The sequence below is a fragment of the Streptomyces tailanensis genome (assembly GCF_008386495.1).
GTDB lineage: Bacteria > Actinomycetota > Actinomycetes > Streptomycetales > Streptomycetaceae > Streptomyces > Streptomyces tailanensis.
This window is the reverse complement of the sequence record NZ_VTHJ01000010.1, coordinates 42,663-153,715: the sequence shown is the minus strand read 5'-3', so window position 1 is coordinate 153,715 and position 111,053 is coordinate 42,663. Positions and strand designations below refer to the sequence as shown.

Annotated in this window: 104 protein-coding genes, 1 tRNA gene, 12 pseudogenes and 1 riboswitch (1 of these 118 only partly in view); of the genes and pseudogenes, 67 read left to right on the top strand and 50 right to left on the bottom strand. The window is 69.9% G+C overall.

The features are described 5' to 3' along the window. Together phoP and F3T56_RS11145 are read left to right on the top strand one after the other, a co-directional pair. Positions 1-386: the 3' portion of a two-component system response regulator PhoP gene (gene phoP, locus F3T56_RS11150; protein WP_010985401.1), read on the top strand. It extends 286 nt beyond the left edge of the window; 386 of the gene's 672 nt are visible here — the last part of the coding sequence; its start codon lies beyond the left edge, outside the window; it ends in the stop codon at positions 384-386. An 86-nt stretch (positions 387-472) separates the two neighbouring features. Then, positions 473-580 (top strand): annotated as a pseudogene (locus F3T56_RS11145) (winged helix-turn-helix domain-containing protein); the annotation flags it as partial. Between the two features lie 147 nt (positions 581-727). On the opposite strand, the gene F3T56_RS11140 reads toward F3T56_RS11145, so the two are convergent. Further along, entirely contained in the window at positions 728-1,432 is a 705-nt protein-coding gene (locus F3T56_RS11140; RefSeq protein ID WP_149824685.1) for a copper chaperone PCu(A)C domain-containing protein, read from the bottom strand. Between the two features lie 643 nt (positions 1,433-2,075). On the opposite strand from F3T56_RS11140, the gene F3T56_RS11130 reads away from it, so the two are divergent. The 6 genes from F3T56_RS11130 to F3T56_RS11105 all read left to right on the top strand — a co-directional run bounded on the left by F3T56_RS11130 (position 2,076) and on the right by F3T56_RS11105 (position 8,676). After that, positions 2,076-2,558 (top strand): CarD family transcriptional regulator, encoded by a 483-nt coding sequence (locus F3T56_RS11130; RefSeq protein WP_003953493.1) that lies wholly within the window; start codon positions 2,076-2,078, stop codon positions 2,556-2,558. Between the two features lie 335 nt (positions 2,559-2,893). Further along, positions 2,894-3,658 (top strand): 2-C-methyl-D-erythritol 4-phosphate cytidylyltransferase, encoded by a 765-nt coding sequence (gene ispD / locus F3T56_RS11125; protein WP_149824684.1) that lies wholly within the window; start codon positions 2,894-2,896, stop codon positions 3,656-3,658. Next, positions 3,648-4,196 carry a 2-C-methyl-D-erythritol 2,4-cyclodiphosphate synthase gene (ispF, locus tag F3T56_RS11120; RefSeq protein ID WP_149824683.1) on the top strand — a complete coding sequence of 183 codons (549 nt, stop codon included), beginning with the start codon at positions 3,648-3,650 and terminating at the stop codon, positions 4,194-4,196. The genes ispD and ispF overlap by 11 nt, the downstream gene beginning before the upstream one ends. A 221-nt stretch (positions 4,197-4,417) precedes the next feature. Beyond that, a complete protein-coding gene (gene cysS / locus F3T56_RS11115; RefSeq protein WP_149824682.1) occupies positions 4,418-5,821 on the top strand; it encodes a cysteine--tRNA ligase in 1,404 nt (467 codons plus the stop codon). Between the two features lie 99 nt (positions 5,822-5,920). Continuing rightward, positions 5,921-6,862 carry a 23S rRNA (guanosine(2251)-2'-O)-methyltransferase RlmB gene (gene rlmB / locus F3T56_RS11110; protein ID WP_149824681.1) on the top strand — a complete coding sequence of 314 codons (942 nt, stop codon included), beginning with the start codon at positions 5,921-5,923 and terminating at the stop codon, positions 6,860-6,862. Positions 6,863-6,969: 107 nt separating this feature from the next. Then, positions 6,970-8,676, top strand: coding sequence for a DoxX family protein (locus F3T56_RS11105; RefSeq protein ID WP_246203559.1), 1,707 nt, complete (start codon positions 6,970-6,972; stop codon positions 8,674-8,676). 113 nt (positions 8,677-8,789) lie between these two features. On the opposite strand, the gene F3T56_RS11100 is transcribed toward F3T56_RS11105, so the two are convergent. From F3T56_RS11100 to F3T56_RS11085, 4 genes are all read right to left on the bottom strand, one after another. Then, complete coding sequence (locus tag F3T56_RS11100; RefSeq protein ID WP_149824680.1) at positions 8,790-9,521, bottom strand: nucleotidyltransferase family protein; 732 nt, start codon at positions 9,519-9,521, stop codon at positions 8,790-8,792. A 96-nt stretch (positions 9,522-9,617) separates the two neighbouring features. After that, positions 9,618-10,103 (bottom strand): hypothetical protein, encoded by a 486-nt coding sequence (locus F3T56_RS11095; RefSeq protein WP_149824679.1) that lies wholly within the window; start codon positions 10,101-10,103, stop codon positions 9,618-9,620. 251 nt (positions 10,104-10,354) lie between these two features. Beyond that, the gene (locus tag F3T56_RS11090; RefSeq protein ID WP_149824678.1) at positions 10,355-11,491 is read right to left on the bottom strand and encodes an ABC transporter ATP-binding protein; all 1,137 of its coding nucleotides are present in this window, start codon (positions 11,489-11,491) and stop codon (positions 10,355-10,357) included. A 356-nt stretch (positions 11,492-11,847) separates the two neighbouring features. After that, the gene (locus tag F3T56_RS11085) at positions 11,848-13,254 is read right to left on the bottom strand and encodes an RNA-guided endonuclease InsQ/TnpB family protein (RefSeq protein ID WP_149824677.1); all 1,407 of its coding nucleotides are present in this window, start codon (positions 13,252-13,254) and stop codon (positions 11,848-11,850) included. 174 nt (positions 13,255-13,428) lie between these two features. Between F3T56_RS11085 and F3T56_RS11080 the strand changes: the two genes are divergently transcribed. After that, positions 13,429-13,502: transfer RNA gene (locus tag F3T56_RS11080), tRNA-Thr, on the top strand. Positions 13,503-13,906: 404 nt separating this feature from the next. Here F3T56_RS11080 and F3T56_RS11075 read toward each other — a convergent pair. Beyond that, on the bottom strand, positions 13,907-14,785 hold the full coding sequence (locus tag F3T56_RS11075) for an aminoglycoside phosphotransferase family protein (protein ID WP_149824676.1): 879 nt from the start codon (positions 14,783-14,785) through the stop codon (positions 13,907-13,909). Between the two features lie 61 nt (positions 14,786-14,846). Here F3T56_RS11075 and F3T56_RS11070 point away from each other — a divergent pair. Then, positions 14,847-15,321, top strand: a pseudogene (locus F3T56_RS11070) (NAD(P)/FAD-dependent oxidoreductase); the annotation flags it as partial. Here F3T56_RS11070 and F3T56_RS47680 read toward each other — a convergent pair. The 3 genes and pseudogenes from F3T56_RS47680 to F3T56_RS11055 all read right to left on the bottom strand — a co-directional run. Continuing rightward, a pseudogene (locus tag F3T56_RS47680) lies at positions 15,297-15,576 on the bottom strand (hypothetical protein); the annotation flags it as partial. The pseudogenes F3T56_RS11070 and F3T56_RS47680 overlap by 25 nt on opposite strands. 46 nt (positions 15,577-15,622) lie before the next feature. Continuing rightward, positions 15,623-16,594, bottom strand: coding sequence for a zinc-binding dehydrogenase (locus F3T56_RS11060; protein ID WP_149824675.1), 972 nt, complete (start codon positions 16,592-16,594; stop codon positions 15,623-15,625). 46 nt (positions 16,595-16,640) lie between these two features. Further along, a complete protein-coding gene (locus tag F3T56_RS11055) occupies positions 16,641-17,939 on the bottom strand; it encodes an FAD-dependent oxidoreductase (protein WP_149824674.1) in 1,299 nt (432 codons plus the stop codon). 147 nt (positions 17,940-18,086) lie between these two features. On the opposite strand from F3T56_RS11055, the gene F3T56_RS11050 reads away from it, so the two are divergent. Continuing rightward, the gene (locus F3T56_RS11050; RefSeq protein WP_149824673.1) at positions 18,087-18,755 is read left to right on the top strand and encodes a pentapeptide repeat-containing protein; all 669 of its coding nucleotides are present in this window, start codon (positions 18,087-18,089) and stop codon (positions 18,753-18,755) included. 21 nt (positions 18,756-18,776) lie between these two features. Here the strand turns inward: F3T56_RS11050 and F3T56_RS11045 are convergent, their stop codons facing one another. Further along, positions 18,777-19,277 carry a hypothetical protein gene (locus tag F3T56_RS11045; protein ID WP_149824672.1) on the bottom strand — a complete coding sequence of 167 codons (501 nt, stop codon included), beginning with the start codon at positions 19,275-19,277 and terminating at the stop codon, positions 18,777-18,779. Between the two features lie 7 nt (positions 19,278-19,284). Here F3T56_RS11045 and F3T56_RS11040 point away from each other — a divergent pair, with 7 nt between their 5' ends. Then, the gene (locus F3T56_RS11040; RefSeq protein WP_149824730.1) at positions 19,285-20,772 is read left to right on the top strand and encodes a M1 family metallopeptidase; all 1,488 of its coding nucleotides are present in this window, start codon (positions 19,285-19,287) and stop codon (positions 20,770-20,772) included. A 12-nt stretch (positions 20,773-20,784) separates the two neighbouring features. Here the strand turns inward: F3T56_RS11040 and F3T56_RS11035 are convergent, their stop codons facing one another. Next, entirely contained in the window at positions 20,785-21,333 is a 549-nt protein-coding gene (locus tag F3T56_RS11035) for a GNAT family N-acetyltransferase (protein WP_149824671.1), read from the bottom strand. Positions 21,334-21,486: 153 nt separating this feature from the next. On the opposite strand from F3T56_RS11035, the gene F3T56_RS11030 reads away from it, so the two are divergent. Further along, positions 21,487-22,743, top strand: coding sequence for a TolB family protein (locus tag F3T56_RS11030; protein WP_149824670.1), 1,257 nt, complete (start codon positions 21,487-21,489; stop codon positions 22,741-22,743). A 109-nt stretch (positions 22,744-22,852) separates the two neighbouring features. Here the strand turns inward: F3T56_RS11030 and F3T56_RS11025 are convergent, their stop codons facing one another. Further along, positions 22,853-23,428, bottom strand: coding sequence for a TerD family protein (locus tag F3T56_RS11025; protein WP_149824669.1), 576 nt, complete (start codon positions 23,426-23,428; stop codon positions 22,853-22,855). A gap of 198 nt (positions 23,429-23,626) precedes the next feature. Between F3T56_RS11025 and arfB the strand changes: the two genes are divergently transcribed. After that, the gene (gene arfB / locus F3T56_RS11020; RefSeq protein ID WP_149824728.1) at positions 23,627-24,064 is read left to right on the top strand and encodes an alternative ribosome rescue aminoacyl-tRNA hydrolase ArfB; all 438 of its coding nucleotides are present in this window, start codon (positions 23,627-23,629) and stop codon (positions 24,062-24,064) included. 166 nt (positions 24,065-24,230) lie between these two features. Beyond that, positions 24,231-25,127 carry a sigma-70 family RNA polymerase sigma factor gene (locus F3T56_RS11015; RefSeq protein ID WP_149824727.1) on the top strand — a complete coding sequence of 299 codons (897 nt, stop codon included), beginning with the start codon at positions 24,231-24,233 and terminating at the stop codon, positions 25,125-25,127. Positions 25,128-25,266: 139 nt separating this feature from the next. Here the strand turns inward: F3T56_RS11015 and F3T56_RS11010 are convergent, their stop codons facing one another. After that, positions 25,267-25,749, bottom strand: coding sequence for a flavin reductase family protein (locus F3T56_RS11010; protein ID WP_149824725.1), 483 nt, complete (start codon positions 25,747-25,749; stop codon positions 25,267-25,269). 566 nt (positions 25,750-26,315) lie between these two features. On the opposite strand from F3T56_RS11010, the gene cdgB reads away from it, so the two are divergent. Next, positions 26,316-28,094 (top strand): diguanylate cyclase CdgB, encoded by a 1,779-nt coding sequence (gene cdgB, locus F3T56_RS11005; RefSeq protein WP_149824668.1) that lies wholly within the window; start codon positions 26,316-26,318, stop codon positions 28,092-28,094. Between the two features lie 171 nt (positions 28,095-28,265). Beyond that, complete coding sequence (locus F3T56_RS11000) at positions 28,266-29,225, top strand: carbohydrate-binding protein (protein ID WP_149824667.1); 960 nt, start codon at positions 28,266-28,268, stop codon at positions 29,223-29,225. A gap of 138 nt (positions 29,226-29,363) precedes the next feature. Here F3T56_RS11000 and F3T56_RS10995 read toward each other — a convergent pair whose 3' ends face one another. The 4 genes from F3T56_RS10995 to F3T56_RS10980 form a co-directional block, all read right to left on the bottom strand. Beyond that, positions 29,364-29,693, bottom strand: coding sequence for a peptidase inhibitor family I36 protein (locus F3T56_RS10995; RefSeq protein WP_149824666.1), 330 nt, complete (start codon positions 29,691-29,693; stop codon positions 29,364-29,366). Positions 29,694-29,814: 121 nt separating this feature from the next. Next, a complete protein-coding gene (locus F3T56_RS10990) occupies positions 29,815-30,741 on the bottom strand; it encodes a 1-phosphofructokinase (protein WP_149824665.1) in 927 nt (308 codons plus the stop codon). Positions 30,742-30,899: 158 nt separating this feature from the next. Then, positions 30,900-32,144, bottom strand: a complete 1,245-nt coding sequence (gene nagA, locus F3T56_RS10985) for an N-acetylglucosamine-6-phosphate deacetylase (protein WP_246203558.1) — start codon at positions 32,142-32,144, stop codon at positions 30,900-30,902. Next, positions 32,144-33,094, bottom strand: a complete 951-nt coding sequence (locus F3T56_RS10980) for an ROK family protein (protein WP_149824664.1) — start codon at positions 33,092-33,094, stop codon at positions 32,144-32,146. Before F3T56_RS10980 ends, nagA begins: the two co-directional genes overlap by 1 nt. A 252-nt stretch (positions 33,095-33,346) precedes the next feature. Between F3T56_RS10980 and F3T56_RS10975 the strand changes: the two genes are divergently transcribed. Genes F3T56_RS10975 through otsB form a run of 4 tightly spaced genes read left to right on the top strand, consistent with a single transcriptional unit; the run spans position 33,347 to position 36,410 of the window. Then, complete coding sequence (locus F3T56_RS10975) at positions 33,347-34,597, top strand: extracellular solute-binding protein (RefSeq protein ID WP_149824663.1); 1,251 nt, start codon at positions 33,347-33,349, stop codon at positions 34,595-34,597. 41 nt (positions 34,598-34,638) lie between these two features. Next, complete coding sequence (locus tag F3T56_RS10970; RefSeq protein ID WP_149824662.1) at positions 34,639-35,247, top strand: 5' nucleotidase, NT5C type; 609 nt, start codon at positions 34,639-34,641, stop codon at positions 35,245-35,247. A gap of 43 nt (positions 35,248-35,290) precedes the next feature. Continuing rightward, the gene (locus F3T56_RS10965) at positions 35,291-35,518 is read left to right on the top strand and encodes a DUF3263 domain-containing protein (RefSeq protein ID WP_149824661.1); all 228 of its coding nucleotides are present in this window, start codon (positions 35,291-35,293) and stop codon (positions 35,516-35,518) included. A gap of 43 nt (positions 35,519-35,561) precedes the next feature. After that, positions 35,562-36,410, top strand: a complete 849-nt coding sequence (gene otsB, locus F3T56_RS10960; protein ID WP_149824660.1) for a trehalose-phosphatase — start codon at positions 35,562-35,564, stop codon at positions 36,408-36,410. A 133-nt stretch (positions 36,411-36,543) separates the two neighbouring features. On the opposite strand, the gene F3T56_RS10955 is transcribed toward otsB, so the two are convergent. Next, positions 36,544-37,956 carry an alpha,alpha-trehalose-phosphate synthase (UDP-forming) gene (locus F3T56_RS10955; protein ID WP_149824659.1) on the bottom strand — a complete coding sequence of 471 codons (1,413 nt, stop codon included), beginning with the start codon at positions 37,954-37,956 and terminating at the stop codon, positions 36,544-36,546. Positions 37,957-38,241: 285 nt separating this feature from the next. Further along, complete coding sequence (locus F3T56_RS10950) at positions 38,242-39,186, bottom strand: glucosyl-3-phosphoglycerate synthase (protein ID WP_149824658.1); 945 nt, start codon at positions 39,184-39,186, stop codon at positions 38,242-38,244. Between the two features lie 146 nt (positions 39,187-39,332). Continuing rightward, positions 39,333-39,510: riboswitch (SAM riboswitch) on the top strand. Between the two features lie 18 nt (positions 39,511-39,528). Here F3T56_RS10950 and thrC point away from each other — a divergent pair. The 7 genes from thrC (at position 39,529) to F3T56_RS10915 (ending at position 48,540) form a co-directional block, all read left to right on the top strand. Next, a complete protein-coding gene (gene thrC / locus F3T56_RS10945; protein WP_149824657.1) occupies positions 39,529-40,815 on the top strand; it encodes a threonine synthase in 1,287 nt (428 codons plus the stop codon). A gap of 123 nt (positions 40,816-40,938) precedes the next feature. After that, the gene (locus F3T56_RS10940; RefSeq protein WP_128381122.1) at positions 40,939-41,214 is read left to right on the top strand and encodes a MoaD/ThiS family protein; all 276 of its coding nucleotides are present in this window, start codon (positions 40,939-40,941) and stop codon (positions 41,212-41,214) included. 462 nt (positions 41,215-41,676) lie between these two features. Continuing rightward, positions 41,677-41,883 (top strand): cold-shock protein, encoded by a 207-nt coding sequence (locus F3T56_RS10935; RefSeq protein ID WP_005486335.1) that lies wholly within the window; start codon positions 41,677-41,679, stop codon positions 41,881-41,883. Positions 41,884-42,289: 406 nt separating this feature from the next. Beyond that, a complete protein-coding gene (gene groL / locus F3T56_RS10930) occupies positions 42,290-43,912 on the top strand; it encodes a chaperonin GroEL (RefSeq protein WP_149824656.1) in 1,623 nt (540 codons plus the stop codon). Positions 43,913-44,065: 153 nt separating this feature from the next. Next, positions 44,066-45,241 (top strand): NADH:flavin oxidoreductase, encoded by a 1,176-nt coding sequence (locus F3T56_RS10925; protein WP_149824655.1) that lies wholly within the window; start codon positions 44,066-44,068, stop codon positions 45,239-45,241. A 128-nt stretch (positions 45,242-45,369) separates the two neighbouring features. Continuing rightward, positions 45,370-46,905, top strand: coding sequence for a carboxylesterase/lipase family protein (locus F3T56_RS10920; RefSeq protein WP_149824654.1), 1,536 nt, complete (start codon positions 45,370-45,372; stop codon positions 46,903-46,905). 138 nt (positions 46,906-47,043) lie between these two features. Beyond that, positions 47,044-48,540, top strand: coding sequence for a subtype B tannase (locus tag F3T56_RS10915; RefSeq protein ID WP_149824653.1), 1,497 nt, complete (start codon positions 47,044-47,046; stop codon positions 48,538-48,540). A gap of 45 nt (positions 48,541-48,585) precedes the next feature. Here the strand turns inward: F3T56_RS10915 and F3T56_RS10910 are convergent, their stop codons facing one another. The 3 genes from F3T56_RS10910 to F3T56_RS10900 all read right to left on the bottom strand — a co-directional run bounded on the left by F3T56_RS10910 (position 48,586) and on the right by F3T56_RS10900 (position 50,287). Continuing rightward, positions 48,586-49,110 (bottom strand): DinB family protein, encoded by a 525-nt coding sequence (locus F3T56_RS10910; RefSeq protein ID WP_149824652.1) that lies wholly within the window; start codon positions 49,108-49,110, stop codon positions 48,586-48,588. Positions 49,111-49,182: 72 nt separating this feature from the next. Further along, on the bottom strand, positions 49,183-49,464 hold the full coding sequence (locus tag F3T56_RS10905; RefSeq protein ID WP_149824651.1) for a DUF397 domain-containing protein: 282 nt from the start codon (positions 49,462-49,464) through the stop codon (positions 49,183-49,185). Next, entirely contained in the window at positions 49,448-50,287 is an 840-nt protein-coding gene (locus tag F3T56_RS10900) for a helix-turn-helix domain-containing protein (protein WP_149824650.1), read from the bottom strand. The genes F3T56_RS10905 and F3T56_RS10900 overlap by 17 nt, the downstream gene beginning before the upstream one ends. Before the next feature lie 113 nt (positions 50,288-50,400). Between F3T56_RS10900 and F3T56_RS10895 the strand changes: the two genes are divergently transcribed. The 4 genes from F3T56_RS10895 (at position 50,401) to F3T56_RS10880 (ending at position 51,550) form a co-directional block, all read left to right on the top strand. Then, positions 50,401-50,643: a hypothetical protein gene (locus F3T56_RS10895; RefSeq protein ID WP_149824649.1), complete on the top strand. Its 243-nt coding sequence runs from the start codon at positions 50,401-50,403 to the stop codon at positions 50,641-50,643. Continuing rightward, the gene (locus F3T56_RS10890) at positions 50,640-50,852 is read left to right on the top strand and encodes a hypothetical protein (RefSeq protein WP_149824648.1); all 213 of its coding nucleotides are present in this window, start codon (positions 50,640-50,642) and stop codon (positions 50,850-50,852) included. The genes F3T56_RS10895 and F3T56_RS10890 overlap by 4 nt, the downstream gene beginning before the upstream one ends. Positions 50,853-50,933: 81 nt before the next feature. Continuing rightward, positions 50,934-51,140, top strand: coding sequence for a type II toxin-antitoxin system VapB family antitoxin (locus F3T56_RS10885; RefSeq protein WP_149824647.1), 207 nt, complete (start codon positions 50,934-50,936; stop codon positions 51,138-51,140). Next, the gene (locus F3T56_RS10880) at positions 51,131-51,550 is read left to right on the top strand and encodes a PIN domain nuclease (protein WP_149824646.1); all 420 of its coding nucleotides are present in this window, start codon (positions 51,131-51,133) and stop codon (positions 51,548-51,550) included. Before F3T56_RS10885 ends, F3T56_RS10880 begins: the two co-directional genes overlap by 10 nt. Positions 51,551-51,562: 12 nt before the next feature. Here the strand turns inward: F3T56_RS10880 and F3T56_RS10875 are convergent, their stop codons facing one another. The 4 genes from F3T56_RS10875 to F3T56_RS10860 form a co-directional block, all read right to left on the bottom strand. After that, the gene (locus F3T56_RS10875) at positions 51,563-52,177 is read right to left on the bottom strand and encodes a hypothetical protein (RefSeq protein WP_149824645.1); all 615 of its coding nucleotides are present in this window, start codon (positions 52,175-52,177) and stop codon (positions 51,563-51,565) included. 83 nt (positions 52,178-52,260) lie between these two features. Continuing rightward, entirely contained in the window at positions 52,261-52,554 is a 294-nt protein-coding gene (locus F3T56_RS10870) for a hypothetical protein (RefSeq protein WP_216372955.1), read from the bottom strand. A gap of 37 nt (positions 52,555-52,591) precedes the next feature. Then, positions 52,592-53,542, bottom strand: a complete 951-nt coding sequence (murQ, locus tag F3T56_RS10865; RefSeq protein WP_149824644.1) for an N-acetylmuramic acid 6-phosphate etherase — start codon at positions 53,540-53,542, stop codon at positions 52,592-52,594. A gap of 116 nt (positions 53,543-53,658) precedes the next feature. Beyond that, positions 53,659-54,609: a MurR/RpiR family transcriptional regulator gene (locus tag F3T56_RS10860; protein WP_425473557.1), complete on the bottom strand. Its 951-nt coding sequence runs from the start codon at positions 54,607-54,609 to the stop codon at positions 53,659-53,661. Between the two features lie 56 nt (positions 54,610-54,665). Here F3T56_RS10860 and F3T56_RS10855 point away from each other — a divergent pair, with 56 nt between their 5' ends. The 3 genes from F3T56_RS10855 (at position 54,666) to F3T56_RS10845 (ending at position 55,994) form a co-directional block, all read left to right on the top strand. Then, entirely contained in the window at positions 54,666-55,028 is a 363-nt protein-coding gene (locus F3T56_RS10855) for a hypothetical protein (RefSeq protein ID WP_149824643.1), read from the top strand. Next, the gene (locus tag F3T56_RS10850; RefSeq protein WP_149824642.1) at positions 55,025-55,291 is read left to right on the top strand and encodes a DUF4031 domain-containing protein; all 267 of its coding nucleotides are present in this window, start codon (positions 55,025-55,027) and stop codon (positions 55,289-55,291) included. Before F3T56_RS10855 ends, F3T56_RS10850 begins: the two co-directional genes overlap by 4 nt. Before the next feature lie 130 nt (positions 55,292-55,421). Next, positions 55,422-55,994 (top strand): peptide deformylase, encoded by a 573-nt coding sequence (locus F3T56_RS10845; RefSeq protein ID WP_246203557.1) that lies wholly within the window; start codon positions 55,422-55,424, stop codon positions 55,992-55,994. A 75-nt stretch (positions 55,995-56,069) separates the two neighbouring features. Here the strand turns inward: F3T56_RS10845 and F3T56_RS10840 are convergent. From F3T56_RS10840 to F3T56_RS10805, 5 genes and pseudogenes are all read right to left on the bottom strand, one after another. Next, a pseudogene (locus tag F3T56_RS10840) lies at positions 56,070-56,306 on the bottom strand (PIN domain-containing protein); the annotation flags it as partial. Beyond that, the gene (locus tag F3T56_RS10835) at positions 56,303-56,518 is read right to left on the bottom strand and encodes a type II toxin-antitoxin system VapB family antitoxin (protein WP_246203556.1); all 216 of its coding nucleotides are present in this window, start codon (positions 56,516-56,518) and stop codon (positions 56,303-56,305) included. The pseudogene F3T56_RS10840 and the gene F3T56_RS10835, both read right to left, overlap by 4 nt. Before the next feature lie 688 nt (positions 56,519-57,206). Then, on the bottom strand, positions 57,207-58,214 hold the full coding sequence (locus F3T56_RS10825) for an amidohydrolase family protein (RefSeq protein ID WP_246203555.1): 1,008 nt from the start codon (positions 58,212-58,214) through the stop codon (positions 57,207-57,209). A gap of 1,212 nt (positions 58,215-59,426) precedes the next feature. After that, entirely contained in the window at positions 59,427-60,044 is a 618-nt protein-coding gene (locus F3T56_RS10810; protein ID WP_149824640.1) for a flavodoxin family protein, read from the bottom strand. A gap of 245 nt (positions 60,045-60,289) precedes the next feature. After that, positions 60,290-61,114: an SDR family oxidoreductase gene (locus F3T56_RS10805; protein ID WP_149824639.1), complete on the bottom strand. Its 825-nt coding sequence runs from the start codon at positions 61,112-61,114 to the stop codon at positions 60,290-60,292. 91 nt (positions 61,115-61,205) lie between these two features. On the opposite strand from F3T56_RS10805, the gene F3T56_RS10800 reads away from it, so the two are divergent. Beyond that, positions 61,206-61,826 (top strand): TetR family transcriptional regulator, encoded by a 621-nt coding sequence (locus F3T56_RS10800; protein ID WP_246203554.1) that lies wholly within the window; start codon positions 61,206-61,208, stop codon positions 61,824-61,826. A 75-nt stretch (positions 61,827-61,901) separates the two neighbouring features. On the opposite strand, the pseudogene F3T56_RS10795 reads toward F3T56_RS10800, so the two are convergent. Continuing rightward, positions 61,902-62,292, bottom strand: a pseudogene (locus tag F3T56_RS10795) (4-hydroxy-2-oxovalerate aldolase); the annotation flags it as partial. 762 nt (positions 62,293-63,054) lie between these two features. Here F3T56_RS10795 and F3T56_RS10785 point away from each other — a divergent pair. Further along, entirely contained in the window at positions 63,055-63,846 is a 792-nt protein-coding gene (locus F3T56_RS10785) for an IclR family transcriptional regulator (RefSeq protein WP_216372954.1), read from the top strand. 53 nt (positions 63,847-63,899) lie between these two features. Further along, positions 63,900-64,514, top strand: a complete 615-nt coding sequence (locus tag F3T56_RS10780; protein ID WP_149824638.1) for a TetR/AcrR family transcriptional regulator — start codon at positions 63,900-63,902, stop codon at positions 64,512-64,514. Here the strand turns inward: F3T56_RS10780 and F3T56_RS10775 are convergent. Further along, entirely contained in the window at positions 64,498-65,952 is a 1,455-nt protein-coding gene (locus F3T56_RS10775; RefSeq protein ID WP_172638889.1) for an MFS transporter, read from the bottom strand. The genes F3T56_RS10780 and F3T56_RS10775 overlap by 17 nt on opposite strands. A 154-nt stretch (positions 65,953-66,106) precedes the next feature. Here F3T56_RS10775 and F3T56_RS10770 point away from each other — a divergent pair, with 154 nt between their 5' ends. The 11 genes from F3T56_RS10770 to F3T56_RS10720 all read left to right on the top strand — a co-directional run bounded on the left by F3T56_RS10770 (position 66,107) and on the right by F3T56_RS10720 (position 76,047). Further along, positions 66,107-67,390, top strand: coding sequence for an NAD(P)/FAD-dependent oxidoreductase (locus F3T56_RS10770; RefSeq protein WP_172638888.1), 1,284 nt, complete (start codon positions 66,107-66,109; stop codon positions 67,388-67,390). A gap of 37 nt (positions 67,391-67,427) precedes the next feature. After that, positions 67,428-67,760 (top strand): bifunctional 3-phenylpropionate/cinnamic acid dioxygenase ferredoxin subunit, encoded by a 333-nt coding sequence (locus tag F3T56_RS10765; RefSeq protein WP_149824635.1) that lies wholly within the window; start codon positions 67,428-67,430, stop codon positions 67,758-67,760. Further along, entirely contained in the window at positions 67,757-68,668 is a 912-nt protein-coding gene (locus tag F3T56_RS10760) for a VOC family protein (RefSeq protein ID WP_149824634.1), read from the top strand. Before F3T56_RS10765 ends, F3T56_RS10760 begins: the two co-directional genes overlap by 4 nt. Positions 68,669-68,696: 28 nt before the next feature. Continuing rightward, a complete protein-coding gene (locus F3T56_RS10755) occupies positions 68,697-69,629 on the top strand; it encodes an alpha/beta fold hydrolase (protein ID WP_149824633.1) in 933 nt (310 codons plus the stop codon). A 49-nt stretch (positions 69,630-69,678) separates the two neighbouring features. Then, positions 69,679-71,052, top strand: a complete 1,374-nt coding sequence (locus F3T56_RS10750; RefSeq protein ID WP_149824632.1) for an aromatic ring-hydroxylating oxygenase subunit alpha — start codon at positions 69,679-69,681, stop codon at positions 71,050-71,052. After that, on the top strand, positions 71,049-71,597 hold the full coding sequence (locus F3T56_RS10745; protein WP_149824631.1) for an aromatic-ring-hydroxylating dioxygenase subunit beta: 549 nt from the start codon (positions 71,049-71,051) through the stop codon (positions 71,595-71,597). The genes F3T56_RS10750 and F3T56_RS10745 overlap by 4 nt, the downstream gene beginning before the upstream one ends. Next, the gene (gene hcaB / locus F3T56_RS10740) at positions 71,597-72,409 is read left to right on the top strand and encodes a 3-(cis-5,6-dihydroxycyclohexa-1,3-dien-1-yl)propanoate dehydrogenase (RefSeq protein ID WP_149824630.1); all 813 of its coding nucleotides are present in this window, start codon (positions 71,597-71,599) and stop codon (positions 72,407-72,409) included. The genes F3T56_RS10745 and hcaB overlap by 1 nt, the downstream gene beginning before the upstream one ends. Positions 72,410-72,524: 115 nt before the next feature. After that, positions 72,525-73,364, top strand: a complete 840-nt coding sequence (locus F3T56_RS10735) for a 2-keto-4-pentenoate hydratase (protein WP_149824629.1) — start codon at positions 72,525-72,527, stop codon at positions 73,362-73,364. After that, on the top strand, positions 73,361-74,326 hold the full coding sequence (locus tag F3T56_RS10730) for an acetaldehyde dehydrogenase (acetylating) (protein WP_149824628.1): 966 nt from the start codon (positions 73,361-73,363) through the stop codon (positions 74,324-74,326). The genes F3T56_RS10735 and F3T56_RS10730 overlap by 4 nt, the downstream gene beginning before the upstream one ends. Then, on the top strand, positions 74,323-75,339 hold the full coding sequence (gene dmpG, locus F3T56_RS10725; RefSeq protein ID WP_149824627.1) for a 4-hydroxy-2-oxovalerate aldolase: 1,017 nt from the start codon (positions 74,323-74,325) through the stop codon (positions 75,337-75,339). The genes F3T56_RS10730 and dmpG overlap by 4 nt, the downstream gene beginning before the upstream one ends. Positions 75,340-75,507: 168 nt before the next feature. Next, on the top strand, positions 75,508-76,047 hold the full coding sequence (locus tag F3T56_RS10720; RefSeq protein ID WP_149824626.1) for an NAD(P)H-dependent oxidoreductase: 540 nt from the start codon (positions 75,508-75,510) through the stop codon (positions 76,045-76,047). Positions 76,048-76,132: 85 nt separating this feature from the next. On the opposite strand, the pseudogene F3T56_RS10715 reads toward F3T56_RS10720, so the two are convergent. Next, a pseudogene (locus F3T56_RS10715) lies at positions 76,133-77,296 on the bottom strand (IS701 family transposase); the annotation flags it as partial. A gap of 129 nt (positions 77,297-77,425) precedes the next feature. Between F3T56_RS10715 and F3T56_RS10710 the strand changes: the two are divergent. Beyond that, positions 77,426-78,430 (top strand): annotated as a pseudogene (locus tag F3T56_RS10710) (IS5 family transposase). A 95-nt stretch (positions 78,431-78,525) separates the two neighbouring features. Here F3T56_RS10710 and F3T56_RS10705 read toward each other — a convergent pair. Then, positions 78,526-79,494 carry a helix-turn-helix transcriptional regulator gene (locus F3T56_RS10705; RefSeq protein ID WP_149824625.1) on the bottom strand — a complete coding sequence of 323 codons (969 nt, stop codon included), beginning with the start codon at positions 79,492-79,494 and terminating at the stop codon, positions 78,526-78,528. A 36-nt stretch (positions 79,495-79,530) separates the two neighbouring features. Between F3T56_RS10705 and F3T56_RS10700 the strand changes: the two genes are divergently transcribed. From F3T56_RS10700 to F3T56_RS10690, 3 genes and pseudogenes are all read left to right on the top strand, one after another. Beyond that, a complete protein-coding gene (locus F3T56_RS10700) occupies positions 79,531-79,791 on the top strand; it encodes a hypothetical protein (RefSeq protein ID WP_149824624.1) in 261 nt (86 codons plus the stop codon). 138 nt (positions 79,792-79,929) lie between these two features. Next, on the top strand, positions 79,930-80,898 hold the full coding sequence (locus F3T56_RS10695; RefSeq protein ID WP_149824623.1) for an alpha/beta hydrolase: 969 nt from the start codon (positions 79,930-79,932) through the stop codon (positions 80,896-80,898). Positions 80,899-81,070: 172 nt separating this feature from the next. Then, positions 81,071-81,445 (top strand): annotated as a pseudogene (locus F3T56_RS10690) (transposase); the annotation flags it as partial. Here the strand turns inward: F3T56_RS10690 and F3T56_RS10685 are convergent. Next, a pseudogene (locus F3T56_RS10685) lies at positions 81,328-83,126 on the bottom strand (ISAzo13 family transposase). The pseudogenes F3T56_RS10690 and F3T56_RS10685 sit on opposite strands and share 118 nt — an antisense overlap. On the opposite strand from F3T56_RS10685, the pseudogene F3T56_RS50040 reads away from it, so the two are divergent. Then, positions 83,108-83,404: pseudogene (locus F3T56_RS50040) on the top strand (transposase); the annotation flags it as partial. The pseudogenes F3T56_RS10685 and F3T56_RS50040 sit on opposite strands and share 19 nt — an antisense overlap. A gap of 4 nt (positions 83,405-83,408) precedes the next feature. Beyond that, entirely contained in the window at positions 83,409-83,993 is a 585-nt protein-coding gene (locus F3T56_RS10680; protein ID WP_425473559.1) for an IS701 family transposase, read from the top strand. Positions 83,994-84,284: 291 nt separating this feature from the next. On the opposite strand, the gene F3T56_RS10675 is transcribed toward F3T56_RS10680, so the two are convergent. The 6 genes from F3T56_RS10675 to F3T56_RS10650 all read right to left on the bottom strand — a co-directional run bounded on the left by F3T56_RS10675 (position 84,285) and on the right by F3T56_RS10650 (position 91,796). Then, positions 84,285-84,860, bottom strand: coding sequence for a DUF6262 family protein (locus tag F3T56_RS10675; protein ID WP_149824621.1), 576 nt, complete (start codon positions 84,858-84,860; stop codon positions 84,285-84,287). After that, a complete protein-coding gene (locus F3T56_RS10670; protein WP_149824620.1) occupies positions 84,857-87,367 on the bottom strand; it encodes a tyrosine-type recombinase/integrase in 2,511 nt (836 codons plus the stop codon). Before F3T56_RS10670 ends, F3T56_RS10675 begins: the two co-directional genes overlap by 4 nt. After that, a complete protein-coding gene (locus F3T56_RS49680; RefSeq protein ID WP_342786914.1) occupies positions 87,364-87,918 on the bottom strand; it encodes a tyrosine-type recombinase/integrase in 555 nt (184 codons plus the stop codon). Before F3T56_RS49680 ends, F3T56_RS10670 begins: the two co-directional genes overlap by 4 nt. Before the next feature lie 742 nt (positions 87,919-88,660). Beyond that, positions 88,661-89,758: a GNAT family N-acetyltransferase gene (locus F3T56_RS10660; protein WP_149824718.1), complete on the bottom strand. Its 1,098-nt coding sequence runs from the start codon at positions 89,756-89,758 to the stop codon at positions 88,661-88,663. 39 nt (positions 89,759-89,797) lie between these two features. Beyond that, on the bottom strand, positions 89,798-91,084 hold the full coding sequence (locus F3T56_RS10655) for a Cmx/CmrA family chloramphenicol efflux MFS transporter (RefSeq protein ID WP_149824716.1): 1,287 nt from the start codon (positions 91,082-91,084) through the stop codon (positions 89,798-89,800). Between the two features lie 55 nt (positions 91,085-91,139). Beyond that, positions 91,140-91,796 carry an HD domain-containing protein gene (locus tag F3T56_RS10650; protein WP_149824619.1) on the bottom strand — a complete coding sequence of 219 codons (657 nt, stop codon included), beginning with the start codon at positions 91,794-91,796 and terminating at the stop codon, positions 91,140-91,142. Positions 91,797-91,834: 38 nt separating this feature from the next. Here F3T56_RS10650 and F3T56_RS10645 point away from each other — a divergent pair, with 38 nt between their 5' ends. Continuing rightward, the gene (locus F3T56_RS10645; RefSeq protein WP_172638887.1) at positions 91,835-92,509 is read left to right on the top strand and encodes a maleylpyruvate isomerase family mycothiol-dependent enzyme; all 675 of its coding nucleotides are present in this window, start codon (positions 91,835-91,837) and stop codon (positions 92,507-92,509) included. Positions 92,510-92,523: 14 nt separating this feature from the next. Here F3T56_RS10645 and F3T56_RS10640 read toward each other — a convergent pair whose 3' ends face one another. Then, positions 92,524-92,673, bottom strand: a complete 150-nt coding sequence (locus F3T56_RS10640) for a hypothetical protein (protein ID WP_216372953.1) — start codon at positions 92,671-92,673, stop codon at positions 92,524-92,526. 56 nt (positions 92,674-92,729) lie between these two features. Here F3T56_RS10640 and F3T56_RS10635 point away from each other — a divergent pair. From F3T56_RS10635 to F3T56_RS10610, 6 genes and pseudogenes are all read left to right on the top strand, one after another. Further along, positions 92,730-93,299, top strand: a pseudogene (locus F3T56_RS10635) (endo-polygalacturonase); the annotation flags it as partial. A 75-nt stretch (positions 93,300-93,374) separates the two neighbouring features. After that, on the top strand, positions 93,375-93,674 hold the full coding sequence (locus F3T56_RS10630) for an AQJ64_40280 family protein (protein ID WP_342786913.1): 300 nt from the start codon (positions 93,375-93,377) through the stop codon (positions 93,672-93,674). Between the two features lie 109 nt (positions 93,675-93,783). After that, complete coding sequence (locus F3T56_RS10625; protein WP_149824617.1) at positions 93,784-94,503, top strand: copper homeostasis protein CutC; 720 nt, start codon at positions 93,784-93,786, stop codon at positions 94,501-94,503. Further along, on the top strand, positions 94,500-94,997 hold the full coding sequence (locus tag F3T56_RS10620; RefSeq protein WP_149824616.1) for a DUF1273 domain-containing protein: 498 nt from the start codon (positions 94,500-94,502) through the stop codon (positions 94,995-94,997). The genes F3T56_RS10625 and F3T56_RS10620 overlap by 4 nt, the downstream gene beginning before the upstream one ends. A 113-nt stretch (positions 94,998-95,110) precedes the next feature. Next, positions 95,111-95,707 (top strand): RNA polymerase sigma factor, encoded by a 597-nt coding sequence (locus tag F3T56_RS10615; RefSeq protein ID WP_149824615.1) that lies wholly within the window; start codon positions 95,111-95,113, stop codon positions 95,705-95,707. Next, on the top strand, positions 95,704-96,243 hold the full coding sequence (locus F3T56_RS10610) for a hypothetical protein (protein WP_149824614.1): 540 nt from the start codon (positions 95,704-95,706) through the stop codon (positions 96,241-96,243). The genes F3T56_RS10615 and F3T56_RS10610 overlap by 4 nt, the downstream gene beginning before the upstream one ends. A gap of 70 nt (positions 96,244-96,313) precedes the next feature. Here the strand turns inward: F3T56_RS10610 and F3T56_RS10605 are convergent, their stop codons facing one another. After that, on the bottom strand, positions 96,314-97,090 hold the full coding sequence (locus F3T56_RS10605) for an NPP1 family protein (RefSeq protein WP_149824613.1): 777 nt from the start codon (positions 97,088-97,090) through the stop codon (positions 96,314-96,316). A 355-nt stretch (positions 97,091-97,445) separates the two neighbouring features. Between F3T56_RS10605 and F3T56_RS10600 the strand changes: the two genes are divergently transcribed. Further along, positions 97,446-98,735, top strand: coding sequence for a trypsin-like serine peptidase (locus F3T56_RS10600; RefSeq protein WP_149824612.1), 1,290 nt, complete (start codon positions 97,446-97,448; stop codon positions 98,733-98,735). A gap of 144 nt (positions 98,736-98,879) precedes the next feature. On the opposite strand, the gene F3T56_RS10595 is transcribed toward F3T56_RS10600, so the two are convergent. Continuing rightward, complete coding sequence (locus F3T56_RS10595) at positions 98,880-100,940, bottom strand: HelD family protein (protein WP_149824611.1); 2,061 nt, start codon at positions 100,938-100,940, stop codon at positions 98,880-98,882. Positions 100,941-101,255: 315 nt separating this feature from the next. On the opposite strand from F3T56_RS10595, the gene F3T56_RS10590 reads away from it, so the two are divergent. Next, positions 101,256-101,453, top strand: a complete 198-nt coding sequence (locus F3T56_RS10590; protein ID WP_149824610.1) for a hypothetical protein — start codon at positions 101,256-101,258, stop codon at positions 101,451-101,453. A 66-nt stretch (positions 101,454-101,519) separates the two neighbouring features. Further along, entirely contained in the window at positions 101,520-102,653 is a 1,134-nt protein-coding gene (locus F3T56_RS10585) for a glycosyltransferase 87 family protein (RefSeq protein WP_425473558.1), read from the top strand. Here the strand turns inward: F3T56_RS10585 and F3T56_RS10580 are convergent. From F3T56_RS10580 to F3T56_RS10570, 3 genes are all read right to left on the bottom strand, one after another. Beyond that, positions 102,604-103,056: a PPOX class F420-dependent oxidoreductase gene (locus tag F3T56_RS10580; RefSeq protein ID WP_149824609.1), complete on the bottom strand. Its 453-nt coding sequence runs from the start codon at positions 103,054-103,056 to the stop codon at positions 102,604-102,606. The genes F3T56_RS10585 and F3T56_RS10580 overlap by 50 nt on opposite strands. A gap of 76 nt (positions 103,057-103,132) precedes the next feature. Then, positions 103,133-103,417, bottom strand: coding sequence for a type II toxin-antitoxin system RelE family toxin (locus tag F3T56_RS10575; RefSeq protein ID WP_149824608.1), 285 nt, complete (start codon positions 103,415-103,417; stop codon positions 103,133-103,135). A gap of 72 nt (positions 103,418-103,489) precedes the next feature. After that, positions 103,490-105,133, bottom strand: a complete 1,644-nt coding sequence (locus F3T56_RS10570) for a DNA repair helicase XPB (RefSeq protein WP_149824607.1) — start codon at positions 105,131-105,133, stop codon at positions 103,490-103,492. Between the two features lie 226 nt (positions 105,134-105,359). Between F3T56_RS10570 and istB the strand changes: the two genes are divergently transcribed. Continuing rightward, entirely contained in the window at positions 105,360-106,748 is a 1,389-nt protein-coding gene (istB, locus tag F3T56_RS10565; protein WP_149824713.1) for an IS21-like element helper ATPase IstB, read from the top strand. On the opposite strand, the gene F3T56_RS46100 is transcribed toward istB, so the two are convergent. Both F3T56_RS46100 and F3T56_RS10560 read right to left on the bottom strand, forming a co-directional pair. After that, complete coding sequence (locus F3T56_RS46100; protein ID WP_172638886.1) at positions 106,702-106,872, bottom strand: hypothetical protein; 171 nt, start codon at positions 106,870-106,872, stop codon at positions 106,702-106,704. The genes istB and F3T56_RS46100 overlap by 47 nt on opposite strands. A 228-nt stretch (positions 106,873-107,100) precedes the next feature. Then, entirely contained in the window at positions 107,101-109,728 is a 2,628-nt protein-coding gene (locus F3T56_RS10560; RefSeq protein ID WP_149824606.1) for a helicase-associated domain-containing protein, read from the bottom strand. Between the two features lie 366 nt (positions 109,729-110,094). Between F3T56_RS10560 and F3T56_RS46950 the strand changes: the two are divergent. After that, a pseudogene (locus tag F3T56_RS46950) lies at positions 110,095-111,053 on the top strand (HAAS signaling domain-containing protein); the annotation flags it as partial.

Below are 111,053 nucleotides of genomic sequence, written 5' to 3'. Positions count from 1 at the left end.
TCACCAAGCCCTTCTCCTCCCGCGAACTCGTCGCCCGTATCCGGGCCGTACTGCGCCGCCGCGGCGAGCCCGAGGAGGTCACCCCGGCCGCGCTGGAGGCGGGCCCCGTCCGCATGGACGTCGACCGCCACGTCGTCACCGTCTCCGGCTCCAAGGTCGACCTCCCCCTCAAGGAGTTCGACCTGCTCGAAATGCTGCTGCGCAACGCGGGCCGCGTCCTGACCCGTATGCAGCTCATCGACAGAGTCTGGGGCGCCGACTACGTGGGCGACACCAAGACCCTCGACGTCCACGTCAAGCGCCTCCGCGCCAAGATCGAACCCGACCCGGGCGCGCCCAGGTACCTGGTGACGGTGCGCGGCTTGGGCTACAAGTTCGAGCCGTAAACCGTGGGTCGATGTGGACGCCGGGCGGAGTCCGGCGCAGCGGCCCGAAGCCTGCGAAGCAGTGCGAGGGGCGCGTCAAGAAGGGGTCCCTCGACGTCCACGTCAAGCGCCTCCGCGCCAAGATCGAACCCGACCCGGGCGCCCCGCGCTACCTGGTGACGGTACGGGGGCTGGGGTACAAGTTCGAGCCGTAAGCCGACGGTCACCGCGCGCGCCGGCGGCAGGCGGTACGGTCACCGCGCCGCCGGGCCACACGGTTCCCGCGCACGCGTTCTACGCCGAAGGGCGGCACCCCGGGAGGGGTGCCGCCCTTCGGCGTAGGTGTACGTGCGGCGCCGCGCTCAGTGGCTCTCGGTGCCGGTGCCCTCGTTCGCCGGGGAGGCCGAGTTGGACGGGGAGGCCGTCGAGCCCGCGGCGGCGCCCTCCTCCTCGGCACCCTCCTCGTTCGGGGAGCCGGTGCCCGTCGGCGACGGGGAGCCGGTGGCCTCACCGGTGGGCGTGGGGCTCGCGGTCGGGGCGTCGGGGATGTCGGCCGGGCCCCACTTCTCGAAGTAGCTCTCGGCGGGGACGACGAAGGCGCGCAGGCCGACCTCGCCGGTCTCGCTGAACGTGAAGGTGACCTGCTGGGCGTTGCCGTCCTTCACCGCCTCGCCGGCCTCCGCCAGCACCGCGGTGGCGTTGCCCTCGCCGCCGAGGACCACGGAGCCGCCGGCCGGGACGACGACCTTGCCGCCCCTGCCCTCGCCCTTGACCGGCGTGATCTCGGCGGTGCCGGCGCCCTCCACGGTGATGGAGTCCAGCGTCTGGTCGGTCGTGGCGTTGTTGAACAGGGTCGCGGAGACCACGGCCGGGCGGGTCGCCTCGCGGTCGGGCTGGGTCACCACGATCGCGTTCTGGATCTTGATGTCGCCGACGGTCGTGGCCGCGTTGTCCGGCTTGATCTCCAGCGTCTGGGCGTTGTTGCCGGCGGCGCACGCGGCGAGTGAGGCGATCGAGAACGCGAGGGCGGCGGCGGCGAGGGCGCCGCGTCGAAGGCTGCTGCTCACGGCGGCGGCAACTCCTTGAACGTGGGCGGTACGGGGTCGGCGGCCCCACATCTGTAAAGCCGCCCTAAGTATCTGTCAGCGGGCTTAGGTTACCGAGCCGTTCCCCGGCCACCGCACCCGACCCTCCCCAAGCACCCTGCTGGTCCTGGCAACGGCCTCACCGGGGGTGCGCGCAATTCCCATAACCGCCGCCGATCCCTTCCTCATCGCCTCCTGGATTTCCGGTAAGGAATGTGGGCCGATACGGAAAATCGATCAGCCGCCGGAACGCTGCCGGAACCCACGCCGGAACACGATCCGGTAACGGCGGAACACAACCGGGAGATCGAACTCCTTGATCAATTCCGGATTCGTCTCGTACCCGACTCCACTCACCGAACGGAGTAGCGGAAGTCGCACACTTGGAGTCGGACATAGCGGGACGTTCGGACGGGCGAGCGGCCCTCCGGATGTGTGTAACGTGTGCGTTTCACTCCGCCCGAAGAGCCGCTCCGACCTGCGGATACCCCCTTCCGTTCGTCCCTCGCAGCACGTTCCTGTCGCTGTTGTCAAGCCCCGAGATATGCCCTGACCTGCGAAAACGCCATTCAGAACACGCCGTATCCGTGTTACCCTGGATAGCCACGGAAGGGGTACCTGTCACATGACGTTCAAGGTTGGCGACACCGTGGTCTATCCCCATCACGGGGCCGCGCTGATCGAGGCCATCGAAACTCGCCAGATCAAAGGCGTGGACAAGACCTACTTGGTGCTCAAGGTCGCGCAAGGCGACCTGACGGTGCGTGTGCCGGCGGACAATGCGGAGTTCGTAGGCGTGCGTGACGTGGTCGGTCAGGACGGCCTGGACCGGGTCTTCGAGGTGCTGCGCGCACCGTATGCCGAGGAACCCACGAACTGGTCGCGTCGGTACAAGGCAAATCTGGAGAAGCTCGCCTCCGGCGATGTCATCAAGGTCGCGGAAGTCGTGCGTGACCTGTGGCGTCGTGAGCGCGAGCGCGGTCTCTCCGCCGGCGAGAAGCGCATGCTCGCCAAGGCCCGCCAGATCCTGGTGAGCGAGCTCGCTCTCGCGGAGAACACGAACGAGGACAAGGCCGAGGCCCTGCTCGACGAGGTTCTCGCGTCCTGAACTGATCCTGAGGCAGGCAGCCAGCCCGCTCAGCCGTTCAGCACAGCAAGTGAAATGCCGCGGTGCCCGATGACGTACGTATTGTCGCCGGGCGCTGCGGCATGTTCGCGTTCACCTACGCCAGACGTTCACCTGGGCTGGACACCGAACCGGGTGCCGTACGCCCAGACACTGAACCGGGTGCCTTACGTCGAGGTGTGGTCCCCGATACTTGGCGTGCCGGGCCCGGGCAGCTGGCTCGACCAGATGTCACGGAAGGGTCCGGTCAAGGCGTCGCGCCCGGCACGCTGTGGCCATACCCACGTAGGCCGAGCACACAAACCTGACAGGAACCGATGTCTGACGATTCGCGCCCTTCGCCTTCCGGGACCGGTACGGGCACCCGTACGGCGGCCGTGATTCCGGCCGCCGGCCGGGGCATACGGCTGGGACCGGGCGCCCCCAAAGCGCTCCGCGCGCTGAACGGCACCCCCATGCTCATCCACGCGGTACGGGCCATGGCCGCGTCCCGCGCCGTCTCCCTCGTGATCGTCGTGGCGCCGCCCGACGGAGCCGCCGAGGTCAAGACCCTGCTCGACGCGCACGCGCTGCCCGAGCGGACCGACTTCCTCGTCGTACCCGGGGGTGAGTCGCGACAGGAGTCGGTGAAGCTCGGCCTCGACGCGCTGCCGCCCGGCTACGACATCGTCCTCGTCCATGACGCGGCCCGCCCCCTCGTACCCGTCGACACCGTCGACGCCGTCATCGAGGCCGTACGCGACGGGGCGCCGGCCGTGGTGCCCGCGCTGCCGCTCGCGGACACGGTCAAGGAGGTCGAGCCCCCGGACGCGCCGGGTGCGCCCGAGCCCGTCGTCGCCACGCCGGACCGGGCGCGGTTGCGGGCGGTGCAGACGCCGCAGGGGTTCGACCGGGAGACCCTCGTGCGGGCGCACGAGACGGTCAACGGGGCGGTGACCGACGACGCGAGCATGGTCGAGCGGCTTGGGCTGGGCGTCGCGGTCGTGCCGGGGCACGAGGAGGCGTTCAAGGTGACGCGGCCGTTGGATCTGGTGCTCGCGGAGGCCGTGCTGGCGCGCAGGAGGCTCAACGATGGGTTCTGAGGGGGCCGAGGGGGCGTCCGTTCCGGGTTCCGAGCCGGGTTCGCCGATTCCGGGGCCCGTGGTGTTGCCGCAGGTCGGGATCGGTACCGACATCCATGCCTTCGAGGAAGGGCGGGAGCTGTGGTGCGCCGGGCTGAAGTGGGAGGGGGAGGGGCCGGGGCTGGCCGGGCACTCCGACGCGGACGTCGTGGCGCATGCCGCCTGCAACGCGCTCTTCTCCGCGGCCGGGTTGGGGGACCTTGGGCAGCACTTCGGTACGGGGCGGCCCGAGTGGGCCGGGGCGTCTGGGATTGTGCTGTTGGGTGAGGCTGCGCGGATCGTGCGGGACGCCGGGTTCCTCATTGGGAATGTTGCCGTGCAGGTGGTGGGGCCGCGGCCGAAGATCGGGAAGCGGCGGGACGAGGCGCAGAAGGTGTTGTCCGAGGTGGTGGGGGCGCCGGTTTCCGTTTCGGGGGCGACGACGGATGGGCTGGGGTTTCCGGGGCGGGGTGAGGGGTTGATGGCGGTCGCCACCGCGTTGGTTGTGCGGGTGGGGTGATTTCGCCCCCGCCGCCCCTACCCGTCCCTCCCCCACTCTCGGCTTCGCTCGAGCGGGGGGACCCCCACCCAGGGGCTGCGCCCCTTCGCCCCCCCGCATGAGAGCTCGGTGTGTGCCGTGTGTGGGCGGCTTGCGGTTGTGTGTGGTTGCTCGCGCAGTTCCCCGCGCCCCTTTCGGGGCGCGGGGAACTGGCATTGCGCTTCGCCTACTACTCTGGAGGCGTGACTATTCGCCTGTACGACACCAGCGCCCGGCAGACTCGTGACTTCGCCCCGCTCACGCCGGGTTGTGTCTCGATCTACCTGTGTGGTGCCACCGTGCAGGCGGCGCCGCACATCGGGCACATCCGGTCGGGGCTCAACTTCGACATCATGCGTCGGTGGTTCGAGTACCGGGGCTACGACGTGACGTTCGTCCGGAATGTGACGGACATCGACGACAAGATCATCGCGAAGGCGGCCGACCAGGGGCGCCCGTGGTGGTCGATCGGGTACGAGAACGAGCGCGCGTTCAACGACGGGTACGGCGTGCTCGGTTGCCTGCCGCCGACGTACGAGCCGCGGGCGACCGGGCATGTGACCGAGATGGTCGAGATGATGCGCGGGCTGATCGAGCGCGGGCACGCGTACGAGGCCGACGGGAACGTGTACTTCGATGTGCGGTCGTTCCCCGAGTACCTGAAGCTGTCCAACCAGGAGCTCGACAATCTCCTTCAGCCCTCCGGAGAGGGCGAGACCGGCAAGCGGGATCCCCGGGACTTCGCCATGTGGAAGTCCGCCAAGCCGGGGGAGCCCACGTGGGAGACGCCCTGGGGGCGGGGGCGGCCGGGCTGGCACCTGGAGTGCTCGGCGATGGCGCACAAGTACCTGGGCTCCGCCTTCGACATCCACGGTGGCGGCCTTGACCTGATCTTCCCGCACCACGAGAACGAGATCGCGCAGGCCAAGGCGTACGGCGACGAGTTCGCCAAGTACTGGGTGCACAACGCCTGGGTGACCATGAGCGGCGAGAAGATGTCCAAGTCGCTGGGCAACAGTGTCCTGGTCTCCGAGATGGTCAAGCACTGGCGGCCCATCGTGCTCCGCTACTACCTGGGCACCCCGCATTACCGGTCGATGATCGAGTACAGCGAGGAGGCCCTGCGCGAGGCCGAGTCGGCGTTCGCCCGTATCGAGGGCTTCATACAGCGCGTGGTGGAGAAGGCCGGCGGGATCGTCGAGCCCTCCGCCGAGGTGCCGCCCGCGTTCGCCGAAGCCATGGACGACGACCTCGGCGTACCGCAGGCGCTGGCCGTCGTGCACACGACGGTCCGGCAGGGCAACAGCGCGCTGGCCGCCGACGACAAGGAAGCCGCCGTCGCACGCCTCGCCGAGGTGCGGGCCATGCTCGGAGTGCTCGGCCTCGACCCGCTGGACGCGCACTGGGCCGGCGAGGGCGGCGACCGCGGCGAAGACCTCCACGGGGTCGTCGACTCGCTCGTCGGGCTGGTCCTCCAGCAGCGCGAGGCCGCCCGCGCGCGCAAGGACTGGGCCACCGCGGACGCCATCCGCGACCAGCTCAACCAGTCCGGCCTGGTCATCGAGGACGGCCCGGACGGTCCGCGCTGGACACTCGGCCCGCGCTGAGCCTTTCTTGATCGATTGTGCCGCCCGGCCATCCGGGCGGCACACTGCATTACATACACACGCACGTACACACGCACGCTTCACACAGACGGGTAGGTCATGGCCGCTAACAACCGCCGCATGTCCGGCAAGAAGGGCGCGCAGGTCGGCAGTGGCGGCCAGCGACGCAAGGGGCTGGAGGGCAAGGGCCCGACGCCGCCCGCCGAGATGCGCAAGAAACACAAGAAGAACCGCATCGCGACCGCCAAGGCCAAGCAGGCCGCCCGCCGCCCCGTGCCACGCGGCCGGGGCGGCAAGGGCACGTCCGAGATGGTCGTGGGCCGCAACCCCGTCGTCGAGGCGCTGCGCGAGGGCGTGCCCGCTTCGACGCTCTACGTCCAGCAGTTCATCGACAACGACGAGCGCGTGCGCGAGGCGCTCCAGCTCGCGGCCGAGCGCGGCGGCATCAACCTCATGGAGGCGCCGCGCCCCGAGCTGGACCGCATGACCAACGGCCTCAACCACCAGGGGCTCGTCCTCCAGGTGCCGCCGTACGAGTACGCGCACCCCGAGGACCTCGTGGCGGCCGCGTTCGACGAGGGCGAGGACCCGCTGATCGTCGCGCTCGACGGGGTCACCGATCCGCGTAACCTGGGCGCCGTCGTGCGCTCCGTGTCCGCGTTCGGCGGCCACGGGGTCGTCGTGCCCGAGCGGCGTGCCGCCGGCATGACCGCCGGGGCGTGGAAGACCTCCGCCGGTACGGCCGCCCGTACGCCCGTCGCCCGCGCCACCAACCTCACGCGCGCGCTGGAGTCGTACAAGAAGGCCGGCGTCGTCGTGGTCGGCCTGGCTGCCGACGGCGAGGTCGAGGTGGGCGAGCTGGAGGCGCTGGAGGGTCCGGTCGTCATCGTCGTAGGCAGCGAGGGCAAGGGACTCTCGCGGCTCGTCGGCGAGACGTGCGACTTCCGCGTACGGATCCCGATGCCCGGCGGCGCGGAGTCGCTTAACGCCGGTGTCGCGGCGGGCGTCGTGCTGTACGAGGTGGCTCGGCGGCGCGGCTGACGAAGGCGCCCGGGGGCGGGTCGCGCTCGCGTTGTGGATCACCTTGACGGGGTCCGGACAGATCGGGGCGGTCAAAGCAGTGTCCTAACGACCCGTCACTCGGTTAGATGAGTGTGGACACCAGAACACCCCGCACACCCACGGGGGACCGTTCGTCGGGATTCGAATCGGGATTCGACGACGCTCCCGCGCTGAGCATGGTGAAGGTGCCGAGCGATCCGGCGCAGGTCATCGTCAACCACGCGAGCTTCCGCGTGCAGTTGGGCGCCTCCACGCGGGCGCAGTCCCCGCGCATCGCACGGCACTTGAGCGCCTCCGAGGACACCGCGCGGTTTCCCGTCGTGGGCACGGCGGGCCGGTCGTCCGGTACGCCCCCCGCCGGGCGCCGTCGCGCGCCCGTCGTCTGGAGCGGCAAGTCCGCTCCGGACGACACCGGAGCCCACCGCCTCCTCCAGGCCGTACGGAACGCGGGCGCCACCCAGGTCATCCCGCGCGTCGGAGCCGATGCCACCGAGACCGGCGGGTACGAGTACGACGTCCAAGGCGGGCGCTACGACGCCGACCTGACCGTCGAAACCGTCGAGACGCCCATCGTCGGCAGCCAGCGTTCGTACGGCGATCGCGTCGCTCCCGTCGGCGGCGACAACGGCACTCGGGTGCTGCCCGCGATGCGTGGGGCCGGCAGCGAGTACGTCGTACCCGGGTACGACGACCCGGGATACGGCGAAGCCGCCTACGATGGGGACTCCGCTGAGCCGTACGGCGACGAGGACGGCGAGAGGCAGCGGACCGGGCGGCGAGGCAATGAGCCGGTCCGGCACGCCTATTACCCCGGGCGGCGGATGAACCTGGGCGTGGTGCTGCTTCCGCTGCGCGTCTTCCTCGGGTTCATCTCCATCTACGCCGGCATGGGCAAGCTCTGCGATCCGCACTACTTCGACGGCGGCAAGCGCGGGTCCATGGTGAAGTGGCTGAACACGCTGCATCCATGGGAAGTCGCCGAACCGCTGCGGCAGTTCGCGCTGGAGCACCCCGTGGGGTCGGGGCTCGCCATCGCCTTCGCGCAGGTGGTGGTGGGTGTGCTGACCGTGCTCGGACTGTGGCAGCGGATCGCCGCCGCGTTCGGGGCGCTGCTGTCGGCCGCGCTGCTGGTCTCCGTCAGCTGGAAGACCGCTCCCGTCTACGAGACGCCGGACATCATCTACCTCGCCGCCTGGTCCCCGCTGATCATCGCGGGCGCCCCCGTGTACTCCGTCGACGGGCGGCTCGCGGGCGGTGCCTGGCGCAGGCTCGGGCCGCGGGCCGACATCTGGGACCTGCGGCGGTACGTGCTGAAGCGGGGGGTCCTGGTCACCGCGCTCGTCGTCGGGCTGACGCTGCTGGTGGGGGCCGTGCTCGGTGGCGCCGTACGGGACGCGGACCGGATCGTCGTTCCCGGGCCCGGAGAGGCGCCGCGCAACGAACTGCCGGGGTCGCCGTTGCCCGGTGAGTCGAGCAAGCGGCGCGAGGACAGTCCCTCGGCGTCCAACGCGCCCACCGCCGGGGCCACTTCGGCGCGGCCATCGCAGGAGGCCACGACTCCGGGGGCGACGCGCAGCACGGAGGGCGCCGTCAACGGGGGCCAACCGAGCGAGACGCAGGGGGCGTCGGGGCAGGTGCCGCCGCAGCAGTCGTCGCCGGTTGATCAGGCCCCCAGCACGTCCGGAGGTTCGACGGGGAGCGGCAGCAGCTCCGGGAGCCCTTCCGGTGGGGCCAGCAGTGGCAGCCCCTCCGGTGGCGGGGAGCCGGGGCTGGTGGGGGGGTTGCTCGGGTAGGTCGCGTCGGCTGTGCCGGTGTAGGTAGGGAGATGGGCCCCGCGTGTGGATGGCGCGGGGCCCATTGCTGTGCGTTGTCGAGCGTTTGGGGTGACCGGCGGTGGCAAGGCGCCCTAACGCCCCAGCGTCGCCAGTTCCTTCGCCGCCTCCGTCAGGTCCTTCGCCGTGTCGATCGCTCGCCAGTACGCGCCCTGGGGGATCGGGAAGCCTGCCAGACGGCGTTCTCGGGCCAGGCGGGGGAAGGTGGTGCGTTCGTGGTCGCCGCGTTCGGGGAGGAGGCCGGCGAACTCGGGGGAGAAGACGTAGACGCCGGCGTTGATCTCGTACGTCGTCGGCGGGGCCTCGATGAAGTCCGTCACCCGGCCGAAGCCGTCCGTCTTCACGGCGCCCCAGGGGATGCGGGGGCGGGCCAGGGCGAGGGTGGCCACGGCGTCGCGTTCGGCGTGGAAGTCCGCCATGTCGCGGAGCGAGAAGCGGGTCCAGATGTCGCCGTTGGTGGCGTACCAGGGGCGGTCCGGGTGCGGGAGATGGGCGGCGGCGTACTTGAGGCCTCCGCCGCGGCCGAGGGGTTCCGTCTCCACGACCGTGGTGACGCGGACCGGGAGGTCGGCCGAGTCCAGCCACTTCTGCAGGACGTCGGCGAGATGGCCGCAGGAGATGACGACGTCGGTGACGCCCTCCTCGGCGAGCCAGGCGAGCTGATGGCCGATGATCGGGGTGCCCGTCCCGGGGATCTCGACCATGGGCTTCGGTCGGTCGTCGGTGTACGGACGCAGCCGGGAGCCCTGGCCACCGGCCAGGACCACGGCTTGAACGGGGCGCGACGCGGCGTTCGGATCGGTCATGACCCGAACTGTACGTGCGCGCCCCGTTCGCGGGAGCACGGCCCTGGGGATCGGAATCGGGGGTGAACGGGGGTGTGTGCCCGCCCGCAGGGGCGTTCAGCGGTGCTGTGCGGCCACTCCGGTCGCGTACGAGGTGTCGCAGACGGGGCGGGCGTACGACTGGGCCCGGGAGGGGCCGTACGCGCGGACGGCGGCGCGGCCGAGCGTACGGGCGATGGACGGGCAGTGCTTCGCCAGCGACGGGTGGCCGTTCACGGCCTGCTGGAGGTGGGTGAGGGCGACGCCGGGGTTCTGCTCCTGGAGTTCCACCAGGAGCTTGTCGCGCAGCACCAGGTGCGGCGCGCGGGCCTTGGCGCGTCGGGAGGTCTCCGGGGCCGAGACGTCAGAGACGTCCGAGGCGGCGAGCACCGAGTGCGAGGTCTCGGCCCCCGACCAGTTGACCTGGGTGACCGCGAGGGTCCCGGAGAGGACCAGGACGACGGGCAGGACGAGGGCGAGGGAGCGGCCGATCCGACGGGCGGGGCCGCGGCCGCGCCGCGTCCGTGGGGTGTAGGTGTGGGTGTGCTTGTGGGTGTGCTTCACGGGAGTGAGGGTAGCGTGGGGTAGTGATATGGCGACATTAAGTCACCGATATGGGGGATGTTGAAGTTCTGTTTTCTGGGTAGCGCGTTGACGCACGCGGGTCGAAAAGGGCCGGTTTGCCGGGAAGTTGGTAGGTGCTGGCGGGCAGCGAAGAGGGCCCCGCAGGCGTCTGCGGGGCCCTCTTCGTCAACCTGGGTGATTTATCCCGGGATGATGCTTTCGTTCGTACCGGATGTCGGGGCTCAGCCGGCTCAGTCGGAGAGGCGCTCGCCCGTGGAGGTCGAGAACACGTGGGTCTCGCCCGGACGCGGCACGACGTGCAGCTGGGCGCCCTTCTCCGGGACCTGGCGGCCGTTGACACGGACCACGAGGTCCTTGGTCTCGCCGCCGACCTCGGCGGTGCCGTAGACGTAACCGTCGGCGCCGAGCTCCTCGACGACGTTGACGGAGACGGCGAGGCCGGCCGGGGCGTCCGCGCTGTCCTTGGACAGGGAGGCGGCGGCTTCACCGTTGTGCTCGACGATGTCGAAGTGCTCCGGGCGGACACCGACGGTGACCGTACGGTCGCCCTTGTCGGAGGCGGCCTTCAGGGCGTCCCGGTCGATCGGGACGACGCTGTTGCCGAACTTCACACCACCGTCGGTGATCGGGACCTCGACCAGGTTCATGGCCGGGGAGCCGATGAAGCCGGCGACGAAGAGGTTGGCCGGGCGGTCGTACATGTTCCGCGGCGAGTCGACCTGCTGGAGCAGACCGTCCTTCAGTACGGCGACCCGGTCGCCCATCGTCATGGCCTCGACCTGGTCGTGGGTGACGTAGACGGTGGTGATGCCGAGGCGGCGCTGCAGCGACGCGATCTGCGTACGGGTGGAGACACGGAGCTTGGCGTCGAGGTTCGACAGCGGCTCGTCCATGAGGAACACCTGGGGCTCACGCACGATGGCGCGACCCATGGCGACACGCTGGCGCTGACCACCGGAGAGGGCCTTCGGCTTGCGGTCCAGGTACTCGGTGAGGTCGAGGATCTTCGCGGCCTCCTCGACCTTCTGCCGGATCTCCGCCTTGTTCACGCCGGCGATCTTGAGGGCGAAGCCCATGTTGTCGGCGACGGTCATGTGCGGGTAGAGCGCGTAGTTCTGGAACACCATGGCGATGTCCCGGTCCTTCGGCGGCAGGTGCGTGACGTCACGGTCACCGATACGGATGGCGCCGCCGTTCACGTCCTCCAAGCCCGCGAGCATGCGGAGAGAGGTGGACTTTCCGCAACCGGACGGGCCGACCAGAACGAGGAACTCGCCGTCCTCGATCTCGATGTCGAGCGCGTCGACGGCGGGCTTGGTGGAACCCGGGTAGATCCGGGTCGCCTTGTCGAAAGAGACAGTGGCCATGGCTGTGAAGCCCCCTTCTACCGGCAGGAACGTGCCGGACGATCCGTTGTAGGAAGGTGGTGTAGTCCACGACAGTGAACTGGGTCAGGACGGTACCTGGCGTTCACCTCGTCTGTCAGTACCTGGACGGCTGTGAACTTCGCGGAAATTTTCGAGGGGGCAGAGCACCTCACTTTTGACCTTGCCTCGGTCAAGTCAGAGCGATCCCCTTTTGACCTTGCACCGAGGCTTCCTGCTTCATCGCTCACTGCCGACCACACACACAGCCCCTGGTAGGGCTATGCCTGACCGGTCTCACACGAGCTCCACAGGCATTCCGGCCGACGGCCCGTCGGTCCGTACCGCACCGGCTACCTCTACGCAGCCAGCAAACACTTCTCCAGCTCCGACGCCTTGATCACCGTCGGCACCTTCTTCTCCGGAGGCAGCGCCGCAGCGACCGACCAGTACAGCCGCATTCCCTCGTCCCGAAGGTTCACGGCGGCGTTCACATCCCGATCATGGACCACACCGCACTCGGCACAGGTCCACTCCCGAACCGAGACATCCATCTTCGGACCCTTCGCATGACAGGCCGAACACCGCCGAGTCGAAGGAAAGAAACGGTCGACGATCACCAGCGTCCGTCCGTACCACTCGCACTTGTAGCGCAGCTGCCGCAGCAACTCGCCCCACCCCGCGTCGACGATCGCCTCATTCAGCCGGGCCTTCCGGCGCCTGCCCTTGCCACGCGCCGGGCGCAACAGGGTCACGATGGACAGGTCCTCCACCACGAGCACTTGGTTCTCGCGCACGAGACGGGTCGTGAACTTGTCCAGCAAGTCCCTGCGTACGTCGCTGATCAGCGCGTAGAGACGAGCGATCTTCTGCCTGATCTTGTTCCGGTTCCTGGACCCCTTCACCTTCTCGTGCAGCTCACGCTGAAGCCGCGCCAGCTTCTCCGCGTACCGCTTCAACAGCCGTGGATGATCGAGCTTCGATCCGTCATCGAGAGTGACGAGCGATGCCAACCCGAGGTCGAGCCCCACAGCCTTCGGCTCACGCGAACCCGGCAGGAAGACGACAGGCAGCGGCGCTATTCGCTCCTCCACGAGCGTGGACACGAAGTACCGCCCCGCCCGGTCCCGCGTAACCGACAGCCGGACCGGGACCAGACCGGCGGGCAGTGCACGCGACCAGCGGATGTCAAGCGGCTCCGACTGCTTGGCCAGCGTGATCAGGCCTGTCCCCGGACGCTCCGGGTCCTCGACCCACTTGAAACCCGTACTCACATACGTCGCCGAATCCCGCGACCGCCCCTTCTTCTTCCGACTCGGATACTTCGCCGTGCCCTGGAAGAACCGCGAGAACGCCTGATCCAGATGCCGCAAGGACTGCTGGAGCACCGTCGACGACACCTCCTTGAGCCACGCCGTCTCCTCGACCCGCTTCCAGCCGGTCAGAGCGCGACACGTCTCCGCGAACCCCACATTCACCCGGTGCTGCTCCCAGGCGTTGGACCGCAGAGCCAGCCCCTCGTTGTAGACCCACCGGCAGGCTCCGAACGTCTGCTGCAGCTGCTCGGCCTGCTCCTCGGTCGGATAGAAGCGGAACCGGTAGAGACGGTCCTGGGTGTCCGGCTCTTTGGCGTGGCCCTTCAGTGGAGTCGCCTTGCGGGCGTGGTGCTTGCGGCGGTCGCCGATGCCGAGGGTCTCGCGCTTGATGCGCTTGGCCTCCTCGCCCTTCACCGCTTTCGGCTTCGGCTTCTTCGCTGACTCCTGCATGAACCCCTCCCCGACGATCCGATCTTCGGAACAGCACGTCAGACCGATCAACGAACGGGTGCACGGATGGTTACGCGCAGTTTTATGGTCGAGGTGAGTGCCGAACTTCGTGGCTTGGGGAAACGGGCTCTGTGTACAGTGGAGCAGCCTGGACGCGCGGCGTTGAGGCGTAGCGCCTCCTTAGCTCAGCTGGAACGAGCAGATCACTTGTAATGATCAGGTCGTCGGTTCGAATCCGACAGGGGGCTCAGCTGAAACCCCAGGTAAGAGCTCTCTTACCTGGGGTTTTCTGTTCTTCGGATACGGCTGTTGGTGGGGTGGGGGCCCTGCGGTCCTCGGTCTCAGGAACGAGTCCGGGGTTCTGGCCGGTCCAGGAGTACCCGGGGGCGATGGTCGTGGCACGTCTGCGACCTGGCCGCTCACAGGATGGGCATGAGCGACGAGCGGGACGTGAACGTAGGGCGCGCGGTCTCAGTCATGGTCTCAGACGTCGTTGATTCCGAGCCCGTCCGCTGTCGTCCATCCAGGTCTGGAGCGCAGTGTCACCAGGGGCGGAGCCCAGTTCGTGAACGCCTACAGACACCCCCGGATCAAGATCGGACAACTTGTCATGCGTAGGTCGTCGGTTCGAATCCGACAGGGGGCTCCACCTTCACCGCAGTCGGCGGGCGATCTCCAAGTCGTCCGCCTGGAGCGGTCGACCTTCCTCCACCTCCCAGACGGCGTTCTGCAGTAGTCGCCCCAGCGTCCAGGCCCGCGCCCGCTCCCGGTCCAGGTTCAGGACCTCGGTCATCGCGTCGAAGCGCCAGTGGACCTCGTCGGGGTCGAAGCGGTTGTTCAGGGCCGGCCAGAGGTCGAAGGCGGGGTCGCCGGCCAGGGGCTTGGGGTCGATGGCCAGCCAGGGGGTGCGGTCGGTGGCGAGGACGTTGTCGAAGTGCAGGTCCCAGTGGAGCAGGCGGTCGCCGGGTTCGGCCATGACCTCGCGTACGGCTGCGGCGCAGTCGGCGATCAGGCGGCGGTCGGTCGGGTCCGTGATGCGGTCCAGGACGGGTGGGGTGCGGTTGAGCATGTCGGCCGCGATGTCGGCCAGGCGGCGCATGCCAGGGGGTGCGGGGGTGGCTGTCAGGTGGGCCAGGAGGCGGGCGATGACCAGGACGGCCTTGCGGGAGTCGGGCTCGTAGGTCAGCATCCGGGCGGGGTCGAGGCGTTCGAGCAGCATGGTGCCGGTCTCGTCGTCGTGGTCGAGGAGGCGTACGGCTCCGTCGCCGTTCCAGATGCGCAGGGCGATCGGTTCGCCCTCGCTCTCGTCGTCGAGGAGTTGGAGTTTGAGGACGGCGGGGGTGTTGTCGGTCGTGCGGACCACCGGTACGACCAGGGCGCACATGCCGTGCATGGGTGGGCCGTCGAGGCGGAGGTCCCAGCGGTCCAGGAAGGTGGCGGTCAGGCGCGGGAGGTCGGTGATGAATGCGCGGCCGGCCGCGCCGTTGGTCTTTTCCTGGGTTTCGGCGAGTTCCTCCGGAACATCGATCATGCGCCGACACTACGTGCGCGTGTTCGCGTGTGCCCGGGTTCCCAGCCGTTGGCCGGGGAATGCGGCGCCGTTTTTGCGGATCGTGGTGCTGGAGCAGAAGTTCTTCGGGTACGGGGCCTCCGGGCGTAATGGGGGGTGGCTGTACAACGGGGTCGCGGGGCGTGATCGGTATGCGCGGCTGCATGGGCATCAGGCCGCCGTGCGGCTTCAGCGGGTGATGAACGACACCGTCGAAGAGGTTGTGCGGGTGGCGGGGGCGGAGGGGGGCGACGCCGATATTCGTGGGGTCGGCCTGGACGCCGCACGGGGCGCGGGTGAATCCGGTGAAGCTGGTGACGGGGCTGGCGGCAGTGGTCGAAGGGCTGGGGGTCACTGTCCATGAGTGGACGCCGGTTACCGAGATTCGGGCGAAGCATGCGGTCACGTCGTACGGGACGGTTCGGGCGCCGTATGTGTTGTGCTGTACCGAGGGCTTCACGGCGAGTCTCATGGGGCAGCGGCGGACCTGGCTGCCGACCATGCCGATGATGAACGCGCGCTTGCGGCCGAGGAGGTCGGAGACGCGGCCGCCGAGGAGGAGCAGGCAGCCGAAGGCGAGGGTGTAGGAGGTGATGACCCTCCCCCACTGCCTAAAGGGCGTGAGGGGACCTCCAGCGGTTGCCGTCGGACATCCCTGGGTCGCGCTGGGCGGAGGGGAGGGCGATGTTCACGATGGTCGCGTCGAGGATGACCATCAGTTGGGCGAGGGCTATGACGACCAGGGCCCACCAGCGGTGGGGGTCGGGGGCGATGGGGGTGTGTGGTCCAGCGCTGGGGCAGGGCGCCTCATGGAGGTGGTCACGGTTCCAGCACCACTTTGCCGGTCGTGCCGCGGGTTTCCAGGGCGCGGTGGGCGGCGGCCGCCTCGGTGAGGGGGAAGCGGTGGACGGCCGGGGTGAGGTGGCCGGTGGCGGCTTCGGTGAGGGCGCGGAGTGCGAGGGTGCGGAGGGGGTCGGGGCCGCCCGCCCTGCGGAGCATCTCCTCGCCCAGGACGGACTCCGAGACGCCCTCGACGAGGTACGGGCTCCCGTTCTTGATGCCTTCCGCCGACCAGCCGAAGACGATGTGCTTGCCGCTGGGTGCGAGGAGGGCGACGGACTCGCGGGCCGCCGTCCCGCCTACGCCGTCGAAGACCACCGTGACCTTCCCCCGGTACGCGGCGACCCGCTCCGGCCAGGTCGGTTCCGTGTAGTCGACGGCGAGATCGGCGCCGTTCGCCGCTACCCGCGCCGTCTTCTCGGGGCCGCCGGCGAGGCCGATGACGGTGGCGCCCGCGTTCTTGGCGTACTGCACGAGGAGGGTGCCGATACCGCCGGCCGCGGCCGGGATCACGGCCACGTCGTCGGGGCCGGGTTCGGCGAACTGCAGGATCCCCATCGTCGTACGGCCCGTGCCGACCATCGCGACGGCCTCCGCGAAGTCGAGGTTCTCCGGGATCTCGTACAGCCGTTCGGCGTCCGTGACGGCCAGTTCGGCGTAGCCGCCGGGTACGAAGCCGAGGTGGGCGGTGACGCGCTTGCCGAGCCAGTGCGCCGGGGTGCCCTCGCCGAGGGCCTCGACGACTCCGGCGACCTCGCGGCCGGGGATCGTGGGCAACTCCGGTGCCGGGCCGGGCCCTTGGTGACCTTCTCGTAGGGCCGCGTCCAGCAGATGTACGCCGGCCGCGGCCACGGCGATACGCACCTGGCCGGGGCCGGGCTCGGGGTCCTCGACCTTCTCGTAGGTGAGGTTCTCGGCCGGGCCGAAGGTGTGCAGACGGATGGCGTGCATGGAGGCTCCCTCTCGGGTTTTCGTTCGATGGGCCCAGCCTCCGACCTCAAGCATGCTTGAGGTCAAGGGTGTTCTTCGACTGCCTTCCGAGGGCCAGTGAGACGGCGGTGAGGGCACTGTTGAACGACACCTCCGCGAGCACGCCCGGTGCGGCGACCTGGTCGCCGGCGAGGTACACGTCGTCGCCGCGGTCCACCGCCGGGCGGTCGCGCCAGCTGGTGCCGGGCGGGTCGACCGCGCCCGTACGGCCGTTGGCGGTCGACTCGCGACGCCAGGTGACCCGGTCGCGCCAGCCCGGGAAGCCCAGGTCGAGGAGGTGCTCGCCACGGGCGACGCCGGCCGCGCGGGACTCGTGCGGCGCGATCGGGAACTGCCCCTGGATCAGTTGCTCGCCGGCCGGGGCGAGGGTGCGGTCCTGTGCGGTGAAGCGTTCGATCCAGCCCGGGGCGTCCAGGTCGGAGACGGCGAACGCGTCCCCGGTGGGGGTCCCCCCGATCGAGCGAAGCCGAGAGTGGGGGAGCGTTCGTACGGCGATGTCGAGGAGCGCGGTACGGCCGCTGGGCCAGGTCAGCGAGTCGTCGTGGAGCAGACGGCGGGCGGCGTCGAGGGAAGTGGCGACGATGACGGGTCCGGATCCGGGTCCGCGTACGCGTCCCGGTCCGGGTCCGGTTCCGTGTCCGGCAGTCCCCGGGAGGTCGTCCAGGCTGTCGATCCGGCTGAGGGTCTCCATGCGGACGCCGAGGTTCCAGGCGCGGGCCGCCATCCGGTCGATGACGCTCGCCCAGCCGCCGCGCGGGTAGTGCGCCTCCGGGGGCAGCTTGGTGGCCCGGCGCAGACGTTCCTGCACGAACGCGGCGGAGAGGGCGCCCGGGGCGTGGTGGAACAGGGCGACCGCCGCGTAGTTGGCGGCGGCGCGGGCGGCTTCCTCGCCCGCCTGTTCGGTGGCCCAGGTGTGGAAGTCGACGTCGACGGGGGCGCGGTGGTGCGTACCGCGCCGCAGCAGCTTGAGCATTCCGAACGGCAGGGTGCGGCGGAGGGCGCCCTTGTGGTGCAGGCGCAGGCGGGCGACCTCCAGGGCCGGGAGGGGCGCGAGCGGTGCGATCAGGTCGCGCTGCGCGAGCCAGGTCCAGTGCGGGCCGCCGCTGTACAGCGCGTGCGGGCCCTCGTTCGTACGGTACGGCCCCTCGGCGGTCCGGGCCCGGCCGCCCAGCGTGTGGTGCGCCTCGTACACGGTGACCTTGGCGCCCGCCTCGGCAGCGGTGACGGCTGCGGTGAGGCCGGCGAAGCCGCCGCCTATGACGGTGATGTGGGTGGGGCGGGTGCGGGTGGTTCGAGCACGGTGCATGGGTGGGGCTCCCTCGGGCCGGGTGTCGCTTGTCTGCCTGTCTGTGCATAGGACTGATTGAGGGCGCCGGAATGTGACATTGGGGCGGCTGTGGCGGAGTTTGTGCAGGTCAGTGGGATTGTCGGTGGTGGGGTGCAGGATGGGGGCATGGTGAGGGCGAGGTCGGTGGTGAAGAGGGCGCGGCGGCCGGAGGTGCGGTTGCCGGAGCTGGAGGCGTACGGCGATGGGGGGCTGGAGCCGGACGGGGACTATGACGGGTTGGAGTTCCGGGAGGAGGACTTCGGAGGGCAGGACGGTGGGGGTGCCCGGTTCATGGACTGTGCGGTGATGGGTTGCGCGCTGGATGAGACTCGGCTGCACCGTGCCCGGCTGCTTGATTCCGTCCTCACCGGTATACGGGGCGTCGGCACGGACCTCTCCGAGGCGACCCTCCGTGATGTGGAGCTCGTGGACGCGCGACTCGGTGGTGTTCAGCTGCACGGGGCCGTGCTGGAGCGGGTGCTCGTCCGTGGCGGCAAGATCGACTACCTCAATCTCCGCGAGGCCCGGCTCAAGGACGTCGTCTTCGAGGACTGCGTTCTTGTCGAGCCGGACTTCGGGGGTGCGAGGTTGGAGCGGGTCGAGTTTGTGGGGTGCGCGTTGAAGGGGGTGGATCTGAGCGGGGTGACGTTGAGGGACGTCGACCTGCGTGGGGCCGTGTCGGTGGAGATCGCACGGGGGGTGGAGCGGTTGTCGGGGGCTGTGATCAGTTCGGCTCAACTGATGGATCTGGCACCGGTGTTGGCGGGGGAGATGGGGATTCGGGTGGAGGGGTGACGGGCGGCGGGGCGAGAATCCCTAGGGCACCCGGGGGAAGCGGGACTGGAGGGTCCAGATCGCCGGGTTCTCCCCGAGGTCGTCGTGCAGATCGCACAGGTCGGCGATCAGGTCATGCAAGAAGTCCCGGGCCTCGCGCCGCAGCTCCACGTGGGAGAAGGTCAGCGGCCGCTCCTCCGCCGGCATCCAGTCCGCCTCGACATCCACCCACCCGAAACGCCGCTCGAAGAGCATGCGATCGGTCGACTCGGTGAAGTCCAGCTCCGCCCGCTGCGGCCGAGCGGCACGGGAGCCCGCCGGATCCCGGTCCAGCCGCTCCACGATGTCGCACAGCGCCCACGCGAAGTCCAGCACCGGCACCCATCCCCAGGCTGTGGACAACTCCCGGTCCGCCTTGGTGTCGGCGAGGTACACGTCACCGCAGAACAGGTCGTGCCGCAACGCGTACACATCCGCCCGGCGGTAGTCCGTCTGCGGGGGATCGGGGAAGCGGTTGGAGAGGGCGTAGCCGATGTCGAGCACGTACGTGATGGTGTCATGTCCCCATAGGCTCTCCGACGTGTTCCGATCCGTACGTTTGCGCTCCGCCGCCGTAGTCGCCCTCAGCCTGGCCCTGACCCTCTCGGCGTGCACCGACGACGACACCGCACGGAGCCCCCAGGGCACCGGCACCCCCGGCGCCGCCGGCCTGCGGGACCCGTACTTCCCGAAGATGGGCAACGGCGGCTACGACGTCACCCACTACGCCCTCACCCTCGACGTCGACCTGGAGCGGAACTCCGACCCCGGCCACCACCTCGCGGGCACGGCGGTCATCACCGCCCGAGCCACGCAGAACCTCAGCGCGTTCAACCTCGACCTGAAGGGGCTGGACGTCGAGTCGGTCACCGTCGGGGGCGAGGCGGCGCGCTGGAAGCGGGCGGGGCAGGAGCTGACCGTCCGCCCCAAGGCCGGGGTGGGCGAAGGGGAGACGTTCCGCACGACCGTCCGCTATTCCGGCACTCCCAGGATCATCACCGACCCGGACGGCTCCCAGGAGGGCTGGCTGCCGACGACGGACGGCGCGCTCGCGCTCGGCGAACCGACCGGCTCGATGACCTGGTTCCCCGGCAACCACCACCCCTCCGACAAGGCGACGTACGACATCACGGTCACCGTCCCCAAGGGCCTGCGCGCCGTGTCCAACGGGGAGTTGAGGGACGAGTCGGCGAAGGACGGCCGTACCACCTACGCCTGGCGCTCCACCGACCCCATGGCGAGCTATGTGGTGACGGTCGCGATCGGCACGTACGAGATTCGCCGCACCGCAGCCGGGAAACTGCCGGTGTACGTCGCCGTGGACCCGGCCCAGGTCAAGGACAGCCGAGCAGTGCTCGACCGGATTCCGGAGATCATGAAGTGGGCGGAGGGCAGATTCGGGCCGTACCCCTTCTCTTCCACCGGCGCGATCGTCGACCATCCGGGTGCCGCCGGGTACGCCCTGGAGACCCAGAACCGCCCCGTCTTCCCCGGCGCCCCCGACCTCGGGCTCCTCGTCCACGAGCTGGCCCACCAGTGGTACGGCGACTCCGTCACCCCGAAGACCTGGCGGGACATGTGGCTCAACGAGGGCTTCGCCACATACGCCGAGTGGCTGTGGCAGGAGGATCACGGCGGCGACACGGCCCAGGAGATCTTCGACGCGGTCTACGAGGGCCGCCACCACGCGGACGCCGCCTCGAACGAGGCCGTCTGGGCCTTCCCGCCCGCGAACCCGCCGAGCGCCGACCGCATCTCCGACCCCCCGGTCTACGAGCGGGGCGCCATGGTCCTCCACAAGATCCGCCAGGCGATCGGCGACGCCCCCTTCTTCGACCTCCTCCGGAACTGGGCCACCACCCACCGCCACGGCAACGCGAACACGGCCGACTTCACCGCGTACGCCGAGAAGTTCGCGAGGAGGACGAGCCCGGACGCGGACCTGGCCCCTATCTGGAAGGAGTGGCTGTACGGGGAGGGAAAGCCGCCGAAGGCCTGATGCCTCGTCTCCTCACAGGGGCCTGCGCAACACGGAGCACGGGCGGCCCAGTTGCCGATCCGGGCGGCGGGCGATGACCTCGTAGCCGAGGGATGTCCAGAAGGCGAGGCCGTTCGGGTTGTTGTCGAGGACGGCGAGTCGTACGGCGGTACGGCCGGCCTGCCGGAACCGATCCTCGACACGTGAGGCCAACTCCCGCCCGTATCCCCGCCGTTGCGCACCCGCAGCCACGACCAGCAGCCCGATCCACGGGTCCGGGTCGGCCGGATCGGGATGCCGGGCGAGCGTGATCGCCACCCCGGCGAGCCGCCCGTCACCGTGCCTCCGCCCCAGCATCACCTCCACATCCGGGTTCGCCAACTCCACCGCCAGCGCCGCCCCCACCTGCTCGGGACGGATGTCGTCCGCGTCCGGAAAGTCACCGCTGAGGGAGAAGAAGGCGCGGTTGGAGGCGTACAGGGCGGTGATCTCGGCCAGAAGCGGACCGGGGACGGTACTGGGGACGCGACCGGGCCCGGTCCCGTCCTCGGACGCGGCGCGGAGACGTTCGAGTAACAACATGACCCGCACGCTATCGACCGCGTACGCATGCATTGACCCCTCGCCGGTGGCGCGCTTTCATCGCACGCATCCTCGTGGGTCCTCTGCGCCGGGCCGGGGGCACGGGGTGGAGGGGGCGGGCGTGGTCGTCCCCGGCCGAAGGGGGAGCCACTGATGAGACCTTCCTTACGCATCTCACGTATCTCCGTGAACGCCGCCGTTCTGCTGGCCGTCGTCATCTGTCTCACCGGGCCCGCGGAGGCGGCGAGCGGCGACGAGGTGCCGAGCGTCGCCCCGCGCACCGAGCGGATCAGCGTGGCCCCCGACGGCACCGGCGGTAACGGGCACTCGGGGGAACCGGTGGTCAGCGCGGACGGGCGCGTCGTGGCCTTCATATCGTCGGCGACCAACCTGGTCCCGGGCACGGATGTGCGCGACGGCGTCTTCTACCGGACGGCTCCCGGCGCGCCTCTGCAGCGCGTGGTGGTGCCGGGGGAGACGACGTCGTCGCCCCAGCTGTCCGAGTCGGGGCGGTACCTGACCTTCACCTCGTTCTCGGCGACGACCCAGAAGAGCTCCAAGCATGTCATGGACCTGCGCACCGGGAGCGTCGAACGCCTGGCTCCCGCGATGGGCGAGGGCAACGAGGGCTATCAGGTGTCGTACGGCGTCGCCCCGATCAGCGCGAACGGGCGGTACGTGGCCTTCGTCGCCCGGCCCACCGTCGACCCGAACGGCGCGTTCGCCTGCCGGGTCATGCTGCTGGACCGCCGGACGCAGCGGGTCCAGCGGGTCAGCCGGCCCGCCGACGGCTCGAAGAACTTCCACCGGTGCACGCAGATCTCGATGAGCGCCGACGGCCGCAAGGTCGCCTATCTGGAGGGCTACTCCGGGCCGGCCACCGGCGACCAGGGCGACATCCTGGTGTACGACCGGGTGAGCGGGCGGACCGTACACGCCGACGCCACCCATCACGGCGCGCCGGCCGACACTGCGGCGGTCGGTCCGGTGCTGAGCGCCGACGGCTCCAAGGTCGGTTTCAACTCGTCGGCCACCGACCTGGTCCCCGGCGACGACCCCAACACCTCCGTGAACGCCTTCGTCCGCGACCTGCGCACGGGCGAGCTCCGGCGGTACGACGGCCACGACCCCACCGATCTCACCCTGCTGTCGGACCTGTCGTGGAACGGCTCGAAGCTGCTCCTGAACACGGCGGACGCGAACCGTACGTCGCTGGGGCTGATCCTGCGTGATCTGCGCACCGGCGAGGAGGAACTGCTGTCACCGGGAGCGGACGGCCGGCCGCTCACCGCGGGGCGGGCGGCGCTGAGCGCGGACGAGTCGACGGTCGTGTTCGACTCCTACTACCCCGGCCACGTACCCGAGGACACGAACCTGATCGGCGACGTGTTCGTCCGGACCCTGCGCTGAGCCACGGGACTCCGTGCTGAACCACGGGCGAAGGCCCCGGCGCGGCGGTGGGTGCCGCGCCGGGGCCTTCGGGGCCGTCAGACGTTAAGGCTGTCGGACGTTGGGGCTGTCAGACGTTGACGCCGAAGTCCTGGGCGATGCCGACGAGGCCGGAGGCGTAGCCCTGGCCGACCGCGCGGAACTTCCACTCGGCGCCGTTGCGGTAGAGCTCGCCGAAGACCATGGCGGTTTCGGTCGCGGCGTCCTCGGAGAGGTCGTAGCGGGCGATCTCGGCGCCGCCGGCCTGGTTGAGGATGCGGATGTAGGCGTTGCGGACCTGGCCGAAGTTCTGCGAGCGGTTCTCGGCGTCGTAGATGGAGACCGGGAAGACGATCTTGTCGACGTCGGCGGGGAGGCCCGCCAGGTTGACGTTGATCGCCTCGTCGTCGCCCGCGCCCTCACCCGTGCGGTTGTCACCGGTGTGGACGATGGTCTGGTCCGGGGTCTGCTTGTTGTTGAAGAAGACGAAGTGGCCGTCCGAGTAGACCTTGCCCTGCGTGTTGACCGCGATCGCGGAGGCGTCGAGGTCGAAGTCCGTGCCGGTGGTGGTGCGGACGTCCCAGCCGAGGCCCACGGTGACGGCGGTCAGGCCCGGAGCCTCCTTGGTGAGCGAGACGTTGCCACCCTTGGACAGGCTTACAGCCATGGTTGGGAGTCCTTCCCTCGTTGTGTACTGGCGAACCTACAGCTACCCCAATGAACGCCGTGAGGGGTGGTGAAGGTTCCAGATGTCGCCCAGTGTCTTTGCTTTCTTTGCCTACCGGCACCCGGAAGGAATATCGGGGCAAGGATGGCAGGGACGGCAAGGAATATTGGGGTGACGCGAGCCGACGGGGACGGGAACATGGACGGCATGTCCGGTCCCTACGTCATCCGCGGCTCCGTCTCGCTTCCCGAGGCCGAGCTCATGTGGCGTTTCTCCCGGTCCTCCGGTCCCGGCGGACAGCACGTCAATACCAGTGACTCGCAGGTCGAGCTGCGGTTCGACCTGGCGAACACCGAGGCACTTCCCGAGGTGTGGAAGCGGCGGGCCCTGGAGCGGCTCGCCTCGCGGCTCGTCGACGGCGTCGTCAGCGTACGGGCCTCCGAGCACCGTTCGCAGTGGCGAAACCGGGAGACCGCCGCCGTACGTCTCGCCGCCCTTCTCGCCGAGGCCACGGCCCCGCCGCCCAAGCCGCGTCGGCCGACCCGTATCCCGAGGGGGATCAACGAGCGGCGGCTGCGGGAGAAGAAGCAGCGGTCCGACACCAAGCGGGGGCGGTCGGGGCGCGACTGGGGCTGATGAGGGCGGCCGTGGGGCTGTTACATCGGTGGGGTGGGATTCGTCAGGTCCGTAGAGAGCGACTACGGAGCATGACGACGAGGAGTGGCCACCCATGAGTGACCGGGCGAGTGACCGGATGAGCGGCACGACGAGCGACGTGCGCGATGCGAGCGACGTACGCGACGTGCGCGACAGTGAATTTCTCGCTCGGCGGTTCGAGTCGCACCGGCCCCGTCTGCGGGCCGTCGCCTATCGCATGCTGGGGTCGCTCGCGGAGGCGGACGACGCCGTGCAGGAGGCGTGGCTGAAGCTGAGCCGGGCGGGCTCGGGTGACATCGACAACCTCGCCGGCTGGCTCACCACCGTCGTCGGGCGGGTCTGCCTCGACATGCTGCGGTCCCGGCGGTCGCGTGCCGAGGAGCCGCTGGCCGGGCCGGATGGTTCGGCCGGCTTGGGCGACGGTGGGCTGCGGATGCCCGAGCCCGTCGTGAGTCCCGTCAGCGGGATGGACCCCGAGCAGGAGGCGTTGCTGGCCGATTCCGTCGGGCTCGCCCTGCTCGTCGTACTGGAGACCCTGGGGCCCGCCGAGCGGCTCGCCTTCGTGCTGCACGACCTCTTCGGCGTCCCCTTCGACGACATCGCGCCCCTCGTGGGCCGTACGCCTGCTGCCGCGCGCCAGCTCGCCAGCCGTGCGCGGCGGCGGGTGCGGGGCGGGGCGCCGGTGGTCGAGGCCGACGTCGAGCGGCAGTGGGAGGTCGTCGAGGCGTTCCTCGGGGCGGCGCGGGACGGGGACTTCGAGGCGCTGGTGGCCGTACTGGCGCCGGACGTGGTGGTGCGGTCCGCCGCCGGGGTGACCCGGGGCGCGACGGCGGTCGCCTCGCGGGCCGCGATGTACGCCCGCCTCGGGCAGTTCGTCCGGCGGGCGCTCGTCAACGGGGCGGCGGGGCTTGTCGTCGTCCGGGACGGGCGGGTCGAGCGGGTGCTGTCGTTCGCGGTCGCGGAGGGGCGGGTCGCGGCGATCGATGTGGTGGCCGAGGAGGATCGGTTGGCCGCGCTCGATATGGCGCTGTTGGGGGCGTAAGGGCCACGGGGCTCAGTAATTGGCAGCTCAGTCCCAGGGATACGCCTCCAGGCGCTGCAAAACGCCTGGATACGGCTTGTTTTAGGGCCCGCCGCCGAGACGAATCTGCCAATTGGTGCCTACGACCCAGAAGTCGCCCTCACCCCAACTGCCGGTACCGCCCCCGGAAGTAGGCCAACGGCCCCGCGTCCGCACCCGGCACCGACGCGTTCAGCACGCGGCCGATGACGAGGGTGTGGTCGCCGGCGGTCACGCGTTGCTCGGTGCGGCATTCGAGGGTGGCGAGGGCGTCGCTGATCAGGGGGGCGCCGGTGGCCTCGCCGCGGACGTACGGGATGTCCGCGAAGAGCAGGCGGTCGCTGACGCGGCCCTTCATGGCGAAGCGGCCGGCGATGGTGCGCTGGTTCTCGGAGAGGAGGGAGACGGCCCAGAAGGGCTGCTCGGCGAGGAGGTCGTCCATACGGGAGCCCTCGCGGAGGCTGACCATCACGAGGGGCGGGTCGAGGGACACGGACATGAAGGACGTGGCCGTCATGCCCGCGTCCTCGCCGCGCGGCCCCTCGGGATCCAGCGGCGCCTCGTACGCGGTCACCAGGACCACCCCCGAGGCCAGCCGCGACATGGCCGCCCGGAACTCGTCTTCACTCACCCCTTCAGCATGCCCGCCACCACCGGCCCCGGGCACAGCCGGGGGCACCGCGACGACGGGGGCGGAGGGGACGGATCGAGGTGAGCGTGGGGTCGCGGAGGGGGCTATGGATGGAGTCTTCGGCACGCTCGAACGCTAGCCCCCGCCCACCACCCGCCACATCGGACCAGGGCACGAGGCCTCGCTCGGACCAGGGCCCCACGCCCACCCGGACCTCCGACCTAGGGCCCTTCTGTCGGATCTCGGCGGCATCCGACGCCCTCGTCTACCCCGCCCCACAGCCCCCACACAGAGTTCTGAATCCTTCAGGAAGTGCACCGGGGAAACGCATAAACTCCACTCAATTGCTCACGTTCTGCTGTGACTTGAGTCACAGGGGCCATATTTTGTTGACCCTGTGTACCGAGTGGGCTCCGCGCTGTGATTCAGTGGCGGGGACGCTGCAAGCTGTAAGCGGGAACTGTAAGCATAGTAAGCCTGCGAGTTACGTAGGTTACAGCGATTGCGCCAGCTGCCACGAGATCTCGGGGGGAGGGCGAATGGAAACCGAGTCGGAGCCTTACGTCCGTCTGACCACGCTGCGGCAGCTGCACCAGGTGATGGCGGACATGAACACCGCACGCAGCCTGGCCGACACGTTGCAGACCGTCGCAGACGGTGTGGTCAACGGCCTCGGCTACGAGCTCGCGTGCGTGAACCTCGTCCGCCCCGACGGCGATCTGGTCGTGGCCGCCCTCGCCGGGAACTCCGCCGCCGAGGCCCTGATCACCGGCCGCGTCGGCTCGCGCGCCTCCTGGGACCGCCGGTTGAGTATGGGCGAGGCCTGGGGCGACCTGCGGTTCATACCGCACACCGAGGGCTGGGTGCTCGACGAGGACGACGTACCGCAGTGGTACACCGACGGCCCGGCACCCCGCTTCGAGGACGAGTGGCACCCCTCCGACCGGCTCTTCGCACCGCTGTACACCCCGGGTCCCTCCGGCGCTTCCTGCGGCGAGCTGCTCGGCGTGATCTCCGTGGACCGGCCGCGCAACGGTCGGCGACCGGGCGCATGGGGTCGTGAAGCGCTCCAGATGTACGCGTTCCAGGCCGCCATCGCGATCAGCAACGCGCGTCTACGTGCCAATATGCAGCGCGCGCTGGTCAGGCTCGAAAGGGAGCAGCAGGCGCTGCGGGCCAGCGAGGAATCCTTCCGGCAGGCCTTCGAGTACGCCCCCTCCGGTATGGCCATCGCCGAGATGGGCGGCGATCAGCACGGCCGGATCCTGCGGACCAACGACGCGCTGTGCCGCCTCCTCGGCCGCCCCGCCTCCGCCATGCGGCGCTACGCCTTCTCCGATCTCGTCCACCCCGAGGACATAGGCACCCTGCTGCGGACCTCCGCCGAGGGCGGCCGCGCCGAGCTGCGGCTCGGGCGCCGCGACGGGACGTACGTCTGGGTCAGCCTCCGCAACTCCGTCGTGGCCGACGCCGCCGACGGACCCCGCTTTCTGCTCACCCACGTCGAGGACATCGAGGAGCGCAAGCGCCGCGAGCTCCAGCTCGCCCACCGCGCCTCCCACGACGCCCTCACCGGCCTGCCGAACTCCGCGGAGCTGCGCTCCCGCCTCTCCGCCCGCCTCTGCCAGCGCCCCCAGGCCGTCCTCGCCGGAACCGGTGCCGGCGTCGGCGCCGACTCGGCGGACCCGGGCTTCGGACAGGACGCGGCCTCCGCGCAGTACGGGGAGTACGGCGAGTACGGCGAGTACCTCGGACCCGGCGGATCCGGCGGGCACCCGGCGTCGCAGCCGCCGCACCCGTCCTTCGACGAGTACGAGGCGGGCGGGCACGCCTTCGACTTCCATGCGGGCGGCGGGCCGTTCGACGCCTTCGACCACCATGTGCACACCGTCGCGCCCGAGGACGAGCGGGACGACGGCACCAAGGGGCTCGCGGTGCTCTTCTGCGACCTCGACGGCTTCAAGTCGATCAACGACCGGTTCGGGCACAACGCGGGCGACGCCGTCCTCATCGAGGTGGCCCGGCGGCTCAGCCGGGGCGTGCGCGACGGCGATACGGTGGCCCGGCTCGGCGGTGACGAGTTCGTCGTCCTCGCCGACGGGCTCGGCCGCGCCGACGCCCAGGACCTCGCCGTACGCCTGCGCAACGAGATCATCCAGCCGATCCGGGTCGACGGCCGCGCGATGCGCGTCGGCGCCAGTTTCGGCATCGGATGGGCACACTGCGGGATGACGGCGGACGAAGTCTTGAAATCAGCTGACGAGCGGATGTACGTCGAGAAACGATCTCGTCCCAAACAGCACCGCCGAGCCGGATAGCGCGTGGATAAGGCCAGGTGAGCGGTTCATTGGCGGGATGATGAGGTCTGAGTCACCCGTTTGGAGCAGCGTGAGCGGGTAGGCTCGCTCTTCTACACCCCCGTGTCCACACCCCCCTGCAAGACCGCCCACCTGTACCCGCATGTACCGCACCGCTTAGGAGACCTAGGGATGACGCCCGGCAACAACGGCGCGAGCACGCCCGAGGACGACGACCCGTTCGGCTACCTGTACGCCGACGGCCAGGCCCGAGGGGCCCAGCCGCCCACGGGGAGCTACGGCTACCCGAACGCGGTCAACCGGGTGCGGCCGGTAGGCGAGCGCCAGTACGGGCAGACCCAGCAGGCCCCTCAGGCGCCCACCGCGGCGTACGGCCAGGTCCCGCAGCAGCAGACCGCCTACGGCCAGCCCAACGCGCACCACCAGGCCCCGGCCCCGGAGTCCTTCACCGGCGGCGCCCAGACGACCCGTCAGCAGTCGTACGGCGGTGGCGGCGGCCGAGGCCGTGGCCCGAACACCAAGGGCCTGCTGATCGGCGCGATCGCGGTCGTGGCCGCCGTGGTCATAGGCATCGGCGTAGCCCTGCTCAGCGGCGACGACGGCGACAACACCGGCAACAACGCCGGCGCCTCCACCTCCCCCACCACCGGCCAGAGCACCGAGCCCAGCCCCTCGGCGAGCAAGTCCGCCGCAGTGGAGGAGGACGCGGAGCTCCCGAAGGCCGAGGCGAAGACCCTGCTGCTGGGCGGCAACGCCATCACCGCGTCGGACGTCCCGGGCGCGAAGTCCGAAGGCGGCTTCTACGTCACCAACTTCAACTCGGTGGGGTCGTCCGTGACTTGGAAGATCGAGGACTTCGCCAAGGCCGGCCAGTACAAGCTGTACGTCCTCTACGGCGTCCCCGGCAAGGACGCCAACGCCACGCTCACGGTCAACGGCACCGCCCAGACCCGCCCGCTCAACCTTGGGAACTTCTCCAAAGCCCCCGAGGGCGACTACGAGAAGGGCTGGACTAACACCTGGGCGCTCGTCCAGCTCAACAAGGGCACCAACGAGGTCAAGATCTCCTGCGAACAGGGCAACTCCTGCGACGTCAACATTGACCAGTTGTACCTCGCCAAGGACTCCTGAGCTGTCAGCTAAGGAGTTCAACAGGGCTGGGACGACCAAGTGGAACGCACACAGTTGAGGGCCGCCAGCACGGACGGCCCTCAACTGTCGTGAATCTCTAACTGTAGAAGGCGCCCCCGAGCCATGGCCCGGAGAACGTCATGGGCCCCACACGGACATACTCTTGAAACTCCACGGAGTCTTCGCCGAGTAGTGGCCCGTCTTGATGTCGATGCGGGCGCCCTTGCAGTAGTCACCCTTGTAGACGGAGATGCGTCTGCCGGTCTGGTTGGACACCGATCGGCCCTTGCGGGGGAAGCACCCGGTGGACCTGTTGTTGATGCCCATCTTCCCCTTGAAGTTGGCCTTCGTCCAGTGACAGACATAGTTCTTCGGGCACTTCGTCGCGGCCGACGCCGACTGGCCGGTGGTGAGCGGAAGGGCGGCGATGACTGCCGCTCCGACTAGAGCGAACAGGCGTAACTTCATGGTGAGTTGCTCCACTTTCTTGATCGAGATCGGTTGACTGTGACCATTTCAAACTTGAGTTCGAAATGCCATTGAATATCTCGCCACAGAGAGTGGTTCTTCGGTCATGTGTAGCAAGACGTCAGGCCGCCGTGGCCTCGCCCGTCACCGCCACCTGGGGCAGGAGTTCCTCGTAGAGCTCCTGGTCGAACTCGCCCCCCACGGGGGACAGTACGGCTGCCGCCGACAGGGCCCCGGCTCGGGTGAGGCGGGTCGGCCAGGGGAGGTTTTCGGTCAGGGCCGAGAGGAGGCCGGCGACCGCCGCGTCGCCCGCGCCGGTGGGGTTGCCTCGGAGGGGGCGGGGTGGGGTCGCCTGCCAGTGCCCTTCCGGGGTGTGGGCCAGGAGGCCTTCCGGGCCCAGGGAGGCGACGACCGCGTGGGCGCCTCGGCGGCGGACGTCTCGGGCGGCTCGGGACGGCTCGTGGGAGCCGGTGAGTTCGGCCAGTTCGTCGGCGTTCGGCTTCACGATGTCGGGGCGGGCTGCCACACCTCGGCGTAGCGGCTCCCCGCTCGTGTCCAGCAGTACGGGTACGCCCCGCGTGCGTGCCGTTCGGATCAGGGTCGCGTACGCGCCCACCGGTATCCCCGGCGGCAGGCTGCCGCACAGGGCCACCGCCGAGGCGGAGCGCAGCAGGTCCTCGTACGCCTCCTGGAAGGCCAGCCATTCGGCGGGGGCGATGAGCGGGCCGGGCTCGTTGAGTTGAGTCGTGTCACCGGTGGCTTCAACCACGGTGATCGTCCGGCGCGTCGATCCTTCGACGGGGACCAGTGCGTCCACCACGCCCGGGGTGCGGGTGAGTTGGTCCTGCAGTGCCCGCCCGGTCGTGCCTCCGACGAACCCCGTCACCGTCACCTCGTGGCCGAGGGTCGCCAGCACCCGGGCCACGTTCAGGCCCTTGCCGCCGGGCCGTTCGGTGACCTCGGTCACCCGGTGGGTTGTGTGGGGCCTGAGGTCCCGTACGCGATGGGTGATGTCGAGAGCGGTGTTCAGCGTGACCGTGAGGATCACCTGGGCCTACCCCCTCGATGTCGCCGAGTCTGTCGAGTATTCAGAGTGCGCCTGTCGGGCGCGATTGCGGAGGCACGATCATGCCAAAAGCGCGGCGGTCGGCCCAGTCCCCCGGGACAACCGCCGCACTTCACACGACATGTCAACAAACAGACGGATCAGCCAAGTTGGGGATCCACCAGCCACTCGCCCTTCCGCATTACCCCCTTCAGGGCGAAGTCCGCGTCGAGGAGTACGAGGTCCGCGTCCTTGCCGGGCTCCAGGGAGCCGACCCTGTCGTACATGCCGAGCAGCTTCGCCGGGTTGGCGGAGAGGGCGGCGACGGCGTCCTCGACGGGGAGGTGGTCGACGGTGACCGCCCGTTTGAAGGCGCGGTCCAGGGTCAGGGTCGAGCCGGCGATCGTGCCGCTCTCCACCAGGCGGGCCACGCCGTCCGCGACCTCGACCTCCAGCGGGCCGAGCCAGTAGCGGCCGTCGCCGAAGCCCGCCGCGTCCATGGCGTCCGTGATGAACGCCACGCGGTGCGCTCCCGCGTGACGGAACGCCAGCTGGAGGGAGGCCGGGTGCAGATGGGTGCCGTCGTTGATCAGCTCGACCGTGACGCGGTCGTCCTGGAGAAGCGCCGCGATCGGGCCCGGTTCCCTGTGGCCCAGCTGGGGCATCGCGTTGAACAGGTGCGTCGCCACGGTCGCCCCCGCGTCGATGGCCTGAACCGTCTGCTCGTACGTCGCGTCCGTGTGGCCGATCGCCGCGATGACGCCGTGTTCGGTGAGGAGCCGTACGGAGTCGAGGCCGCCCGGGAGTTCGGTGGCGAGCGTCACCATCGCGGCCCGGCCGCGCGCCGCGTCGATCAGTTTGCGGACGTCCGCCGGGTCCGGGTCGCGGAGGAGTGCCTCGGAGTGGGCGCCCTTGCGGCACGGGGAGATGAACGGGCCCTCGAAGTGGATACCGGCCACGTCCCCCTGCTCGGCCAGCTCGGAGAGGAGGCCGGCGCGCTGGACAAGGCCGTCCATGTCGCCGGTGACGGTGGAGGCGACGAGGGTGGTGGTGCCGTGGGTCCTGTGGGTGTGGATGCCCTTGAGTACGTCTTCGACCGTGCCTGAGGTGAAGGAGGCTCCGCCGCCGCCGTGGTTGTGGATGTCCACGAAACCTGGCAGTAGCCAGTGGTTGTCTACGGCGATGGTGGGGGCGTTCTCGGGGGCGTTGGCGGCGATTCGGGTCCCGTCGATGATCACTCGGCCGTTTTTTACTGTGCCGGTGGGGAGGACGACGTTGGCGCCTTCGAGGATGTAGGGCCTGTTGAGTGGCGGCTGCGGGTGAGTGGGGGTTGCTCGCGCAGTTCCCCGCGCCCCTTTGCGCATGCTGCCGGGGCCCGAGTCGGGAAGTTCCTGCTGAATGGGCATCAGACGGTCGCCTCCGATGGGTCCGTGTTCGTGCGGGTGAGGAGGTCCCAGGCCAGCAACCCCGCGCCGCGGCAGCCTGCCGTGTCGCCGAGGGTTGCCGGGACGATGGTCGGGACTTTCTGGAAGGTGACTCGGCGTTCCACCGCCGCGCGGAGCGGTGTGAACAAGGTGTCCCCCGCCTCCGCCAGGCCGCCGCCGATGATCAGGGTGCGGGGGTCCAGGAGGGTGAGGGCGGTGACCAGGCCGTCGGCGAGGGCGTCGACCGCTCGGCGCCAGACCGCCTCCGCCAAGGGGTCGCCGGACTCCACGGCCTCGGCGCAGTCCGCCGCGTCCGCCTCAGGGTCGCCCGAGACCTCGGCCCAGGCCTGGCTCACCGCCGCCGCGGAGGCGAACCGTTCCAGGCAGCCGCGCTGGCCGCAGGGGCAGGGGGTGCCCCCGGGGCGTACGACGATATGGCCGATCTCGCCTGCGAAACCGTGCGCCCCCGCCTCCACCCGGCCGTCGACGCCGATCGCGCCGGCGATCCCGGTGCCGAGGGCCACGAAGAGGTAGCGGTCCGCGCCCCGGCCCGCGCCCACGCGCCCCTCGGCGAGCCCGCCGGTGCGGACGTCGTGGCCGAGGGCGACGGGGACGCCGTTGAGGCGTTCGGTGAGGAGGGCGCGCAGCGGGACGTCGTGCCAGCCGAGGTTGGCCGCGTAGACCGCGGTGCCCCGCTCGGCGTCGACGATGCCGGGGACGGCGACACCGGCGGCCGCCGCGGGCTCGCCGAAGTGCCGCTCGCCGTGGGCGCGCAGTTCGGCGGCGAAGTCGAGGATGGACGCGACGACGGCGTCCGGCCCGCGTTCGCGCCCGGTGGCGAGGCGGGCCTGGTACAGCAGCTCGCCGTCCGCCCCGACCAGCGCGGCCTTCATCCCGGTGCCGCCCACATCGAGGGCGATGACATGTCTCACGAGGGACAGTGTGACCCGTACAGCCGCAAGAGGTCTAGTCCACTACGTGGTATAGACCTTGTGGTGTAGACCTTATGGAGAAGTTCGAGAAGTTGAGAGATCGACAGGCTTGGACACCGAGCTTGTCGCCAGGCTGTTGCGTGCGGGGCCGTACAACAGTTTGGGGCAGTACCAGTGGGACAGCGGCAGGGGCAGCGTCAGCGTCGGCACCAGCGGACGAAGACCGGCATCACAGCCAACTGGAGGACGGCGATGTCCGCGCTGTCCGCGTTAGGGCTGATGGCGACGCTTGCGGGCTGCGGCGCCTCGGAGACGAACGGCCCGGGCGTCACCCTGAAGCTGGTCGCCGCCGACTACGGCGACTCCAAGGACAACAGCTCCGAGAAGTACTGGGACACGCTCGTCGAGGCGTACGAGAAGGACAACCCCGGCATCACGGTCGACATCACCGTCCTGTCCTGGAACGACGTCGACCGCGAGGTCAAGAAGATGGTCGACGCGGGCGAGGCACCCGACATGGCGCAGACCGGCACCTACGCCGACTACGCCGACGCCGGCAAGCTCTACGAGGTCGGCGACCTGCTCTCCATCCCCGTCCAGGCCAACTTCCTCTCCCAGCTCGCCGACGCCGGCAAGGTACGGCGGATCCCGTACGGGATGCCGTTCGCGGCCTCCACGCGCGTGCTCTTCTACAACAAGAAGCTCTTCTCCGAGGCGGGCATCGAGAGCGCCCCGCGCACCTGGAAGGAGCTGGCGGCCGACGCCGAGGCCCTGAACAAGGCCGGCGTGAAGATCCCGTACGCCCTGCCGCTCGGCCCGGAGGAGGCCCAGGCCGAGGCCATGCAGTGGCTGGTCAGCGGCGGTGCGGGCTACGTCGACAACGTTGGCACGTATCAACTGGACTCGGAGGAGAGCGTCCGGACCTTCAACTGGCTCAAGAACGAACTCGTCGACAAGGGCTTCACCGGGCCCACCGCCCCCGCCGAGCTCAACCGCGCCGACGCGTTCGCCGCGTTCGCCCGCGGCGAGGTCGGCATGCTCAACGGCCACCCCAGCCTGATGCACATGGCCGCCGAGCAGGGCGTCGACTACGGCACGGCCGCCATGCCCGGCGTCGACTGCCAGGCCCACGCCACCATGGGCGTCACCGACTGGATGATGGCCTTCAAGCAGAACGGCAACCGCGAGGAGATCGGCCACTTCCTCGACCACGTCTACAGCGACAAGAACGTCCTCGCCTTCTCCCGCGAGTACGACCTGCTGCCCGTGACCCCCTCCGCCTCCGCGACCATGGCCGCCGACAAGGACGACGCCGACCTCACCCCCTTCCTCGACGAACTCCCCACCGCCGAGCTCTACCCCGCCGGCAAGACCTCCTGGGCCACCGTCAGCGCCGCCGTCAAGCAGCGCATCGGCCGCGCGGTCGCCCCGGACGCCAAGCCCCAGGCGGTACTCGAGCAGCTCCAGCAGACGGCGTCCATGGCGGACCGGTCGGGATCGTAGAAACGGGGTCGAGGTCATCGCGGGCTCCGTACGCTGCCGATATGACTGCTGCTGTTGATCGTTCCGACTCTTCGCGGGTCGTGCTGGTGGACATGGACGGAGTGCTCGCCGACTTCGACCGGCGGGTGGTGGACGTACTGGGGGAGGACTGCCCGGAGCTGGTCTCGGCGCGGGAGCGGAGCGTGTTCCACCTCACGGAGGCGTTCCCCGTGTACGAGGAGCGGATCAGGGAGCTGCTCCACCGCGAGGACTTCTTCGGCTCCCTGCCGCTCTTCGAGGGCGCGTTGGAGGGGTGGAACCGGATCAAGGAGACCGGCTTCCACCCCCGCGTGTGCAGCCGTCCGCTGTCCGCCAACCGCTGGTGCGAGCAGGCGAAACGGGCGTGGCTCACCGAGTACTTCGACGCGGAGGTGGCCCGCGAGGCCATCATCGACGACGACAAGGCCGCCTACGACGGCATCGCCCTGATCGACGACCGCGCCACGATCGACGGCAGCGCCACGGCCCGCTGGCAACACCTCGTCTTCGACGCCCCCTACAACCGGCACACCCCCGCCGCGACTCCCCGCCTCTACGGCTGGCGGGACGAACGGCTGGGCGCGCTGCTGGAGGAGGCGAGGGGGCGGTACCTGGGGCCGGCGGAGGGCTGAGACACCGGCGGTGTTGTCAGTGGGGTCCGTTACGGTTTCGGGCATGGAGGAGCTCAACGCGCGTGAACAGGCCATCCTCGCTTTGGAGCGCCAGGGCTGGCCCGGCCCCGGCGCCAAGGAGCGCGCGATACGCGAGCGCCTGGGCCTGGCCCCGGTGCGCTACTACCAGCTGCTCAACGCCCTCCTCGACGACGCGCGCGCCCTCGCCCACGACCCGGTGACCGTGAACCGGCTGCGCAGGGTGCGGCAGGCGCGCAGAGCCGAGCGGTGACGTGGGGAGGTGTGGTCCGGTGGTGCGCGGATAGGGTCGGACCATGGGCAGCGAACAGGATTCCCCCACCTTGCCGACACCCGTGACCCCGACCGGCCGGGACGCGCTGGACGCGATCCTCCGCCACCCCGGCCGGGCGGTGATCGCGCTCGACTTCGACGGCACCCTCGCGCCGATCGTGCCCGACCCCGAACAGGCCCGCGCCCACCCCGACGCGGGCGCCGCGCTGGCGGCGCTCGCCCCGAAGGTGGCCTCCGTCGCCGTGATCACCGGCCGCCCGGCCGATGTCGCCGTCCGCTACGGCGGCTTCACCGGCGTCCCCGGCCTGGAGCACCTCACCGTCCTCGGCCACTACGGCGCCGAACGCTGGGACGCCGCCACCAACACGATCACCGCCCCACCGTCACACCCGGGGGTGGCGGCGGCACGGGATGAACTGCCCAGCCTGCTCCGGGGCGTTGAGGCGTGGATCGAGGACAAGGGAAGGGCCGTAGCCGTCCACACCCGGCGGGCCGACGACCCCCAGGCCATGTTCGAAGCGCTGCGCGGACCTCTCGGAGAGCTGGCCACCCGCCACGGCCTGATCGTCGAGCCGGGCCGCCTGGTCCTGGAACTCCGCCCCCCGGGCATGGACAAGGGCATGGCCCTCCAGGAGTACGTACGCGAAGTCGGCGCCGGTTCGGTGCTCTACGCCGGCGACGACCTCGGCGACCTCCCCGCCTTCGCGACAGTGGAGAAGCTGCGCACCGAGGGCACACCGGGTCTGCTGGTCTGCAGCGGCAGCACAGAGGTCACGGAACTCTCGGAGAGGGCGGACCTGGTGGTGGACGGTCCACAGGGCGTGGTGGCCTTGCTGGCATCCATCGCCGAGTGCCTGACCGACTGCGGGTAGGTGGGGGTTGCTCGCGCAGTTCCCCGCGCCCCTTAACAGCATGGGTCGCGCCCGGGGCTTTTAAGGGGCGCGGGGAACTGCGCGACCAGCCCCCACCCAGCCGCACCTGCCACACCACAGCTCCCCCGAGCTGTCAGGCACTCTCCAACCCACGAAGCTGATCCAAGAACCACTGGGTCGGGGGCAACGCGGTCCCGGCGGCAGCCAACCGCTTCGTACGCTCGGCCCGCTCGTCCGCCGGCATGGACAGCGCCTGGTGCAGCGCGGCGGCTGTGCCGCTCACGTCATACGGGTTCACCACGATCGCGTCGTCGCTCAACTCCTCGTACGCCCCCGCCTCCCGCGACAGCACCAGCACGCACCCCTCGTCGGAGACGACCGGCATCTCCTTGGCGACGAGGTTCATGCCGTCGCGGATGGGGTTGACGAGGGCGACGTCGGCGAGGCGGTACGCCGCGAGGGAGCGGGCGAAGTCGTCTTTGACGTGCAGGAGGACCGGGGTCCAACCCGGCGTCCCGTACTGCTCGTTGATCTCGTGCGCGACCCGCTGGACCTCGGCCGTGTACTCCCGGTACACGGCGAGGTCCTGCCGGGACGGGTAGGCGAAGGCGACGTTCACGACGCGTCCGCGCCAGGAGGGCTGGTCGTCGAGGAGCTGCCGGTATGCCAGCAGGCCCCGCACGATGTTCTTGGAGAGTTCCGTGCGGTCGACGCGGACGATCGTGCGGCGCGGGGTGCCGCCGGGGGCCGTACCGATCTGCTCCCGCAGCGCGGCCATGCGTTCGTCGACGTCCGCCTCGTGGGCGCGGGCCCGCAGGAAGTCCGCGTCGGCGCCGAGTCCGTGCACGCCGATCCGGGTGCCGGACGGGATCCCGGGGCCCAGTACGGCATGACAGCACTCGGTGAAAGCGTCCGCCCAGCGCCGGGTGAGGAACGCGGCCCGGTCGGCCCCGAGGATCCCGCTCAGCAGCTGCGCGGCGATGTCGTCGGGGAGCAGCCGGAAGTAGTCCACCGGCGCCCACGGGGTGTGCGAGAAGTGGCCGATCCGCAGGTCGGGGCGGAGCTCGCGCAGCATTCGGGGCGCCAGGGCCAGGTGGTAGTCCTGGATGAGCACCGCCGCGCCGTCCGCCGCCTCCTCCGCCAGCGCCTCGGCGAAGGAGCGGTTGTACGACTCGTACGCCGCCCACCTCGCGCGGAACTCGGCGCCGAAGGACGGTTCCAGCGGGGTCTGGTACAGCATGTGGTGCAGGAACCACAGCGTGGAGTTGGCGATGCCGTTGTACGCGTCGTGATGCACGTCGGCGGGGATGTCCAGCATCCGTACGCCGGGCTCGCCGACGCCTTGCCGTACGGCCTCCCGGTCGCCGGCGCCGAGGGCCGAGCAGACCCATACCGCGCCGGCGTCCGGGTCGATCGCGGACAGCCCCGACACGAGGCCGCCTCCGCCGCGCTTCGCTGTGAGGTCGCCGGTCGCCACGTCCAGGGTGTACGAGACGGGGCCGCGGTTGGAGGCGACGAGGATCTGTGCACCGGGTGTTGATGCCATAGGGCTCAACCTAGCCAAGGGGTTCGGCGGTCAAACGTACGGTTGGGCTGGATGCCGGGTGCCCAATGGGGTGGGGGGTGCCTGTGGGACGGCGGGTGCGGGTCGATTGTGGCTGGTCGCGCCCACGCGGCGGAGCCGCAAATCGACACAGCCCCGCGCCCTGAAAAGCAGGGGCTGCGCCCCGTGCTTTTCGGCCCGCAGGGCCGTGTCGTTGAGGGGCGCGGGGAACTGCGCGACCAGCCGCCACCCACCTGCGGCCACGACTCCACAGACCCACCCCCTCGATCACGCGGCCTTTCGTCGTACGTACTCCGCGATCTCCACCATCGGCGGCCTCTCCTCCACGTCCACCGAGTGGGTGCGGGGCTCGAAGCCCTGCTCGCCCCGCTCGAACTGCGTCAGGACGGGACGGACGAGGTGGCCCCGGGCCAGACGAAGTTGCGCGGTGCGATAAATGGCCGCGGACATGCGGCCGAGGGCCTGGCCGTCCTGGTGGCGGTGTTTGCGGACTCCGACGTCGACCTGGGCGAGGGCGTCGAGGCCGACCAGGTGCAGGGCGTCGATGAGCATGCCCAACTCCACGCCGTAGCCCACCGGGAACGGGAGCTGTTCCAGCAGGGAGCGGCGGGCCGCGTACTCGCCGCCGAGCGGCTGGACGAATCCGGCCAGCTGCGGCCAGTGCATGTTCAGCAGGGGGCGGGCCATCAGTTCCGTCACCCGGCCGCCCTGGCCGGCGGCGGCGCCCAGCGGGCGGTCGTACATCGCCTTGACGAGGTCGACGCCGGGGTCGGTGAGCAGGGGGCCGACGATCCCGGAGACGAAGTCGGACGAGAACTCCTTCAGGTCCGCGTCGACGAAGCAGACGATGTCGCCGGTCGTGACGAGCAGCGACCGCCACAGCACTTCGCCCTTGCCGGGCAAGGTCGGGACGCGCGGGAGTATCTCGTCGCGGTGGACGACCCGTGCCCCGGCCGCCGCCGCGACCTCCGACGTACGATCGGTCGAACCGGAGTCGACGACGACGATCTCGTCGACGAGCGGGACCTGTTGCATGAGGTCGTGGCGGATGATCGCGACGATCTCGCCGACCGTCGCCTCCTCGTTGAGCGCGGGCAGGACGACACTGACCGTCTGGCCGGTGGCCCGTTTCGCGGCCATGATCTTGTGGAGCGGGCGGTCGGTCACGGACCAGGAGCGGGTGCTCAGCCAGCGCTCGACTTCCTTCAGCACAGTGCGCGGCTCCTCTGCGGTGTGAGCGGTGTGATGCGTCTCGCGGTTCGGACGGCTCCCTCAACTGTCGTGGCCTTCGGTTACAGTCTTGAACAACGCTGGTGACCATCGCATGTCGGGGGTCGTTTGCGTATACAACCAAATACCGCTCATCCAGAGGGGCAGAGGGATACGGCCCGATGAAGCCCCGGCAACCCTCCAGCCGGTCTCGTAACGATCAACGATCACTGCCGCAGACACGTGGGCGATCGCATCGCGAGGCTCCCGGCTAGGGAAGGTGCCAAATCCGTCTCACGACGAGATGCGTCGTGAGGAAGATGAGGAGAAAGGGCCTCGCCTCACATGGCTGTGCAGACTGTTGCAAGCACCACGAACTCCACCGTCGACCTCGGTTCCGCCGCGGCGCTGAGCTGCCGCGAGTGCGGTCACCAAGTACCCCTCGGCCCTGTCTTCGCCTGCGAGGAGTGTTTCGGGCCGCTGGAGATCGCGTACGACTTCTCCGCGTACGACACGGAGGAGCTGCGCAAGAAGATCGAGTCCGGCCCGGCGAACATCTGGCGTTACGCGCCCCTGCTGCCCGTCCCGGCCGACGTGGCCGACAAGCCGAACATCAACCCCGGCTGGACCCACCTCGTCAAGGCCGACAACCTGGCCCGTGAGCTGGGAGTCGACGCCGGCAAGCTGTTCATCAAGGACGACTCCGGCAACCCGACGCACTCCTTCAAGGACCGCGTCGTCGCCCAGGCCCTGGAGGCCGCCCGCGCCTTCGGCTTCACCACGCTCTCCTGCTCCTCCACCGGCAACCTCGCCGGTGCCGTCGGCGCAGCCGCCGCCCGCGCCGGCTTCCGCTCCTGCGTGTTCATCCCGCACGACCTGGAGCAGGGCAAGGTCGTCATGGCCGCGGTCTACGGCGGCGAACTCGTCGGCATCCAGGGCAACTACGACGACGTGAACCGCTTCTGCTCCGAGCTGATCGGCGACCCGGCCGGCGAGGGCTGGGGCTTCGTCAACGTCAACCTGCGGCCGTACTACGCCGAGGGCTCCAAGACGCTGGCGTACGAGATCTGCGAGCAACTCGGCTGGCGGCTGCCGGACCAGCTGGTCGTGCCGATCGCCTCCGGGTCGCAGCTCACGAAGATCGACAAGGGGCTCCAGGAGCTGATCAAGCTCGGGCTCGTCGAGGACAAGCCGTACAAGATCTTCGGTGCGCAGGCCGAGGGCTGCTCGCCGGTGTCCGTCGCGTTCAAGGCGGGCCACGATGTCGTACGGCCGCAGAAGCCGGACACGATCGCGAAGTCGCTCGCGATCGGTAACCCGGCGGATGGTCCTTACGTTCTCGATATTGCTCGGCGCACCGGTGGGGCCGTTGAGGATGTGACCGACGAGCAGATCGTGGACGCGATCAAGTTGCTCGCGCGGACCGAGGGGATCTTCGCGGAGACCGCGGGTGGGGTGACCGTGGGTGTGACCCGGAAGCTGATCGAAAACGGGGTTCTCGACCCCTCGTTGACCACGGTTGTCCTCAACACGGGTGATGGGCTGAAGACGTTGGATGCGGTGGCCGGGACTGGGCTTACCGCGACCATTCGTCCCAACCTGGATTCGTTCCGTGAGGCTGGTCTCGCCTAAGACTTGCTAGTTGTTCGTCTGCGGCCGGTGGGGGCTGGTCGCGCCCACGCGGCGGAGCCGCAGATCCAACACAGCCCCGCGCCCCTTACGGGGCTCGCTGCACTGACCCGGAGGTCACACGTCATGTCCGTCAACGTTCGCATCCCGACCATCCTTCGTACCTACACCGGTGGTCAGGCCGAGGTGACCGCCGAAGGTGCCACCCTCGCCGAGGTCATTGCCGACTTGGAGAAGAACCACACCGGCATCGCCGCCCGGGTGCTGGACGATCAGGGCAAGTTGCGGCGGTTCGTGAATGTGTACGTGAATGACGATGATGTCCGGTTCGAGCAGGGGCTGGAGACGGCTACGCCGGACGGTGCGGGGGTCTCGATCATTCCCGCCGTGGCCGGTGGCTGACCTTCGGTCAGTACCCGCGAGTAGTAACCGTGGGTAACACCGGTTACTCGCTGTGCATCGAATTGCCTCCTCCGTGAGAGAAGCGGAGGGGGCAATTCTTTATGATTGAGCGCGGTAGAGTTGGGGAACCCGGTTCGATCACCGTAGTGATTTCATGCCGGGCGCATATTTGATCGCGCCGCACGCCCTATATGAAGTAGCCAAAGTGTGCACGGCTTTTGCGTAATTCGTTCCTTTTGTGGGGCCCGACTTGCCCTGAATTCGGGCGAATTGTTCGTACATTCCCGACCCCGCGTGTCCAGATTTCTCGTCCGATTGACCTGTTGCAGACGGCAGTTGGACAGATACATTCAGCCGCGGTCGACGCGTTCCGGCGCACACCCCCAACCGTTGGGGGGTGAGGTCTGACCCGGATCCGCGAAGTGTGGATCTGTGCAAGGGCCAGTAATAGGGGAGTTAGGCATGGCTCAGGGCACCGTCAAGTGGTTCAACGCGGAGAAGGGGTACGGCTTCATCGCGGTCGACGGTGGTGCGGATGTATTCGTCCACTACAGCGCGATCCAGATGGACGGTTACCGCACCCTGGAAGAGGGCCAGCGGGTCGAGTTCGAGATCTCGCAGGGTCAGAAGGGGCCGCAGGCGGACATGGTCCGACTGGCGGCCGGCTGAAGTAACGCGCCGGGTTCATCGCAGCGACGTTCTTCGTTCTTCTTCGGAGGGCTCGCATCCCATACAGGGGTGCGAGCCCTCTGGTGTGTCCGGACGGGGGTGGTGTGCGGGCGCGCGGGGCGCGTTCACCTGGGGATCACCGGCCGAACCCCGAGAGCCGCTTGCGCCCACCCGTCGCCCGACCACCACCCCTCAACGAGCCCGCTTCGCGGCCGCGCCTTGCACTCGGGTGGGTCGAGTGCTAATCATTGGCGTTAGCACTCTGAAGGTGAGAGTGACAACGAGGACCGGGTCGGTGAGGCCCGCAGGCCGGGTGGGGCAAGGAACCACGAGGCAGGCAGGCCGTCCGTCGCGGGCGCCAGCACGGTCCGGAGCAATCCACCCCAGTCCGGGAGGACCACTTCACATGGCCAAGATCATCGCGTTCGACGAGGAGGCGCGGCGCGGCCTCGAGCGCGGCATGAACCAGCTCGCGGACGCCGTCAAGGTGACGCTCGGCCCCAAGGGCCGGAACGTCGTCCTCGAGAAGAAGTGGGGCGCCCCCACGATCACCAACGATGGTGTGTCCATCGCCAAGGAGATCGAGCTCGAGGACCCGTACGAGAAGATCGGCGCCGAGCTGGTCAAGGAAGTCGCCAAGAAGACGGACGACGTCGCCGGTGACGGTACGACCACGGCGACCGTGCTCGCCCAGGCGCTCGTACGCGAGGGCCTGCGCAACGTAGCCGCCGGTGCCAACCCGATGGCCCTGAAGCGCGGTATCGAGAAGGCCGTCGAGGCCGTCTCCGGCGCGCTGCTCGACCAGGCCAAGGAGGTCGAGACCAAGGAGCAGATCGCCTCCACGGCCTCCATCTCCGCCGCCGACACCCAGATCGGCGAGCTCATCGCCGAGGCCATGGACAAGGTCGGCAAGGAAGGCGTCATCACCGTCGAGGAGTCGCAGACCTTCGGTCTGGAGCTTGAGCTCACCGAGGGCATGCGCTTCGACAAGGGCTACATCTCGGCGTACTTCGCGACCGACATGGAGCGCATGGAGGCGGTGCTCGAGGACCCCTACATCCTCATCGCCAACTCCAAGATCACGAACGTCAAGGACCTGCTCCCGCTCCTGGAGAAGGTCATGCAGTCGGGCAAGCCGCTGCTGATCATCGCCGAGGACGTCGAGGGCGAGGCCCTGTCGACCCTGGTCGTCAACAAGATCCGCGGCACCTTCAAGTCCGTCGCCGTCAAGGCCCCGGGCTTCGGTGACCGTCGCAAGGCGATGCTGAACGACATCGCCATCCTCACCGGTGGCGAGGTCATCTCCGAGGAGGTCGGTCTCAAGCTGGAGAACACCTCCATCGACCTCCTGGGCCGTGCCCGCAAGGTCGTCATCACCAAGGACGAGACCACCGTCGTCGACGGTGCCGGCTCCTCCGAGCAGGTCGCGGGCCGTGTGAACCAGATCCGCGCCGAGATCGAGAACAGCGACTCGGACTACGACCGCGAGAAGCTCCAGGAGCGCCTGGCGAAGCTCGCGGGCGGCGTGGCCGTCATCAAGGCCGGTGCCGCGACCGAGGTCGAGCTCAAGGAGCGCAAGCACCGTATCGAGGACGCCGTTCGCAACGCGAAGGCGGCCGTCGAGGAGGGCATCGTCGCCGGTGGTGGCGTGGCCCTGCTCCAGGCCTCCACGGTCTTCGAGAAGCTGGACCTGGAGGGTGACGAGGCGACCGGTGCCAACGCCGTGCGGCTCGCCCTGGAGGCCCCGCTCAAGCAGATCGCCGTCAACGGTGGTCTCGAGGGCGGTGTCATCGTCGAGAAGGTGCGCAACCTGCCCGTCGGCCACGGCCTGAACGCCGCGACCGGTGAGTACGTCGACATGATCGCCGAGGGCATCATCGACCCGGCGAAGGTCACGCGCTCCGCCCTGCAGAACGCCGCCTCCATCGCCGCGCTCTTCCTCACCACCGAGGCCGTCATCGCCGACAAGCCGGAGAAGGCCGCCGCGCCCGCCGGTGGCGGTATGCCGGGCGGTGACATGGACTTCTGATCGACCTCTGGTTGATCACCGTCCTGCAGTACCGAGGGCGGCACTCCCTGGAGACAGGGGGTGCCGCCCTCGGGCGTTTCAGAGTGCTCGGGATCACAGCGGGGGGGCGGCGGAATGCCGTACCGGACAGAGCGGTTGGCGCACAGGAATTCCATGCATGTGCAAATACCGTCAGCCCAGTCCCCTGCTTCGAGGAGCCCCCACGTGACCACCGCCCCCTCCGCCTCCCGCGCCGCCGAGATCCTCTCCCGGCCCCTCACCATCAACGGGCTGACCGTCCCCAATCGCATCGCGATGGCGCCGATGACGCGGATGTTCTCGCCGGGTGGGGTGCCCGGGGCGGATGTGGCGTCGTACTACGGGCGGCGCGCCGCCGCGAAGGTCGGCCTGCTCATCACCGAGGGGACGTATGTCGGGCATGAGTCGGCCGGGCAGAGCGACAGCGTGCCGCGGTTCCACGGGGAGGAGCAGCTGGCCGGGTGGGGGAAGGTCGCCGAGGCCGTGCACGCTGCCGGGGGGACGATCGTGCCGCAGTTGTGGCACATCGGGATGGTGCGGAAGCAGGGGGAGCCGCCGTTCGCGGAGGCTCCGGCCGTCGGGCCGTCCGGGGTGCGTCTCGACGGCACCGAGGGCGAGGGCAAGGCCATGAGCCGCAGTGATCTCGACGACGTCATCGGTGCCTTCGCCGAGGCCGCTGCCGCCGCCGAGCGCATCGGCTTCGACGGGGTGGAGCTGCATGGCGCCCACGGCTACCTCATCGACCAGTTCCTGTGGGCCGGCACCAACCGCCGTACGGATGCCTACGGTGGTGACGCGGTCGCGCGTACGAAGTTCGCGGCGGAGATCGTCGCCGCCGTGCGGGAGGCCGTGTCGCCCGAGTTCCCGGTCGTCTTCCGGTACTCGCAGTGGAAGTCGGACAACTTCGACGCCCGGCTCGCCGAGACGCCGGAGGAGCTGGAGGCCATCCTCAGCCCGCTGGCCGCCGCCGGTGTCGACGCCTTCCACGCCTCCACGCGCCGCTACTGGCTCCCCGAGTTCGAGGGCTCCGACCTCAACCTCGCGGGCTGGACGAAGAAGCTCACCGGCAAGCAGGCCATCACCGTCGGCTCGGTCGGCCTCGACGGCGAGTTCCTCAAGGCCTTCGTCGGTGAGGGGGCCCAGCTCCGCGGGCTCGACGACCTCCTCGACCGGCTGGAGCGCGAGGAGTTCGACCTCGTCGCCGTCGGCCGCGCGCTGCTCCAGGACCCCGAGTGGGCGGCGAAGGTCCTCGACGGCCGCTTCGACGAGCTGAAGGACTACGACGCGGCGTCCCTGCGCTCGCTGAGCTGAGCCGTGAGTTCCGGGCCTCGGGGCTGGAGTTGGACGGGCTCACCCGACCCCCGGGGCTGTTGGTTGACTTAGGCAAGCTCATTGGGTTTGAGTGGGCGGCAGTCCTGCTTCCCAGTGAGGAGTCGACGATGACGGCAGCCGGTGATCTTGTCGTGCGTACCGTGGGCGGTGCGGTGCGTGGGCGTGATGAGGGTGGGCTCGGGGTGTTCCGGGGGATCCCGTTCGCCGAACCGCCCGTGGGGGAGGCGCGGTTCGGGGCGCCTCGGCCCGTGCGGGAGTGGGAGGGGGTGCGGGAGGCGTACGACTTCGGGCCGCCGCCCCCGCAGGAGTCCGGGTTTGAGGGGCGTACCGGCACACTCGACGCGCCCACGGGCGACGACTGGCTGACCGTGAACGTGTGGACGCCCGACGTGGATCCGGACGCCCGGCGGCCGGTGATGGTGTGGATCTACGGCGGCGCCTACAAGCTGGGGCACTCCGGCAGCCCCGGTTACGACGCCCAGCACCTAGCGCGCGCCGGGGATCTGGTCGTCGTCACCTTCAACTACCGGGTGGGGATCGAGGGGTTCTCCCGTATCGAGGGAGCGCCCGCGAACCGGGGGCTGCTCGATCAGGTCGCCGCGCTGGAGTGGGTGCGGGACAACATCGCGGCGTTCGGCGGGGACCCCGGGCAGGTCACGGTCTTCGGGGAGTCGGCGGGGGCGGGGTGCATCGCCTCGCTGCTGGCCATGCCGAGCGCGCGGGGCCTGTTCCGGCGGGCGGTCGCGCAGAGCGTGCCCGGGACGTACTTCTCCGACGAACTCGCCCGGGACATCGCGGGCGAGATCGCCAAGGAGGTCGGTCTCCCGGCGACCGCCGCCGCGCTGGCCGACGTCGACCCGCGTCAACTCACCGCCGCGGGCGAGGCGTTGGGGGCCAAGATGCGGAAGTACGAGGACAGGTGGGGCCAGGCGGCGCCCACCGTCACGCCCTTCGCGCCTGTCGTCGACGGCGAGGTGCTGCCGTGCACCCCCTGGCAGGCGCTCGCGGCGGGCGTGGCCCGCGACGTGGAGCTGATCGTCGGACACAACCGCGACGAGTTCCGGCTGTTCCTCGCCCTCGGCGGCATGCTCGGCAAGCTCGGCGAGGAGCAGGACGCGTGGGCGCTGCGGATGTTCGCGCCGGGCCCGGACGGCGAAGCGGCCTACCGCGCGGCCTTCCCGGACGCCGCACCGGGCGCGCTGTTCGAACGCGTACAGACGGACTGGCTGTTCGGCATGCCGTCCCTCCATCTGGCCGAGGCGCAGATCGCGGGCGGCGGCCGGGCACACATGTACGAGCTGACCTGGCCGGCGCCGGGTTACGGCGGCAGGCTCGGCGCCTGTCACGGCCTGGACATCCCGCTGCTCTTCGGCACGTACGACGCGGACCTCGGCAACCTGCTGTTCGCGGGCAGCGGTGTCCCGCCGGAGGCGAAGGCGCTGACCGACCGCCTCCAGTCGGCGTGGACGGCGTTCGCGCGGACCGGGGAACCGGGCTGGGCGGCGTACGACGGGGAGCGTCGGCTGACGCAGGTTCTGGACGTGGAGCCGGAGGTGAGGGCGTACCCGGACGAGGCGTCGCGGAGGATCTGGGAGGGGTACGAGTTCGAGGCGATGCCGCTGCGCTCGGCTCCCCTCGCCTGACGTCCCGTGACCTCCGGCTCATGAACCCCTTCCTTAGATTCTCGCCAAAATCGCTGACAATCTTGTGGGCAATCGGTGGATTGTGCTGCACTTCCCCCTGTCCGAACGAGCCGTGAAGACAGAAGACAGGAGACGGAAGTGCAGCGCAGAACCGTGGTCAAGGGACTCAGTGCGGCCGCCGCCGCGGTACCGGCGGTCGGGTTTGCCTCCAGCGCGCGGGCCGCGAGCAGAGTTTCCGCCGCCGACGCCCTGGTCTTCGACCCGTCCGCCTACACCGAGCAGACGGTCACCATCACCGACGCCACCGGCACCGCCCACGAGGTCGTCTACCGCTTCTACAAGGTCGCCTCGTACGTCGCGAACCCGGTCGACGCCGCGTACCAGTCGCTGAACGTCTGCGTCCCCGTGAAGATCGACGGCACGGCGGTGGACGCGAGTGGCGCGCCCATCCTCCTCGCCAACGCCGTCGGCGGTTACATGCCGTCGTCCGTCGCCGCCAAGACCGGCATCACCGCCACCGGCATGGGCGGCGCGACCACCCGCCAGGCGCTCGCGCTGGCCGCCGGGTACGTGGTCGTGGAGCCGGGGGCGCGGGGTCGTACGCTCGTCGACGCGAGCGGCGTGTACTACGGTGTCGCGCCTGCCGCGATCGTCGACCTCAAGGCCGCCGTCCGCTACCTGAAGTCCAACAAGGGCCGCGTGCCGGGGAATGTGAACCGCATCGTGTCGTCCGGCGTCAGCGCGGGTGGCGCGCTGTCGTCGCTGCTGGGCGCGTCCGGCGACAGCCCGCTGTACGAGCCGTATCTGGAGGCGATCGGCGCGGCCGACGCGAGTGACGGCATCTTCGCCGTCGGGGCCTGGTGTCCGATCACCGACCTCGAACACTCCGACATGGCGTACGAGTGGTGCTGGGGCGGCAACAAGCTGGCGAGCGGGGCCCTCGCCGACCAGGCGCTCTCGGCGGAGCTGAAGACCGCGTACGCCGACCATGTGGCCTCGCTGGGCCTGCGGGCGAAGGGGTACGGCAGGCTCACCGCGCGCAACCTCGACGACTATCTGCTGCGTACCTTCATGGAGCCGTCGGCGACGAAGTACCTGGCCGGTCTGTCGGACTCGGCCCGCTCGGCGTACCTCGCGGCCAATCCCTTCATCACCTGGTCCGGCGGGAAGGCGAGCTTCACCTGGGCGGACTTCCTCACACATGTCGGGGCGCGGAGGAAGAGCGTTCCGTCCTTCGACACGTTCGACATGGCCAGCCCCGAGAACAACCTCTTCGGTACGGGCACGACCCGGGCCCGCCACTTCACCCTCTGGAGCCTCCGCAAGCAGAACGGCGACAGCGCCCGCCTCGACGAGGACATCCCCGAGAAGCTCGCCCTCATGAACTCCATGTATCACCTCGTCGACAAGGTCAACTCCAAGCGCACCAAACACTGGTGGATCCGCCTCGGCACGAACGACACGGACACGTCCCACACGATCGCCGGCAACCTGCACGCCCGGCTCGTGCAGTTGGGGGATGACGTCAACACGTCGTACTACTGGGACGCGGGGCATGGGGCGGATCAGGATCCGGGGGACTTCGTGAGGTGGATCGGTGAGGTGTCGGGTTACCGGAGCAAGGTGAGGCAGTAGGGAGAGTGATGCCGGGCCCACGATGTTCGTGGGCCCGGCATCGCGTCAGCCCATGCTCTTCGCGCCGTCCAGGGACTCGCGGATGATGTCGGCGTGGCCGGCGTGCTGGGCGGTCTCGCCTGCGATGTGCATCAGCACCCTTCGGGCCGACCAGTGTGCGTCCCCATCGAACCACGGGGCCTTGGGCAGCGGGTGGGCGGCGTTCAGGTCGGGCAGGGCGGCGACCAGTTCGTCGGTCCGGCGGGCCACCTCGTCGTACTCCGCCAGTACGCCGGCCAGCGTTTCGCCGGGCTGCATCCGGAACGCGGCGGCGTACTCGGCCTGGTCGGCCTCGGTCATGGCGGTGAAGTCGGGCATCGCGGATGGGCCGTTCAGGATGAAGGCCACCCAGCTCCGTTCCACCGACGTGACGTGTTTGATCAGGCCGCCCAGGCAGAGTTCGCTGGCGGTGGTCCGGCGTCCGGCCTCCTCGTCTGTGAGGTCGCGGGTGGTGAAGCGGAGGAAGTGCCGCTGGTTGGCCAGCACCTCAAGCAGGTCGGCGCGCTCGGTGTCGTTCGTGGTCGCGTTCATGGTCTCGGCCTCCGTGGATTGTTGTTCTTGTTCCGGTTCCATCGGTCGAGACCACGCTAGGAGGCAATTAGGTCAGATCCTGTCCGCTTGCCTCGGGTACTTCAGGTTCTCGACGAACGCCGACCATGCCGCCGCCCGGAACACGAGCTTCGGGCCGAGGGGGTTCTTGGAGTCGCGGACGGGGAGGTGGGTGGGGTGGCCGTCTGCGACTTCGAGGCAGTTGTCGCCACCGCCGCCGCTGTACGTCGACTTGCGCCAGCGGGCGACTTCCAAGCAGTCGCCGCCGCTGCCGCCGCTGTAGCTGGACTTGAACCAGACGGTGGCGGTCGGGCAGGGATCAGGGATGTTCCTCATGGGTGTAATCCTGGGCCAACGCTTCGAGCAGGGCCAGAGAGTTCTCCGGCGGGAGTGCGGAGGCCGCGAGGAGTTCGTAGGTGAGTCTCATCTGGGCGACGGTGGCTGGGTCGTCCTCCAGCCGTCCCGTGCGCACCCCTTCGAGGTAGACCAGTGGAGCGGCGTCCTCGAAGTCCATCAGCTTCAGGGAGCCCTGCATCGCAGTGTGTGCTCCGGCGCCGAACGGCAGTACCTGCACGATGACTCGCCTTCGGCGGCCCAGGTTCGCGACGTGGCGCAGGGCCCCGGCCATCACTGCGGGGCCGCCCGTCACTCGTCGTAGTGCGGCTTCGTCAAGTACCGCCCACACCATCGGCCTTGTTGAATCGTCGAGCAGGCGGGTTCGTGCCATCCGGCCCTCCACCCACGCGTCGATGGTTTTCTCCGGAGCCGTTGGCTCGTATGCCACGTTCACGGCCCGCGCGTACGCGGGTGTCTGGAGCAGCCCTGGGATCAACATGGGCGCGTACTCCCTGATTGCCACGGCGAGCGCCTCCGCTTCCGCCGCCTCAGCGAAGTGCTCCGGGTACTTGGACTTGGCCGCTGCCTTGCAGTTGCGCGAGAAGAAGTCACCCGTACCCAGGGCTTGGTCGATGAGAAGGGCGATATCCCGTGTCATGCGGCGCGTGGCCTGTTCCAACTGGCCCACGAACGAACCGCTCACGAAGAGCCGTTGACCCAGTTCCTCTTGGCTGAGGCCTGCCCGTTCTCTGGCGTGGCGCAGCTCCGCTCCCAGCATCGCGCGTGGAGACGACGACGGGTCGAGATCCTTCGGTCCTGGCATGGCCACAACTCCCTGTCCAGCAGCGTCGATGTTGGGGCGTCGTATCTGGCCAGGCTAGACACCTATCGGCCACGCTGTGTGGCGAATCGGAAACTCTGCGTGGAGGGAGCGGCATGAAGAACAGAGCGGCGGCGAACGGGCGGCGGCGGATCGGCGGGCGGCTGGGGTCGACCGAGGAGGTCGTGGAGCGGCTCGATCAGGCGTTGCGCGGGGTGGGGATCATCCTGCCGTCGTTGCGGGTCGACCCGCTGACGGGGGCCAGCGAACTCCCGGACGCGCTTGTGGACTTGGGCCGCTGCAACATCCAGGTCGCGTCGCGGCTCGCCGACGTACTGCGCAAGGCGGCGGAGACGTGACCGGGCGGCTGCGGTCGTACGCCGTGGACGTACGCAACGGGCGGCTCGGTGAGGTGATGGGGCAGGAGGGCGGTTACGTGCAGCTGCGGCCCGTCGGTGGCGGGCGGGAGTGGGACTGTCCGCCGGAGTCGGTGCGGGAAGCGGCGACGGGGGAGGTGCTGCGGGAGCGGGTGCGACAGGTCAACGAGGCGGGGCGGCTGCCGGGCTGAGCCTCGCTGGCTCTGCTTTGTGTTACTCCTGGGTGAAGTCAGGCATACTGATGCAAGGAAATCGTATGCCTGGAGGTGGCTGTGTCGCGCACCATGATCGACCTCGATGACGCACTCGTGGCCGAGGCCGCCGAGATACTGGGCACCTCGACCAAGCGGGCCACGGTGAACGGTGCGCTTGCCGAATTCGTGGCGGCGGCGAAGCGGCGGCGCTTTGTGGAACTACTGGAAGAAGGGGTGCTCGACGACCTGGCGGACGCCGAGGTGATGGCGGGGGCATGGCGGTAGAGCGATTCCTGGTCGACAAGAGTGCGTGGGAGCGTTTCAAGCATCCTTCGGTGAAGGCCCGGTTGTGGCCGCTCGTCGACAGAGGTTTGGTCGCCACGTGCGCGGTGATGGATCTGGAGATCCTTTACAGCACTCGGAACGGAGCGGACCACGCCCGTATCAAGATGGTGCGCGAAGGCTTCGACTGGTTGCCGATGACCGATGAGATCGGGGTTCGCGCGGTGGAGGTGCAGGGGTTGTTCGCCGCCAAGGGGCAGCATCGTCGTACGTCCGTCGCGGACCTGCTGATCGCGGCCACGGCCGAGCGGCACGGCGTGACTGTGTTGCACTACGACGCGGACTACGACGGGATCGCGGACATCACCGGCCAGCCCATGGAGTGGGTCGTGGAGCGTGGTTCCGTGCCGTGAGCCGCGGCCCACTCACAGGTTCCCCATCGGCTCGATGTCCACCCGTACCGGCTCACCCCAGACCCGTAGGACCTCGTAGTCCGTGAACTCGTGGACCAGGCGGTACGAGATCGCGGGGCGGGGGCCGCGGCGTTGGGCGGTGAGGTAGAGCTCGGCTTCGCGGCGGTCTCGGCGGGGGGTGCCGCAGAGCTGCCAGACCTGGCCGTTCCAGGACTCCGGGAGCCAGCGCTGCTGGGGCTGGGGGCGGTCGTCCCGTACGCCGTAGCGGGACGGGGTCGGGGCGGCGGGGCCGGTGGGGCGATGGGGGTCCCCCCGCTCGAGCGAAGTCGAGAGTGGGGGAGGGCCGTAGCTGTCGTTGAGCTCGGTGCGGCGGGCGGCGCGGCGGCGGGTCTCGCAGAGCAGGCAGCGGTCGGGGGCCTCCTCGTCGACCGGGCCGTTCGGGTGCTCGTCGCAGCGCGTTGTCGGGGCGGCCGTCGTGACCGTCTCGTCCAGCAGCTCCAAGGCGCGCTTGATGTCCGCCTTGACCTCGTGCAACCGGGCGTCCGGGGTCTCGGCGGTCAGGGCCTCGCCGTGCTCCCCGAGGACGCGCAGGGCTCGGCCGAGGGCGGTGAGCTGGGCGTGATTCACGGCGTGCGGCTCCGTTTCGTATTCGATGTTCCTCACCAGCACCGGTATCCCCACACTCGCACACGCCACTGACATCGCCGGCTTCAGCGGTCCCACACCTCGCGGTACGGCACGTCCGGCAGGTATGTGTGCCACTGGGCCGGTGTCAGGTCGGCGTCGCCGGTGCGGGTGCAGATTCGGGTGACGGCCTGGGTGGGGGCGATGGTGTAGTGCTGGAGCGGGGCGTGGGGGCCGGACGCGTGGACGGTGGTGCTGTCGGGGCTGAAAGCCAGTGAGGTGATGGCGTCGCCGGGGGTGGTCAGTGGGCCGCCGAGGGGCTGCTGGGTGGCGATGTCCCAGAGTTGGAGTGTGCCGGTGTCGCCGCTTGTCAGTCCCACGGCGGGGCCGGGACAGCATTACTGTCCCGGCTCCGCCTTACGGTCTCGCCGCCGCCAGCGCCGCGCGCAGGTGGCCCTCGTTCTCCGTGAGGAGGCGGGTGGCCGTCGGGGCGTCCACTCCGCTGAGGATGGTCAGGATGGCGTTCTTCACCTCGCCGTTCGACCCGGTGAGGGCCGTCTCGATCTCGTCGTCGGCCGCGCCGGTGGCGAGGGCGACGATGCGGTGGGAACGGGCGCGGAGCTTGTCGTTGGAGGCGCGTACGTCGACCATCAGGTTCCCGTACGTCTTGCCGAGGCGGATCATCGTGATCGTCGACAGCATGTTGAGGACGAGTTTCTGTGCTGTGCCTGCCTTCAGCCGGGTCGAGCCGGTCACCAGTTCGGGGCCCACGACGATCTCGATGCCGTGGTCGGCGGCCGCCGCGAGCGCGCTGGCCGCGTTGCAGGAGAGGCCGACCGTCAGGGCTCCGTGGGCGCGGGCGTGCTGCACCGCGCCGATCGCGTACGGCGTACGGCCGGAGGCGGAGACGCCGACCACCGTGTCCTCGGGGGTGAGGGTGAGCGCGTCGAGGTCGGTCCGGGCCAGTTCCGCCGAGTCCTCCGCGCCCTCGATCGACGTCACCACCGCCTCCCGGCCGCCCGCGATCAGTCCCACGACCTGGGAAGGGGCCGTGTTGAACGTCGGCGGGCACTCGGACGCGTCCAGCACACCGAGCCGGCCCGCCGTACCCGCGCCCGCGTAGATCAGCCGGCCGCCCCGGGACATCCGCTCCGCGATCGCGTCGATCGCCGCCGCGATCAGCGGGAGCTGCGCCGCCACCGCCGTCGGCACGGTCGCGTCCTCGCCGTTCATCAGCTTCGCGATGTCGAGGGTGGGGAGCCGGTCGATGTCGGCGAGCTCGGGACGGAAGGCCTCGGTCGTCAACATCTCCAACTCGGCACGGACGGCGAGGTGGTTGGGGGAGGCGTCGGAGGGGAGGGAAGCCATGGGGCGACTCATTTCCGTACGGTGCGAACAACGCCCTGTCTTCAGGGGCGCGGGGCTCTGTCGATGTGCGGCTCCGCCGCGTGGGCGCGACCAGCCACACACGGCCCGCAGCCGACCTACCGCGAAGGCCCCCCACTCCGGTGTCGATGTGCCAGGGCCTCGTACGACGCCGAAAGCGCCGGCGCCGCCGACTCGTACGTCCGTTGCATCACCCCGATGAACAGGCAGTCCACCACCAGCAGTTGACTCGTCCGGGACGACATCGCGGCCGGCCGCAGCTCGCTCTCCCGGGCCGTGGACGTGGTCAGGACGTGGTCGGCGTACTGGGACACCGGCCCGTCCGGCCGACCGGTGATCGCGACCGTCGTCGCCCCGTGGTCGAAGGCGACCCGCAGCGGTTCGATGACGTCGCCCGTCGAACCGGAGTGGGTGATCGCTATCGCCACGTCCTTCGCGCGGAGCTGCACCGCGTTGGTGACGGCGAGGTGCGGGTCGCTGTGCGCCTGGGCCAGCAGCCCTATGCGGAGCAGCTTCTGCGTGAGGTCCTGGGCGACAAGGCCGGACGCCCCCACGCCGTAGACGTCTATCCGGCGGGCCCCGACGAGCGCGCCGACCGCCGCGCCGAGCTGGACCATGTCCAGTCCGGCGGCCGTGTCCGCGAGGGTCTGCTGTTCGTCGTACGCGAGCTTGGCGACGACATCGGGGAGCGGGTCGTCGACCGCGATGTCGGCCGTGACCGAGGGCGCGCGGCCCGACTGCTGCTGGGCGGCGAGGCCGGCGAGGGCGAGGCGGAGATCGCGGTAGCCGGGGTAGCCGAGGAGGCGGGCGGTGCGCACGACCGTCGCCTCGCTGGTGCCGGTGAGCTCGGCGAGACCGGTGACCGTGAGCGCCGCGCAGCCCGCCGGGTCGCCCGCGACCGCCTCCGCGACCCGCTGCATGGAACGGGTCATGGAAGGCGCCAGCGTACGCACCTTCGCCGCGAGCGCGGCCGGGGCGGGTGGGGAGTTCACGGTCTGTCCCGGGGTGGGCGCGGTCGGTGCGGAAATTTCCTTCACGTCATCGCTCACATGATGAAAGATATTTTCTGTTCGGCCGTATGGTCAAGGTTGCGCACAATGGACACATGAGTCTCAGCCCCCTTGAGCAGGCGCTGCACGCGGCCCGCGCGCTCGTGCTCGCCGATCTGGTCGCGGGCGAGGTCGCCGAGGCGGACGTCGTCTCGATGGTCGAGGAATCCGTCGTCCAGCGTCGCTGGTGGGTGGAGCAGTGGCCGGACGGCGCGGCGTACGTCGCCGGGCTCGTCGCACAGGACGTCCAGGACGCGCTGCTGGAGTGCTACGGCCGCTGGCCGCTCTGCCCGGTCTGCGGCGCCGGCGACCCACACGCCCTCGACGTCGAACCGGAACTCGGCCCCGATCCGCAGTGGGTGTGCCACAAGGCGGGCGTGCGGGTCGCGGCGCTGGGGTCGCTGGGGAGCGCCACGTGACGCTCTACATCGACCCGCCCACCTGGCCGGGGCACGGGCGCATGTGGTCGCACCTCGTCAGCGACATCTCCTTCGACGAACTGCACGCGTTCGCACGGCGATTGGGCGTCCCCGAGCGCGCCTTCGAACGCGACCACTACGACATCCCCTCCCACCGTTACGCGGAGGTCGTACAGGCCGGAGCGGTGGAGGTCGGCCCGAAGGAGCTGCTGCGGAGGCTGGTGGAGGCGGGGCTGCGGAGGCCGAAGGGGCGCCCGGCGTAAGCGCCGTATCGCCGTACCGCTGTACGGGCCTTATCTGCAGCTGTCAAGCATCTGTGCAGGTAGGCGCCGTGGGCCAGTATCAGGGACATGAGGCACGTGGCTTCTCGGAAGCTAAGTAAGGAGCATGCCGGTGACCACTCCGTTCGCCGCGAGCAGCACCATGAAGTCCATCGGGATCGTGCAAGAAGGCGATCCCGTGCTCACCCAGCCGGCACGGTCCTTCGACCTTCCCCGGGAGGCGCAGGCTGCGCGGGAGGTCGTGGCTGCGCTCCATGCGGCGGCTGATCGTGCTGCAAAGGTGCACACCTTCAGCAAGGGCATGGGGGTGGCCGCGCCCCAGGTCGGCATTGCGCGGCGTGTAGCCATTGTCCGGCCCCTCGATGGGGACGCGATCGTTCTCTTGAACCCGACCGTGGTTGATGCGTCGACCGAAGTCGATGAGCAGTATGAAGGCTGTCTGTCCTTCTTCGATGTTCGCGGGAAGGTTCCCCGCCCACGCGCTCTGCGGGTTGAGTATCAGGACTTCGATGGACAGGCCCGGATGACGACCTTCACTGACGGGCTTGCCCGGCTGGTAGCGCATGAACTCGACCATCTGGATGGCGTGTTGTACGTGGCACGGATGACCCCTGGCGCCGAGGTGATCACGGTTGCGGAGTACAAGGGGACCGGCCAGGGCTGGCAGTACGGAGAGGGCCAGTAGGCGCAGGCTGGCGAGGAGACACCCCGGCTCGATCCTGCTGACGGTGGTCCGCTGGGGTGAGTAATGGCGTGGTCAGCTCCGTGAGGCCAGCCGGTCGTCGATGGGCACCCAGCCGAAGAGCAGGCGCAGATCCTCGATGCCCTGGGTGCGGTCGGCGGCGGAGCGTGCGTTGTAGAAGAACTCCAGCTCGGTGATGGGGCAGGTGGCGATGAGCCCGGCTGCCGCTGCCTGGTCCCATCCGTACTGCTCGGCGTCGCCGCGCAGCAGACGGGCGAGCGCGCTGGTGTCGATCAGGAATTGCGCGGCGTTCACCGGCGGTAGTTCCCCTTGTCCTCGAAGAGGTCCAGCTCAAAGGCTCCCTCTTCGGCCGCCGCCCGCAGTCGGGTGAGCGCCAGGGCGCGCCGCCGGTTCTCCAGCACTTCGCGCAGGGCCGTGTTGACCGTCTCCTTCTTGGTGCTGCTTGATGGCCCTGTGAAGGTAGGTTCGCACCGCTGTTTACCGTTGTTGTCCGGTCTTACGGGCACGCTGTGGGCACGGCACCGACATGCGGGAGCAAACAGTGGTCGAGTGGGCCCCTCCCGGGCTCGGGGCACCTCGACTCGCTGGGCGATGAGTTGTGCTCGTGCGACTGCAAACGTCGATGACGTCCCGCATGACGTCTCACGCCGTCGTCGGCCCGGGATGGTGTGCCCAGAGGCTCGGGGGACGAGGCACGTGGCGGCGAGTCCTGCAACTCGCTGAACTTGTCCGAGGAGGAACCATAGGGGGCACTCCTGGAGGGGACCCCTCGTGCAGTCGCCCGGTCTCCGGTGCCCGACAGGTGGGCGGGACATGGCGGCCGAGGCGAACCACCAAGAACGCATGCGCATACGGAATCGAGACCGCCCTGCATTTTCAACTTCAAGGCGGCAGGTCAGGCCGGGGCATGCCCGTCGTGGTCCGAGCGCCAGTAGCCACCAGTGCGGCCCGTCGGCCTGGCACTCGGCAGGAGACACGTGATTACCATGCCGGAAAGTGAGAGCCGCTGGTGTCGCAGCAGTGGTTGAGACAGCATGCGGCGCATGGACTGGATGCCTCTGCTCTCCACGCTGACAGGTGCCGCTATCGGCATCGCCGCCACGCTGATTGCCGATCGCAACAGGTGGCGGCGCGAGGAAGCACGACACGCTCTGGAAGTGCGGCGCGCTGTGTACACCGAGTACTCCTCCGCCCTCAAAGACGCGGGGGAAGAGATACGGGCTGTCGCTCTGGGCGATCACATGTCCGAGCCGGCGCGCGATGCAGCGGTGCGCGAAGCCTTCCGTCCGCTTCGGCGGCCACGGCGGTCGCGGACCGCAGTCCAAACCCCACGACGTCCTGCCCTATGCACTGCCCCAGCTCGCCCAGCTGGGGATGCCGACCCTTGATGTAGGGCTCGATGCCGGCGTCGGTGCCAGCGACGACCCGGGCACCCGAGGCGATGACCTTGCCCACGAGGTCTTGCATGGCCTCGATACGGGCGGCCACGGCCGGAGGCGGCGGCGACCCCGGAACCATGCCCAGCGTGAGGCTGATGACGATTCCTCGCCGCACGACCTCGTCCAGCAGCTCGGGGCGCAGGCCGACGCCCTCGGCGGTGAAGAAGGCGAAGTGCTCGATGGTGTCGAAGCCCGCGTCTATCACGTCTCCGATCGCCTCGGCGGCGTGGACGTGGGCGGCCGCGGCGAGCCCGAGCCGGTGCGCTTCTGCGACGACCAGCCGCAGGTCGGACCGGCCGTACTGCTGCTGCAGCGGACTGGAGCTGGGCGTCAAGTTGCCGCCGCTGGCCATCACCCTCACCACGTCGGCTCCTTCGGTCTCACCGCCGAGGAAGTGGCAGTGGCCGCCGCGCGTGGTGATCGGCGGGCCTGCCGCGACGATCTCCGGCCGCTCGGTGGGCGGCACCAGGTCCCGCAGCTCCAGGGTGAGGTAGTCGCGGTCGCCCAGATCCCGGACGGTCGTGATGCCGGCCCGCAACGCGGTCGCCGCGGAGGCGCGCGCGGTCTCCAGCACGGTGTCGCGGTCGCCGGCCGCCACGTGCGCCACGGCGTCTGTGCCGGCGTCCCAGCACAGGTGTACGTGCGCGTCGACCAGCCCGGGAAGCAGCCACCCGTCCTGCCCGAAGTCCGTGACCGTCGCGTGCTGTGGCGGTGGGGCTCCGGTGAAGTCCACGTCACGGATCACGCCGTCCTCGACGAGCACCGTGCCGGATCGCTTGATTTCTGCGCCGTTGAAGACGTGCCCTGCCCGTAGCGCCTGAAGTGCTGTGCATAACTGTCAGCTCCAAGAGGAAGTGTCGTGCGGTGAATTCGCTTGATCGCCGCGTCGATCGGCTGGATCAAGGTCATCGGTGTGCGGTGAGGGAAGTGCCAGGCCCGCACGGCCAGCCTCGCCAGCAAAGCCCTGCCCCCGAAGCCGTGCAGGACTGGTCACGCGTCTGAAGGCGGCGTGTGCCACCGGCCTCGGCTCATGACGGGCCACCACGCCCGACGGGAGCCTGTCGGTGGCACGCCATGTCTTCAGCGCCGCCCATGTGCCTTCTCGGCGTCGCAGGACCGTGCGGTCTCAGACAACGTCGGTCGCGGAACAGCTGCGTCTGGCGGCCGCCCGGTGTGCTGTCCGGCTCTCGGCCCGCACGTCGCTGTACGCGCCGCGCCCATGCCGGGACGGGCTGTTGTCCGTCCCGCGGTCCGGCGGTGCTTGAACCGACGTGACCGCGCCACCGGTTCGGCGAATCCGGTGCGGATCACCTGGGCGTGGAACGTCTCGGGATGTCTCCTGCGGCAGTCGTGCTGTCGGAACCCGAAAGGGCGGGACACGTTCGTTCGGCGGCCCGGGTGTGGAAGAGCCGGCTGGTGTGGGCGGCGGGCCGGGGGCCGGCTCGGGGATACCTGGGCCGGGCTTCGTGAAGGAATGGCCCGTATGACCGACGGCCTCGGCGGCGGCAGCCGCCGCGACCACCACCACGAGCAGGGCCACGAGAACCGGCAAGCGTTGCGTGAGGCGCCACCAGCACGCAGCAGTTTCGCGTGGGGGAACACAGCGTCGTACTCCTTGACATGGTGTGAGCTGCGGACCGCAGGATGGGCTCTGTTGCGTCCGGGGCGTTCGACGGTCTCGCTCATCAGGTCGATGAGCGTGGTGCCGCCGGCGATGTAACGGCCGCCCCGGCGTTCGGCGTCGAGCGCGCCCCGCATGTCGGAGACTCTGGTGTAGGAGAGGCAGCCCACGCCGGACATGATCTGCCCCGGGGTGCAGAAGCCGCGCTGGAGCCCTTCTTCGAGCTGGGCAGGCCGAGATGCTCGCGCAACAGGTCGAGCAGCGAGGTCCGGTTGTCGACGGTGACGCCGTACAGCTTTCCGTTGACAACCGGCGAGACGCGGCTGCCGGGCGGCGCTTCGGCCGCGCCCGAGGTCAGGCGGCGGGTTCCGTGTCGGATCCGGCTCGTGTGTAACCCTCTGGGAAGCGGGCGAGCGGCGGCTCCTGTGCGAAGAACGTCTTCGCGCGCGCCAGTACCTCCGTGTCCTTCAGGACATCGCCAGGCGCGGTGCCGTTGCCGCGCAGGACCCCGCCGAAGCGCATCTTCATGAACGCGGCCCAGTTGTTGATGGTGCTGACCAGCGGATCGGCGAGCCACGGCAGGTCGCCCGCGGAGGTGGTGACGCCCCACAGGGTGCGTCCGGCCACGGCCGTCCTGAAGTCGAGGCCGGGGGTCTCCATCCAGGAAGTCCAGGTGTCCAGGTAGCGCTTGGTGTGGGAGGACAGCGAGTACCAGTACACGGGCGAAGCGATCACGATGTCGGTCGCGGCGAGGGTGGCGTCAAGGAGCAGTGCGAGATTGCCCTGCTCGGGCCGGTTCGGGTACCCCTCGCCGTGCCGCAGGTCGTCGAAATCGGGGAGCGGATGCTCGGCGAGCGAGATCCACTGCTGCTCGATGTCACCGGGCAACTGCGCGGCGGCCCGGCGGGCGAGCAACTCGGTGTTCCCGTCGCTGCGGTGGCTGCCGAGGAGGAAGAGGAAACGGCGGGTCAAGGCGGGCTCCTAAAGTCGAATGAAGTAGGTCGTGTGCGTACGACACAGGCGCAGGGGAGCTGCCGTCGGCCGGCGTCAGCCGGAACTGGGCCGGGCGATGGCGACGGCAGGATGGCTGCGATGCGATGCCTGCAGGGGGCAGCGGATTGGCCGGAGCCGGGAGCCGGACGGTCTCTCAGTGTGGTGGGTGAGAGGTGACCGGCTCCGCGACATCGCCGGCCCTGCGCGGTGTTACCGGGCTCGGTTCACGCAGGGTCGCCCTGGGCCTGCGCGGAGACGTCGGCCCAGTCCTCCCAGGTCTTCAGGCGCTCGGCGTAGACATGGGGAACCATGCCCAGCGGTGCGGTGCCGAAGAAGACGCGCAGCGGCGGGTTGTCGGCGTCGACGATCTTCAGCAGGGCCGGGCCGGCGGCGGTGGGGTCGCCGACCTTGATCCCGCTCCAGCTGGCGGCGACGGCCGCGCGCAGGTCGTCGTAGGCGGGCAGTTGCCCGGCGAAGGTGGCGGAGGAGCCGGCCCAGTCGGTGGCGAAGCCGCCGGGCTCGACGAGGGTGACCTTGATGCCGAAGCCGGCGACCTCCTGGGCAAGGGCCTCGCTCAGTGCCTCCAGGGCCCACTTGGAGGCGTTGTAGACGCCGAGGTTGGGGAAGGCGGTGACGCCGCCGACGCTGGAGATCTGCACGATGTGGCCGCTGCCCTGGGTCCGCAGGAGGGGCAGGGCGGCCTGGGTGATCCACAGGGCGCCGTAGAAGTTGGTCTCCATCTGGTCGCGGACCTGCTGCTCCGTCAGCTCCTCGACCGTGCCGAACAGGCCGTAGCCGGCGTTGTTGACGACGACGTCGAGGCGGCCGAAGTGCTCGTGCGCCCGCTGCACGGCGTTGAAGGCGGCGGCCTTGTCGGTGACGTCCAGCTTCAGCGGAAGGATCGCCTCACCGTGGGCGGCCACCAGATCCGCGAGGGAGTCGGTGTCGCGGGCGGTGGCCGCGACCTTGTCGCCACGCTCCAGGGCCGCCTCGACGAACTGGCGGCCGAAACCGCGCGACGACCCGGTGATGAACCAGATCTTGCTCATGAAAACTCCCGTTCGAAACGAAGTACTGGATCGAGATCCTAATTCCAACAGAGACTGAGTATCAAGGTGAGTTCTTGTGTACCCTTCACGCATGACTGACTCCGCCGGTACTCCCGCCCGCCCCGCGGCCAAGCCCGGACTGCGTGAGCGCATGCGCGCGACCGTGCATGCGGAAGTGGTCGACGTGGCACTGCGGCTCTTCATCGAGCAAGGCTTCGACCGGACGACCGTTGACCAGATCGCGGCAGAGTCGGGGCTGTCGCGCGCCAGCCTGTTCCGGTACTTCGGAACGAAGGAAGACACGGTCCTGGTCGGTCTGGAGGGGACCGGCCGCCAGATCGCCGAGGCCCTCGCCGCCCGCCCCGACGACGAGCGGCCCTGGGAGGCACTGCGCCGGGCGTTCGACGTCCTGACCCGGATGAACGAGGCAGCGCCCGAGCAGGCCCTCAGCTACCTGCGCATGCTCCAGGAGACTCCGTCTCTGCGTGCCCGGCACCACGAGAAGCAACTGCGCTGGCAGGAGCTGATGGTGCCGGACATCGCACGGCGCCTGGGCGTCAGCCCTGACCAGCCGGAAGACCCCAGGCCGAGCGCGCTGGTCGCGGCCGCGCTCGCCTGCCTGGACGCGGTCTCGACGGGCTGGGTGGCCTGTGAGGGATCTGTCCGCTTGGCTGTCCTGCTCGATCGGGCGATGGGCGCGTTCGCGGAGTAGCGACACCGAGACGTCCGCCGTCTAGCGCCCCGGTCGTCACCTGTGCCCGCGATGTCCTGAGCGGCACCGCGCGCAGTGTTTCGGCGTGGCGCAGGAAGCTGGAGCAGACGCCGGCGAAGCCGAGGGTGAGGATCTCGCGGTCGACCTGGACCGGGCGGTCCTGCAGAGGGCGTACGAGATCGTCGGCGGCGTACTGCAGGGCGAGCAGGTCGCAGCCGTGTTTCCAGCCCTGGAGGGTGGCAACCGCGATGAACGGCTCGATGGGGCAGTTGCCCGCGCCGGCCCCGTGCCCCGCGAGGGAGGCGTCGACCCGGGTGACGCCCTCCTCCACGGCGACGACCGAGTTCGCCACCGCCAGGGACAGGTTCTGGTGCGCGTGAATGCCGATCTGCGTCTCCGGCAGCAGCACGTCACGGTAGGCGCGGACGCGTTCGCGGACGTCGCCCATGGTGAGCCGGCCACCGGAGACTGACATTGCCTGCGCAATGGTGCCGTGCTGTCCCGATGACGAGCTGGGTAGGTACGACGACGTCGTGGTTGGTCTCCTCGCCGCGCAGGATGTCGACGAGCATGCGTCCGGCCAGTTCGCCCGGTTCGCGGACGGGCTGGCCGACAGTGGTCTCTCCCGCCCCTAACCAGGTGCTTCCATGTGTCCTGGCAGGATTCGAACCAGCGACACCCGCTTTAGGAGTGGGATCGGATCCTTGCCGGGTGGCACTTGACCGTGCCCCGTGGTGTTGTTCTGCCTGATCAGCGCCTCGCGGTATGGGGGGAGGAACTGGCGTGTGACGGCTCGTCCCACGCCGTCCGCTCACGCATCGCACGCAGGTGACTAGCACTCTCGCAGGACCAAAGGCTGTGTGCGAGTACCACGGCAGGCTCAGGCCGGCCCCGCGACGTGGTGTAGGGGATCAAGCGCTCGGCGTTCCGGTTCGAGGCCCGGTGGCGATCTCCGTCGAGGCGGCAGTCCGCGAAGCGCCCCGCTGGAGCGGGGCGAACGCCCGAGTCGGCGTAGCCACCAGCTCCGGCCTGCGGATTCCGGCGCCTTGATCCCCTGCACCACCTGGCGGCACCTGGCGGGACGCCACCTGGTCGGCGCCGCCGGGCTGAGATCTGCTCGCTCCACCGGCGGACCAAGTCCCCAAACATTTTGACGACACCGTTGACAGACCCGACACGCGTACGTAACTTCCATCACTAGAGCGATCCTTCTAGTGATGGAGGTCAGATGCCCGAGACGGCCCCGGGCGCCGTTGCCATCCCGGACACCCGGTTCGCAGCGACCCCCTCCATCCTGAACAAGGCGTTCGCGGTCCTGAACGCCTTCGACCAGAACAACCGCCGTATGCCTCTTGCAGAGGTCGCCCGGCGCAGCGGGCTGCCGAAGTCGACGGTGCACCGGGTGCTGGGCATGCTGACCCAGCTCGGCGCCGTGGTCCGGGAGGGCGACCGCTACCGCATGGGCCTGTCGATGTTCCAGCTCGGGTCCTGTTCCCTCGAGGTGGCCCTGCGAGACGTGGCTCTGCCGCACATGGAGGCCCTGCACCGGGCCACCGGCCAGACTCTCCACCTCGCCGTACTCCAAGGAGCGGACGTGATCTACCTGGAGAAGCTGCGCAGCCGCTCGGCCCGGCCGTTGCCCACCGTGGTCGGCGGGAGCCTGCCCGCCCATCTCACCGGAGTCGGCAAGGTGCTGCTGGCACACGCGGGCGCTGCGGAACGTGACGCCGTGCTGAGCGGAACCCTTCGCGGCAGAACCTCGCAGTCCGTGGTCGATGCGGTGGTGCTGCGGCGTGAGCTGCGCCGGATCGAAGGCGAGGGTGTCGCCAGGGACCGGAGCGAGGCGGTCGAAGGGCTCAGCTGTATCGCGGCACCGCTGCGTCTGGGCGGCCAGGTCGTCGCGGCCCTGTCGGTGGCGTTCCCGGCGGCCTCGGGGAACGGTGATGTGCTGATCAGGCCGCTCCGCGAAACGGCTGCCGCCGTGTCCAGGTCTCTGACACACGCGTCGGGGTGCCTGTGACGGCCCGACCCCCCGTCAGCTCGGTGGCCGCCGGGTTCGAGGACAATACGCGCATGACACAAGAGGCCGGAGCGTCGTCCAAGCAGGTGTTCCTCGATGCGGCGGAGGAGTTGCTCGCCCGGCGCGGTTACGCCGCCATGTCGATCTCCGCGGTGTGCAAGGCGGCCGGTCTGCCCGTCGGTTCTCTCTACTGGCACTTCAAGAACAAGGCCGACCTGGCGGTCGGTGTGCTCCGGCACGGCACCGAGCGCTTCTTCGACGCCCTGCCCACCGGGACCGGCCTCGACGGTTCGCCCCGCGAGCGGCTGGAGAGCTACTACATGCGGGCGGCCGAGGTCTTCGAGCGATCACCCAGGTACCTGCGGGTGTTCCTCCTGCTGCGCCTGCAGGAACACGACGACCTGGACGTGCGCTCGGAGACGCGGCGCATCCACGAAGTCCTCGTGGACCGTATCGCCGGGGTGATCGAACCCGTCGCCCGAGAGGCGGGTCTGGCCGACGCGGCGGCGGTCGCACGGGATCTGGCCGCCATGACGCTCGACATCACCGACGGCGCCATCGTGGCCCACTCGTCGGTGAGCCAGGACTACGTCACCAGCCTACGGCGCGCCCTGAACGCCGTCCTCGCGGTGATCGGCCGACGCGCGGACCTCAGCTCCCCCGCATGACGCCGACCGTGCGGTCCGCGGCCCGCACGGCATCCCTTCCCGATGTCACCGCTTTCCCGGTGAAGCCGCCGAGCACCACCACGGCCGCGGACAGGGCGGCGCCGAGCAGGAACACCTGGACGTACGACGACGACTGCGGGTAACTCCGTCCCTCCGGCTCGGTCAGCAGGGCCGCGACCGTGGCGCTCGCCGCCGCCGAACCGATCCAGCGGCTCAGCGCGTTGATGCCGTTCGCGGCGCCGAAGTCCTCGGCCGGGACGTGACGGGCGAGCAGCACCGGCAGTGCCGAGGCGCCGACACTGACCGCGCCGGCCACGACGGCTCCGAAGACCATCAGCTGCCAGGTGGCGTCGTGCAGCAGGGCCAGGCCCACGTAGCCGGCACACCCGGCACCACCGCCCACGACCACGGCACTGCGGCCCCCGTACCGCTTGACGAGGCGGCCGTCCAGAACGGACCCGCCCATGGCCGCCACCAGACCCGGCAGCATGAAGACCAGCGAGGCCGACAGGACGGACGCCCCGAAGCCGTACCCGGCGAGGGACGGGGGCGTCTGCACGAACTGCGACACCGGCAGCCGTCCGATGATGATGAGTGCTCCGCTCAGCAGCGCCAGGCCGTTGATCAGCAGCACACTGCGGCCGCGCAACGCCCGCAAGTCCACCAGCGGTTCGGGCGTACGCACCTCGACCATCACGAAGACCAGGCACAGCACCGTGCCCCCGCCGGTCGCGGCCAGCACGGCGGGCGACGACCAGCCCCACGCACGGCCCTGGGAGAGCACGGTGAGCCACGCGACGAGAAAGCCGGCCAGGAGCGTCGCCCCCCACCAGTCCACCCGTCCACCGCTGCCCGTTCGCACCGCCCTCGGCAGCGTTCGCACCGCCGTAACCAGGATCGCCGCGGCGAGAACGCAGTGAACGGCGAACACCAGCCGGTAGTCGCCGCCCGTGCCGCTCAGCAGACCCGCCATGACGACACCGAGACTCGCGCCCATAGCCAGAGCCCCGGCGATGAGGGACGTGGCGCCGGCCACCCGGTCGGCCGGGAGCTCCTCCCGCACCAGGCTCACCGCCAGGGTGTACAGGGCTCCACTCGCCCCTTGCAGCACCCGTCCGAGGATCAGCACCGGAAGGGACGCGGAGCCCAGGCACAGCAGGGAACCGACGACGACCGAGGCCAGGCAGAGCAGGATCAGCGGCCGTCTGCCCCGAAGGTCGGACATCCGTCCCAGCACCGGAGCGAGCACGGCCGACGACAACAGGTTGGCCGTCAGGACCCAGCTGGCCGCGCCCACACCGACTCCCAACTGCCCGCCGATCTCGGGTACCAGGGGCACGACCACGGTCTGCAGGCACGCCGAGAGCGCCGCGGAGCAGGCAAGGGTCAGGGTCATGGCCCGGCGTGCGCCGAGGGAGATGTCGGGGTGAGACGGCATGGGTCGCAACGTAAGGAAGATCCCGGTGGTCGCGGTCCCCGCGTTCCGGCCACCGGGACGACAACTGCCCGCGTTCCGGCGGCCGGAACGTCCGCGTGCCGAGACCGCCGAGGGCTTCCTAGCTTGTGCCGTCCGGCACGGAGCGGAGGAACACATGCGGGGCAGCACAGAGCACCACGTGATCGTCGGGGGCAGTGCGGCGGGCGTCGCCGCCGCACTCGCCCTGCGCGACCACGACTTCGCCGGAAAGGTGACCGTGGTCGACGCGGGCGCCGAACTCCCCTACGAGCGGCCGCCGTTGTCCAAGGCGCTCACCGGCGCGGAGACGCGGTTCCTCGTACCCATCGTGCCGGCCGAGGTCTACGCCGAGCGGGACGTCGACCTCCTGCTGGGGACGCGTGTGCTGGCCCTCGAACCCGCGCGCCGCCTCGTCGTGCTGGACGACGGCCGCGCACTGCGGGCCGACCGCGTGCTCCTGGCGACGGGGGCCACGGCTCTGCTGCCGGGGGTCGCCGGTGTCCGCCTTCCCGGAGTGCTCACCCTGCGTGATGTGCGCGACGCTCGGGACTTGGCCGGCCGGCTCGGGCGCGGTGGTCCCGTGGTGGTGGTCGGCGGAGGGTTCATCGGGCTGGAGGTCGCCGCGGTGGCCCGGGAAGCGGGGGCGGACGTCACGGTCGTCGAACAGGCTCCCAGACCGCTGGAGCGGCCCCTGGGACCGGATCTGGCCGGACGGGTGACCGGCCTGCACACGCGCCGCGGCGTTCGTATCCGCACCGGGGTGTCGGTCCTGGAGTTCACCGGGAGCGGCGAGGTCGACGGCGTCCGGCTGTCCACCGGCGAGGTGCTGCCGGCGGCGATCGTGGTGGTGGGGGTGGGTGTGCACCCGGACACCCACCTCGCCGAGCGCGCCGGTGTCGTGTGCGACCAGGGTGTGGTCGTCGACCGGCAGTGCCGTACCAGCGATCCGTGGATCCTCGCCGCCGGCGATGTCACGTGCCAGCCGAACCCCCACCTGCCCGCCCCCGGACGCGTCGAGCACTGGGACAACGCGCAGAAGCAGGGCGCCGTCGCCGGTGCCGTCATGGCGGGGGCGGTGGATCAGGAGCACACCGGCCTGCCGTACTTCTACTCGGAGCAGTTCGGCCACACCCTGCAGATGTACGGCCGCTTCGCCGACGGTGACACCTTCGTGCTGCGCGAGGACGCCACGGACACCGCCTTCCTCGGCTTCTGGCTCCGTGACGGCCGTATCACCGCCGCGGCGGCCCTGGACCGGCCGAAGGAGCTGCGGACCATCCGGCCGCTCATCGAAACCGGGGCGCCGGTCGTGGCGGCGGACCTCTCCTCGCCGGACACCGACCTGCGCGCGCTCGTGAAGTCCGCGAAAGCGTTCAAACCACTGGAACGATCGCTCGCGCCCGGTGCCGGTGCCGCCTGACACTTCCTTCCACGCATCACACGAAGGAGCACCGCCGATGCCCTGGATCCGTGCCTGCGCGGGGGGCGAACTGGAGGAGGGCGACGCGGTCGTCGTCCCCTCGCAGCCGCCCGTCGCCGTGTTCCACTCCGACGGCGAGTTCTACGCCACCGCGGACACCTGTACCCATGGCAAGTTCTCGCTGGCCGATGGCTTCGTCGAGGAGGCCGTCGTGGAGTGCGCGCTGCACTCCGCCAAGTTCTGCCTGCGCACGGGCAAGGCACTGACCCTGCCCGCCACCGAACCGCTGCGTACCTTCCCCGTCCGCGTCGAGGACGGCGCGGTGTACGTGGAGATCGACGACGCAATGATGAAGGAGCCCGTCTCATGAGTGAAGTCATCGCTCTCGCCTACGTCGGGATCGAGGCGACCGACGTCGACGCGTGGCGCACGTTCGCCACCGACACCCTCGGCCTGCAGGCCGTGGAGGGACCCGACGGCGCGCTGAGGCTGCGGGCCGACGAGCGTGCCTACCGCGCGGAGATCCGCCGGGCGGACGCCGACGGCGTCTCCCACCTCGGCCTGGAGGTGCGCAACGCGGCGGCCCTGTCCGAGCTCGCCGAGAAGCTGGAGAAGAACGGTGTCGCCGTCAAGCGCGACCAGGCCGAGCTCGCCGCCCGGCGTCAGGTCACCGACCTGATCGTCGTCGAGGACCCGGCCGGCACCACCGTGGAGATCTTCTACGGCCAGATGTACGGCGAGACCGCCTTCGTGTCCCCCACGGGCGCCCGCTTCGTCACCCATGGCACGAAGGGTCTCGGCTTCGGCCACGCCTTCTTCCTCGTCCCCGACATGGAGGCCGCGCTCGCCTTTTACACCGGCCTGCTGGGCTTCCGTGTCAGCGACCGGATGCCCGAGGGCCCGAGCGACGCCTACTTCCTGCGCTGCAACCCCCGCCACCACAGCATCGGGCTGGCCTCGGTGCCCGGCATGGGAGCGCGCCTGCTGCACATCATGTTCGAGGTCGACGACCTCGACGCGGTGGGCCGTGCCTACGACAAGTGCCGCGACGGTGCCGCGACGCTGGTCAACACGCTGGGCCGGCACTCCAACGACGAGATGCTGTCCTTCTACGTCCGCACCCCCTCCGGCTTCGACCTCGAATACGGCTGCTTCGGCCTCCAGATCGACGAGGACGGCTGGGAGGCCGTGGAGCACCGCTACCCCGTCGAGAGCTGGTGGGGCCACAAGCGCACCCCTGACAACGTCCGCGGCCCCGAGCCCGGTTGGCAGTACTGATCCCGCTCCGGACACCGAAAGGCCCGTCATGGCTCGCCACTTGCAGTTGAAAGAACCGGTCACCGAGCGGCCGTACGAGGAATGGGGCACGATCGCGGCGGAGCTCGCCGGATGCCAGGTGCGCTTCGTGGACGGCAGGCGGTGGCACCACCGTGTCATCGAGGCCGGATCCGACGGCCCACCGCTGCTCATGTACCACGGCATCGGCGGGCACGCGGAGACCTTCGCCCGCAATCTGCGGGCCCTGTCCGAGCACTTCCACGTCTACGCCGTGGACGCCCGCTTCCACGGCTTCTCCTCCAAGGCCGACTTCGATCTGCCCCGCATGTACGACCAGCTCGCGGACGGTGTCATCGACCTGATCGACGCCCTCGGGTACCGCAGCGTGTGCTACGAGGGCGAGTCCATGGGGGCGCAACTCGGCGTCAACCTGGCCGTGCACCACCCGGAACGCTTCGACCGGATGGTCCTCAACGCGGGGTTCTACCTCAACCGCCCCGACCGCGAGGGATTCGCGCCAGCCACCCGCGGGGCGTCGAACCTGGGGCAGCTCTCCGCGCTGGCCGTCACCGAGCCCACGGCCGAGAACATCGGCAACCGGCTGCAGTGGCTGGTCTCCCGGCCCGACCGGATGACCGACGACATGGTCTCGGTCCGCCGGCGGATCTACTCCGACCCCGAGGTCAACCGGTCGCTGCGCCGCATCTTCAACCTCGACGCGGGCACCTTCGGCCCCCACCTCTACAAGCTGTCGTACACCCATGACGACCTGAAGTCATGGCGCCCCGAGACGCTGGTGGTCTGGGGTGAGCACAACCCGGGCCACGGCCTCGACTACGGCGAGTACTGGGCCGACGTGATCGGCGCCGACTTCTATCCCTTCGCGGACGCGGGCCACTGGCCGCAGTGGGAGAAGCCCGACGAGTTCAACGCGGTGCTGACCCAGTTCCTCACGCGCTGAGCGGCGCGCCCCTCCCGATCCACCCACACGCACACCGAACGGAGACGGCATGAGTCTGCAAAGAGGCAGGGCTTTCGCCGATGACGCCGAGACACTGATAGACCGGTCCATCTTCTCGGACCCCGTCCTCCACCGGCAGGAGCTGGGCCGGGTCTTCGCCCGCAGCTGGCTGTTCCTCGCCCACGAGAGCCAGTTCGCCAAGGCCGGGGACTTCTTCACCACCTACATGGGCGCCGACCCGGTCATCGTCAGCCGGCAGCGGGACGGTTCGTACAAGGTGGTGCTCAACTCCTGCCGCCACCGCGGCATGCGGGTCTGCCGCTACGACTCCGGCAACGCCAAGGCGTTCACCTGCCCCTACCACGGCTGGTCGTACGGCACCGACGGGGCGCTGCTGAGCGTTCCCGAGGAGGAAGCCGCGTACGGCGACGGGCTGGACCACGCCGCGTGGGGTCTGGCGGCGGTGCCGCGCGTCGAGACCTACAAGGGCCTCGTGTTCGGCACCTGGGACACCGAGATCCCGCCGCTGGCCGAGTACCTCGGCGACTTCACCTACTACCTCGACGTGCTCCTCGACCCCGACGGCGAGGGCACCACGGCCGCCGCCGGTGTCCACCGGTGGCGCATGCGGGGCAACTGGAAACTCGGTGCCGAGCAGTTCGCGGGCGACATGTACCACGCCTACTCCACACACCTGTCCTCCATGATCGCGGAGGCGCCGAACAGCAAGGGCATCCGCCCGCCCGCCGAGGGCTTCCAGGTCGGCCTTCCCGGCGGCCACGGCCTGGGCGGCTACCCGGGATACCCCTACTGGCACGCGCAGGGCTTCTCCGCCGAGGTGGAGGACTGGATCGGGAACATGCTGGAGCGCGCCGCCGAGCACCTCGGGCCCGCCCGCACCACGGGCGCCGTCTTCATCCACGGCACCGCCTTCCCGAACCTGTCCCTGCTGTGGAACCGCTGGACCCTGCGGGTCTGGCACCCCAAGGGCCCCGACGCCATGGAGGTGCACTCCTGGTCGATCCTGCCCAAGAGCGCCCCACCCGCCGTACGTCGCGCGCTGCTCCTCGACTACCAGCGGCACTTCAGCGCGTCCGGCACCTGGGAACAGGACGACGCCGAGCAGTGGAACTACAGCACCAACGGCAGCGACGGCTTCGTCACCTCGTCGCTGCCCCTCCACTACGGGATGGGGATCGGCCGGGGCCCGAACAAGGACTTCCCGGAGTTCCCCGGAACCGTCGACACCGTGTACAGCGAGATCAACCAGCGGCACTTCTACCGGCGCTGGTCCGAGCTGATGGCCGTACCGCACCCGGCCGAGAAAGCCGCCTCCGAAACCCCCGCTTCCAGGGCTCCCGCCTCCGAGACCCCCGCTTCCGAAGCCCTCCTCACCGAGTCCGCGAAAGCGGTGATCGCATGACCGCCCTGCTGCCCGAGACCGCATCCGGCATCACCGTGGAGCGCCTCCTGCTCCAGTACGAGGTCGAGCAGTTCCTCTACCACGAGGCGGACCTGCTCGGCCGACACGACTACGACGCCTGGCTCGCGCTGTTCACCGACGACCTCCGGTACTACATGCCGATCCGGCGCAACCACTCCTCCCGGGACCCGGAGACCGTCGAACACGACGACGCGCTCGCCCTGATCGACGACGACAAGCCCTTCCTCGCGGAGCGGATCGCCAAGATCGCCACCGGCAAGGCGTGGGCCGACGATCCGCTGCCCCGGGTACGGCACCTGCTCACCAACGTCGTCATCGGCGAACAGGACGCGGAGGCCGGGGAGTTCACCGTCACCTCGTACCTCCTCATCGCCCGCAACCGCCTGGAGGACGAGCAGGACTCCTTCGTCTGCGGCCGTACCGACCGCTTCCGGCGCACCCCGGACGGCCTGCGGATCAGCCGGCGCCGGATCGTCCTCGACCAGTCGGTGATCCTCAGCAAGAACATGAGCGTGATGTTCTGATGAGCGCGCACACCGGCTGGGTGGAGGACCAGGTCGTCGCAGTGACGGGTGGCGGCTCGGGACTGGGCCGGGCCCTGGTCGACGGCCTCGTCGAGGAGGGCGCCCGTGTGGTCGTCCTGGAGCGCTCCCCGTCCAAGGCCGAGGCGTTGCGCGCGGACTTCGGGCCGGACCGTGTGCGGGTGGTCGAGGGCGACGCCACGCTCCTCGCCGACAACCGCGAGACGGTCGCCACCGCGCTGGACGCCTTCGGCCGGCTCGACTGCTTCGTCGCCAACGCCGGGTTGTGGGACTTCTCCGCCCGGCTGGCGGACCTGCCCGACGACGCGATCTCCGCCGCCTTCGACGAGGTGTACGCCCTCAACGTCAAGGCGCCGCTGCTGGGTGCGAAGGCCGCGCTCGACGCCCTGCGCACGACGAACGGCTCACTGGTCGTCACGCTGTCGAACGCCGCCCTGTACCCGGGCGGCGGAGGCAGCCTGTACGTGTCGTCCAAGCACGCCGGCCTCGGACTCGTCCGGCAACTGGCCTGGGAGCTGGCTCCCGACGTACGGGTGAACGCCGTGGCCCCCGGCGGCATGTCGACCGACCTGCGGGGTCCCGCCGCCCTCGACTACGCGGACACACCGCTGAGTTCCCTGCCGATGGACGACATCATGGAGAAGCACGGGCCTCTGCGCCGAGCCCCCAAGCCGCAGGACTACGTCGGGGCCTTCCTGCTCCTCGCCTCCCGCCGCTACGGCGCCATGTCCACCGGCACGGTCGTGGACGTGGCCGCCGGACGCGGTATCGCGCTCAGCCTGTACGAGAACTGAGCAGCCGTCCGGGCCGCCCCGCCTCGCCCATCCGACGGGGCGGCCCGGACTCCACCCCAGCGCACCCCTTTCCGGAGACACCCATGCTTTCTGCCCACCCGCCGCGGCGGCGGCGATGACCGACACCGACATCCGCAAGGCAGCGGACACCCTCTTCCACGCCGAGCAGTCCGGCACCCCCTGTCCCCCCGTACGCGGCCTGCTCACCGAGGGCCACGTGGCGTCGGCGTACGCCGTCCAACGACGGAACATCGAACGGCGGCTGGGGGAGGGCCGCCGTGTCGTGGGCCGCAAGATCGGTCTCACATCACTCGCCGTCCAGGCCCAACTCGGCGTCGACCAGCCCGACTTCGGAGCCCTGCTGGCGGACATGGCGGTGCCGGACGGCGGTACGGTCCCGGCGGGACGCCTGCTCCAGCCGAAGGTGGAGGCGGAGGTCGCGCTGGTCCTCGGCCGCGACCTGCCGCACCCGCGGACCACGGTCGCCGACGTGATCCGGGCCGTCGACTTCGCGCTGCCCGCCCTGGAGATCGTCGACAGCCGTATCGCCGGCTGGGACATCAGCCTGGTGGACACGGTGGCCGACAACGCCTCCTCGGGCCTGTTCGTCCTCGGCACCGCGCCGGTCCCGCTGACCTCGGTGGATTTGCGCACCGTCCGGATGACCCTCCTCAGGGACGGCGAGCCGGTCTCCGAGGGCACCGGTCGGGACTGCCTCGACGGTCCGCTCAACGCGGCCGTCTGGCTGGCGTCGACTCTGGCCGCCATGGGCGACCCGCTGCGCGAGGGCGACATCGTCCTCACCGGAGCACTGGGCCCGATGGCCGTGGCGGCACCCGGCAGTTCCTTCGAAGCCCGCATCTCCGGTCTGGGTGGCGTCCGGGTCGGTTTCGCACCGGACGACGTACCGGCCGCCTTGGACGACGCCCCGGACGGCAAGGAGAACGAACAATGAGCACGACATCCCCGGGCGCTCGCACCAAGGTCGCCGTCATCGGCTCCGGCAACATCGGCACCGACCTGATGATCAAGATTCTGCGGCTGTCGGAAAATCTGGAGATCGCCGCGATGGCCGGTATCGACCCCAACTCGGACGGCCTGGCCCGTGCCCGTCGGCTGAAGGTCGCCACCGCGCACGAGGGCATCGACGGCCTGGTGGCGATGGACGAGTTCGCCGACGTCCGTATCGTCTTCGACGCGACCTCCGCCGGAGCCCACCGCCGCCACGACGAGGTCCTGCGCGCGCACGGCCGCAGGGTCGTCGACCTCACCCCGGCCGCGCTGGGCCCTTACGTCGTCCCGCCGGTCAACGCCGACGCCCACCTCGACGCGCCCAACGTCAACATGGTGACGTGCGGGGGACAGGCGACCATCCCGGTCGTCGCCGCGGTCAACTCCGTCACCCCTGTGCACTACGGCGAGATCGTCGCCTCCATCGCCTCCCGCTCCGCCGGGCCCGGTACCCGTGCCAACATCGACGAGTTCACCGAGACCACCGCGTCTGCGATCGAGAAGGTGGGTGGCGCGGCCCGCGGCAAGGCGGTGATCGTCCTCAATCCCGCCGAGCCTCCGCTGATCATGCGGGACACCGTCCACTGTCTCGTGGGCGACTGCGACGAGGCGGCGGTGGCGGCCTCCGTCGAGGCGATGGTGGCGCGTGTGCGGACATACGTGCCGGGCTACCGGCTCAAGCAGAAGGTGCAGTTCGACCGGGTCGCCGCCGGTGATCCCCTGCGCCGCCTGCTCCCACCGGGCACGGAAGGCGGCGCCGTGAAGGTGTCGGTCTTCCTGGAGGTGGAGGGCGCCGCCCACTACCTGCCCGCCTACGCCGGAAACCTGGACATCATGACCTCGGCCGCGCTGCGCACCGCGGAACGCATGGCCGCCCACATCTCCCCCGAGGCGGTGACCGCGTGACCCCCACCCTGTATGTGCAGGACGTGACCCTGCGGGACGGCATGCACGCCGTCCGGCACCGCTACACCGTCGACCAGGCCCGCACCATCGCCGGCGCGCTGGACGCGGCCGGCGTGGCGGCGATCGAGATCGCACACGGGGACGGGCTCGCCGGCTCCAGCATCACCTACGGCGTCGGCGCCCACACCGACTGGGAGTGGATCGAGGCCGTGGTGGGCGCCGTACGTCAGGCCGTCCCGACCACCCTGCTGCTGCCCGGCATCGGCACCCTGCAGGACCTCAAGCAGGCCCACGCACTCGGCATCCGCTCGGTGCGCATCGCCACCCACTGCACCGAGGCCGACATCTCCGCCCAGCACATCGCCGCGGCCCGCGAGATGGGCATGGACGTGGCGGGCTTCCTGATGATGTCCCACCTGGCCGTACCCGCCGAACTGGCCCGCCAGGCCAAGCTGATGGAGTCCTACGGCGCCCACTGCGTGTACGTCACCGACTCCGGCGGCCGCCTCACCATGGACGGCGTACGCGACCGGCTGCGCGCCTACCGTGACATCCTCGACCCGGCCACCGAACTCGGCATCCACGCCCACCACAACCTGGCCCTGGGTGTCGCCAATACCGTCGTCGCCGTCGAGAACGGGGTGACGCGTGTGGACGCCTCCCTGGCGGGGCAGGGCGCGGGCGCCGGCAACTGCCCGCTGGAGGCGTTCATCGCGGTCGCCGACCTGATGGGCTGGAAGCACGGCTGCGACCTGTTCCCGCTCATGGACGCCGCCGACGACCTGGTCCGCCCGCTCCAGGACCGGGACGTGCGTGTCGACCGGGAAACCCTGACCCTCGGCTACGCGGGCGTCTACTCGAGTTTCCTGCGCCACGCCGAAACCGCCTCCCAGCGGTACGGCGTCGACACCCGTGCCCTCCTCGTCGAGGTCGGCCGCCGCGGGATGGTCGGCGGCCAGGAGGACATGATCACCGACATCGCTCTCGACCTGCTCGGCGGCAGCCGAGCCTGACAGCGCCTCGGCCGTCACGCCGCCGCCCGCCGACCAACGACGCGATACTCGCGGGCTCCAGCAAGCTCACGTTCATCGCGAACCGCTCACCCTCCGGTTCACGCTGCCACCGCTGTCCGTACGAGCCAGATGAACAGACACATCACCTCACTCACGGGAGACCTCTCAATGCCGAACCCCACCCGTAAGACCCTCGTCATACTCGCCCATCCGCACTTGTCGGAGTCCAAGGTGAACGCCGCACTGGTCGATGGCCTGCGCGGGGTGGAGGGCATCACCGTCAACGATCTCTACGCCCGGTACCCGGACTTCCGTATCGACGTGCCTCATGAACAGCGGCTGCTGCTCGCCCATGACGCGGTGGTCCTGCAGTTTCCCCTCTACTGGTACTCGATGCCCGCCCTGCTCAAGCAGTGGTTGGATGTCGTGCTGACCCGCGGGTGGGCCTATGGTCCCGGCAGCAGTGCGCTGCACGGCAAGACACTGCGGCTCGCCGTCTCGACCGGCAGCGTCGCAGACGCCTACCGGCCCGACGGGCCGCACCGCCACACCATGACCGAGTTGCTGCGGCCCATGTTGACCTGGGTCTATCCCACCGGTATGACGCCCGCGGAGCCGCTGATCGTCCACGGCGCCGGCCGAGGACTGGACGCCGAGACGCTCGCCCTCCATGCCAAGCGGTACCGCGAGGCACTCATGGCGGCCTGACACAGGCCCCCGGGGGCGTCGACCGGTCGACGGTCGGCACCCCTCATCTGTGACGTGCGACGCGGCACGGCAGTGCACCGGCGTCATGGTGGTGCCAGCCGTTCCAGGTGCGGCCCTCGAAGTGGTCCAGGCCGAGGCCGTGCTTGAGTTCCCGGTAGTCGTGCTCGATGCGCCAGCGGATCTTGGCCAGGCGGACCAGTTCGGCCGGCGGGGTGCCGGCGGGCAGGCTGGACAGCCAGTAGTCGGTGGGTGCTTCGGCGTCCTCGGGCCATTCGACCAGCAGCGTCACCTCGGGCAGGACGCCGTCCCAGTGGCCGTGCCCGGCAGCGGCGGCGGCCTGGGCCAGGCGGCGGGAGCGGACCTCGGCCGGCCGCACCCGCAGCACCAGAAAGCGCGAGCGCATCGGCCCGCGTGAGCCTTCACGCCAGGTCACCTCGGTGAAAGCCTGCCGTCCATGGCAGGCCGCCAGGGCGGCCACCGGGGACGGCTTGTCGCGGTAGCGGGGCTGCGGCCTGCGGCCGTTTCCGGACCACGCCGGGGCGGTGGGCCGCACGTCGTGCGGGTGGACCGTCACGTCCGAACGGATGGCCACGACATATCCGATGCCCCGCTCACTCAGGCCGTCGCGGAAGTCGGCGTTCTGCCTGTAACCGGCGTCGGCCACCACCACCGGCGGCACCATTCCCCATCCGGCCAGCTCGTCGATGGTGTCCAGGGCCAAACGCCACTTCTCCCGGTGCCCGACCTCCTGCGGAATCCCCGTCTTGCGCCGCCGTCCGGCATCGTGCGCCCACTCCTCGGGCACGAACAACCGCCACTGCAGCGGACAGGAGGCGGTGTCGGAGACCGCGTGCACGCTCACCGCGACCTGGCAGTTGGCCTGCTTGCCCAGCGCCCCGCAGTACTGGTGCGCGACCGCCACCGACATTTTCCCGTCCTTGGGGAACGACATGTCATCGACCGCCCAGGCATCCGGGCCGATTCTCGGCACCATCCGCTTCGCGATCCGACGCCGCACCGGCAGCGGATCCCAGGTCGACTGGTTCACGAACTGCTGCAGGTTCTGTTCGTTGCCGTCCGGCAGCCGTTCCGCCATCGGCTGGATCGACTTACGCCGCCCGTCCAGCATCAGCCCGCGCAGATAGCAGTCACCCTTGGCCCGCTGATCCTTGCGCGGCACCGACGCGAACACGTCAGCTACGAATAACGCCAACTTCGCCCGGGCCCGCTCCACTTCATGTGCGTCCACATCCCCCACGTGCCCCCAAACAGGACTGATACGCACACCTGACCAAGCCCTTCTAGGGCGCGTATCGGGTCGTGATCAATTGGCGGGATTCGCCGTCGCAGCGGGGCCTGGACCGGTAGACCTTCTTGTGTGACGCGAGTGCAACTGACCGATGCGGAATGGGAGTTCATTGAGCCGTACCTGCCGATCGGCGAGTACGGCCCGTACCCCGAGCGGTTGCGGCAGCAGTTCGAGGGAGTGATCTGGCGGTTCAAGACCGGCGGGCAGTGGCGGGAGGTGCCGCAGGAGTTCGGCGCCTCGTCGACCGTTTCCAACCGCTTCCGGCAGTGGCGGGACGCAGGGGTCTTCGAGGCCCTGCTGGAGGGCCTGATCGCTGAAGCCGCGAAGCGGGGTGAGGTGGACCTGTCCCTGGTCAGCATCGACTCCACCACCGCGCGCGCTCACCACGACGCCGCTGGGATACACCTGAGCGAGGACGTCATCGCCGCCCTGGAGGAGGCTGCCGCCGAAGAGGAGAAGGCCAGGTCAAAGGGGGCAGCCGCGAAGAACAAAACGGGCAGGACGGCAGGGACGCTCCCGGGCGGGAGGAACGACGACGCATCCGGCGGCGGCGGAAACTCCGGCTGAAGGCTGCTCTCCTCGGGCGTTCCAGGGGCGGGCAGACCAGCAAGGTCCACCTCGCCGCCGACCGCAGATGCCGGCCCGCTGGCATTCGTACTGACCGCAGGACAGGCCGCGGACAGTCCGCAGTTCGTCCTCGTGCTGAGCAAGATACGGGTCCGCGGGCCCGTCGGCCGCCCCCGCACCCGGCCGGACGCCGTCGCCGGAGACAAGGCCTACTCATCCCGCAGCAACCGCGCCCACCTGCGCAGACGCGGCATCAAGGCCGTCATCCCGGAGAAGAAGGACCAAGCCGCCAACCGCAAGAACAAGGACAGCAAAGGCGGTAGACCCGTCAGCCACGACACCGATCTCTACAAGGAGCGGAACACCGTCGAACGCCTGATCAACAAGCTGAAGGCCGGGCGAGGCATCGCCACCCGATACGACAAGACCCCGGACAGCTACCTCGCCGGCCTCCACCTGCGCGCCTCGATGATCTGGATCAAAGATCTCACCCGGACGACCCGTTGATCACGACCCAATACGCGCCCTAGTCGGCGCGATCCGACGAATGCGGTGGCGGTCTCCATGGCGACCTGCCGTTCGGTGCAGGTCGGTCAGTGCCGTCAGGCCCGCGCACCGTAGAGCGCGGCGAGTTCGGTGGACACGGCGGCGAGTTCGGCGCGGGCCTCGGGCGGATCGAGGACCTCGACGGCGGCGCCCATGGAGAGCACGCCGCGGACGTCGGGAAGTTCGCGGAGGGCGAGTTCCGCACGGGCCCAGCCGTCATCCATGGGGTGGGGCGGGGCGACCAACTGGGAGGCGAAAAGGCGCTGGAAGATCTCCAGTTGCTCGCGGCGTACCCGGCAGCGGACGCGGATGCCGTCCGGCAGGCTCTCGAAGCGTTCGCGCAGCAGGGCCCAGACGGTTGCCAGATTCTGGCCGGGACGTCGGTGGACGGGTTCGTCGGTGACCTCGGCGGCAAGTACGCGGTCGGCGCGGAACAGCCGGGGCTCACCGTCCCGGTCGGCGACCAGGTACCAGACGCCTGCCTTGCTGACCAGCCCGTACGGGTCCACGGTGTGGCTGCGTGGCTCGCGGGCGTCGCCGCTGCGGTAGGTCAGCTGGAGCCGGCAGTCGGTGAAGGCGGCGTGCTGGAGCTCTGCGAGATGGGCATCGGAGGCCGTTTCGATGCCGTGCATCCAGCGGGCGGGGTCGACGAGGACGCGCTCGCTGGTGCGCTCGGCCTCGCCGCGGTGCGGGGCGGGCAGCGCGGCCATGACCTTGCGCAGCGCGGAGCGGATCGCCTCGCCGAGGCCGAGGGCGTCGTGCGTGCCCTCGGTGGCGAGGACGAACAGGGCGCGTGCCTCGTCGTGGGTTAGCCCGGTGACGTCGGTGCGGTAGCCGGGCAGCAGCCGGACGCCGCCGCTGCGTCCGCGCTCCGTCCACACCGGGACGCCGGCGGCGGACAGTGCCTCGACGTCGCGGTAGACGGTGCGGACGGAGACCTCCAGGTGCTCGGCGAGTTCGACGTGGGAGATCCGTTCACGGGTCTGCAGGAGCAGCAGGATGGACAGCAGTCGGTCGGCTTTCACACGAGTGAGCGTAAATCCTGACGCCGGGTGTCACGTATGGCTGCCACCCCGCTGACCTCGCCTGGAAAGACAGGCTCAAGCCATGGCAGACGCGCTCCTCTCCTCGCCGCCCGCGACACCCTCGTCGGCGCCCGGGCCGCCTTCGCCGCCACCGGCTCTCCGGGCTTGCCGCAATACGCCCCGGAAGCCGCGGGCCACTCCCGGGCCATCGGAGGCTCCCCGGCCGACGCCGACCGCATGATCACCGAGCCTCCGGCCGACGGCGTCACCGCACTCTGGCCCACCCGGCCGTCCTGACGCACTCGGGACGGAATGCGACCGGCCGTCTTTTTGCAACCGCCGCGGGAATCCTGACGCTGGATGTCACGTATGGCGCGGAATGCTGTCTGCCGTCACGAAGATCGCGCGAGCGAGATGCCCGAGGAGCAGAGCACCATGTCCTACGCCTTCGATCCCGAGCTGGCCCCCTGGATCCCGATGATCAACGATCTGCCGTTCACCGACATCGCCGCTGCCCGCGCGGCCGAGAAGGCGATGACGGCGCACCTGCCCGTGTACGAGCCGGCCCGGCCGGTCGACGTCCGCGACACCCTTGTCCCGGGGCCTGAGGACGCACCGCAGGTCCCGGTCCGCATCTACACCCCGACCGACGCCGGGACGGCGGACACCGGCCTGCCCGGCCTGGTGTACATGCACGGCGGCGGCTATGTGCTCGGCAGTCCGGACTTCTGCCACTCCGACCTGCTGCGGATCGCCGACCAGGTCGGCGCGGTGGTGGTCTCGGTGGACTACCGGCTCGCACCGGAGCATCCCTTCCCGGCCGGACTGGAGGACTCCTACGCCGCACTGGTCTGGACGGCCGGGCACGCGGCTGAGCTGGGCATCGACCCGGCCCGCCTGGCCGTCGGCGGCGACAGCGCGGGCGGCGGGCTCGCCACGGCCGTGGCCCTGCTGGCCCGGGACCGCGGTGGCCCGGCGCTCCGCATGCAGTACCTGGGCATTCCGATGCTGGACGACCGGCTGGAGACACCGTCGATGCGGGCCTTCACCGACACCCCGGTGTGGAACCGCCCCATCGCCGAGATCTGCTGGAGTCACTACCTGGGCAGCGAGGGCCGCCGCGGAGGCCCCGACGTCCCCGCCTATGCGGCCCCGGCCCGTGCCGCGGACCTCTCCGGGCTGCCGCCGGCGTTCGTCTACGTCTGCGAGTTCGACCCCCTGCGGGACGAAGGGATGATCTACGCGCAGCGGTTGGTACAGGCGGGGGTCACCACCGAATTCCACCTCTACCCGGGGACGTTCCACGGCTCCGTGGGGCTCCCCGGCACGGCCATCAGCCAGGCGATGCTCTCAGGTGTGCTGGACGGCCTCCGGCGAGGACTGCGCGTGCGCTCGGCGGGGTAGCAGCACTTTTCGCGGTGGCAGAGCGAGCCTGGAAACGCGCCGACGGACCCGGTGACCACCTGCTTTCCCGACGGCTTGACGCCACACTTCGACAGGCGGGGCACCGGCGGGCGTGCTAGTACTGCAACGGTGCTTGCCGTGACTGCTGGCCAGCTCGTTCGTTGGTGTGGTCATGGGTGGGGACCTTGCTGATGTCAGGCTGTGGGCGGGTGAACTGAGCGCTCTGCATGAGCGGTTCGTGCACCGGTTCAACCGGGAAGAGCCACGGCAATCTGCTCTGGCGTACATGCGAGGGCTGATCGCGCCGCTGGAGCGGAAGAACGGCTGGACGCTTGCGGAGGAGGCCGGACATGCGGGTCCCGACCGCATTCAGCGGCTGCTGAACCGGATCGAGTGGGACGCCGACGAGGTCCTGGACGACGTGCGCGACTACGTCGTGGAACACCTCGGAGACCCAGATGCCGTCCTGATCGTTGATGACACCGGCTTTCTGGCGAAGGGCATCCGCTCGGCCGGGGTGCAGCGGCAGTACTCCGGCACCGCCGGGGCCTGTATTTCAATAACTGTCAGCGACGGGTTTCCGCAGGGGTTGTTCGGGCGTGTAGCTGTTCCAATGTGCGGGCTGGCGAGCCGGGTATCGGCGTGACGAGGATCCGGTGCAGGTCCAGGAGCCGTTTTGCGTCCTGGTACTGGTTGGACAGGTTGGTGCGGTTGACGCCCAGTAGTTGGGCCAGGAGCGTCATGGTCACCGCTCTGCGGCGGCGGAGGATGGCTGCCAGGAGCCGGTGGGTGTGGTCCACGCTGCTGGTCTGTGGGTGGCGGTAGCTGCGCGGGCGGTGGAAGCGTCGCTGGAATGCTGCCTCGGCCAAGGCGTCCCAGAAAGGCTCCGAGAGCGCCACCAAATACTCGAAGGCGGTTCGTGACATGCCGGTCAGGGCCGGATCGGTGAGCATCGCGGTCAGGGCCGGGTCGGTCCGGTCTGTCGTTGCCGGCGCGTCTGGCGCTCGCGGTGGAACGGGAGACAGTGTGTAGTTCCAGTCACCGTGGAAGGCGTTGGGCGTGATCGGAAGGGCGTGGAACTCGGCGGGTGTGACGCTGATGCCGAGGTCGTAGCTGCCTGTGTCCAGTTCGGCCCCGATGGCCAGGCCGGTCTTGGTTGTTGTGGCGGCGATGGTCTCGAGGACGACCTGGTAGCTGGTCAGCGGCCGCCCCCGCCAGTTCGCGGTGATGTGACAGAACATCCGGTGCTCTATCTTGTTCCACTTCGAAGTCCCCGGCGGTAGGTGACAGACCGTGATCTCCAGGCCGCTCTCTCGTGCGAAGGTGGCAAGGTTGCTTTTCCAGGTCCAGCGGCGGGGGTCGTTGGAGCCGCCGGAGTCGGCGGTGATCAGAAGCCGGGTGGCATTCGGGTGGTCTGCCCGTCCGCGGTGCTGCCACCAGCGTCGGATGGACTCCACCGCGAACTGGGCGGTGTCGTGGTCGGTGCCGACGTTGACCCATCCGCTGTTGTTGGCGATGTCGTAGATCCCGTAGGGGATCGCCATGGGCTGGTCGTTGGTGGTGAACGTGTGGCAGTCCACCTTGATCGCGTTCTTGCCCGGGCGCCAGGTGCGACCGGGCCGGTCCCGGTTGCCGAGCCATTCCTTGGCCTTGGTGTCGACGCTGATCACCGGCTGGGCATCGTTGAGGAACGCGGCGGCGGTGGCATTGAGGTGGGTGAACTGGGCATCGCGGTCCGGATGGCTGATGCCCTCTGTTGTCTTCGCGGTTCCCTGCAGGCTGTAGCCCAGGGTGTGCAGCAGGCGTCCGACGGTTGAAGCGCTGACCGGGTGGCCCTGTGCGGTGAGGGTCGAGGCCAGGGCCCGTAACGACAGCGTGGTCCACCGCAACGGAGAGACGGGGTCGCCTCGGGTGTGCGGCTCGATCAGCGACTCCAGCGCGGGCAGCAGACCAGGGTCGGTGTCTGTCAGCCGCTTGCGGCCCGCACCTGGAGCCCGGACCCGCAGGGTCGGTGAAGGGCAACCGGCCAACTCGGCCATACCTCGCGCGATGGTTGCAGTGCTGGTGCCGGAGGCGGCGGCGACCCGGACGATCCCGCCGCGGCCGAGGGCCGTCGCCTCACTGGCCAGGTACAACCGACGGCGGCGCTCATCGAAGTGCGGCAGGATCTGATCGAACTTGGCCCGCAGAGCACGAGCGGCAACGCGGCCTGACAGACACGGGATCATACCTCAGACTCCCACCAACACCCCTCTGCCGAGCACTTATTGAAATACGGGCCCCCGGCCGCACCGAGAACAGCCAGATCGGCGTCTTCCTCGCATACGCCACCAGCCGCGGACGCACCCTGATCGACCGGCGGCTGTATCTGCCCACCTCCTGGACCGACGACCGGGAACGCTGCCGACGGGCCGGCATCGACGACACGGTCGTCTTCGAAACGAAGGTGGCCATGGCCAAGTCGATGGTCCGCCGCGCGATCGCCGACAAGATGCCCTTCCGATGGGTGACTGCGGACGCCGCCTACGGCTTCTCCAAGGGCTGGCGCTACGAGCTCGAGCAGGCGGACGTCTTCCACTCATGGCCACCACCCGCCACGACACCGTCGTCACCCGCTTCGCCCTCGACCACCCCGTCCACGACCTGTTTCCGGCCTGCCACGGCAGAAGTGGAGACGTCGTTCCTGCGGCGAGGGGGCTCACGGCCGGCGGATCTACGACTGGGCCCGCGTCGAAGTGCGGCCGTGGCACCGCGAGGACCGCCGACACTGGGTTCTAGCCCGCCGCAGCGTCAGCAGACCCGACGAGATCTCCTACTACATCGCCTACTGCTCCGCCGACACCACACTGGACGAGCTGATCCGCATCGCCGGCAGCCGGTGGGCGGTCGAGGAATGCTTCCAGACCGCCAAGCAGGAGTGCGGCCTGGACGACTACCAGGTCCGCCGCTATCCCGGCTGGCACCGCCACATGACCCTTGCCATGGCCGCCCACGCCTGCCTGACCGTCCTGCGCGCCCGACAACTGGATGCGGACAAAGCAGAAACGGATCCTCCCAGCTCATCCGCCTCAGCCTCGCCGAAATCCGACGCCTGATCACCCGACTCACCGACCGCCGCCCCACCCCGGTCGACCACATCCTGCACTGGTCGACATGGCGCCGCAGACGGCAGTATCAAGCTCGGCTCAGTCACTACAAACGACGCGGACACAGCCCCTGAAAACTGCCCAGCACTCAGAACAAACACCGTTGCAGTACTAGGGGCTGTGCGGAACGTGGCGAAGGACATAGCTGCTGCGGCGCCGTACTGACGCAGCGGAGAGCCCTCGTGGTGGTCCCGCCTCAGGTAGCGCGAGACGGGACACCACGGCGACAGACCCAATCTGTCAGGTGGTCCCTGCGTGCACGCCCGACCGAATCATCCGACGCAGATTGCTGCGGGCCGCCGCGACGTCGTCTTCTGCTTCCCTGAGACGTCGCTGGAGGTCGTTGTTCTCCGCTTGGACCTGGTCGAGGCGCGCGGTCAAGTCGTGGTTGTGGGTGGTCAGTTCGTCGACCCGTGTAATGAGGTCCTTGGACGCGACTTGTTCGAGCTGGTGGCCAAGGCCGCGTTGGACAATGCCCTTGAGGTGATCACGTTCTTCCCTCAGGGCCTGTATCTCGGCACGGGCGAGTTCCAGGTCCGTGCGGATACTCGCGCTGCTCGTCGTGGCCCTGGTGAGCCGCTCGTGAGCGGGTCGACTGGCCTGTTGGGCACGGGCCTGCTCGATGTGCTCGCGGACTCCGTCGGCGTAGACCAGCCAGTTCGATACGCCAGCGGTGCGGGCCACGGCCGCAAAGGTGACCGGCTCTCCCTGGGCGAGCATCTGGTCCACCGTGGCAAGGACGCGCTGCCGCTTGGTGCGGCTGTCCCTGCGGCGGGATTCTGCCAATACGTCGGCGGGCTTTCTGGGACCGCTCATGCCGGAGCCTCCGACTTCTGGATGACGGTGACTGGCAAGAGGGCCCGTCCGCCAGCGCGGACCTTTCGCAGGACCCTGCTGGCCTCCTCGACCTCAGCCTGGATCTCCGCTGGCAGGTCCGTCATCCGGGCGTTCATGCGCTCGATGACACCTTGGAATGCCTCGATTTGGTCGGTCAGGTTACGGATGACGAAGGCATCGGCGTCCATGGCCTCGGCCATCTCGCGGTCGGCCTTCAAGGCTCGGATGTGGTCCTCGATCGCGGGCAGGTAGGAGGGGTCGGGGCGGTAGAAGCCGCAGCCGGCGCACTGGAAGCGGATCGCGCACTTCTTTCCGCCAGCCTTCACGTTCGAGGGCTCGATGCAGTTTCCGAACGGTACAGCGACGGACTTCGACTCGTACGACAGGTTCGAGGAGAAGGGAGCCGACTGGCCCTCGCGGTCGACGGAGTGGAGCCGCAGCGTCGCCACTGCCGACCGTTTCCGCTCCATCGTCACCTTGTAGTAGGTCATCGTCACGTCGGGAGAGCGATGGTCCATGAGATCCATCAGCACGTCGATGTCGGTGCCTGCATCGGCATGGCGTTGCGCGAACGAGGAGCGGAAGGCGTACGGGAAGATTCTGCTGCGGTCGAACGGCAGCGGCTGCCCGTCCTCGCCGGGCACGTCGGAGTCGAGCGTCGGCAAGCCGTCGACCCAGAACCGCAGTGCCCGGGAGAAGTCCCCCGAGTCCATGTGCGCGTACTTGCGGTCACTGGTCGAGGCGGGGAAGAGATAGTCGCGGCTTGCCGGGGTGACACGGAGCTCGCGTCGGTGGCGCTGCCATCGTTGGATCACCTCGGCGGTCTGCCCGGTGATCGGCAAGAGCCGCCGCATGCGCTTCTTCTTGAAGTTGTCCCAGATCAGGTGGTGTTCGCCCTGGTCGTACTTGAGGCAGTCCAGCCGCAGTCCGCAGAACTCGCGGGGGCGACGTCCGGTGTCGCGCATGACCATGTAGGCGGTCTGCAGCGTCCATGCGAGATCGCTCTCGGACAGTCCGCTGCGAGGGAAGCGCGGGTCGTTCGCGCCGAACGACTCCAGGTGGGTGTCCAGCTGCTGGATCACGAACTCGGGGATCGCCTTGGCGGCTTCGTCCTCATCCTTTTCGACGCGGGGGATCGTGTGGCTGGCGTTGGCCGCAAAGCGTACGGACAGATCGTCGAGCAGCCCCTCACCTCGGCCGAAGTCCAGCAGTTCGAAGAAGTGCCGCCGCAGAGCCGTGCGTACGCCGTAGCTGTAGAGGGTGCCGTCCAGCTGCCGGGCGTCGCCGAAGGAGGCGATGACGGCATCCATGTCGGTGAGGCGCAGTGCCGCGGGGGCCTGGCCACCGCCCGGCTTCAGCGACAGCGTGGTGGCGGCCAGCGTGCACGCCTGGAGAGTGGAGCGGAACCCGTGGGAGTTCGGCTGAACTGCGTGAACCCACTCCCACAGCAGGCGACGCAGCCACGGTTGCCGGACCGGCGTCAGGTCGACGGCCGTGCTGGCCCGACCACGGCGGCCGGACTTGGTCAGCAGAGACGTGACGCCGGCCGTGGTCAGGTTGAGCTCGGTGATGGTGGCCGGGTCGATGCCGCGGTGGCGATCGAACGCGGCCTTCACCCAGCCGATGAGCTCACGCCAGTGCGAGGCCGCGTTGAAGCCGCTGACCGGGCAGTCCTCACCGTCGAGGTTTGCCAGGGTCGTGACATCTGCCCAGGCCCTGACCAGCCGGCGCACGGTGCCGGGATCCATGCGCACCCCGCGAAGGTCGCGCTGCTGCAGCGCGTAGAGGACCTCGCGGCGCACGACCGGAGCGAGCGGACTCAGTGAGAAGTCCGCCATGCTCAACCAGGGCGCTTGCCGATCGATCCAGACCTCGATGGCGCTCGCGGCCGTGCCGCTCTCCTCGGCCTTCCGCCAATGCTTGCGGTGGTTCGGGCATAGGCCGGACGGCGAGTCGGACGCTGTGTCGCAACCACGCACCCGGCATTCGGGAAGCGGCGGCAATGTCTTTGCGACGGTGCGGGCCCATTCAGTACGGGGCATTGCTGTGCCGCGGCGAGCATGGCGCTTCCATGCGTCCGCGTGAGCCGAGCACAAACCGCGCTGGGTGGCCGCCCGCGGACAGGGCCGCTCGCCACCGCCGACCGAGCAAGCACGAGCCCGCATCGGAGCTCTCCTGGCCGCGGCCGCCACATGTATGGTGACGAATTCCTCCCGGCTCAGCCCGCTCTGCTTGTGGGCAGCGCGGCAGGTCATGCAGAGCCCGTTGCGGGTGGTGATCCCGATGCCGCAGCTGACCACGGAGCACGGCCACGCGCACGTCGTGTCGTTGAGCAGGTCGCCGCGGAACAGCCAGTTGCCTCCGTCCCACTCCTGCGGGCGCCAGGATTCGAGATGTTCCCGCTGCAGCCACGCCACCCAGGCGGCATTATCAGATTCGGAGACCGACATGATCGCTGTCGGCCGGATCAGCACTGCCATGGTCATGCAACACCACCTCGGCCGGCTCCTACCTTCTCAACGGCGGCGCGTTTGTCAGCCTCGCTGGTGTGGATGTACGGCACCATCGAGGACTGCGACTGGTGGCCCAGGAGCTCCTGGACCACGTCCCGGGGCTGCCCGCCCCTGATCCAGGCTGTCGCGGCCCCATGCCGCACCATGTGTGGCCGGGCAGTCAACTCAGCCTTCCTGGCCAGCCGGTCAAAGAAGTCCTTGGCCGTGGAGTAGGTCATGCCCCGGCCCAGGACACCGCGAAAGAGGTTGACGAACACCATGTCGCCGTCGACCGCCTCGGGAACCCGTTCACGCTCGTAGACATACTCCGCGTACAGCGCAACCAGCTCCCAGGTCACCGGCACCGTTCGGGGATACCGCGACTTCGCCCAAGCTCCGTTCTCGTTGACCCGTCGCCTGACATGGACGTGAGGACCCTCCACCTGGCACCCCAAGGCACGGGAGTTGGACAAGAAGTGCATGTCCTCCCGACGGAGGCCCAGGGCCTCCCCGATACGCAGGGCCGTGCACCACAACAGCGCCACCAAAAGCGGTCCCGGGCATGCACCGTGACGGCGAGCAGTTGCTCGACGTCCTCGAAGGTCAGCCAGTCGATGCCGTCGTCGACCGCGATGAACTTCAGCTCGCGCGCCCGCACGGTCCGGAACTGTCCGTCCTCGCCGGCGTTGTAGCCAGGCGGAAGATAGGCGAGGTACTTCTGCTGAGTCAGCTGGTTGGCCACGTCCTGGGGAACCCAGCCGTAGCGGGCGCCGAACCGCAGCAGTTCGCACACGGTGGTCATCACCGCGTTCGCCGTCTTCTCGGATCGGAAGCGCACTTTGCCGCCGCCATCGCGCCGCCTCGACGGGAGCGGCTCCTGCACCAGCCGCCGCATGAAGCGGGCGAGCTGTCCGAGCGAGGGGCGGGACCAGTCCACGCCCGACGCTGAGCACGCCGTCAAGTAGAGGGCCGACCGGCTGGCGTAGAGGCGCTCCGTGTTCCACGACAAGCTGCGGGCCCGGAGCGAGTCGATGTACGACGAAGCCTCACGGTGAAGCTCGTAGGTGCTGTGGTCCACCACGACCCAGGAGACGGACCCGTCTACCGGCGAGATCGCCCGCTCTGCGCGGTACACCGTTGTCGACGTGCCAGATGTGACTGATATGCCTTGCAAACCCTCGGATACCTTCCAGGAACATGACGATCCCCTCCAGAACCAGAGGTGCCAGAGGGGAAGAAGCTCCTGTAGTTAACCGCCGTACCGCCGTACCGCCGTACCGCCGTACGTCAGTCGCGCAGCCGGAGTTCGTACGCGAACTGTGCCTCGTCCTCCCCCTGGCCCCAGTCGTCGCTGACCTTCGCGAACCCGGCGCGGGAGACGACGCCCTGGGACGGGATGTTGACCTTGTCGACGACGGCGAACAACGACCGCACGTCCCCGCGCTCGGCCGCCCGCTCCCGCCCCCAGTCGGCCAGGGCGCGCAACGCCTCGGTCATGTAACCGCGGCCGCGCGCCCCTTCGACCAGGTCGTAGCCGACCTCGGCGCGGCCGTCCTCGTCGGGGGCGCCGTGGTAGCCGAGGGCGCCGACGGCCAGTCCGTCCTCCTTGCGGACCAGGGCGAACATGCCCCACTCGGGCCGGTGCACCCCCGCCTCGTATGCCTTGAACACCATCCCGGCGCCGATCCGTGTCCCCTCGATGGGCCCGCCCACGATCCAGTCGAAGCCGCCAGTGCCGCCCTCGGCGAGGTCGGCGGCGGCCGCCGGGTGGATGCCCTGCAGGACGATGCGTTCGGCGGGGATGTGCAGCGGATTGTTCCAGCGCCACTCGGTGACGGGGGCGCGGCCGGGGAGATCGGCGCGGCCGGTGGCCCACAGCAGGGTCGGCCAGGGGGCGTCGCCGGGGCGGACGTGCGGGAAGAGCCGGGCGAGGAGGCTCGTACAGAGGTCGGCCGGCGGCTCGTACGCGGGCAGCCCCAGCCCCTCGACGATGTCGTGCGTGTGCAGCAGGACCTCGGTGACGCCCTGCGCGGCGAAGCCCTCGCGGTCGACCGACCGGAACGGGTACGGGTGCCAGGCGCGGACCTCGCGGGGTGTGGTGCCGATGGTGGCGGCGAGCAGGACGCCGGTCGTCCGGATGACGTCGAGCACGCCTTCGTTGCCGGCGTCATCGTCCATGGCGAGTTCGAACGGCACCCAGTCCTCGGTCGCCCGTCCCGCCAACTGCCCCGCGTAGGCGAGCAGACACGAGGCGATGTGCTCGGCGGTCTCCCGGCAACTCCACTCCAGCTGCCCCGCCTTGACGCCTTCCCAGTCCCGGCCGACCGCCTTCCGTAGTACCCCGAGGCTGTGTTCGACGGCTTCCCGTACCTGTTCCCCACCCATTGGTCGCATGGCGGCGAGGATAGGTGGGGTCAGCGCTCGCTACGCACTGGTTTTCCGGTGGCCGTCCACTTCCCGCGTCTCGCCGATGGCTATGCCGTCCTCCCCGCCGTCGCCCGCGGCCACGACGCGCGACGCGGCCGTACGACGGTGGAGGCGCAGCGATACGGCGGTGATGCCGATCGCGCCCGCGGTCAGTGCCCCGCCCGCCCAGGCCGTCGACGTGAACCCGAACCCGGCGTCGATGACGATCCCGCCGAGCCAGGGCCCGCTCGTGTTGCCGAGGTTGAACGCGGCGGTGGTGGTCGCGCCGGCGAGGGTCGGGGCTGCGCCGGCGACGTCGAACATACGGGCGTTGAGGGCGGGGGCCGTGTAGAAGCAGGACACCCCGAGGAGGAAGGAGAGCAGCACGGCGGCGACGGCGTACTGGGCGAGGAGGGCGAGGGCGACGAGGAGCACGGTGGAGGCGGCGATACCGCTGAGCAGCACCCCGAAGAGGTGCGCGTCCGCGATCCGCCCGCCGATCGCGGTCCCGATCAGCGCCCCGATCCCGAACAGCGCGAGCACGGTGGGCACCCAGCCGTCGTCGAGCCCGGTCACGTCCGTGAGCAGCGGAGCGAGATAGCTGAACACGCAGAACACCCCGCCGGCGGTGAGCGCGACGACGGCGATGGACAGCCAGACCTGCCGGTCGCGGTAGATCAGGGCCTCCTGGCCGAGCCGGGGCCGCTCGTCGGACAGTGGAATGGCCGGGACGAGCGTGACGACGCCGACGAGCGCGACGGCGGAGGCGACGGCGACCGCCCAGAACGCCGACCGCCACCCGAAGTGCTCCCCGAGGAACGCCCCCGCCGGAACCCCCAGCACATTCGCGATCGACAACCCACCGATCATGATGGCGAGCGCCCGGGCCCGCGCGTTGACGGGCACCATGGCCACGGCCACCGCTGCCCCGACGGCCCAGAACCCGGCGCAGGCGAGCGCACTCACGACCCGCGACGCGAAGAGCACGGCGTAGTTGGGCGCCACGGCCCCCGCTACCTGCCCGATCCCGAAGACGGTGATGAGCGTGACGAGGGTGGTCCGCCGAGGCAGCCGAAGCGTCGCCACGGCAAGCAGCGGCGCCCCCACGACCATCCCGATCGCGAACGCCGAGATCAACAGCCCAGCCCGCGGAATGGACACGTCCACGTCCTCCGCGATGGGCGGCAACAGCCCCGACAACATGAACTCACTGGTCCCGAGAGCGAAGACGGCGAGCCCGAGGACGTAGACGGAGAGGGGAACGCGAGGACGGGGACGGTCAGGACGAGCGGGATGAGGGGGCATGTTCATGGGCAACCGACGGTGGTGGAACCGCATTCCTCGTACGTGACCGGAAGACTCACTCCGCAGTCAGCGCAACCAACTCCCCCCGCAGATTCTCACGCGCCCGAGCCTCCCACTCCCGCTCCCCATACGGCGTCCTGAACAGCCGTGGCAGCGCGAGAAGTTGCCGCAGAACAGCACCCCGCCCCTCCCGAAACGCCTCATCGGGCACGAAGCCGTACTCCTCCCGGACGGCGGCGACATAGGCGGCGTACGCGTCGGGCGCCGCCGCCAGGATCGCCAGGTCGGCATCGCACAGCACGGCACCATTGCGATCACCCTCGGCCGGATCATGCGTAACGGTGAGCCGGACGAGACGGGCAACCTCCGCGACCTTCTCCTCCGGCATCCCCGCCTCGGGCAACGCCCGCTCCGCCAACCGCGCCGACCGCTCCTCGTTCGTCGACCGCTCCGGCAGATACACGGCATCGTGAAACCAGGCGGCCAGCCGCACGAGATCGGGATCGTCCGCGTACTCCTCCAACGTGTCGATGTGATCCAGCACAGCCACGAGGTGATCGAGGGTGTGATACCGCCGCTGCGGCTCCGACCAGCGCTTCAGCAGATTCTCGGCGAACCGGAACGGCTCGGGGTGACAGGCACCGTCACGAGCGGAGAGCAGGGCGTGAAGCCAGCGGACGGAGAGGGCTTCACGGATGTCGGAGTCGGGCATACGCCCATTGTCCCGTGGCATCTCCTAGCGTGGACCCCATGACTGCCGCTGACTCATATGACGTACGAGACCCCGAGCTGCCCGGACGGTTGCTGGTCGCCGAGCGGGATGTGTTGGTGCCGCTGCTGCGGGAGCGGGCGGAAGAGGACTTCGCGGCCGGGACCTGTTGTCCGGGGTGGTCGGTGCGGGATGTGCTGGCACATTGCGGGGCCGCGCTGTCGCGGGTGGTGGAGGGGCGGTTCGAGGAGGGGGTGTTCAGCCCGGAGGCGAACGACCGGGACATCGCCGAGCGGGAGGGGTGGTCGGTGGCGGAGATCGTGGACGAGGTGGAGCGGGGGATGGGCGCGGCCGGGGGCGTGATCGCCGATGCCGGTGGGGCGTTGGACGGGATCGCGCTCGGGGAGTGGGTGCACGCCGGGGACGTACGGGAGGCCTGGGGGCTGCCGGGTGCGTACGGCGGGTCTCAACTCGCGCTGGCACTACCGCTGTTGGCCCACCTCACACACGTACGCGGGACCGTCCCGCTCCATGCCGACCTCGACGACCTGGACGATCCCCTACGACTCGGCGCGTCGAGTGGTGACGGTCCGCCCGCGCGGTACATCGGGGGCGCCACCACTCTCGTACGGCTCTACTCGGGGCGCCGCCCACCCGCCGGTACGTCCTACGAACTGGCCGGCGCCACCGAGGCCGAGCTCAACCTGTACGCCTGAGCCCGGCAGGGCGGTCAGCCCCAGGTCGCGATGAGCTTCGCGGCGTAGCCCTTCTCGTGGCCCGCCGCGTTGGGGTGGAACGACTCCGCCGTGTCGGACACGTTGACGCTGTGGACCCACGGATCGGTGCCGCAGGCGCCGTGGCCGGTGAACTGCCCCCGCATGTCGAGGAAGCAGACGCCCGCGTTGACCGTCGCCTTCCGGGTGCCCTCGGCCAGCGCACGGCGACACCCGCAACATCACGGTCAAGAACTGCTCCCTCTGGGCCGATGTCGCCCACCCGATCAACATCGGCGTGCACGGCAACTCCGAGAACCCCGAGATGCTGGAGAACCTGACCTACGAGAACATCGACATCCTCGACCACCGCGAGCCGCAGGTGACCTACCAGGGCGCCATCGCCTTCATGGTCGGCGACAGCAACCTCGTCCGGGACGTCAAGTTCGACAACATCCGCGTGGAGGACTTCCGCTGGGGCCAGCTCGTCCACATGCGGGTCGAGTACAACCCGAAGTACAACACCTCGGCCGGCCGCGGCATCGAGAACGTCTACGTCAAGGACCTCAGCTACAACGGCAAGAACGCCGACCTCTCGGTGATCGCCGACCTCGACGCGGACCACGCCATCAAGGACGTCACCTTCGAGAACCTCCGCGTCAACGGCAGGCTGATCGCCGACAGCACGGGCAAGCCGAGGTGGTACCTGGCCTCGGACGGCGTGCCCATGTTCGTCAACGAGCACGTCAAGAACCTTCGCTTCCTCACCACCGAGGGGGCCGCGGCCCTGTAACCCCGGCCCTGTATCCCCGGTAGCGCGTCAGAATTTCCTGACCGAGATGGGAGTGGATATGGGCGCGGTCGTGAAGTGGGCGGACGCCCGCGAGATGCTGCCGAGGTCCGGTATGCCCGTGGCGGCGGCGGTGATGTCCTGGCGGACCTCTGGCTGGTGCTGCCCATGCACTTCACGACCGTCCACTTCGCGGAGGACGGCACCGAGGACCACGACTGCTTCGTCGACTCCGACCGGGTCGTCCGCCTGCCTTACGGCCGCCCCTGCGCCGAACCCGTCACCCACTGGGCGTACCTGCCGACCCTGCCGGGCCTGACCGTGCACCACGTGGAGGGTGAGGGGGCGCGGACCGCTCTCCGGAACGCCTGGGGCTAGGGGGCGTCAGAAGCCCCCCGTAACCCCTGCGGGCCGCCGCCACGAAGGGGCGTTGGTAAATTGGACTAGACCTGTTCGTGCGGTGCGGAGACGTGGAGAAAGGGGCCCCATGGCCACGCGTGCGCTCCTGGAGGTGATCGCCCTCGATGCCGGGGACGCCGTCGCCGCCCAGGCCGGAGGTGCGGACCGGCTGGAGCTGGTCACCGACATGGGGGCGGACGGGCTCAGCCCCTCGGTGCGGACGTTCACCGAGGTCAGGACGGCCGTAGACATCGACGTACGGGTGATGCTGCGGCTCGCGGACGGCTTCGCCGCCGAAAACCTCGCCGCCCTCGTGCGGGTCGCGTGCGACATGCGGGCGGCGGGGGCGGACGAGTTCGTGCTCGGGTTCCTCGGCGAGGACGGCGGGGCAGATCTCGATGCCGTGGAGCGGATCGTCGCCGAGCTGGACGGGTGCCGGTGGACGTTCCACCGGGCGATCGACCGCGCCGCCGACCGGGACGCCCTGCGCAAGCAACTCGCCGATCTGCAGGGGCTGGACGCCTACCTCACGGCCGGTTCGGCCGACGGGGTCGACGACGGGATGCCCGTCCTGCTCACCGAGGCCGCCCGCCGCGGCGAGCCCGGCTACACCCAACGGCTCGTGATCGGCGGCGGGCTCCGCCTCGACCACCTCCCTTCGCTCCGCGCCGCCGGCGTCCACGCCTTCCACATCGGCGGCGCGGCCCGCCCTGGCGGATGGGCCGCGCCGGTCGACGCCGACGCCGTACGGGAATGGCGTACGGCGCTTGACGGCCCGGTGGGGAGAGGCGGGCAGGGGAGGAGATGATCGCCATCGCAGTCACCGGGCACATCGACCTGACCGAGGCGGGCGTCCCGCTCGTCCGGCAGGCCCTGCGGGACGCTTTGCGGCCGTACGAGCCGGAGGGGATCACGGGACTCTCCTGCCTCGCGGGCGGCACGGACTCGCTCTTCGCCGAGGCGGTGCTCGCGGCCGGTGGCCGGCTGGTCGCGGTGATCCCCTCGCGCGACTACCGGGAACGCCAGGTGAGCCCCGCCCACGCCGAAACGTTCGACCGACTCGTCGAGGCCGCCGACGAGGTCGTCGTACTCGGGCACGAACGCGCGGACGGGCAGGCGTACGAGAACGCCAACCGTGTCCTGCTGGAGCGCGCGGACCGTCTGATCGCCGTGTGGGACGGCGAGTCCTCGGCGGCCCGTGGCGGCACCGCCACCGCCGTGGCCGAGGCCCACCGGCTCGGCCTCCCGGTCGACGTGATCTGGCCGGCGGGTGCGGGCAGAGCGTCGGGCGGCCGGTCGTAACCGAGCAGTCGTACGGCACTGAGCAGTCCCCTCCCCCCTCGCTCCTGTAACGCCCCGCCGCCCAGCGACCAAGAAGAGGTGTCCGGTGAATCAGTGAGGGAGAGGGTGGTCGCGTGCACGCAGCGAGAGATCCTGCCGCGTTCGAGGAGTTCTACCGGCGCCACGTCGACGGCGTCACCCGGTTCGTGGCGCGGCGGATCACCGATCCGCATCTGGTCGCCGACATCACGGCCGAGGTCTTCGTGGCGATGCTCGACTCGGCGGACTCGTACCGCCCGCGCCGCGGCAGCGAGACGGCCTGGCTGTACGGCATCGCCCGCAACGCCGTCTCGGCCGAGTGGCGGCGGGCGGCCCGCGAGTCGCGCGCCACCAGCCGTATCGCCGGGCGCCGGCTCCTGGAGCCGGACGACGTCACCCGGCTGGAGGAGCGCATCGACGCCGAGGCCGCCGCACGGCACCACCGTGAGGCGCTGGCCGGGCTCCCGGAGGGCGAGCGGGCGGTTCTCGAACTCGTCGTCGTGGACCAGTTGACCACCGCCGAGGCCGCCGCCGCGCTCGGCATACGGCCGGTCGCCGCGCGCGTACGGCTGCACCGCGCCCGCAAGACGCTGCGCGCGGCCGCCAAGCGCGCCGAACAGCCGGACGGAGCACCGGGCGGAACGCCGGAATCCGACACCACACCACTTTCGTACGTGAGGGGAAACGTGTGAACACGACTTTCGAAGAGCGGCTGTTGGCCGAACTCAAGCGTGAGGTGGTGCTGCGGGCGGCCGAAGCCCCGGCGCCTCGCCGGGTCGTGACCTCGCGCCGCGTGGGCCTCGCCCTGGCCGCCTGCGGCGCGGCGGCGGCCGTCGTCGTCGCCCTGCCGGGCTCCGGGACCACGCCCGCGTACGCCGTCGAGAAGAACGCCGACGGCACCGTCACCCTCACCCTGAACGACCTCAACATCAGCAGGGCCGAACAGCGGAATCTGGTGCGGGCGCTGGAGAAGGCGGGCGTTCACACCCAGGTGACGGAACTGCCCGGAACGACGAGGTGCGCGGAGCCCCGGGGAGAGCAAACCGGCCCCCACATCATCACCTTCAACGGGCCCGAAAAGGAGGGACAGGTCCGGGCGCACCCGTGGAGCCAGACCCTGCACCGGGGCGACACGGTGACGATCGACAACCCCGCCGGCAACCTGTCCTGGTACGGCTTCTACCGAGGCAAGGCGGGCCCCTGCGAGCCGATGCCGAAGGCCGGCTGACCCGCCCGTGGCGAGAGGGGGCGACGCCGCGGCGCCGCCCCCTCACCGGCCCGTCGTACCTCCACGCCCCTCAGGCGTTCGGGTCGAACGAGATCCCCGACGGCATCGCGGCCGCGAGGTTGGCGTTGAAATTGCCGTCCTTCAGGCCGAAGTTGGCACTGCCGAAGTTGTACGCGACGAGGATGTCGCGGATGCCGGACGGGTAGCCGTTCCAGCCGACGAGGGGCGGGTACTGCCAGGTGCCCTCGTGGTTCTCCGGCGGCTCGTCGCCGGAGCCCGCGAGGCGGAAGCAGTGCGTGCTGACGCCGTCCTTGTGGTAGACGATCTTGGGGTGGGTGCCGTCCCAGAGGACCGAGGACGCGGCGTGCACGGTGAAGTCGCCGTGGTTGGAGGTCGAGACGTACTTGGCCGAGCCGTTCTGCACCCAGACGACGACATGTTCCCAGTCATGGCGGTGGCCGCCGATGCTGCTGTTGGCGAGCGCCTGGTCCTTCTCGAAGTAGAGGTCGTACATGATCGCGCACCAGCCGTTGTTGCACTTGTAACGCGAGTAGCCGTTGGTGTTGTTCAGGTCGGAGGCGTCGTGGCACTCCCCGCTGAGCGAACCGGTCGGGCTGAGGCCGCCGTTGACGGTGCCGGTGGGGCCGATGGCGGGGGTGGAGTAGCAGCCGTCGGTGTCGTAGTCGTAGGCGGGCTGCCAGGTCGTCTCCAGCGTCTCCGCGTTGGCGGGCAGGGCCGCGGGCGGGGCGGCGTACGCGCTGCCGGCGAGGCCGACGACCAGCGCGAGCGCGCCGCCGACGGTGAGTGCGGATCTGCGGATACGGCGTGAGCGTGGGCTCTTCTTCACTGCGTCCTCCTGGTGGGCCGCGGCGCGGGGGTGACGGCCGGGAGCCGGGATGGGGATGGCATGCGCAGGTCAGATTGGCGCTACTCGCCGGTAGTCCACAAGGGGTTGGAGGTGTCCTGGTGATGAAGAGTCAATTGTTGTGAAAACGCTGTGAGCTGGGGCGCGAGGGGCGCAAGGTGACGTCGCGTCATATCACGGCTCGATATCCGCCACGTAGTTGTTGTGTGCGAACTCGCCGTGAAAGCCCTCCCGGTGATCAATCCGCGCCCGTCCGCATGCATAGTTGTGTCCGCCCCAGGCCAAGCGGGGGCATGACAAGTTACAGCCACAGGGGGACGGGCACTTCATGCCATCCATGCCATCCATACGCCGGTCATCCATACGCAGGCCTTCCATACGCCGCCGCGGCCTCACGGCCGCCGCCGCCGTGATCGCCGCGGTCATGGTCACCACCACTGCCTGCAGCAAGAGCGAGGACGACGGGACGAAGGCATCGTCCTCGACGACCGCCCAGGCCGACGCCGGCGCGAACGTCGACACCGGCGAGAACGAGAGCGGCGACGACACGACCATCGGCGGCTTCAAGCTCCCGGAGGGCGTGCCCACCGAGCTCACCGGTGACGCGCTGCAGAAGTGGAAGGACGGTGGCTGGCAGGACTTCAGCAGCAACTGGGCTTCCAAGGCGGAGGACTTCGCCAACCCCTACATCGAGGACTTCTGGACGCCCGAGCGCATCGCCGAGGCCAAGGCGCAGCTGCCGACGCAACTGCCGGAGGTCGCCGAGGCTGGCAACACCGGGAAGGGCTCCAGCAAGACCACCAAGGTCTGGCTGCCCGACGGCAAGGTGAAGCGGCAGAAGGCGAGCAAGGTCAACCCGGCCTACACCAGGACCGCCGCGTCCGTCGGCAAGCTCTTCTTCACCACGCCCCAGGGTTCGAGCGTCTGCTCGGCGGCCGTCGTGAAGGACCCGGCCCACCCGGGCAAGTCCAACCTCGTGTGGACCGCCGGGCACTGCGTGCACGCGGGCAAGGGCGGCGGCTGGTACCGCAACATCGCCTTCGTCCCGTCCTTCAACAACACGGGCAAGCTGAACATCAGCCAGGCGTCGAAGAACTACCGCGCCAAGAACGTCTCCCCGCACGGCATCTTCTGGGCCGACTGGGCCACCACCTCCGGCACCTGGATCAAGGGCGGCGCCGCCAGCAAGGGCACCGTGGCCGCCGCGTACGACTACGCCGTGCTGCACGTGAAGCCCGAGAAGGGCGGCAAGTCGCTTGAGGAGCGCACCGGTTCGGCGCTTCCGGTGTGGTTCAACGCCCCGGCGGCCAACAAGGCCAAGAACATGAAGGTCCGCGGCTACCCGGCCGAGTCGCCGTACGACGGCTCGAAGATGTACCACTGCCAGGGCAACACCAAGCGCTTTGTCCTCGGCTACAGCTACCCGAGCAGCTACCCCGCCCAGTACATGGTCGGCTGCACCATGAACGGCGGCGCCTCCGGCGGCCCCTGGTACATGACCTACAAGGGCAAGACGTACCTCGTCTCGAACAACTCGCTGAGCGACCGCTCGACGTTCATCACCGGGCCGCGGCTCGGGAAGAACGCCAAGCAGGTGTACTTGGCTACGAGCAACAAGTTCAAGTAGCCGCCGGCTGAGCCGCTCCGGCGGTGTGCGGCTCAGTGATTGGCAGTTCAGTGCCAGGAAATTGGCAGTTCAGTCCCGGCAAACGTCGCGAAAGCGGCGTACGGCTGGGACTGAACTGCCAATTGCTATGTTCGGGGAGCCGCGCTACGTGAGCTGCGGCGGCAGCGGCGCCCCATGCGTCACGATCAGGCCCGACACCGCCCGGGTGAGGGCCACGTACAGACGGCGGAGCCCCGTCCGTTCGTCCGGCTCGCCGTCGACCACCGCCCGGGGCTCGTCGAGCACCACGTAGTCGTACTCCAGGCCCTTCGCGAGCGACGCCGGTACGAGGGTGAGGCGGGTCTCGTGCGTCGTCTCCTCGCCCGGCGCGAGATGGCCGAGGCCGGCAGCGGTGAGCGCCTCGGCGAGGACGGGGACGCGGGCGTCGGCGGCGATGAGACCGACCGAGCCCTCGTTGCGGAGCAACTCCTCGCAGGCGGTCACTACTTGGCCGTCGTCGGTAGACGGCCGTACGTCGAAGAAGCCCGGGTTCTCACGGACCGACGCGACCGGGGTCAGGCCGGGCGCGATATGGGGGAGGAGCCGGGAGGCGTACGTGATGACGTCGGTCGGGACGCGGAAACCGGCGGTCAGCTCCTCCACATGGGCCTCCGCCTTGCCGAGGTGCGTCAGGGCCTCCTGCCAACTCCGGGTCGCCCAGGGGGTGGTGCCCTGCGCGAGGTCGCCGAGGACGGTCGCGGAGCCGGTGGTGCAGCGGCGGCCGACCGCCCGGTACTGCATGGGGGACAGGTCCTGCGCCTCGTCGAGGACGACATGGCCGAGGGAGTGCGTGCGCCGCACGAGGTCGGTCGCCTCGTCGACGAGGACGGCATCGGCGGCGGACCACTTGGCCGACTTCAGACTCCGGGCCGGTTTCGCCCAGAGGATCGTCTTCTGCTCGTCGTCGCTCAGGATCCCGTCCGCGTGTACGGCGAGGAAGCCGGCGTCGGAGAGGAGGCGGAGGACGAGCTTGGCGGGGTCGACGGGCGGCCACATCTCCTTGACGGCCGCCTTCACGGCGGTGTTGCGGGCCACCGCGTCCTGCACCCGGTCGTCGGGCGCTTCACCGGACCGTTCCATCTGTACGAGGACGGCGTGCGCGATCCGCTGCGGCAGGGCTTCGCGGGCGGCGCCGTAGCGGATGTCGCGGTCGAGCAACTCCCGTACGATGCCTGCGAGTTCGTACGCCGGTACGCGCCACCGGCGGGACCCGCGCACGACGACGACCGGCTCGGTGGGAAGGGTGACGTGCGACCGTACGGCCCGGCGGAGCACCTCGGCCATGCGCGCGTCGCCCTTCACGACGGCGGCCGCGGCGTCGTCGGTTCCCTTCACCTCGACGTGGGCGACGAGGTCGTCGACGGTGGCCTGCTTGACCTCCAACTCGCCCAGCGCCGGGAGGACCTGCTCGATGTAGTGCAGGAAGGACCGGTTCGGCCCGATGACGAGGGTGCCGGTGCGGGAGAGGCGCTCGCGGTGGGCGTAGAGGAGGTAGGCGACCCGGTGCAGGCCGACGGCGGTCTTGCCGGTGCCGGGACCGCCCTGGACACACAGGCTCCCGGACAGGTCGGACCGGACGATCTCGTCCTGCTCGGGCTGGATGGTGGCGACGATGTCCCGCATCGGGCCGACACGCGGCCGCTCGATCTCCTGCTGGAGCAGCTTGCTGGTGGCCGCGGCCTCGCTGGGGTCGGAGAGGTGCTCGTCCTCGTAGGCGGTGATCTCGCCGCGTGTGTAACCGAATCTGCGCCGCAGCCCGACATCCATCGGATCCTTCTTGGACGCCCGGTAGAACGGCTGCGACACGGGCGCACGCCAGTCGATGACCATGGGGTCGCCGTCGGCGTCGTGGACATGCCTGCGCCCGATATAGAACCTCTCGCCCTCTGCCCCCTCGGCCTGGTCGGCGCCCGGCGCATGCAGGTAGTCGAGCCGCCCGAAGAAGAGGGGAGTGTCGCTGAGGTCGGCCAGCGCCTTGATCCGCTCGTCGATCTGACGCGCGAGCACCTCCGCGTTCACCCAGTTCGCGGTCACATCCCGGATGTCCAGCGCCTCCACGTCCTCCCGCATGGCGCGGAGCGCGGAACGGGATGTGGCGAGGTGGGAGCGTTCACGGGAGAGGGGGTCGGTGACGTCGTCGTCGGCGGGGGCGGTGGGCGCGGACAAGGGGGTGCCTCCAGAGCGCTACGGGGGTGACGGGCTAGGGGCCGACCGGTTTCCGTCCGGGCGACGGCGCTCCACGTACGGGAGGCGGGCAAGAGCGGAGATCTTAGGGGAGGGGAGGGGGCGGAGGCCAACGGATTTCCTCCGGCTTCTCGTCCGGCTCCTCATCCGGCTGCTGGTCGTCGCCCTGCTGTACCCCTAGGGGGTGAGTACGCCGCCGGTACTAGGGGTGGGCGAGACCTGAGAGTGAGCTGGGGGCTCAGCGGGTTCACTCCGGAGACCGACGTAATCCAAAGGCGCGAGTTCCACTATGGAGACATGAGTGCAGCGACTTTCATCCCAGCCTCGGCCTCCGGCCGACCCGGTCCGCCGCCCGGCGCGACCGGACTCGACGACCGTCACCACCGCCACCGCCTGGCCGACGCCCTGCGCGCCATCAAGGTGTTCGCGGGCGCCGCGTTCGGCGTGATCGTGCTCGGCGAGTACGCGGAGGAAGCGGGCATACGACGCCCGTGAGCGGCTAGGGTCCGCTCCGTGAGTCGACGGAACGCGATCCTCCGGTCACCCCTCGCATCGGGCGTCCTGCTCCTCGCCTCCCTCTGCGCCTTCGTCGTGCTGTGCGCCGTCCAGCACGCCCCCATGGCCGACGCGCTGGTGTACAGGGCCGAGGGTGCGGCCGTCCTGAACGGCACGGACCTCTACGGCTTCACGGTCACCGAATGGCGCCTGCCCGCCACCTACCCACCCTTCGCCGCCCTGCTCTTCGTACCGACGTCCTGGCTGCCCCTCTCCGCACTCAAGGCGGCCTTCGTCCTCGGCAACACGGCACTGCTCGCGCTCCTGGTCCACCTCTCCGCCCGCCTGACCGGCACCCACCGCCTCCCGACCCCGACCTTGCTCACCGCCACGGCCCTGGCCCTCTGGCTCGAACCCGTCTTCCAAACCGTCCTCTTCGGCCAGATCAACCTCGCCCTCGCCTGCCTGGTCCTGTGGGACCTGACCCGGCCCCCCGGAGCGCCGGGCAAGGGAATCGCCCTGGGCATCGCGATGGGAGTGAAGCTGACGCCGGCCGTCTTCATCGCGTACCTGCTCCTGACCCGACGCGTACGCGAAGGCATGACAGCCCTGGCAGCCTTCTCCACCACCATCACCCTCGGCGCCCTCGCCCTCCCCTCCGCCTCCATCGACTTCTGGACCCGCCGGCTGTACGAGACCGGGCGGGTGGGCAAGCCCTGGATCGTCGACAACCAGTCCCTGCAGGGTCTGGTGGCCCGGGCGTTGGGCGACCCGTCACCGGGCCTGGCGTGGTCCGTACCGGCGGCGGGAACGGCGCTCCTCGGCCTCTGCCTCGCCCGCCGGTCCGGCGAGGACCGCTGGGGAATCCCGCTGACGGCCCTCACCGCCCTGCTCGTCTGCCCGATCAGCTGGTCCCACCACTGGGTCTGGTGCGTGCCTCTCCTCGCCGTGCTGTGGGCGGGGGGTCACCGGAGGACCGCCGCCCTGGCGGCCGTCGTCTTCACGGCCCGCACCCTGTGGCTGGTCCCGCACGAGGGCACCCGGGACCTTCAACTGCCATGGTGGCAGCAGCTGTTGGCGTCGCCGTACGCGTTGCTGGCGCTCGCACTGTTCGCCATGGTCACGGTGTCGTGCTACACCCCGACCTCCGTCAGATGTCCAAGGCCGTCCCGTACAGCCGCTCCACCCTCAACCGAATGACGACCCTCCGCTCGGCGACCAGTTGCTTGAGGAACGCGTCTTCGTCCTCCGGCTTCGCGGCCGTCGAGACGGCCGCGAGCAGTTCCCGCCCGACCGCGTCGCCGGGAACCGTCGTGATCTCGGAAGCCTCCGCCAAACCCTCGGCGACGGCGAACGACCAAACGTCGCCACCCTGCACATGCAGCGCCGCACGCGGGTTGCGCCGCAGGTGCTTGACCTTGACGCGGTCGGCCGTGGTGGACAGCCGCACGACGCGGGCCTCGGGGTCCCAGCTGTAGACCATGGTGGTCAGATGCGGATGGCCACTTTGTTTGACAGTGGCGAGGGTCCCGAACTGCTGCCCGGCGAGTAGGTCGGAGAGGGCTTCGTCGGACAGGGGGCGAGGCGCTGGTCCTTGAGTCATGCTCTGATCAACTTCCGCGCCCTCCCAGGTATTCCATGCCCTCTTGGCTACCGCTCAGCCGGGTCGGCCCGAGGACTCAGCCCTCCTCGGGCAGCAGGATGTCCGCGTCGTCGAAGATCCGCAGCATGACCAGGAGGAGGCGACCGCGGGACACCATGTACTCGGCGACGATCTGCGAGGTGAGCCGGATCTCGCGGTCCTGGTCGCCTACTCCTATGGGACGGGAGACGCCGGTGTACGGATCGCGGGCGAGCAACTCGATCGCCTTGTCGAACGACGCTCGGCGTACGGGGTCGAGCTGGTCGCGGTCATGGGCCGCCGACTCGGTGAAAAGCACCTCGTAGATGTCCTCGCGAGGCATGGTGCCCTCCTTGCCGTGGCGTGCCGTACGGCCCAGCGTACCGAGCGTGGGCGCGGTCCCGTGACCTGTTGCTCAGCCCTCCGTCAGGATCTCGTCCGCGTCCATGATCCGGTAGGCGTAGCCCTGTTCGGCCAGGAAGCGTTGGCGGTGGGCGGCGAAGTCCTGGTCGATGGTGTCGCGGGCGACGACGGAGTAGAAGTGGGCCTGGTGGCCGTCGGCCTTGGGGCGCAGGACGCGGCCGAGGCGCTGGGCCTCCTCCTGGCGGGAGCCGAAGGTGCCGGAGACCTGGATGGCGACCGTCGCCTCCGGGAGGTCGATCGAGAAGTTCGCGACCTTCGACACGACGAGGACGCTGATCTCGCCCTCGCGGAACGCGTCGAAGAGCTTCTCGCGCTGCGCGTTGCTGGTCTCGCCCTTGATGACCGGCGCGTCCAAGTGGACGCCCAGTTCATCGAGTTGGTCGATGTACTGGCCGATGACGAGGATCTGCTGGCCCGCGAAGCGCCGGACGATGGCCTCGGTCACCTTCCGCTTGGTCGCGGTCGTCGAGCAGAAGCGATACTTCTCCTCCTGCTCGGCGGTGGCGTAGGCGAGCCGCTCGGAGTCCGTCAGGTTCACCCGGACCTCGACGCAGTCGGCGGGTGCGATGTAGCCCTGCGCCTCGATCTCCTTCCAGGGCGCGTCGAACCGCTTGGGGCCGATGAGGGAGAAGACGTCCGACTCCCGGCCGTCCTCCCGTACGAGCGTCGCCGTGAGGCCGAGACGGCGGCGGGCCTGGAGGTCCGCCGTGAACTTGAAGACCGGCGCGGGCAGCAGATGCACCTCGTCGTAGAGGATGAGCCCCCAGTCGCGGGAGTCGAACAGCTCCAGGTGCGGGTAGACGCCCTTCCGCCGGGTCGTCAGCACCTGGTACGTGGCGATGGTGACCGGGCGGATCTCCTTCTTCGTACCGCTGTACTCGCCGATCTCGTCCTCGGTCAGCGAGGTCCGCTTCACCAGCTCGTGCTTCCACTGCCGCGCGGAGACGGTGTTCGTGACGAGGATGAGGGTGGTCGACTTCGCCTGGGCCATGGACCCGGCGCCGACGAGGGTCTTCCCGGCGCCGCACGGCAGCACCACGACCCCGCTCCCGCCGTGCCAGAAGTTCTCCACCGCCTGCTTCTGGTACGGCCTGAGCGCCCAGCCGTCCTCGTGCAGCTCGATCGGGTGCGCCTCGCCGTCCACGTATCCGGCGAGGTCCTCGGCCGGCCAGCCCAGCTTCAGCAGCGTCTGCTTGATCTGCCCGCGCTCGGAGGGGTGCACGACGACGGTGTCCGGGTCGATCCGGGCCCCGACGAGCGGAGTGACCCTCTTCGACCGAAGGATCTCCTCCAGCACCGGCCGGTCGGTGGTGGTCAGGACCAGCCCGTGCGCCGGGTGCTTGCTGAGCGTGAGCCGGCCGTAACGGTCCATCGTCTCGGCGATGTCCACGAGCAGCGCGTGCGGCACCGGATACCGGCTGTACTGCACCAACGCGTCCACGACCTGCTCGGCGTCATGCCCGGCGGCCCGCGCGTTCCACAGCCCGAGCGGCGTCACCCGGTAGGTGTGGATGTGCTCGGGCGCCCGCTCCAGCTCCGCGAACGGCGCGATGACCCGCCGACACTCGTCCGCCAGCTCGTGGTCGACCTCCAGGAGCAGCGTCTTGTCCGACTGGACGATGAGAGGTCCGTTCACGTACGTACTTTCCTTCCGCGCGGGCCAAACGTCCAGTGTGCCTGATCGTTTCGTCTTTCCGCGGTGCGCGGCTGTACCGGAATCCTTCACACCGCCGGTCCTATTGGATGTCTATCCACTCCGATGAGTGGTGTGAATTCAGATTTGTGGGGATGGTTCCGAAGAATGGCGGACCGTGCAGCCATCTACCCAGTCGGCTCCGTCGACCCCGTCGTCCCCCCAGGGCATGCTCGGCTATGCCCTGTTCGCCACCCGCTGGCTCCAGGCGCCGTTGTATTTCGGGCTGGTGGCCGCACAGGGGGTGTACGTCTACAAGTTCTTCAACGAGCTGTGGACGTTAATCGACAAGTGCGTGGGCGGGAGCGCCAGTGAGACGTACGTGATGCTCGCGGTGCTCAAGCTGGTCGATGTCGTCATGATCGCCAATCTACTGATCATGACGATCGTCGGCGGCTACGAGACCTTCGTCTCCCGCATCGACCTCCAGGGCCACCGTGACCAGCCCGAATGGCTCTCGCACGTGAACTCCAACGTGCTGAAGGTCAAGCTCGCCACCGCCATCGTGGGCATCTCCTCCGTCCATCTGCTCCAGATGTTCGTGGACGTCCACCACACCTCCCGCCACTCGCTGATGTGGGGCACGGTGATCCACATGGCCTTCATCGCCTCGGCGGTGCTCCTGGCGTACATGTCGGGGCCGATGCTACGGGGGGAGAGCGGCCACGGGCATGTGTCGCACCACGGCCCGCCGGAGGGCCCGGATGGCCCGAAGGGGCCCACGGAGCCGACCGAGCCCAAGGCGCCGGCGGAGCCGAAGGAGTACCGCGTGGTCGGGCCGCCTGCCCCGGCACCTGTCCTCCTCCCCGCCCGGCTGCCGATTCCGGCCCAGGCCACCTCGTACGAGAAGTACGGGAACTTCGAGAATCCCGGGCACCTCGGGAGCCTCGGGAACGTGTCGAACTTCGAGACCCGGTTCGCGCAGGGCGGGACGCGGCTCGTGCAGTACGAGGGCGGGGTCGAGGGGCGGGTGCGGGCCGCCGGGTTCCCGGGGCGGAAGCTGCTGGAGGAGTTCGACGAGGAGCACCCGCGTTCCTTCGACCGGCAGGCGCTGGCCCGGCTCGCGAGCGCGGACTTCGTGGCCGCCGGGCGGAACGTGGTGTTCGTCGGCCCTCCGGGGACCGGCAAGACGCATCTCGCGATCGGGCTCGGCGTACGGGCCTGTCAGGCCGGGCACCGGGTGCTGTTCGCGACCGCCGACGAGTGGGCCGCGCGGCTGGCGGGGGCGCGGGCGGCGGGCAGGCTGGCCGAGGAGCTGGCCGCGCTCGACGCCTGCCCCCTGCTGATCGTCGACGAGGTCGGCTATCTGCCGTTCGACTCGGACAGCGCCCGGCTCCTGTTCCAGCTGGTCGCCCGCCGCTACGAGCGGGCCTCGCTGATCGTCACCAGCGACCGCCCGCTCGGCCGCTGGGACGAGATCTTCGGCGCGGTCGCCCCGGCCATGGTCGACCGGCTCGCGCACCACGCCGAGATCGTCCGTCTCGAAGGGGACAGCTACCGCCTGCGGCAGGTCACTTCAGCAGGCCGAGGTTCTGGACCAGCGGCCCCTCCACAGTGAGGCCCTCGCCGACCAGAGTGCCGAGTTCGGGGACGGGGACGGGCGGCGGGGCCGCCGCGGCCTCGGGGGTGAGTACGGCGAGCAGGGCGAGGGACGCGAGGAGCGTGGCGAGGGGACGGCGCATGAGATGTGTGGGCCTTTCGAGCGTAAGGAAGCGTGAGGAAGCGTGCGGAGTCGATCTCGATCGGGACACAGGGTGGCTGCCCGCCGTACGGAACGTGATGCGCGGGGGCGCGCGAGACCGCTCATCGGGGCGAAAAGCCGGGCGTGGCCTGCATGAACTTCCGCATTCACCCGAATGGGTGCGGGCAGGGACGCCGTTTGATCACGCACGTTTGATGGCGCCGCTTGATCACATCGCGTCGTCCGCCAGCTCCGCGACGCCCGTGATCCGGTGCAGGGGGAACGTCCGGACCTCGTCCGCCGTGTGGTCGTACGCCGTGACGAAGCCGCCCTCGACGCGGACGGGGGCGATGACGCGCTGGCTGGCGGAGCCCTCGGCGTTGACGTAGCCGATCCACAGGGCCTCGCCGGTGAGGACGGCGGCCTGCATGGTGGCGAGGGTCTCGGCGGAGCCGGTGCGCGGCAGGGCGCCCGAGGGGGTCGGGCCGTCCGTCGTCCTGCGGGGGGCCGTGGAGGCGAGGTCACCGGCGCGGATGGCGCGGATGGCGGCGCCGAGCAGGGTGTCGTCGGGGACCGGCGGGCCCTCCGGGACGGGCTCGGGGGCCGTACGGGGCGGGGTGCGGTGGGCGTGGGCGCGGGTGATCAGGACGTCGCCCTCGGCGGACTCGGCGGCCGGCGCGTAGCCCATCGCGCGCAGCCCGTCGAGGAGCGCCGCCGGGCCTGCCTGAGCGGCGAGCACGGTCGGCGCGAGGCGGCGCAGCCCGAGGCCCTGGGAGCGCTTGTCGGCGAGGATCTCGCTGAGCATCGCGTCGTCGTCGCAGCGTACGTACGCCGAGGCCGCGCCGATCCGCAGATGGCCGTGGCGCCGGGCCACGTCGTCGATCAGATACGCGAGCGGCTGCGGGACCGGCGTACGGGAGTGCGCGGTCAGGAAGTCGTGCAGGTCGGAGGCGCTGCGGCCGGCGTCCAGGGCCCGGCGTACCGAACCCGGCGTGAACCGGTACACCGTCGCGCCACCCTTCGACTCCACGTCCGCCAGTACCCCCAGCGTCTCGGCGAGCGGCCGCCGCAACGGCCCCGGCGCGACCGCCGTCAGGTCCGCCTGGAGCAGGACGTGATCGAGCGGTTCGGGCAGGAGCGGCGCGAGCAGCCGGGCGGCGCGGGCGGCGGCCGCGGCCCGCTCGGCCACCGGGTCGGGGGCGGAGTGGCGGACAGGGCCGGGGACGGGGACGTGGTGGGCGGGGAGTTTGTCGCCAGGGGTTTCCGGCAGATCGCCGGCGGTCGCTTCCCGCTCAGGTACGCCGAGGAGCGCGCGCCCGTGGGAGGACAGGGCCCCGCGTCCCGTGACGCCGAGCTGCTCGGCATCCGCGAGGGCCCAGCGGGCGAGACGGGCACGCAGGTCGTCGGGGTGGTCGGAGTGCGGGTGGGCCTGTGGAGGTTGCTGCTGGGGCTGTCGGCCGTGCGCGGGGCGTTCCCAGCGGAGGCGGGCCAGTACGGAGCCGGGGGTCGCCGCCGTGCCCTCGGGCAGACCGGCGAGCAGCGTGAGGACCCGGTGCCGTACCTCCGGCGCGGCCGAACGGTCCAGCCCCGGTCCCAGCACCGACAACGTACGGTCCTTGGCGTCCCGCTCGCCGACCACGCCCGCCGTACGGGTCGCCGTCAGCCAGGCCGAGGCCAGCCGACCCCAGCGCTCGGCGGCGGGCAGCTCCAGCCACTCGTCGTACGCGGGGGTCGCGGCGTACCGCTCGTCGGCCTCGCCGTCCGAGGCCAACAGGCCCGCGGCGTAGGCGAGTTCGATCCAGAAGGCGGCGACGGGTTCGGGTACGTCGAGGGCGACGGCGGTGCGTTTGAGGTCCCGCACGCTGAGGCCGCCCGCGCGCAGCACGTTCGGGCCGCCCTCGTCCCAGTCCTTCAGCAGCTCCTCGACGGTCGCGAGCGTGGTGTACGCCTGCCCGGCCGCCGTCGCGTCCACCACCTGTGGACGGTGCGCGGCCGCCGCCTCGACGGGCGGGGGAACGGGGTGCACCTCCCGGTGCGCCCGGCCCGACCGCAGATGCAGGGCGACCTCACGGGGGATGACGACCGTGCCGGGGGCGGTGGGCAGGAGCAGCCCGCGGTCGAGGAGCCAGCGCAGGTGGGGCGCCGGGTTGGCGGTGACCTGGCCGTACGGCGGCCCCCAGAGCAGGCGGGTCAGCACGTCCAGGGACTCGGCGGGGGCGTCGGCGAGGAGCGCGGCCATGCGGCGCCGGTCGGAGAAGAGGCCGGTGAGGGCGGTGACGGCGGAGACCGAGTCATGGGTGCTCGGCAGGCCGGCCTCGGTGACGATCTCCTGCACACGGCCCGGCGACATCCCCGCCGTGGCCTCCGCGACGGTCGGGCCGAGGCCGGTGGGGGAGGGGTGCTGCGGCGAGGGGGAGAGCAGCTCACGGGCCGTGCGGACGAGGCGGAGGCGGTCGTCGGGGCCCCAGACGAGGGCCTGGTCGCGGAGGGTTTCGAGTGCGTGCGGGAGGGCTGCCGCCACGGCGGAGTTGGGCTGGGCTTGGTCGTTCTCGCCGTCGCCGGCCATCAGGTTCAGGAGTTCGTCGTACGACGCCGGGTCCGCGGCCACGGCCAGGGCCTGGGCGGTCTGCGAGGCGAACCTGTCCAGGCGTTCCAGGGCGCGTACGACCGAGGCACGGGTGCCGGCGCGGGTGGCCAGCTGCGTCAGGTCCGTGGGGACGGGGGTGATGAGGTCCGGGCGGCCCCGTAGCAGCACGGCGAGCGAACCGTCGTCCCGCGCGCGGAGCGACTCCGCGAGTGAGCGGGGGGCTCCGCCGGTTTGGCCGGCTTCCGTGGCGCTGGGCTCCTCGGTGCTCATCCGGTCAACGGTAGCGGAGGGGCGCGGCCGGGCGGGGGGTGCCTAGTAGCTCGGGGGTGGGTGTGGTGTGGCGGCTGCGGGTTCGTTGTGGCTGGTCGCGCCCGCGCGGCGGAGCCGCATGTCGACACAGCCCCGCGCCCCTTGCGGGGCGCGGCCCTCGCTGCCTCAGCCGCGGGCAGTCGTGCCGCTGGGGCGATGGGGGAGGGTGGGCGCGGCGGCACCCTGTCAGCGCCGGCAAGCGGAACCTGCCCCCGGCGGGCCCCGGCGCCGGGTGCCGTACGCAGCCGGGGAGGTCGTCGCGCATCAGCTCCGGGTGCCCTGAAGCGATACGGTCGGATGAGCACGCGCCAACCCCGGAGGGGCTTCGTGGGGATTGAGAGCGACCAGGTCGTTTACGAGTATCTGAGCCGGGTCGGTGACTTGGCCCAGCAGCGGCAGTTGCCATCGGCGGCCCGTATGCGGCTGGTGTCGGAGCTGCGGGACGAGATCGACCGGCGGCGGGCGAAGGCGACGGTGGACAGTCCGGCCGCCGTGCGGCGCATCATCGCCCGCCTCGGTACGCCCGACGAGATCGTCGCCTCCGCGGGGGCGCCCGGCGAGACGCCCACCCCGGACGCGCCGGCCGCCGCCGTGCCCGTACAGCGGGCGACCGGTGGTGACGGCGGCCCCGAGGAACGGCCCAAGGGGCTGTCGAAGAGCCTGCGCCGGGTCGTGCCCCGTCCTCGCCCGGCTGAGTCGGCAGCGCCTGTGGACGAGGGTGCTTCCCCGCCGCACCTCGCCCCGCTGCACGAGATCGGCGACAGCGGGGTGCAGCCCGACTGGTGGCGGGTCGGGGGAGGCGGCGGGCCCGGGGGCGGTGGTCAGTTCGGGCTCGGGCTGGGGGACGAGGTGCCGGGGTTTGTCGGGGGTGTGGAGATTCCCGAGTTGTTGAAGCCGCCGCCGGTGAAGGAGGACGGGGACGAGGGCGGTGCGGCGGCCGGGAAGCCGGGGTCGGCGTCGGGGGCCGTTGAGAAGGCGGCGGATCCGGCGGCGGACGCGGGTGAGGGTGCCCCTCGGCGGAGGTTGCCGCGGTTGCGGCCGGTCGGTGGGGGGTGGAGTAATCCGCTGTTGTTGCTGGCCGCCGCGTTGTTGGTCGCGGGGGCGGTGATGGGGAGTCTGGTGCCGCTGGGGTTGGGGTGGTTGATCGCTTATCTCTCGCGGAAGTTGACGCCTGCGGAGTCGAAGTTTGCCGTGCTCGGGGTGCCGGGGGTGGTGGCCGCGGGGGGGATCGTGTGGCTGTGGGGGCGTAGTGATGGGAGGTGGGGGGATTCCATTGCTCGGGGGGA

Excerpts from the sequence above, each read along its gene's own strand:
- F3T56_RS11085 (WP_149824677.1), bottom strand. The coding sequence starts at position 13,254 with ATGCAGGAGTCAGCGAAGAAGCCGAAGCCGAAAGCGGTGAAGGGCGAG.
- F3T56_RS10775 (WP_172638889.1), bottom strand. The coding sequence starts at position 65,952 with ATGCCGTCTCACCCCGACATCTCCCTCGGCGCACGCCGGGCCATGACC.
- rlmB (WP_149824681.1), top strand. The coding sequence starts at position 5,921 with ATGGCCGCTAACAACCGCCGCATGTCCGGCAAGAAGGGCGCGCAGGTC.
- F3T56_RS10695 (WP_149824623.1), top strand. The coding sequence starts at position 79,930 with ATGTCCTACGCCTTCGATCCCGAGCTGGCCCCCTGGATCCCGATGATC.
- F3T56_RS10805 (WP_149824639.1), bottom strand. The coding sequence starts at position 61,114 with ATGAGCAAGATCTGGTTCATCACCGGGTCGTCGCGCGGTTTCGGCCGC.
- F3T56_RS11040 (WP_149824730.1), top strand. The coding sequence starts at position 19,285 with ATGGTGTCATGTCCCCATAGGCTCTCCGACGTGTTCCGATCCGTACGT.
- F3T56_RS10720 (WP_149824626.1), top strand. The coding sequence starts at position 75,508 with ATGCCGAACCCCACCCGTAAGACCCTCGTCATACTCGCCCATCCGCAC.
- cdgB (WP_149824668.1), top strand. The coding sequence starts at position 26,316 with ATGGAAACCGAGTCGGAGCCTTACGTCCGTCTGACCACGCTGCGGCAG.
- F3T56_RS10905 (WP_149824651.1), bottom strand. The coding sequence starts at position 49,464 with ATGAGGAACATCCCTGATCCCTGCCCGACCGCCACCGTCTGGTTCAAG.
- F3T56_RS11010 (WP_149824725.1), bottom strand. The coding sequence starts at position 25,749 with ATGTCGCGGCTGGCCTCGGGGGTGGTCCTGGTGACCGCGTACGAGGCG.
- F3T56_RS10965 (WP_149824661.1), top strand. The coding sequence starts at position 35,291 with ATGGAGGAGCTCAACGCGCGTGAACAGGCCATCCTCGCTTTGGAGCGC.
- F3T56_RS11075 (WP_149824676.1), bottom strand. The coding sequence starts at position 14,785 with ATGATCGATGTTCCGGAGGAACTCGCCGAAACCCAGGAAAAGACCAAC.
- F3T56_RS11000 (WP_149824667.1), top strand. The coding sequence starts at position 28,266 with ATGACGCCCGGCAACAACGGCGCGAGCACGCCCGAGGACGACGACCCG.
- F3T56_RS10620 (WP_149824616.1), top strand. The coding sequence starts at position 94,500 with ATGATCGCCATCGCAGTCACCGGGCACATCGACCTGACCGAGGCGGGC.
- otsB (WP_149824660.1), top strand. The coding sequence starts at position 35,562 with ATGGGCAGCGAACAGGATTCCCCCACCTTGCCGACACCCGTGACCCCG.
- F3T56_RS11025 (WP_149824669.1), bottom strand. The coding sequence starts at position 23,428 with ATGGCTGTAAGCCTGTCCAAGGGTGGCAACGTCTCGCTCACCAAGGAG.
- istB (WP_149824713.1), top strand. The coding sequence starts at position 105,360 with ATGCTCGGCTATGCCCTGTTCGCCACCCGCTGGCTCCAGGCGCCGTTG.
- F3T56_RS10735 (WP_149824629.1), top strand. The coding sequence starts at position 72,525 with ATGACCGACACCGACATCCGCAAGGCAGCGGACACCCTCTTCCACGCC.
- F3T56_RS10640 (WP_216372953.1), bottom strand. The coding sequence starts at position 92,673 with ATGCGGGGGCAGTTCACCGGCCACGGCGCCTGCGGCACCGATCCGTGG.
- F3T56_RS10745 (WP_149824631.1), top strand. The coding sequence starts at position 71,049 with ATGACCGCCCTGCTGCCCGAGACCGCATCCGGCATCACCGTGGAGCGC.
- groL (WP_149824656.1), top strand. The coding sequence starts at position 42,290 with ATGGCCAAGATCATCGCGTTCGACGAGGAGGCGCGGCGCGGCCTCGAG.
- F3T56_RS11055 (WP_149824674.1), bottom strand. The coding sequence starts at position 17,939 with ATGCACCGTGCTCGAACCACCCGCACCCGCCCCACCCACATCACCGTC.
- F3T56_RS10655 (WP_149824716.1), bottom strand. The coding sequence starts at position 91,084 with ATGCCCCCTCATCCCGCTCGTCCTGACCGTCCCCGTCCTCGCGTTCCC.
- F3T56_RS10995 (WP_149824666.1), bottom strand. The coding sequence starts at position 29,693 with ATGAAGTTACGCCTGTTCGCTCTAGTCGGAGCGGCAGTCATCGCCGCC.
- F3T56_RS11050 (WP_149824673.1), top strand. The coding sequence starts at position 18,087 with ATGGTGAGGGCGAGGTCGGTGGTGAAGAGGGCGCGGCGGCCGGAGGTG.
- F3T56_RS10645 (WP_172638887.1), top strand. The coding sequence starts at position 91,835 with ATGACTGCCGCTGACTCATATGACGTACGAGACCCCGAGCTGCCCGGA.
- F3T56_RS10660 (WP_149824718.1), bottom strand. The coding sequence starts at position 89,758 with ATGGGTGGGGAACAGGTACGGGAAGCCGTCGAACACAGCCTCGGGGTA.
- thrC (WP_149824657.1), top strand. The coding sequence starts at position 39,529 with ATGGCTGTGCAGACTGTTGCAAGCACCACGAACTCCACCGTCGACCTC.
- F3T56_RS10940 (WP_128381122.1), top strand. The coding sequence starts at position 40,939 with ATGTCCGTCAACGTTCGCATCCCGACCATCCTTCGTACCTACACCGGT.
- F3T56_RS10935 (WP_005486335.1), top strand. The coding sequence starts at position 41,677 with ATGGCTCAGGGCACCGTCAAGTGGTTCAACGCGGAGAAGGGGTACGGC.
- F3T56_RS10750 (WP_149824632.1), top strand. The coding sequence starts at position 69,679 with ATGAGTCTGCAAAGAGGCAGGGCTTTCGCCGATGACGCCGAGACACTG.
- hcaB (WP_149824630.1), top strand. The coding sequence starts at position 71,597 with ATGAGCGCGCACACCGGCTGGGTGGAGGACCAGGTCGTCGCAGTGACG.
- F3T56_RS10650 (WP_149824619.1), bottom strand. The coding sequence starts at position 91,796 with ATGCCCGACTCCGACATCCGTGAAGCCCTCTCCGTCCGCTGGCTTCAC.
- F3T56_RS11105 (WP_246203559.1), top strand. The coding sequence starts at position 6,970 with ATGAGTGTGGACACCAGAACACCCCGCACACCCACGGGGGACCGTTCG.
- ispF (WP_149824683.1), top strand. The coding sequence starts at position 3,648 with ATGGGTTCTGAGGGGGCCGAGGGGGCGTCCGTTCCGGGTTCCGAGCCG.
- F3T56_RS10730 (WP_149824628.1), top strand. The coding sequence starts at position 73,361 with ATGAGCACGACATCCCCGGGCGCTCGCACCAAGGTCGCCGTCATCGGC.
- F3T56_RS10765 (WP_149824635.1), top strand. The coding sequence starts at position 67,428 with ATGCCCTGGATCCGTGCCTGCGCGGGGGGCGAACTGGAGGAGGGCGAC.
- F3T56_RS10800 (WP_246203554.1), top strand. The coding sequence starts at position 61,206 with ATGACTGACTCCGCCGGTACTCCCGCCCGCCCCGCGGCCAAGCCCGGA.
- F3T56_RS11100 (WP_149824680.1), bottom strand. The coding sequence starts at position 9,521 with ATGACCGATCCGAACGCCGCGTCGCGCCCCGTTCAAGCCGTGGTCCTG.
- arfB (WP_149824728.1), top strand. The coding sequence starts at position 23,627 with ATGGACGGCATGTCCGGTCCCTACGTCATCCGCGGCTCCGTCTCGCTT.
- F3T56_RS11130 (WP_003953493.1), top strand. The coding sequence starts at position 2,076 with ATGACGTTCAAGGTTGGCGACACCGTGGTCTATCCCCATCACGGGGCC.
- F3T56_RS10575 (WP_149824608.1), bottom strand. The coding sequence starts at position 103,417 with ATGCCTCGCGAGGACATCTACGAGGTGCTTTTCACCGAGTCGGCGGCC.
- F3T56_RS10785 (WP_216372954.1), top strand. The coding sequence starts at position 63,055 with ATGCCCGAGACGGCCCCGGGCGCCGTTGCCATCCCGGACACCCGGTTC.
- ispD (WP_149824684.1), top strand. The coding sequence starts at position 2,894 with ATGTCTGACGATTCGCGCCCTTCGCCTTCCGGGACCGGTACGGGCACC.
- F3T56_RS46100 (WP_172638886.1), bottom strand. The coding sequence starts at position 106,872 with ATGCGCCGTCCCCTCGCCACGCTCCTCGCGTCCCTCGCCCTGCTCGCC.
- F3T56_RS11030 (WP_149824670.1), top strand. The coding sequence starts at position 21,487 with ATGAGACCTTCCTTACGCATCTCACGTATCTCCGTGAACGCCGCCGTT.
- F3T56_RS10755 (WP_149824633.1), top strand. The coding sequence starts at position 68,697 with ATGGCTCGCCACTTGCAGTTGAAAGAACCGGTCACCGAGCGGCCGTAC.
- F3T56_RS10900 (WP_149824650.1), bottom strand. The coding sequence starts at position 50,287 with ATGCCAGGACCGAAGGATCTCGACCCGTCGTCGTCTCCACGCGCGATG.
- F3T56_RS10670 (WP_149824620.1), bottom strand. The coding sequence starts at position 87,367 with ATGACCATGGCAGTGCTGATCCGGCCGACAGCGATCATGTCGGTCTCC.
- F3T56_RS11060 (WP_149824675.1), bottom strand. The coding sequence starts at position 16,594 with ATGCACGCCATCCGTCTGCACACCTTCGGCCCGGCCGAGAACCTCACC.
- F3T56_RS10925 (WP_149824655.1), top strand. The coding sequence starts at position 44,066 with ATGCATGTGCAAATACCGTCAGCCCAGTCCCCTGCTTCGAGGAGCCCC.
- F3T56_RS10675 (WP_149824621.1), bottom strand. The coding sequence starts at position 84,860 with ATGAGCGGTCCCAGAAAGCCCGCCGACGTATTGGCAGAATCCCGCCGC.
- F3T56_RS10910 (WP_149824652.1), bottom strand. The coding sequence starts at position 49,110 with ATGAACGCGACCACGAACGACACCGAGCGCGCCGACCTGCTTGAGGTG.
- F3T56_RS10895 (WP_149824649.1), top strand. The coding sequence starts at position 50,401 with ATGAAGAACAGAGCGGCGGCGAACGGGCGGCGGCGGATCGGCGGGCGG.
- F3T56_RS11035 (WP_149824671.1), bottom strand. The coding sequence starts at position 21,333 with ATGTTGTTACTCGAACGTCTCCGCGCCGCGTCCGAGGACGGGACCGGG.
- F3T56_RS10700 (WP_149824624.1), top strand. The coding sequence starts at position 79,531 with ATGGCTGCCACCCCGCTGACCTCGCCTGGAAAGACAGGCTCAAGCCAT.
- murQ (WP_149824644.1), bottom strand. The coding sequence starts at position 53,542 with ATGGCTTCCCTCCCCTCCGACGCCTCCCCCAACCACCTCGCCGTCCGT.
- F3T56_RS10760 (WP_149824634.1), top strand. The coding sequence starts at position 67,757 with ATGAGTGAAGTCATCGCTCTCGCCTACGTCGGGATCGAGGCGACCGAC.
- F3T56_RS10955 (WP_149824659.1), bottom strand. The coding sequence starts at position 37,956 with ATGGCATCAACACCCGGTGCACAGATCCTCGTCGCCTCCAACCGCGGC.
- nagA (WP_246203558.1), bottom strand. The coding sequence starts at position 32,144 with ATGCCCATTCAGCAGGAACTTCCCGACTCGGGCCCCGGCAGCATGCGC.
- F3T56_RS10920 (WP_149824654.1), top strand. The coding sequence starts at position 45,370 with ATGACGGCAGCCGGTGATCTTGTCGTGCGTACCGTGGGCGGTGCGGTG.
- F3T56_RS10780 (WP_149824638.1), top strand. The coding sequence starts at position 63,900 with ATGACACAAGAGGCCGGAGCGTCGTCCAAGCAGGTGTTCCTCGATGCG.
- F3T56_RS10855 (WP_149824643.1), top strand. The coding sequence starts at position 54,666 with ATGAGTCTCAGCCCCCTTGAGCAGGCGCTGCACGCGGCCCGCGCGCTC.
- F3T56_RS10970 (WP_149824662.1), top strand. The coding sequence starts at position 34,639 with ATGACTGCTGCTGTTGATCGTTCCGACTCTTCGCGGGTCGTGCTGGTG.
- F3T56_RS10625 (WP_149824617.1), top strand. The coding sequence starts at position 93,784 with ATGGCCACGCGTGCGCTCCTGGAGGTGATCGCCCTCGATGCCGGGGAC.
- F3T56_RS10580 (WP_149824609.1), bottom strand. The coding sequence starts at position 103,056 with ATGACTCAAGGACCAGCGCCTCGCCCCCTGTCCGACGAAGCCCTCTCC.
- F3T56_RS11090 (WP_149824678.1), bottom strand. The coding sequence starts at position 11,491 with ATGGCCACTGTCTCTTTCGACAAGGCGACCCGGATCTACCCGGGTTCC.
- F3T56_RS10880 (WP_149824646.1), top strand. The coding sequence starts at position 51,131 with ATGGCGGTAGAGCGATTCCTGGTCGACAAGAGTGCGTGGGAGCGTTTC.
- F3T56_RS10600 (WP_149824612.1), top strand. The coding sequence starts at position 97,446 with ATGCCATCCATACGCCGGTCATCCATACGCAGGCCTTCCATACGCCGC.
- F3T56_RS10560 (WP_149824606.1), bottom strand. The coding sequence starts at position 109,728 with ATGAGCACCGAGGAGCCCAGCGCCACGGAAGCCGGCCAAACCGGCGGA.
- F3T56_RS10770 (WP_172638888.1), top strand. The coding sequence starts at position 66,107 with ATGCGGGGCAGCACAGAGCACCACGTGATCGTCGGGGGCAGTGCGGCG.
- F3T56_RS10975 (WP_149824663.1), top strand. The coding sequence starts at position 33,347 with ATGTCCGCGCTGTCCGCGTTAGGGCTGATGGCGACGCTTGCGGGCTGC.
- F3T56_RS10590 (WP_149824610.1), top strand. The coding sequence starts at position 101,256 with ATGAGTGCAGCGACTTTCATCCCAGCCTCGGCCTCCGGCCGACCCGGT.